The organism is Streptomyces olivoverticillatus (genome assembly GCF_014203555.1).
GTDB lineage: Bacteria > Actinomycetota > Actinomycetes > Streptomycetales > Streptomycetaceae > Streptomyces > Streptomyces olivoverticillatus.
Map to the genome: position 1 here is coordinate 270,658 of NZ_JACHJH010000005.1, position 114,016 is coordinate 384,673.

Sequence of the window (114,016 nt, forward strand, 5' to 3'; positions counted from 1 at the left end):
GCAACGACTCCTCCATCGGCGAGGCGGGCAAGGGCCAGCTCGCCCAGGTCGGCGTGCAGGGCGGCGCCAAGGACACCCCGCCCGAGCAGGCCGCCTACAACGTGGCGGGCAACTGGGGATTCGCGGCCTACGGCGGACTGAACGGCCACAAGCCGGAGATGAAGGTCGGCAAGGCGGTGCCGTGGAAGCACAATGGCATCGACGGCTTCACCTCCACCGCCGAGGTCACCCTGACCAACCGGGCGAGCTCCTGCGTCCCGCCCAAGGCCGTCGTGCACAGCATCGCGCAGAAGCTTCCCAACGGTGAGGTGCACGTCTGGGTGATCTACGCCGACCAGGGCGTTCCGGACGCACTGACGCCGGACCAGATCGAGAAGATCATGAACACCGTCCGGCCGTTCAAAAAGAGCGGTGCCTGATCAAGATCGGTCGATTACAGTGCTGTGCCGACCATAAGCGGATAGTCGCCAGGAGGCCGGAACGTGACCACTCTCGCCGGAGCGGGGGCCGGCGAAGCAGCCGGTTCCCTGCTGTGGAGCCGGGCCGAACAGCAGGATTTCCGCAGCCGGGTGCGCGGCTGCCTGCTCGGCGGTGCCATCGGGGACGCGCTCGGCGCGGGCATCGAGTTCCACTCCCTGGAGCAGATCCGTGCCGCTCACGGGCCGGAGGGCGTACGCGACTACGTCCCCGCCTACGGGCGGCGCGGCGCGGTCACCGACGACACTCAGATGACGCTCTTCACGGTGGAGGGGCTGATCCGGGCGCACACCCGGCGCGGCACCGGCGTCTGGCAGCCGGCCGCGGACGTCCACCGGGCCCATCTGCGCTGGGCCACCACCCAGCACTCCTGGGGGCCGGACGAGCGCGATCCGGACGGCGGCTGGCTCGCCCGCGAGGAGTGGCTGTACGCGCGGCGGGCCCCCGGCAACGCCTGCCTGTCGGGCCTCGCCGACGACCGGATGGGCACCCTGCAGTCGCCCAAGAACCCCGAGTCCAAGGGGTGCGGGACGGTCATGCGCTCCGCACCCTTCGGGCTGCTCGCGGGCTGGGAGCCGCAGCACGTCTTCCAACTCGCCGCCGAATGCGCCGCACAGACCCACGGCCACCCCTCGGGGATGCTGGCCGCGGCGGCCTTCGCCGTCATCGTGCACGGGATCGTGCGCGGCGAGGCGCTGGAGGCATCGGTCGGGCGGACGCTGGCGCTGCTGGCCGTACAGCCGGGGCACGAGGAGACCAGCCGCGCGCTCCAAGGGGCCCTGGATGCCGTCCGCCAGGGGCTGCCGACGCCCGAGCGGGTCCAGTCGCTGGGCGAGGGCTGGGTGGCCGAGGAGGCGCTGGCGATGGGCCTGTACTGCGCCCTGGTGGCCGAGGACGTGCGCCACGGTCTGCTGCTCGCCGTCAACCACGGCGGCGACTCCGACTCCACCGGCTCCGTCTGCGGCAATCTGCTGGGGGCGGTGCACGGGGAGACCGCGCTTCCGGCGGGCTGGCTCGCAGAGTTGGAGGGACGGGCGACGGTCCTGGAGCTCGCCGACGACTTCGCACTGGAGCTGACGCAGGGGACCACGCTGCACGGGCCGGACAGCCCGGCCGGTGCGTCGGCCGCCTGGCTGGCGCGCTACCCGCGCTCGTAGCCGGGCTGGGGCATGGCCGAGCCCCCTCGGCCGGTGGTCGTGCCGGCCGAGAGGGCTCTGGGCGGGGGTCGCGCCGAGGCGCGGATCAGATGTCGCGGGCGCCGTCGCCGACGGTCACCACGAACGCGGACCAGGCGCCCGGGGTGAAGCCGAGGGAGGGGCCCTGCGGGTCCTTGGAGTCGCGGACCGCGATGGACAGCGGAAGGGGGGACGCGACCTCCACGCAGTCTCCGTGGGCCAGCGAGTAGGAGGACTTCCGCCAGGTGGTCTTGCCCTGCTGGATCGCCATGATGTCTCCGATGCGGGTGTGTACTTCTTGTCGGATCAGAACGCCGGTTTCCCGAGGTGCGATCGACGTTACGCGCCAACATCACAAGATGACTGGGCCGTTCACTCGACCGGATGGCTTATTTCAGTGGCTCTTCCGTGGCTGGTGGGAGGAGGTGTAGCGTTCCGCCTCTTCGGCCGCCGGACGGGATATTTCGGGTAATTCGCCAGGGGGGAATGGGGTTCAGGGCTGGACGCCCGCGGTGTCCGTCCGGGACCAGTCCTCGGCGACCTTGAGGATGAACCGGCGGGAGTCCTCGGCGTTGAGCGCCTGCATGCGCAGGTGCTCGTACATCACGCTGTACGCCTGGACGTCGTTCGGTTTCTCCAGGTAGAGGTCGCTGGTGATCCCCTCCAGGTACACCGTGCTCGCGTCCTGCGGATCCTGGAACTCCAGGATGGAGAACTTCCCGTACATGCCCGGGTGCGCGCCCACCGCGTAGGGCAGCACCTGCACGGTGATGTGCGGCTGCATGCTGAGCTCCACGAGGTGCTGCATCTGCTCGCACATGATCCGGCCGCTGCCCACGATCCTGCGCAGCGCGGACTCGTCGATGACGGCCCACAGGCGCAGCGGGTTCTCCGGGTCGGTGATCCGCTCCTGGCGCCGCATCCGCACCTGGACGCGCCGCTCGACATCCGCCGCGGTGGCCTCCGGCCAGGAGCCCTCCGTCACCGCGCTGGCATACGTCTGCGTCTGCAACAGGCCGGGCACCAGTGAGACTTCGTACACCCGCAGCGACGCCGCGTCTGTCTCCAGCCCGATGTAGACGCTGTACGGAATGTCACCGAAGGCGTGCCACCAGCCTTGCTGGCGCGACTCCTTGGCCATCTGCATCAGGGAGTCGACGATGCGGTGGTCCTCGACCCCGTACACCCCGCACAGATCGCGGACGTCGCGCTGGCTGATGCTGCGGCGGCCGTTCTCCAGCCGGCTGATCTTCGACTGCGACACCAGCAGCCGCTCGGCCACCTCTTCGGCCGTCATGCCTTTGAGCTCACGGAGCTTGCGCAGCTCCTGCCCCAATCGGCGCCGCCTGACAGTGGGGTTGACGCTGGACGCCACGGGACGCACCTCCGGCTCCGTCATGCTGCTTCTCTCTGCTCCGCAGCCTGCCACCACCGGCCGGGGCGGCGCTGGAAAACGCTTACACCCAGTCCGCTTGTGGTGAACGGTACTTGACTGTACGGATGCACGCGCGGGGCGGCGGGCCGTACCGCCGTCCGGGACGGGCCGGCCCACCGCCCCGCGCCTGATGCGGCTCCCGAACCGGGTCGTGGGGACTGCGGTGCGGTCGGTTGGAGCGGAAGGTGTTACTTGTGGGACGTGCGCCGGTCGCTAGCGGTAGCCGAACCGTTTCACGAGGCGCCTGCGCGGGCCATGACGCCGCCACGGTGTGCCACCGGCTGCCGGGCTTCGGCCACGCCTGCGGCCTCCACCGACGGCCGTACGGCCGCCGCCCGGCGCCCGCCGCCACCGCCCGCGGTGCCCGCCGCGGCCGGTGCCCGCCGCGGTTGTGCCCCGACGCCGTTCTGTACGTCCATCACGGCGTGCGCCACGAGCCCACCCATCGGGTCGTGCCTGATCAGGTCCCGGAGCCGGGAACGCGAGGAGCGCCCCTCGTTGCCGGGGTAGAGATGCTTGCCGAGACCGACCGCATGGGCCAGGGCGGCGAGCGCCGCGGTCCGCGGGTCCGGCGGCACGCCGGTGCGGATCGCGCTGTCCAGCCGGTTCCTGATCTCCCGGCTGATGGCCGTGTCCGTCGCCTGGTAGCGCGTCGTCGGCAGTACCCCGCACATCTGGCCCGCCACGGCATGCACCATGCCGCACCGCTCCAGGTGCGTGAGATACGTCTGACGCAGGCCCAGCCGGGGCCCGCCGATCCAGTGGACCGCCCGGACCGGACTGCCGCGGCGGCGCAGCAGTTCGAGCGCGGTGTCCAGGGTCGGATCTCCTGTCGGCCGTGGGTGCACCACGGCGATACGATCCCCGTCTGGGGCTATCCGTCCGGCCAGTGCCAGCTCCACGAGCTGGGCTCCGGCGAGACCGAGGTCGAGCGACTGCGGCTGTGCGGTGGTACCCGTGGCCGGGTCCAGTGCCAGCAGCAGAAGCTCCTCCGGAATTGTTCTGCGGCTCCTGCCCATCCATGCCTCCCCGCGTGGATGAGTGACAGGGTGACCCCTCTCACATTGGTCTGTCGAGAGCGCGTGGTGACTTCGGGTGGGAACCGGTAGGTATGTCGTCTCGTCTTGCACATGGGTGAAGCCCGACAGGGTCCACTGACGGTGTACGCGCGATCGAGCGCGGCGGCGGCAGAGGACACTGGTAGACGTTGAGAGAATCGGGGAGCGGGGCGCGTGGCGCCCCGACTCGGCGTATGGCGCGGGAATTCAGGAGGCATCGGTGGCGGGCGAGTCCCCCGACAAGTCGGAGCAGCGGAAGTCGTCGGGGGAGACGACTGACAGCGAACGCGATCCTCGGCTCGGTGTTGCGATGTCGGCTGCGCCTGGGCGCAAGGCCGGTTCCGGGGCCGGGGCCGGGGCCGGTGCGGAGGCGGCCTCTGAGGCCGCGGATGCCGCTGGTGACGACGGCGACGGTCGCGACCGTAAGAAGGCCGGCGCCCCGGAGGGCGATGCGCGGCTGAAGGCCGCGGTGGCGGCGTGGGTTGCGGAATCCGACGCTCCGGATGACGAGGCCAACTCCGGCTCGGAGAAGCCGGGTGTGCCTGAGCCGCGGTCGGCGTCCGATAAGGACAAGCCGGGTGTGCCCGAGGCGCGGTCGGCGTCGGATGCGGAGAAGCCGGCCGACCGTGCGGCGACTGCCGCGGGCGCCAAGCCGGAGTCCGACGGCAAGAAGCCTGCCGACAAGGCGGACAAGCCTGCCGACAAGGCTGACAAGCCCGCCGCCGACGAGAAGTCCGCGTCCGGGGACGACAAGCCGGCCGAGCGGGCTGCTGCGGGCGACAAGCCGCAGGCTGAGCGCAAGAAGCCCACCGACCGGGCGACGGCTGTCTTCGGTGCGGTCAAGCCGCAGGCCGAGGCCGAGAAGCCGGCCGGTAAGGGCGAGGCGAAGGCCGAGCCGGAGACCGGTGGAAAGAAGCCCACCGACCAGGCCACCGCCGTCTTCGGTGCGGTCAAGCCTGCCGGTGACAAGCCGAAGGCCGAGGCCGAGAAGCCCACCGGTAAGGGCGAGGCCAAGAAGCCCACCGACCAGGCGACTGCCGTCTTCCGTACGGTCAAGCCGGCGGCCGGTGAGAAGTCCGCCGACGAGGCCAAGGCCAAGGCCAAGCCCACCGACCAGGCCACCGCCGCCTTCGGGACGGTCAAGCCGGCACCCAAGGCCGACGCACCCAAGGGCGCCGACCAGCCCACCGAGCTGCTCAAGGCTCCGCCCGTGCCGCCGGCCGGGAAGCCCGCGAGCCAGTTCGTCCCGCTGAAGAAGGACGACGCTCCCAAGGCTGCTCCCAAGGCCGCCCCCAAGCCTGCCGCGAAGCCCGCGGCCGCCAAGCCCGCCGTCCCGGTCTCCGTGCCGCCGCCCGTGGCGCCCGCGCCGCAGGCGCCCGGCGCGCCCCAGGAGCCCAAGGCGCCGCTCGACCTGCTCGCGCAGCTGACCAACACGCCTCCGCCGGCGCCGACCCCGGCTCGCACCGTCGCGCGTCGTCTGAAGATCTGGACGCCGCTGGTCGTGCTGCTCGCGATCATCTTCGTGGTCGTGCAGGCGTTCCGCCCGCTGCCCGACCCGAAGCTGGCGCTCGGGGCGAAGAAGGCTTACACGTTCGAGGGCGGCAACGCCTCCTTTGTCTGGCCGGACGAGGGCCAGTCCGCCGTGAAGGTCGTCGGCGCCGGTGACGTGGGCACGTTCGGCGGCCAGAAGCCCGTGCCGACCGCCAGCGTCGCCAAGGTGATGACGGCGTACGTGATCCTCAAGAACCACCCCCTCAAGGAGGGGGACAAGACCAGCAACATGGTCAAGATCGACGAGCAGTCGGAGAAGGAGGCCGGCGCTCAGGACGAGTCGCGGGTCCCGGTGCGCACGGGGCAGGAGTTCTCCGAGTACGACATGCTCCGCATGCTGCTCATCCCCTCCGGCAACAACATCGCCCGCCAGCTGGCCCGCTGGGACTCGCAGTCCGAGGACGCGTTCGTCAAGAAGATGAACGACACCGCCAAGGACCTCGGCATGACGAACACCACGTACACCGACCCCAGCGGCCTGACCCCGACGACCGTGAGCACGGCCGTCGACCAGGTGAAGCTCGCCGAAGAAGTGATCAAGAACCCGGTGATCCGGGACATCACCCAGCAGCCCAACGCCGACATCCCCGGCCTCTCGCCGAGCCGCATCAACAACAACAACGACACGCTGCTCGTGAAGCACACCGGCGTGCTGGGCATCAAGACCGGCTCCAGCACCCAGGCCGGCGGCACGCTGATGTGGGCGGGCCGGAAGAAGATCGACAACAAGGAGTACCTGATCGTCGGCGCGACGATGGACCAGCACTTCAAGGGCGGTCCGGACCCGAACGCCGAGAACAGCCTCACCAAGGTCAAGAACAAGAGCTACGAGCAGCTCACCGCCGTGCAGCAGGCCCTGCGCACCGCCACGGTCATCAAGAAGGGCGATGTCGTCGGCTATGTCGACGACGGCCTGGACGGCAAGACGCCCGTCGTCGCGACGAAGGACGTCGTCGCCGTCGGCTGGGCCGGCTTCGCCACGAAGTTCGCGCTCGAGACGGACGGCAAGAAGATCCCGCACACGGCGAAGGCCGGAACCGAGGTCGGCGAGCTGGTCGTGGGCAGCGGCGCGAGCGCCGTGAAGGTGCCGGTGGCCCTGCAGAAGCAGCTGGCCGAGCCGTCCTTCGGCGCCAAGCTCACCCGCCTCGGCTGAGCCGTGGCGCCGACGGCTCCTGGTCCGTACGAGTGGTGCGGACCGGGAGCCGTTCCGCGGCCGCGGCCGTGTGATGGCGCCGTGCTAGCGTCGCTGGGGTTTGCTCACCACAACCCGAGCATGCGTGAAGATGGGGGAGTAGACCTCGGGGGAAGACGGGGAGAGCCGCAGTGACCACCGTGGGGCCGGCGCGGGCCGGGAAGCCGGGAGAGACCGGTAGCGAGAGCGACGACGCGCCAGGGGTGGCAACCTCCCCCGTACGGCGTCTCCCGTCGTGGGCGACCGGATTGGACCGGCCACGCCGGGGATGGCGCGCGGCGCTCAACCGGACCGTGCCGGTCACGCTCGCCACGGCGGCCGTGCTGCACGTGCTGTGGGTGTTGTTCTTCGCGAACAGCGGCGGTGACCTCGCCGCGCAGGACGCCTGGGCGGAGTTCGCCCTCCAGCACCCGGCCTCGGCCTACAACCTGGCCTGGTACGGCGGGATGCACCCCGTCTCGTACAGCGTGATCTCGCCCTATCTGATGGCCCAGCTCGGCGTGCGCACCACGATGATGATCGCGGGCACCGTCTCGGCCGGGCTGATCGCCCTGCTGCTGGAGCGGAGCCGGGCCGTCCGCAAACCCCTGTGGCCTGCCCTCTACGGTACGTTCGCGCTGCTCTGCAACGCGATCTCGGGCCGGGTGACCTTCGGGCTCGGCACGATGTTCGGGCTGGCGGCGGTGGCCACGATCTTCGCCTGGCCGGTGGACTGGCGCACGGAGCGCAAGTACCGGTGGGGGAGGGCCGCCCTCGCGGGCGTGATGGCCGGGCTGGCGACGGCGTCGAGCCCGGTGGCGGGCCTGTACGTGGGCATCGTGGCGGCCGCGCTGTGGCTGAGCAAACGCCGTCCGGCGGCGTACGCGCTGGGCATCACGCCGGTCGTGGTGGTCGCCCTGTCGGCGTGGCTGTTCCCCTTCTCCGGCCGTCAGCCGATGTCTTTCCTCTCGGTGATCCTGCCGCTGCTCGCCGGTGTCTTCGGGATGGTGTTCACGCCCAAGTCGTGGCGGACCGTCCGGATCGTCTCGGCGCTCTACGTCCTCGGCGTGCTCCTGGTCTGGCTCATCCCCTCCCAGATCGGTACGAACATCGCCCGGCTCGGCATGATCTTCGGCGGAGTGGTGCTCGTCGCCGTGCTGACGGAGCTCAAGATGCCGCCGCGGGCCGAGCTGCTGCGGACGGGACGCACCTGGACGCTGACCGCCCTGGCCGTGCTGACCTGCACCGTCTGGCAGTCCGTCAACTCCATCAGCGACATCGTGCACACCACCCCCGCCGCCTCCTGGGCGCGGGAGCTGGCGCCGCTCGTCGACCGCCTGCAGAAGGTGGACGCCGCGCGCGGCCGGGTCGAGGTCGTCCCCGCCCGCAGCCACCGCGAGGCATCGGCCCTGGCCCCGTACGTCAACCTCGCGCGCGGCTGGAACCGGCAGGCGGACCGGGAGCGCAACCCCCTCTTCTACGAGGACGGCCGCCTCACCACCGCCAGCTACCGCGCCTGGCTGAGCCGCTGGGCGGTGCACTACGTGGTGCTGCCCACCGGAGAGCCGGACAATGCGGCCGTCGCCGAGGCCAAGCTGGTCGATGCGGGGCCGGAGTATCTGCGCCAGGTGTGGCAGGACGAGAACTGGCGGCTGTACGAGGTGAAGGACCCCACGCCGCTGGCCGCCCCGCCCGCGGTCGTGGAGCGGGCCGACGCGGGCGAGCTCACGATCACCGTGAAGCAGGCCGGGCCCGTGCTCATCCGCATCCCCTACTCGCCCTGGCTGGGTCTGGTGGACTCGAACGGCAAGGCCGTCCAGCCGCCGAAGACCGGGCCGAAGGGGGAGCCCCCGGTGAACGTCAACGGCTGTCTGACCAAGCAGGTGCAGCCGCCGAAGGAAGGCGAGCCGGAGGACGACTGGACGCTGCTGCGGGCGCCGCACGCCGGCACGTACCGGATCGCGGCCCCGTACAAGTTGCCTCGCGGTACGGGGTGCCCGGACGATCTGGTGCGGTAGTCGCCCGTGTGTCCGCGCTGACGCGCGTCGTCCTCAAACTCCCCCAGCTACCGCTGGGAGGTGCCCCCAGCGGGCTATTGAGTACTCACCGTCACCCGTTCGCCACGCTGGGGGACGGGCGTACGGACGATCTCCGCACCCCCACGGTGACCTGCCCCAACGCCCCCGAACCGGCTCTCCGGGAGCGGGAGATCTGAAGCCGTGTCAAGGTGCGCGCCCCGCGCCACCCCGCTTCGCTCGGCAGTGAGAAAAGCGCGGAACCCCGACTTCCCCCAGCGGCACACCCCGTGCCGCGTCCGCGCTCACGGAGGAAGCATGCGTACTACACGAGTGCTCACGGGGGCCGCCCTGACCATAGCCGCCGTCGGACTGGCGGGGGGCCCGGCGCTCGCCGGGGACTTCGGGAGGCTGGAGCTCAGCCCGGGCATGGCCCAGCCGGGCGAGATGGTCACGGCGAATACCGCCGCCTGCGGCCACGTCGGCCACGGCATGGGCGATGCCAGCGCGGTGGGCGGCCCCGCGTCGTTCGAGCTCAAGCCCGGCACGTACAAGGATGTCGTGGTCGGCCAGTTCAAGGTCCCCGCCTCGGCGAAGCCCGGCACCTACGGCATCGGCGTCAAATGCGACAACGGCAAGGAGGCCACCGGTGACCTGGTGGTCGGCAAGACCGCCTCCAAGTCCTCGCCCATGATGGCGAGCCCGAGCATGAGCATGCCCATGAAGCCGCCCAAGGGCGGCATGAAGACCGGTGTGGGCGGTACGAGCGAGGACTCGGGCACCGCCGAGATCGTGGCGGGCGCGGCCGTGCTGGCCACCGCGGCGGTCGGCGGCGTCTGGTTCCTGCGCCGCCGCGGCAGCGGCAGCGGGGCCTGACCACGCGACGTCCCCGGCCGGGCGGTCCCCCGCTTGGCCCCCGGACGCGCGCGCGGCGTCCGGGGGCGGGGGGCGGCCCCCTGGGGAAGCAGATGCGGAGCCCGGCGGAGAGCGCCTACCTGCGCGGCGCCCCGGCGCCCCGGCGCACGGCGCCGGACCGGGACCACGAGATCCGGCTCCGGGCCGTCGTGGCCGCCGTCATCGCCGCCGCGCTGTGGGTCGGCAGCTGGCTCGTCGACCGCGGTGCGCACGGGCAGTCGCCGCCCCCGCAGCCCTCGAAGGCCGAGGCGTTCGCCGCGCCCGGCGGGCCGCCCGCGGCCGGGCTCCGCCCGGACCAGCTCGTCGCGCCGCTGCCCGCCTCGGCCCCGACCCGGGTGCGGATCCCCGCCATCGGGGTCGACGCCCCGCTGATGCGGCTCGGGCTGCTGCCGGACGAGACGCTCGCCAGCCCGCCCGAAGGGGAGAGCAACCTCGCGGGCTGGTACGCGGCCGGGACGACGCCGGGCGCGGCCGGAACAGCGGTCGTCGCCGGGCACGTGGACACCGACAGCGGACCGGCCGTTTTCTACAGCCTCGGTGCCCTGAAGAAGGGGCACACCGTCGAGGTGGCGCGCACGGACGGCCGTACGGCGGTCTTCACGGTCGACGCCGTCGAGGTCTATGCCAAGGCCGACTTCCCCTCCGGGAAGGTCTACGGGACCTCGGGGCGGCGGGCCGAGCTGCGGCTGATCACCTGCGGTGGCGGCTTCTCCCAGGAGGAGGGGGTCTACATGGGCAACGTGGTCGTCTACGCACACCTGACGGCCGTGCTCCAGCCGCCGCAGCTCTTCCGCTCGCCGCGGCCGCTGCTCAACTGACCGGGCCCGGCGGGCGCAGGCCGGACCGGCCTGCGCCCGCCGGCGCATCAAGCGGAAGGAGCCGAAGAAGCCAGCCCCGCCAGCACGTCGAGGATCGGCTGTCCGTACTTGGCCAGCTTGCTCTCGCCCACACCGCCGACCGTGCCCAGCTCGTCGAGCGAGCCGGGCAGGGCCGTGGCGATCTCGCGCAGGGTCGCGTCGTGGAAGATCACGTACGCGGGCACGCCCTGCTCCCTCGCGGTGGCCGCACGCCAGGCGCGCAGCTCCTCGAAGACCGGCACCGCCGCCTCGGGCAGATCGTCCGGGACGGCCCGCTTGCCCGCGCCGCCGGACTTCGAGCCCTTCGCGGCGGACGCACGGGCGGGCTTCTCCGGCTCGCGGCGCAGCAGCACCTCGAGCCGCTGTCCGAGCACCTCGGCGCTGGCGTCGGTCAGGACGAGCGTGCCGTACTCGCCCTCCACCGCCAGCAGCCCCTGGGCCAGCAACTGCCGCACCACGCCCCGCCATTCGGCGACGCTCAGCTCGGTGCCGATGCCGAACACCGTGAGGCCGTCGTGGTCGTGCTGGATGACCTTGGCGGTCTTCTTGCCGAGCAGGATGTCGATGATCTGGCCCGCCCCGAACTTCTGCCGCCGCTCCCGGGCCAGCCGGAAGACGGCCGACAGGAACTTCTGGGCGGCGATCGTGCCGTCCCAGGTGACCGGAGGGGCCAGGCACGTGTCGCAGTTGCCGCAGGCCGTGCTCTGCTGGCCGAAGTAGGCGAGCAACTGCACCCGGCGGCACTCGACCGTCTCGCACAGGGCGAGCATGGCCTCCAGGTGCGAGGCGAGGCGGCGGCGGTGGGCGTCGTCCCCCTCGGAGCCGTCGATCATCTTGCGCTGCTGCACCACGTCCTGCAGCCCGTAGGCCAGCCAGGCCGTCGACGGCAGGCCGTCGCGCCCGGCGCGGCCGGTCTCCTGGTAGTAGCCCTCGACGGACTTCGGCAGGTCGAGGTGGGCGACGAAGCGGACGTCCGGCTTGTCGATGCCCATGCCGAAGGCGATGGTGGCGACCATCACCACGCCGTCCTCGCGCAGGAAGCGCGACTGGTTGGCGGCGCGGGTGCCCGCATCGAGACCGGCGTGGTACGGCAGCGCCTCGATGCCGTGCTGCGCGAGGAAGACGGCGGTGTCCTCCACGCTCTTGCGCGACAGGCAGTACACGACGCCCGCATCCCCGGCGTGCTCGGTGCGCAGCAGCTCCAGGAGCTGCTTCTTGGGGTCGTTCTTCGGCGCGATGCGGTACTGGATGTTCGGCCGGTCGAAGCTGGCGACGAAGTGCCGCGCCTGCTGCAGACCGAGCCGGGCCGCGATCTCGGTGCGGGTGGCGTCCGTGGCCGTCGCGGTCAGGGCGATGCGCGGCACGTCCGGCCAGCGCTCGTGCAGCGAGGACAGCGCCAGGTAGTCGGGCCGGAAGTCGTGGCCCCACTGGGCCACGCAGTGCGCCTCGTCGATGGCGAAGAGGGAGATCTTGCCGCGGTCGAGCAGGCGCAGGGTGGCCTCCACGCGCAGCCGCTCGGGCGCCAGATAAAGCAGGTCCAGCTCCCCGGCGAGGAACTCCGCCTCGACCATCCGCCGCTCGTCCGCATCCTGTGTGGAGTTCAGGAATCCGGCCCGCACGCCGAGCGCCCGCAGTGCGTCGACCTGGTCCTGCATCAGCGCGATCAGGGGCGAGACGACGACGCCGACACCGGGCCGGACGAGCGCCGGGATCTGATAGCACAGCGACTTGCCGCCGCCGGTCGGCATCAGGACGAGCGCGTCGCCACCGGCGACCACATGCTCGATGATCTCTTCCTGCTCGCCCCGGAACGAGTCGTAACCGAAGACGCGCCGCAGGCATTGCAGAGCATCGCTGACACCTGCGGTGCCGGTGAGGGCGGGGGGATCCGTGAGCTCGGCCATTCGGGAAGTCTACGAGGATCGCGCCCCGTGCACCGGGGCCTGTGGATAACCCGCACGACCGCCGGCCTGACCTGCTACGACCGTCGGGCGGACCTGCTGCGACCGCCGGGCGACCCGCTACGCCACCTCTATCCCGTACTCCTGCACCAGCGCCTCCAGCCCGCCCGGATACCCCTTGCCGCCGACGACGAAGTCCCAGTCGCCGCTCGCCCGCCTGCGGAAGGAACCCAGGACGAGCGCGGTCTCGCCCGGCCGCCCGTCGGAGACCTCCAGCTGCCCCAGCTCCGCGCCCGAGGCGTCCGACAGGCGGATGCGGGCGTCGGTGAACCGCGACAGATCGGCGTCCGGATCGGCCTCCGGGTCTATGGCCGCCACCAGCACCAGCCGGTCCGCGACCGAAGGCAGCGCCTCGAAGGCGACCGCCAGGGCTGCCTTGTCGGCGCCGCCGGGCGCGACCGCCCGCACGGTCCCGTCGGGCGTGCGCGGATTGTTGTAGAAGACGAAGTGGTCCTCGCTGAGCACCTGCGGGCCCGTGCAGACCAGCGCGCACACGTCCAGCGCCACGCCGCCCGACCAGGACATCCCCAGCACGTTGTGGTCGCCGTCCACGGCGGCATCCGGCGCCGGGGCCTTCGGCTGCGGCGCACCGCCGCCCAGCCGCCCGCGCAGCCCGTGCTCGGCCAGCAGGGCCACCAGCTCCTCGCCGGAGACCAGTGTGAGCGGCTTGCCGTTGGCGAAGGCGTACGAACCCGGGCCGAAGCCCGAGGTGGTCACGAGCACCCCCTTGTTCGCGCCCGCCCCCTGCACCGTCCCGTACAGGTCGCGCACCGCCGTCGGCGGCACCGTCTTGCGGTACCGCTTCACCTGCACGATGATCCGCCCGCCGCTGATCGGGTCCGGATCCAGCGCCTCCACGTCCACGCCGCCGTCGTTCGACCGCTGCGTCATCACCGCTCGCATGCCGCGGGCCCGGAACAGCTCCGCTACCAGCGCCTCGAACTCGATCGGATCCATCTCGAAGAGGTCGGGGTCGTCCCCGCCGCCGTGCGAGACGACACCCCGCCCCACCTCGCCGGGCGCCCGCCCCGGCCGTACCGCCGCGAGCTGGTCCGGGCGGGCCGACAGCTGCCCGCCGAGCCCGTCGGCGAGACAGTCCACGGCGCTGACCTGCTCCAGGTGCAGCTGCGCGAAGGACTGCCGGGAGACGGTGACGGAGGCCAGCACGATGTGCGTACGCCGCCCGGTGGCCGGATCGTGCTCGTCCACGAAACCGTTCAGCGCCACCGACTCCAGCGCCCCGAAGCCGTCCGCCGCGAACAGCTCCCGCAGCGCCAGCAGCACGCACTGCGCCAGCACGTCCCGGTAGAGCGCGCGCCGCTGGGTGAGCGGGCGGGCCGTCTCCTTCTCCTCGTCCGCCGTCGGCATGTACCGCACCGACTTCGTCTCCGGCACGATGCCGAAGCCCGGCAGCTCCCAGTCCAGCACCAGCTGGCGCGCCCCCGGGTCGTAGGCGGCCGAGACCTGGTGCGGGAAGTCCTGCGGCCAGGCGCCGGAGGCGTAGAGCGCGGCGGAGAAGTACTCCACCACCGCATCCGGATCCCCCTCGCGCAGGGCGGCCGTCATCTCCCCGATGCCCGCGTTGTGCCGCCGGATCTCCGCGAGCGTCGTGGCGGCCCACTGGTCGTACTGCTGCTGGTACGCGGCCAGCTGCTGCCGGCGCACCGCCTCGGCATCCTGCGCGGCGCGCTGGTCCTGCTCGTACTGGGCGCGGCTGCCGAAACGGTAGGCGTTCGGATCGGGCATTGCGACGGGCTGCCCCAGGTGCCCCGGGTTGAACGGCTCCACCTGCTCCGGCCGCCCCAGCATGTCCGGCGTGAAGCCCGGCGCCCGGCACCCGGCGGCCAGCAGCCCCTCCAGCGCCGCGACCTGCGCCTCCAGCTCCTCGGTGCGCCGCCGGGCCTCGGCCTCCCGCGCCTGGCGGTACGCCTGCCGCTGCTCGCGGTCCTGCCGGGCGACCTCGCGCTCGTACGCCCGCTGCTGCCGTTCCTCTTCGCGCTGCTGCTGCACCGTCGCCCGGTGCCGGGCCTCCTGCTGGCGCTGCTGCTGGCGCTGCGCCTCGGCCCACATGCCTATCAGTCCATTGGAGCGGCGGCTCATACGGTTCATGCCCTCCCCCCGGGACACCCCCGCGTCCCGGAACCGCGTACGTACTGGCTCCACGACCAGCGGTGACCAGTCGACTTTAGTCTGCTTCGACGGACTGTTCTTGGACGGCCGGTTCTGCTGCTCGATCTACTGCTTCACGGTCGATGGCGGAGCCACGCCGACTGATCCGGTGAAGACCGCCCGGACCGCAAGCCGTTGTGTCCGCCAGTAGCGCCGGACCGTGCACGAGCAGGTGTACATGGTTGTTCTCCCCGTTGAACTCGACCAGTTCGCACCTCGAAGTCGGCGCATACTGCGCGCGGCATGCGGTTGCGGTACAGCTTCCGCCTGTACCCGAACGGTCCTCAGCGCTCGGCGCTGGCCCGGGCGTTCGGGTGCGCGCGGGTGGTCTGCAACGACGCGCTCCGCGCCCGTGAGACCGCCCGCGCCCATGGCGTGCCGTTCCCGAAGACGGGGGACCTGTCCAAGCTGCTGATCACCGAGGCGAAGAAGACCGGGGAACGCGCCTGGCCAAGTCGGTGCACGACGCCGGATGGGCGTCGTTCCTGGCGATGCTGGAGTACAAGGCGGCCCGGTACGGACGCACCTTCATACACATCGGCCGGTTCGAGCCCACCTCGCAGGTGTGCTGCGTGTGTGGCGTGAAGGACGGCCCCAAGCCCCTCCACATCCGCGCGTGGGAATGCCCGGCATGCGGGAGCGTCCTGGACCGGGACATCAACGCGGCGGTCGACATCGCCAAGGCCGCCGGACTGGCGGTATCAGCCTGTGGAGCGCAGGTAAGACCGGAACACGTTCCGGCACGGCGCAGAGAAGCAGGAACCCACCGAGACGGTCAACCGACCGTGGCAGGAATCCCCGCGCTTTAGCACGGGGAGCGGAAGTCAAGCCCTGTCAGGAATGTGCTCGGCGGGAGGGTTGAGCCCCAGCGACCGGAGGAGGTCGAGCATCTCGGCGAGGTAGAGATGGCCGGGGTTGTGTGTCTGGGCGCGCAGGTGTCCGAACACTTCCAGCGACACCAGGCCGTGCATCCGCCCCCACAGGCGCAGGGCGAGCGCGACGGCGGCCGGCGGCAGTCCGGGGTACTCCTCGCGGACCGCGGAGACCAGGGCGGGCGTGAAGTCCGACCACAGGTGCCCGCCCGCCGGCTGCAGCGGCTCGGCCTCCGGCCAGACGGCCGCGACGAGCCCGGTCAGCCCCACGCAGGTGCGGCGCTCGGCCTCCGGCGCCGCCCCGCCGTCCGGGGGCTCGTAGCCGGGCACCGGATCGCCGTAGACCAGCCGGAAGCCTTCGGGGTGCGCGAGCGCCCACTCGCGGAACCCCTGCGCCCAGGCCAGGAGGCGGCCTGCCGTGTCATCGGCCGGACGGGCGTCGCGCGCGGCCTCCACGGCGCCGACGAGCGAGGTGTGCACATCGTTGATGAGCGTGGTGACCAGGTCGTCGCGGGTGGCGTAATAGCCGTAGATCGCGCCGGCGGTCATCCCCATCTCGCGGGCGATGGCGCGCAGTGAAATGGCGCCCGGACCGCCCTCTGCCATCAGCCGGAGCGCGATGGCCTTGATCTCCGCGCTGGTCTCGGCCCGGAGCCGCTCGCGACGGCTCTGCCGCTGCTCGCTCACGCTGTCGATTTTACTGCGTTGTGGTCGTGCGTGCCGTGCAGCGGATGAACGCCGTGCAGGGGCTGCCGATAGCCTGCGGGCGTGACGTCTTCGCGCACGGAGGTTCTGCGCACGGCGGTCCTCGCTGCGCTGGCCGTGACGGTCCTGGGCGCGGCGACCGCCCCCGGCACCGACCCGGTGCGGGCGCTGTACGGCTCCGCGAACCGCACGATGCCCACGCCGCGCCATGTGGTGGCTCTGACGTTCAACGCGGCGTGGAACGACAAGGGTCTCGACGCGATCCTCGGGACGCTGCGCGAGCACCACGCCCCGGCCACCTTCTTCCTGACCGGTGCCTTCGCCGAGCAGCACCCCGATGCCGCGCGCACCATCGCGGCGGCCGGGCAGGGGATCGCCAGCCACTCCTACAGCCACCCGCACTTCGGGGAGCTGTCCCCTGGGGAGCGGGCGGCGGAGGTCCTCAGGGCGGACCGGGCCCTCCGCAAGGCCATCGGCTCCGCACCGCTGCCGTTCTTCCGCTTCCCCTACGGCGAGACCACCCCGCGGCAGATCACCGAGGTCAACGCCCTGGGCTTCGCCGACATCGAGTGGACCGCCGACACAAACGGCTACCTCGGCACGGGGCGCGGCATGACCGTGGGCAAGGTCGTCCAGCGGGCATTGGACGCGCTGCGCCCCGGCGAGATCGTCCAGATGCACGTCGGCACCTCGGAGAACCAGGCCACGATCCTCGACGCCGAGGCCCTGCCCCGACTTATCGAAGCGCTCCGCGCCCACGACTACGAAATCGCAGACCTCCGCGACTTCCTCGGCGCCCGCACACAGGCAAACGACCCGGGGCGGCCCTGGTTCTAACAGGGCTTCGGGCCGAGCGCAGGTTCGCCGAACCGATCGCCTATCTTTGGCCGTTGAGCCAACCAGGGGGGATTGGTGGACATAAACATCAAGACGGACCAAGTGCGGCAAGGCGCCGGAGGAACCGAGTCGGCCGCGCACACGGCGCTGGAAAACCTCCGCCGGTCTCTCGATTCGAGCGATACGGCAGCCGACGGTCACCACGGCTGGACCGCTGCGGCAGCTTTGAAGCAATGCGCGACCGCCTGGGAGGACCACATGGTCGACCTGGCCAAGCAGATGAACACCATGGCCGAGAACCTCCACAGCTCGGCGAACGCCTACGACGCCACTGATCTGCAGGAGAAGGACGCCATTTCCAGGATCCGGCACGGGCTCTCCGAATTCGGGAGGAGCTGAGCCGTGGTCTCCTATCACGACCTGTACGGCTGCCGCGTCGACCAGTGGAAGAAGGCGGCCGACGACTGGGTTGCCCTTTCCAGACGTTCCGAAGCCGCCGCCGAGGACATCCGCGCACAGGGCAAGAAGCCGCTCGACGAGCACTGGGCGGACGCCACGGGCAAGAAGGCGGGCAAGCGTCTGGAGGACATCGCCGACCGCCTGGAGGCCGGTGGCGACATCACCAAGGGCGTGGCCATGGTGCTCGACGGCCTGGCTTACTCGATGGAGTGGGCCCAGCGCACGCTGTTCCACGCGGTCGAGCTCGCGAACGAGTACGGGCTGCACATCCAGGACGGCCACGCTGTCGGCTCCTACACCGGTCCGACGGGCCCCAATGTGCCGCTGGACGTCGGGGCCCGCAACAGCACCGCCTACGCCAAGGAGCAGGAGCGCGTAGCCGAGATCAACGGCCTGATCGAAGAATCGTTGCGCCAGGCCACGCAAGCCGACGGGAAAGCGGCCGCCGAGCTGGCCAAGCTGGCGAAGACGGTCAACGTCGCCGACACCAGTAAGGCGCACAACGAGATCGAGGTCGAGGCCTCCCGTGTCGAATTCGACATGCTCAGGGCGGACATCCCGGTCGGCAAGGACCCGCACCTCGTCCGCGCCTGGTGGGACGGACTGACATCAAAGCAGCAGAAAGACCTGATGCGGGCGGATCCCGTGACCCTCGCCGACCTCAAGGGCCTGCCATCGGCAGTCGGGCGGGAACTCAGAGGCGCTGACGGCAAGATCGACCGTGTGGAGATGGTGCGGTACGCACTGGATCACTGGGACAAGAAGGACGATCTCCACTTCAGGAACAACTGTGCCAATTTTGTGTCATCAGCCCTTGAAGCCGGTGGCATGGAGAAGAAGCTCGGCGTTTGGACGGGGCCCATGGGTGACAACACCTGGGGCCGGGAGAGCGGCGTGGGATGGGACGCGATCGACCGGCGGGTCTACCACTCACGCTCATGGGCGCTGGCCAAAGACCTGCAGAAGTTCCTGCTGCGCAACGGTGGCGACGAGGTCCCAAGGTCGCAAGCGCGCCCTGGCGACGTCATCTTCTACGAGCAAGTGGCCCCTGGCGCCTCGGAGCCCCCGGGTGAGACCTACCACGCCGCCGTCGTCACGTCCGTAACACCCGACGGCGACATCAAGTTGACCCAGCACACCAGCTCATGGCAGAACGTCAGCCTCGACAGCCGCGTGCACATCGCCACCAGGAACGAAGGTGAGCAACGCATCCACATCGTCCGCCCTCATCCGGATTGGTACTGATGGCTACCTCACCTTCCTCCGCTCCCATCGACCCCGCAGCACAGAAGCGCCCGCTCGGGCTGGGCGCGCTGATCGCTGGGCTGTGGGTGCCACTCGCGACCGTTGCCGGCGTGGTCACTTCCTGGCAGGTGGAGGGCATCGACCGGGACTGGGTCGACCGGCAGCAGGCGGCATGTCGGCACATGCCCTTCCCGGCAATGGAATATCTCGCCGCCTGGACAGGGCCCGTCCTCGGTATATCGGCAGTCGTTGTCTGCGTCCTGCTCGCCAAATGGATGCGCCGACGGCACGGCGTTCGGATCTGGGAGACGAAGTGGGGGCTGCTGGCCTACTTCTGTGTCTGGCCCAATGTGCTGACGATCCTGCTGGAGCTGTTCACCCTGTATGCCACCTACTCGCCCATCGATTCGGGTCCGATTCTGGGCGATTGCCGCTTCGGCGGCCCGTAAAGCCCCTAAAGACCGATTCCGGCGCGCGGACCATTGCGCCGGCCCGTTGTCTCCGCCGTCGTGACCGACTCGGCGGTGCCGGCGAACAACAGGCAGCGACCAGGTGACCAGGTTCGCCCACCCTCCCCGTCTTACAGCCAGCCGTTGCGCTTGAAGCCTCGGTGGAGGAGGAAGCAAGCGACGAGGATGACGCCGATCGCGAGGGGGTAGCCGAAGCGCCAGCGCAGTTCCGGCATGTGGTCGAAGTTCATGCCGTACATGCCGGTGACCATGGTGGGTACGGCGAAGATGGCCGCCCAAGCAGTGATCCTTCGGGCGTCGTCGTTCTGGGCCACGGCCACCTGCGCGAGATGGGCCTGGAGGATGGAGTCGAGCAGCGTGCTGAACGCGGTGATCTGCTCGGTGACTCGGGCGAGGTGGTCGGCGACGTCGCGGAAGTAGGCGCGTGTCTCGGGGTCGACGGAGCGCAGCGGCGTGGTGGAGAGCACTTCCAGGGGGCGGGCGAGCGGGACCACGGCCCGCTTCAGTTCCAGGACCTCGCGCTTGAGCTGGTAGATGCGGCCGGCGTCCGCCGTCCGGGAGCCCTGAGGGGAGAAGACTTCGGTCTCGACCTCGTCGAGGTCGTTCTGGACGGCGTCGGTGACGGTCAGGTAGTCGTCGACGACGTGGTCGGCAATGGCGTGCAGCACCGCCGAGGGCCCCTTGGCCAGCTGTTCGGGGTGGGCTTCGAGGTCCTCGCGGAGCGGGCCGAGTGAGCCGTGGCGGCCATGGCGGACGGTGACCACGAAGTCGGGGCCGGTGAAGACCATGATCTCGCCGGTGTCGACGACCTCGCTGGTGGCGGTCAGCTGCTCGTGTTCGACATAGGTGACGGTCTTGAGGACGGTGAAGAGGATGTCGCCGTAGCTCTCCAGCTTGGGCCGCTGGTGGGCCTGGACGGCGTCCTCGACGGCCAGCGGGTGGAGGTCGAACACCTCGGCGACCTGGGCGAACTCCGTCTCGGTCGGCTCGTGCAGGCCGAGCCACAGGAAGCCGTGGCCGTGTTTGCGTACCTGCCGGACGGCTTCCTCGACCGTGTCCGTAACGGGCTGCCGGACGCCGTCGCGGTAGACCACGCAGTTGACGACGGACGAGCCGAGCGGGGAGCGGGCCGGGTGGCTGAGGTCCACGCGGCGGCGGCTCTGCCGCGTCAGGCGGGCCACTTTGCGCAGGTCGCCGACCATCGACATACGGGACTCTCCTTCGCCGGCTCGGGGTCCGGACAGTGTGCCAGGGGAGGGTCACGGTCCCGTAGGCGTGAGGTCAAGCGCCGGTCATGGATTGGGAGAGCGGGTCGGCGGGGGCGTATCGTTGACACGGTTTTGATGAGACACCTCGTTCGGTGAGGCGTCTTCACGGACACAGGCCACTGATCCCACCCGTCGAGAGACGCTCCGGATCAGGACAGGTCTCCCCGGCCCAAGGGGTGACCCCAAGTGGCTTCCCCGCGAATGCGGGGACACGCCGTGGAGTGCCAAAGCTCTGACGAGTTGGGGTGCGCCGGGTCTTCCTTCCGGCTGCCCTGCCGTATGGCCGCAGCGTCGTGCGCGGCCGGGATCGGGAGGAGGCGAGCATGGACAGTAGTCCGGGCCATAGTCGGCCCCTTCCCGCGTTGTCCTCGCCGTCCCTTCGCGGCCTGAGACAGCCCGTTCTCTTCCACTGACCCGACCCCGCCCGGCCCCGTCGCGGGCCTGCCCGGCGCGTCGGGTCGCCGTGTGTCCTGCCGCCGCGTCCGGAGCAGGGGGAGAGCGCGCTGCCGTGGTCGCCCGGTGCCCCGTCATGCCGGGGCAAGGGGGTGTTCATCTTGTCCGTCAACACTCTGCTCATGTCCACTTCGGCCCGTCTGCGCGACCGCCGGGTCCATCTGGAGCGCGGCGCCACCGCCTCCAAGGCGGTCCGCACCTCCCTGGTCTCGCTGGCCGGGCTGATCGGCGGCCCGGTCACCAACCAGGCCGGCGAAGAGGTCGGCCGTGTGGTCGACGTGGTCGCCCGGCTGTACGGCGAGGAGTCGTATCCGCCGGTCACCGGGCTGATACTGCGCATCGGGCGGCGGCGTACGTTCCTGGCCTCGGACGCCATCGGCAGGGTGCACGCCGGGCACGTACGGCTGCGCACCGCGCGGATCGACATGCGGGACTTCGCCCGGCGCCCGGGTGAGGTGCTGCTTGCCAGGGACGTACTCGACCACCAGCTCGTCGACGTGGACGGCGTGCAGGTCACCCGCGCCGCCGACCTGTACCTCGCACCGCTGGTCGACAAGGTGGTGCTGGTCGGCGTCGACGTCTCCCTGCCGACCCTGCTGCGCCGGCTCGGCCCGCGCCGCTGGCAGGCCCGGCCCACTCCGGAGCGGGTGCTGGACTGGCAGGCCGTCGCCCCGTTCGCCGAGCAGGCCACCGAAGGCCCGCCGGAGGTGCGGCTGCGCGCCTCCCGGACCGCGCTGCACCGGCTGCGCCCGGCCGACCTCGCCGACATCCTCGAAGACCTCGGCCGCAGCGAGCGCCAGCAGCTGCTGGGCTGGCTGGAGCCGGAGCATGCGGCGGATGCGCTGGAGGAGATGGAACCGGCCGAGCTGGAGAACCTGCTGCGCGAGGCCCAGCCGGACCATGCCGCCCGGCTGATCGACGAGATGGAGCCCGACGAGGCCGCCGACGCCCTGCGCGACCTCACCGGGGAGGAGCGCGAGGCGCTGCTGGCCCGCATGCCGACCGGCGAGGCGGCGGAGCTGCGCCGGCTGCTGACGCACCGGGAGGGCACGGCGGGCGGCGCCATGACCATCCTGCTGGTCACCGCCCGCCGGGACGAGACCGTCGCCGAGGTGCGAGGCCGGCTGGCCCAGCAGGCCGAGCACCGTACCGAGATCGATGCCGTCGCCGTCGTGGACGAGCAGGACCGCCTGCTGTGCGATGTCGGGCTGTTCGACCTGGCAGTGGCAGAGGACACGGCCCCGATAGCCGACCTGGTGTCCTGGCCGGCCCAGTTCGGCCCGCCCGTCACCGTCCACGCCGACACCCCGCTGGCCGAGGCCGCCGACCAGCTCGTCGCCGCCCGCGCCTCTTCCCTGCTGGTGGTCGACGACACCGACCGCCCGATCGGCCGGATCCTGGCCGACGACCTGCTCGACGCGATGCTGCCCGAACGCGGGCGCCTGCACTTCCGGAGGTTCCTCCAGTGACCCGCGACCTCGACACCGCCACTGTGCCGGAGGCCACGGAGCGCCCCGTCCGCCGTACCGGCTGGCGGCGCATCACCATGGTCGCGGCGATCGCGGGCCCCGGCCTGGTCGCCGCGAACGCGGGCAACGACGCCGCCGGCATCGCCACCTACGCCTCGGCAGGCTCCCAGTTCACCTACGGCACCCTGTTCTTCATGGTCCTGGTCACCGTCGCCCTGGTGATGGTGCAGGAGATGGCCGTCCGCCTCGGCGCCCACACCGGCAAGGGCCTCGGCGCGCTGATTCGCGAGCAATTCAGCCTGCGCCTGACCGCGCTCGCCGTCTTCTGCCTGCTGCTGGCCAATACGGGGCTGGTGGTGAGCGAGTTCGCGGGCATCGGCGCCGCCTTCGAACTGCTCGGCGTCCCCAAGTGGGCGGTCATCCCGCCGGCCGCGATCCTGCTGTGGGCGCTGGTGCTGTTCGGCTCGTACCGCTGGGCCGAACGCATCTTCCTCATCATGTCACTGGCGTTCTTCGCCTACCCGGTCGCCATGATCCTCGGCCGCCCCGACTGGGGCGCCGTCGGCCACCACCTGGTCGTCCCGCACATGGAGCCCAACAAGGACTTCATCCTTCTCGCGGTCGCGTTGATCGGTACGACGGTCAGCCCGTACATGCAGTTCTATGCGGCCGCAGGCGTCGTGGACCGCGGCGCCAAGCCGGCCGACTACCCCCTCATCCGCGCCGACGCCGTCCTCGGCGCCGTCTTCGCCTGCGTCATCAGCCTGACCATCATCATCGCCACCGCCTCCGCCATCGGCGGCACCGGCCCGCTCGACTCCGCTGCTCAGGCCGCCGAGGCCCTCAAGCCGGTCGCCGGCCAGAACGCCGAACTCCTCTTCGCCGTCGGCCTGCTTGGCGCCTCCGCCCTGGCCGGAGCGGTCGTCCCACTGTCGGCCAGCTACGCCATAGGAGAGGCGGCCGGCGTGGAGCGCTCGGTCTCCCGCAGCTTCCGTGACGCCCCGCTGTTCCTGGGCCTGTTCACCGCCCAGATCGTGCTGGGCGCCACCGTGGCGATGACCCCGGTCGACGTCATCCAGCTGCTCATCGGCACCCAGGTCCTCCAGGGCCTGATCAGCCCCATCGTCCTGGTCTACCTGCTGGTACTGACCAACCGCCGTTCGGTCCTCGGCGCCGCCGCCAACGGACCGCGCTACCGAGCCGCCGCCACCGTCGTGGTCGTCGGCGTCGCCTGCATGTCCACCATCCTGCTGGTCCAGACGGTGCTCGGCTGGCTCGGCCTGGCGTGAGGCGCAGAGCAGCGGAGAAGCTGTGCGCTGCGAGCGTGCTGCGAGCGCGAAGGCCCTCCCGTCCGACGGACGGGAGGGCCTTCGCCAGGTGTTTCTCTGTGCCCCCGGGCAGATTCGAACTGCCGGCACCCGCTTCAGGAGTGGGATCGAATCCTTGCCGGGTCGTGCGTGGCGCTGCCGCGTGATGCTGTCCCACCTGGTCAGCGTCACACGGCTGTGTGCTTCATCCGGCTCATGGCGGCCTGTGCCGGACAGTCCGCTCACGCATCGCGCACGCACGTCGGCATCAGTCGGCAATGTCGGAGCGGGCCTCCCCGTCGGGAATGCCCGCTCCGGCGAGGACACACGGCTGCGGGACTGTCACGCCCGGCGGTATCGCAGTCCCCCGTCTGTGCGGTGGCCGTCGTGGATCCGGGCGCATCGGACCGGCTCGACACAAGGGCAGGCGAACAAGCCACACCCCGGAGCCGAGCATGTCGGAGAGAGGCATTCATCTGCAGGCCGGTGCGTTGCCTTCGGAGCCGGCCCCGCGGACCGGGATGAGGGGGGTGAACGTGGCCGGAGCCCTTCTGGTGAGGGAGAGTCGGCCGCCGATGGAGTGGGCCAGTTCGGAAGCGCGGTTCTCTGCGCCGCCTCGGCACACTGAGCCCGTCGGCCGGGTGGGCCGGCCGGGCGCTGTGCGGTCTGTCAGCCCATGTCCGTCAGGAGGGCGTTCAGTTCCTTCTCCTGCTGCGCAGGCGACATCGGCGGGTTCGAGTGATCGATGCCGAACGTCTTGAGCACCTCGTCCATCTGGGCGTCGATGGAGGTCCAGCCGGTCTGGTCCAGCGGCTGCAGCGAGGCCTGGTCGGCGTCCCACAGGTCACGCAGTGACTGGGCGGCCGCGTGCGCGCCGGTCGCGTTCCCCGAGCGTGCGTCCTTGAGCGAGGTGGAGGCGAGGGTCTTCAGCGCAGCGACCTTGGCGGGCGGGAACTTCTTCACCGCCTGGCCGGGAGCCATCTGGACGGCGGAGGTGTTGTCGGTCTCCGGCGCCGGGCCGACGTGCGGCTGGCCGTGGGCCCAGACCAGCAGGCCCGCGGTGGCGACGGCCAGCAGTCCGAAGCCGGCAAGCGCGGTGCGCTCCTTGCGCGGGTTGCTGGTGGCCGGTGCGGCGTGGGTCGCCTCGTGGGTCTCGGTCACGTCCGAGCGCGTCACCGTCAGGTAGACCACCGTCGCCAGGATCAGGCCGAGGAAGATCAGGCTGGTGGTGAACGTGCCCAGCGCGAGACCGGTCGGGTCGCCCGGGTTCTGGGCGACCTTGGGGGAGGCGAGCCAGTCGCCGATGTTCGCGCCCAGCGGGCGGGTCAGGATGTAGGCGAGCCAGAAGGACAGCACCGGGTTCGCGCCGAACTTCCACAACAGCGTGATCGCCGCGATGAGGCCGAGCGGCAGCAACACGGAGACGCCCGGGCTCCAGCCGGTCAGCTCCAGAGTCCAGTCGCCGGTCGCGGTGCCGAGCGCGAAGGTGACGAGAACGGCGAGCCAGTAGAACGACTCACGTGGCAGCGTCGTGACCGAGTGGATCGACAGCGTGCGCTCGCGCAGCCACCACACACCGAAGACCACCGCGAGCAGCACCGAGAAGACCGCGGAACTGATCCACAGCGGCACGTTCAGCTGGTCGGTCAGGATGTCGGTGTACAAGGTGCCCGTGACGCTGACAACGACCACGGTCAGCCAGTAGGGGAACGGAACGTACCGCTTCAGCCGCAGCTGGATGGCCAGGACCACCACGAACACCGCGGTGAAGATCCAGGCCGTGTTCGCCAGGCCGACGCCCAGCTTCATGTTGATCCAGTCGGCGAAGCTCTCACCGACGGTCGTGCACAGGACCTTGATCACCCAGAACCAGATGGTGACCTCGGGGACCTTGTTGAGCATGAGCCGCCCGCTGCGCGTGCGTGCTTCCGTTGTCGTTGTCATGCAGGGAGGTTTACGCGGGGAATCTGCACGTAACCTGACTACGTGGTTGCACGGGCGGCCGGGAGTGTCACCTCGACGTGACCGCGGCCGTCCGCGATCGCGCGGACCTCCGCACCGGCCGAGGCGGCGATGCGCCGGACCACTGGGAGCCCCAGCCCGTACCCGTCGCCGCCGGTCACACCCGCTTCAAAGACCCGGTCGACCTCCGCGGGATCGAATCCGGGGCCGTCGTCCAGGACATCGACCACGATGGCCTCGCCCTGGTTGCGCGCGGTGATCCACACACGCGACCGCGCATGCCGCAGGCCGTTCTCCAGGAGGGGCGACAGCAGCGACACGGCGACGTCGGCCGCCACGGCGACCTCGATCTTCGAGGGAAAGGCGACCTCGACCGCGCGGCCGGCGATCGCCTGCCGCGCGGCGGAGCGCAGATCGCATCGGGTCCCCTTGTCCGTCCGTGCGCGCGCGGCGCGCAGAAGCGTCGTGATCGCCGCATCGAGGCGGTCGACCTCGCTGAGCACCGCCTCCGGTGGCACCGGCTCGCCGGACAGCTGCGCCAGCTGCGCCTCGGCCCGCAGGACCGTGAGCGGTGTCCGCAGCTCGTGGGCGATCTCATCGGTGAGCCGGCGCTCGTCCGCCAGCGCGTTGTCGACGCGCTCCAGGAGATGGTCCAAGGTCCGCCCCAGTTCCCCGAACTCGTCGCGGGGGACCCCGAGGTTGAAGCGGCGCCCGGGTTCGTGATGGCCCCAGTCGTCGGCGAGGGCGGCCATCTCGTGCACGACCCGCAGCGCGCGGCGCACCACGAGGTGTGCGACACCGCCGGCGAGGAGGATTGCGAGGCCGCCCAGTATCAGCGACAAGGTCAGGCTGCGCTGCTCGGATGTCTCGTAGGGCGTGAGGTCCACCCGGACGATCACCATGACGTGGTGGCCGTCGATCGGGACCTCCCGCGCGTACAGGAGGTAATCGCCGACCGACGCGGTCTGCGATCGCCCCGAGTCCGCCAGCTCCTCGACGCGATCGACCACGCTCGGTGGCACGTTCCCGTCGATCAGGCGGCCGTCGGCATACACCCAGGCGACCTCGTCCAGCGCCTCGCTGCCGTTCTCCGTCAGTACGACACGGCCGCCTTTGGCGGTGACGTTCGCCGCGACCGCCTCGGCACGAGTACGCGCCAGATCGTGCGCGTCGGCGTCCGTCACCCGGCTCAGCAGTACGTGCGAGACCACGACCAGTATCGCCACCACGGCGGTGGCGATCAGCACGGTGAGTGCGACGACCCGCTTACGGAATCCCGTCACTGCCATCGGTAGCCCACGCCGCGGACGGTCGCCAGACGCTCGGCCACACCCAGCGGACCGAGCTTGGCCCGCAGCCGGCGCACATAGGAGTCGAGGGTGTTGTCGCTGACCTGCGCCCCGTGCGGCCAGCCGGCAGCGATGAGGGCGTGGCGGCGTACCGCGTCGCCCTGCGAGGCGATCAGGCGGCCCAGCAGCCGGAACTCGGTTGGGGTCAGACTCATGCTCACCGAATCGTAGGTCACCACGTGCTTCGCCGGATCGAGGACAACCTCGCGCGGTGCGGGCGCCACGGTGGCCCGGCGCAGCAGCGCCCGGACGCGGACCAGCAGTTCCGGGATGTCGAAGGGTTTGGTCATGTAGTCGTCGGCGCCGGCCTCGAAGCCGCCCACCTTGTGATGCAGGCCGTCCAAGGCGGTGAGCATCAACACCGGCGCGTCGACGCCGCGAGCCCGCAGGGCCAGGCAGACGTCACGGCCGTCGGCATCCGGGAGCCCGAGATCCAGGACGACCAGATGGGGCGCCGGTGCGAACTGCCGCAGCAGGCTGTCGGCCGTGGCGGCGACGGAGACGGTGTGGCCGTCGTGCTCCAGGGCGCGCTTGAGGACGTCGCGGACCGCCGCGTCGTCTTCACACACCATGATGAAAGCCACGTGCTGACCCTAGATACTCCCGTCCCAGTTCTCTATCTTCCCTGGTCAGCCGCCTGACGTGCGGGAGCAGGCCGCTGGTGCCGCACGGCCCTGCCCTGCCAAGCCGCGACGTGGCTGCTGCATCGGGACGGTTCATGGGCCAGGGCCTCCGCATCCTGGATCGAGCAGCCCCAAGTCCATCAAGGCGGCCCTCGACGCCTCTGGGATGTACTCGAACGCATCCGGCACCGGCAGAACGCCGAGGGCGGCCTACCGCTCTACGGCAGCCGGGCCGAGATCACCCCAGAAGGCAGCGTTCGCCTGACCCGAGGCAAGTGGTCCGCCACCATCGGCTGGTTGCGCGTCGGCCTCGTATGCGTGCTCTCATCCGGCACGTATACGAGGCTGTTGCCGTTTCTGGGACGTCAATTGGGAGTTAAGGAACAACCATGGAGAATGACGGCGTGATCTACCTCATGGCCTCTGGATCGTGACGGCTTCGCCTGTGAAGATCCGTCTACAGCCACGTAGTCGAAGCGTGTTCCCTGCGGCTACCGACCAGGCTGCCATGGGATGTGCCGGGTCATGGAAGGCGGCACCTTCGTTGCCCCGGCACCTGCCGAGCCCCCTCTCGTCTTGGGAGGGGGCTCGCGCGCTTCACGGCTCTGACCTGCGAGGAAGCGGGGTCCCCGTGGGAGATGTTTGGGAGACGGCGAGGTGAGTCCAGACCGTTTCGAGGGCGGGGGAGACCGTGCGCAGAGCGGGGCTGAACGGAGAAAGCCCAGGGCGGAGAGTGCTCCGACCTGGGCCTTCGCGCCGTTGGCGCTGGTGATGCGCGTGCCCCCGGGCAGATTCGAACTGCCGACACCCGCTTTAGGAGAGCGGTGCTCTATCCCCTGAGCTACGGAGGCGGGGCAGCCGTCAGTGTAGCGGGTGGGGGTCAGCCGGTGGCAGGGCGGCGGGTCAGGGTGATGTGCCAGGTGCCGGACGGGGTGCGGGCTCCTACGGTCACCTCCACGTCCGCCGTCGTGAAGCGCTGGCCCGTGCGGAAGGTGGCGTCGGTGAGGGCCGGGGTCACGTTGGCGTCGGTGGTGTAGCAGCCGGTGCTGCCCGGGGTGGCGTCCGCCGCGCGGACGGGGGCCGTGCCCGGGGAGAGGTCCGTGGCCACGGTGGTGATCAGTACGCCGGGGCGGCAGACCGTGTGGTCGAGGCGGCCCGGGGCGCGGGCCTCCAGGGTGATGGCCCGGGTCGGGGAGAGCGGGACGACGATCAGTTTCGGGCCGCCGCGCACGGAGGTGGGGGAGAGGGCGTAGGTGCGGGTGCCGACGGAGGTGACGCAGCGGACCTGGGAGGGCGTCAGCCAGCCCAGCTTCCACTTGTGCCAGGCGAGGAAGTCGTTGGACGGGCCCCAGTCCTCGTCCATCGGGTCCCAGTGGCCCACCGGCGTTCGAACGGCGCGGTTGTGCCCGGTGTCGTAGAGGTCGGGCAGGCCGAAGCTGTGGGCGTTCTCGTGGTTGAGGACGCGGAAGGGGCTCTCGCCCGTCTGCCGGCTCCAGATGAAGGAGACGTTCCGGAAGGGCACCCCGTCGTCGGTCTCCAGCCCCGTGGAGGCGCCGGCGAAGGTGACGGAGCGGACGTCCTGGGTGGCGGGCGGGCCCGCGTTCGGGGTGGCCAGGACGTTGATCAGGTCGTAGCGGCGGAAGTCGACCGTGTCGTCCACGGCGGCGAGGATCTCCTTGGCGATCGCGTGGTAGCCGTCGTCCCGGGTCACGTCGAAGGGCGTGCCGCGCGCGATGCCGTACGCGGCGTACGGGCGTGACATGCGGATCCAGCGCAGGACGGGGGTGGAGCGGTAGTCCAGCCGCCCGTACGAGCTGGCGCGGTAGTAGTCGGCGACGGCCGGGAAGAACTCGGCGTACCGCTGCCGCGGGCTCGTCTCGGCCGGGGCGTCGGGGAAGTCGATGAAGAAGGTGACCGCCCGGACCGTGCCGCTGGACGGCGCGTAGCCCCCGGGGGTGCGGGCGCCCTCGGAGACGTTGTCGGTGAGCGTGTGCAGCGCGCAGGGGCCGGACGGGTGGCGGGCGGCGGGGACCTGCCGGAGCGCGGCCGCCGGCAGACCGGCGGCCGCCGTGCCGGCGACGGTCTCTCCGGCCTCGGAGGGCACCGGCCCGGCGAGTGCGAAGGCGGTGGCCGCCGCCACGGTGATGGCCAGGGTCTTCATGGGGTCACCGTGTGCAGCCCCGTACGGCGTTCGCGCGCGGGACTGCGGCAGACGGAGGCGGAACCTCACCCTCCGCGCCGAAGGTGCGCTTTGTGATTCACCTCACATCTTCGGGCGAAATATCCGGGGAGCTTCTCCCCGTTTAACTGGGCGTCTCTGTCAAACGGGGAGTCCTTCCCCGATTCCGGATTTCCCTGTCGAAGGAGTGCCGACCGTGGTCGCAGCCCCGCAGCCCCGCCTCCGGGCGGACGCCCTGCGCAACCGGGAGCGGATCGTCGCGGCCGCCCGCGAGGCGCTCGTCGAACACGGGGCCGAATCCTCGCTCGATGAAATCGCTCGACGGGCCGGGGTCGGCAATGCGACGCTTTACCGGCACTTCGCGGACCGCCGCGAGCTGATCCACCATGTCACCCTCTCCGTCATGGCCCGCATCGCGGACCAGGCCGAGAGCGCAAGAGTCGAGGAGCCCGATGCTTTCCTGGCGTTGAGGCGCTTTGTCCACGCCGCGGCGGACGAGCGCATCGGGGCGCTCTGCCCGCTGCTCGCAGACGGCATCGACAAGGACCATCCGGAACTCGTCGAGGCCCGCGACCGGTTGGAGCGGGAGAGCGAGGCCCTGATGGCCGCCGCCCGTGCGTCCGGGCAGCTGCGCACGGACATCGCCGTCGGCGATCTGATGGTGGCCATCACCCAGCTCACCAGGCCCCTGCCGGACGCCGGATGCATCGACTTCGATCAGTTCGTCCACCGGCACCTGCAGCTCTTCCTGGACGGGCTGATGGCCCCGGCCCGCTCCGAACTCCCCGGCTCCGCCGCGACCTTGGAAGACCTGCGCCGCAAGGCCCAGACCTCGCGCGACGACCTGTCACGAAACCGGTAGCCCGCACGTCGTATCAGCAGCACCAGCAGCACCCAGCACCGCCCGCAGCACCCGCACCGCCCGCAGTCCCAAAACCCTCCGCACACCGCTAGGTAGGCCCCACCCATGCCAGATCTCACCGCCCAGGCGGACCCCAAACGCTGGAAAGCGCTCATATTCATCGCACTCGCGCAGCTGATGGTCGTCCTCGACGCGACCATCGTGAACATCGCGCTGCCCTCCGCCCAGGCCGACCTCGGCATCTCGGACGGCAACCGGCAGTGGGTCATCACCGCCTACGCGCTCGCCTTCGGCGGACTGCTGCTCTTCGGCGGCCGGATCTCCGACCTGTGGGGCCGCAAGCGGACCTTCGTCACCGGCCTCATCGGCTTCGCGGCCGCCTCCGCGATCGGCGGCGCCGCGGTCAACACCGGGATGCTGCTCGGCGCCCGCGCCCTGCAGGGCGCCTTCGGCGCGCTGCTCGCCCCGGCCGCGCTCTCGCTGCTCGCCGTGCTGTTCACCGAGGCGCAGGAGCGCGCCAAGGCCTTCGGCGTCTTCGGCGCCATCGCCGGTGCGGGTGGCGGCTTCGGCCTCATCCTCGGCGGCCTGTTCACCGAGTACCTGAACTGGCGCTGGACGTTCTTCGTGAACATCCCCTTCGCCGTCGTCGCCGCGTTCGGCGCGATCGCCACCATCCACGAGCCCGAGGGCAGCCGCAACTCCTCCAAGCTCGACATCCCCGGCGTCATCCTGGCCACCCTCGGCCTGGTCTCGCTCGTCTACGGCTTCACGCGCGCCGAGTCCGACGGCTGGACGGCCGGCGGCACCATCGGCCTGTTCGTCGCCGCGGCCGTGCTGCTGCTCGTCTTCCTGGTCGTCGAGAAGAAGGTGAAGGCCCCGCTGCTGCCGCTGCGCGTGGTCACCAACCGCAACCGCGGCGGCGTCTACGTCTCGCTGGCCCTGGCCGCCATCGCGATGTTCGGCCTGTTCCTCTTCCTCACGTACTACCTGCAGGTCGTCCGGCAATACTCCCCGGTCAAGACCGGCCTGGCGTTCCTGCCGATGATCGCCATGATGATCACCGGCTCCACCCAGATCGGTGCGCGCCTGATGAACCGCGTCCCGGCGCGCTGGCTGATGGGCCCCGGCTTCCTGCTGGCCGCCGTCGGCATGACGCTGCTCACCCAGATCGACCTGGACACCTCCTACGCCAAGGTGGTCCTGCCCGGCCTGCTGCTGATGGGCCTCGGCATGGGTACGGCCTTCATGCCCGCGATGAGCCTGGCCACCTTCGGCGTGCAGGCGCGTGACGCCGGTGTCGCCTCCGCGATGGTCAACACCTCGCAGCAGGTCGGCGGCGCCATCGGCACCGCGCTGCTCAACACCATCGCCGCCAGCGCCACCACCGACTACTTCAAGTCGCACATGGCCGGTGCCACTTCGCAGAAGCTGCTCACCTTCAAGTCGATGGTGCACGGCTACTCCACCGCGGTGTGGTGGGCGGCCGGCATCCTGACGCTGTCCGCGCTGGTCGCGCTGGTCTTCGTCAACGCCAACCAGGGACAGCCGGCCGGCGGCGCCCAGGGCGACGGCGAGGGCGAGTCCGTCGACGCCGTTCCGGTGATGGCTCACTGAGCCGTCTCGCCGTAACTATGTAAAGACACGACCAGAGGCCCCCGCCGGATCCGGCGGGGGCCTCTACGCATTACGGACGGTCAGCGCAGCCACGGCAGGTCCGCGCCCGTCGCCGGCTGCAGACCCGCCGCGATGACGCGGCACATCTCGCCGAACTGGGCGGCCTGTTCGGGCGTCAGCCGGTCGAACAGCGCCATGCGCACCGCCTCGACGTGCCCCGGCGCCGACGCGCGCAGCATCTCGAACCCCTCGTCCGTGAGCACCGCCAGCTGCCCGCGCTTGTCCGACGGGCAGTCCTCGCGCCGCACCCAGCCGTTCTTCTCCAGCCGCGCGATGGCGTGCGAGAGCCGGGACCGGGTGATCTTGGCGTGCTGGGCGAGCTCCGTCATCCGCATCCGGCGGCGCGGCGCGTCCGAGAGCTGGACGAGCAGCCCGTAGTAGATGTGCGGCATGCCCGCGTCGCGCTGGAGCTGGCGGTCGAGGAAGTCCTCAAGGAGGGTCGAGGCGTGGCGGTACGCCCGCCAGGTGGCCTGCTCCTCGTCGGTGAGCCAGTGAGGCGCCGCCTCCGTGCTCCCCTCGGGTCGGTTCTTCATGGCATCCACTGTTTCACTCGCCTCCCCCGGCTGCGCACGGCGTCCCGCCCGCAGCGAATTGCTTGAAACTTAAATAAGCAGCGGTTAGGCTCGAAGTGACCGAGCTTGAGACTTCAAGTAAACAGGACTCGAGCAAAGCAGGACTCAAGCAAGCAGGCTTCGAGTAAACGCTGGAGGGCACCCATGCAGGCCACCGCCGCACCGTCCGGCGGGCGTATGCCCGCCCTCTACCTCTCGCACGGCGCGCCGCCGCTGGCGGACGACCCTGTCTGGCCCGGCCAGCTCGCCGCCTGGTCCGCCGCGCTGCCCCGGCCGCGCGCCGTTCTGATCGTCTCCGCCCACTGGGAGGAGGCGCCCCTGACGCTCGGCGCCACCGCGACCGTGCCGCTTGTCCACGACTTCTGGGGCTTCCCGGAGCGCTATTACGCGGTGCAGTACGCGGCGCCGGGCGCGCCCGAGCTGGCCGCGCAGGTGCGCAAGATGCTGCGCCGCCCCGGCACGCCCGTGCACGGCATGCCGGATCGGGGGCTGGACCACGGGGCCTACGTGCCGCTGGTCGAGATGTACCCCGGCGCCGACGTGCCCGTCCTGCAGATGTCGATGCCCACGCTCGACCCGCAACGGCTGCTGGAGCTCGGCCGCAGGCTCGCGCCGCTGCGCGACGAGGGCGTGCTGATCGTGGGGAGCGGCTTCTTCACCCACAACCTGGCCGCCCTGCGGCATGCGGGCGTGCCCGGCTGGTCTGCGGAGTTCGACGCGTGGGGGGAGGAGGCGCTCCGGGCCGGCGACGTCGACGCGCTGCTCGGCTTCGAGGGCAAGGCCCCGGCGGCCGCGCTCGCCCACCCGCGCACCGAGCACTTCGCGCCCCTCTTCGTCACCCTGGGCGCCTCCGAGGGCGAGACGGCCGGCCCGCGGAGCGTCATCGACGGGTTCTGGATGGGGCTGGCGAAGCGCTCGGTGCAGTTCGGCTAGTCAGGCCCAGGGTGCGGCCCCGGCCTCAGTGTTCGCGCCAGTAGAAGAGGTAGTACGCGGTCACGCCCAGCCCCAGCCCGAACAGCAGGCCGATGCTCGACGCCCGCAGTACGGTCCCGCCGGTCAGGCTGTACAGGAACCCCATGCTCGCCCCGAACAGCGCGCCGAACGCGGCTGCCCGCACCTCCGCCATCATCGAGTTGCGCCGGCGGATCAGTACGTAGCCGAGGCCCCCGGAGGCGATCGCGGCGATCAGCCCCACCAGCCATCCCTGGAGCTCGGAGTAGCCGTTGTCGTGCGCCAGGAAGACCGTGTAGAGACCGAGGGCCAAGCCGCCGACGACGGGTACGGCCACGGCGGCGCGAGGTGCGTGGCGGACGTCCGTGAGGTGTTCGCCCCGTGCCACGGGCCCCGGGCCCTCGTGGGCGTAGTGGTGGCGGCCGGGCATGATCGAGTGGGTCGGCATGGCGGGCTCCTCTCACTCACCCCCGCCACACCAGGGCACACCCGCCTCAGGGCCCGGGCAACTCGATCACGGACGCACCCACCGGCCGCTCGTAGTGCGTCACGTCCCAGTACCGCCCGAACTTCCGGCCCACCTCACGGAAGGTGCCGACGACCGTGAAGCCGAAGGCGCGGTGCAGCCGGTCGGAGGCCGGGTTCGGCTGGGTGATCCCGGCGTACGCGCGGTGGACGTCCTCGCTCTCCAGCGCCGCGAAGAGCGCCTCGTAGAGCAGCGTGCCGATGCCGCGGCCCGTCGCGTCCGGCGCGCAGTAGACGCTGACCTCGACTGATGTGCCGTACGCGGCCTTGGGGCGGAAGGGGCTGCTGGTCGCGTAACCGAGAATCCGACCTTCCGGGACGTCTTGGGCAACCAGCAGCCGGTGTGGGCCGTCTTGGGAGTAGGACTCCAGCCACCGGCGGCGTTCCTCCGTGGTGTACGGGGTGACGTCGAAGGTGATGGGCGTCTCGCGCACGTAGTGGTTGTAGAGCTCCGTAAGGGCCTCGATATCCCCTGTGGTGCCCGGTCTGACCTGCACGTCCATCGGCTGTGGCGGCATGGAACCCCCCTTGTGGGCGGACAGGGTACTGCATGATCAGAAAAAAGAAGACGCCCGAGGGAATTCTGTCCGGATTCCAGTCGTTCTTTTCTTCGGACGGGGCACCCGCCAGGGCGTCCCGAGTCCGTCCCGCGACCCACTCATCGCAAGGGAGTACGCATGGCAACCCGTGCCGTCGCCCGTCGTCAGACCGCCGCCCGGGGCTCCGACGAGGCAAGCAGTGTTCGCGCCGCAGGCGGGGAGATCGCCGATCGCGACCTGGTCGGCATGTACCTCGACGAAATAGCGCGTACGCCCCTGCTCGACGCCGCCAAGGAGGTCGAGCTGTCGCAGACCATCGAGGCGGGCGTCTACGCCCAGCAGATCCTCGACGGCCAGGAGGAGACGGACAAGGCGGGCAAGGCCGCCGACGCCTCCCGCGAGGAGCTCGAAGCGATAGCGGAAGAGGGTGCCCACGCCAAGGACGTCTTCATCAAGTCCAACCTGCGCCTGGTCGTCGCCGTGGCCCGCCGCTATCCGCGCAGCGGCCTGCCGCTCCTGGATCTCGTCCAGGAGGGCAACGCCGGCCTGGTGCGGGCGGTGGAGAAGTTCGACTACACCAAGGGCTTCAAGTTCTCCACGTACGCGACGTGGTGGATCCGCCAGGCCATCACCCGGTCGATCGCCGACCAGTCCCGTACGATCCGGCTCCCCGTCCACCTGGTCGAGGAGCTCGGCCGCATCCGCCGGGTGCAGCGCGAGTTCAACCGGGAGAACGGCCGCGAGCCCGAGCACGCCGAGATAGCCGCCGAGCTGGGCACCACGCCCGAGCGCGTCGGTGACGTGCTGGACTGGGCGCGCGACCCGGTCAGCCTGAACATGTCCGTGGACGACGAGGGCGAGACCCAGTTCGGCGACCTGCTGGAGGACACCTCCGCGGTCTCGCCGGAGCAGTCGGTGATCGCGCTGCTGCGCAGCGAGGAGCTGGAGAGCCTGATCGGCCGTCTCGACCACCGCACCGCCTCGATCATCAAGGCCCGCTACGGCATCGAGGACGGGCGCGAGCGCACGCTGACCGAGGTCGGCAAGCAGCACGGGCTGACGCGCGAGCGCATCCGGCAGATCGAGAAGCACGCGCTGCTGGAGCTGAAGAAGATGGCCCACGACACCGGGTTCGACGCGGCGGCGTAACCGCACCGTCCGGGGGCCCGCGCCCCCGGACCGCGGCCGCGGGTCAGCCTGCGGCGCGGCTGATGCGCGCCCCCAGCTCCCGCAAGTGCTCGATCAGCGCGGGCGGTTCGTGCACCGCGAACTCGCAGTCCACCAGCGCCAGCCGGAACGCCACCCACTCCAGGGAGTCGGCCGTCGTCACGTCGAGCCGGCAGCTGGTGTCGCCCGTGGCCACCGGCATCCCCAGCCACCGCGGCAGCCGCGCCGCCACGAACTCCGCGGGCGCCTCGAACGCCGCCACCACCCGGTACGTCGGCTGGAGCCCGGCCATGGAGCGGCTCAGGTACTCCGCCGCGTCGGCCGCCGGGAGCTCGCGCGGTGTGAAGCGCGCGCCGGTCGCGAAGGGCTCGCTGACCCGGTCCACCCGGAACGTCCGCCAGTCGTCGCGGTCGATGTCGTACGCCACCAGGTACCAGCGGCGGCCCGTGCTGACCAGACGGTGCGGTTCGACCAGCCGCTTTGTCTCCTCGCCGTCCCCCTTGCGGTAGGCGAAGCGCAGCCGCTCCTGGCCGGTGGCCGCCGAGGCCATCACCGTCAGCGTGTGCGGGTCGACGCTCGCGCCGTCGCCGCCGACGAGCGGCACGGTCGCGGCCTGCAGGGCGCCCACCCGGTGCCGCAGCCTTGAGGGGAGCACCTGCTCCAGCTTGGCCAGGGCCCGTACGGACGCCTCTTCGATGCCCTCGACGGCGTGGCCCGCGCCCGCCCGCAGCCCCACGGCGATGGCCACCGCCTCCTCGTCGTCGAGGACCAGCGGCGGCATGGCCGCTCCGGCCGCCAGCCGGTACCCGCCGTCCGCTCCCATCGTTGCCTGTACGGGGTAGCCGAGGTCGCGGAGCCGCTCGATGTCCCGCCGGATGGTGCGCGGGCTGACTCCGAGTCGCGTCGCGAGCTCGCTGCCGGGCCATTCGCGGGGCGTCTGGAGGAGGGACAGCAGATTCAGCAGCCGTGCCGGAGTGTCGGTCATGCCACTCAGTCTGGCGCCGATCTAGGACACGTCCTGGCCTATATGGGGTTTACGTTTCTCCGAGACCACCGCAGAACACCCAAAGAGGAAGGCCCCCTGTGACCACCGCCCCGCCCCCCGGCGCCTCACCCGACGCCTCGGACCGTCGCCGCTGGCTGGCGCTGGCCGTCGTGATGACCGCGTCCTTCATGGACCTCGTCGACGTCACCATCGTCAACATCGCGATGCCCAGCATCCAGAAGGACATCGGCGCCTCGTTCAGCGTCCTGCAGTGGATCACCGAAGGATATGCGCTCGCCTTCGCCGCCGGACTGATCACGGGTGGCCGCCTCGGCGACATATACGGGCGCAGGCGGATATTCCTCCTCGGCATGTCCGGCTTCACCCTCGCCTCGATGCTCTGCGGCATCGCCGGCGACCCGCATCTGCTGGTCGCCGCGCGCGTCCTGCAGGGCGGCATGGCGGCGCTCATGGTGCCGCAGGTGCTGGCGATCGTGCACGCCACCTTCCCCGCCCACGAGCGCGGCAAGGTCTTCGGCATGTTCGGCGCGGTCGTGGGCCTGGGCGCGGTCTCCGGCCCCATCCTCGGGGCGCTGCTGACCCAGTGGAACCTCTTCGGTCTGGAGTGGCGGCCGATCTTCCTGGTCAACCTGCCGGTGGGCATCGCCGGGCTGATCATGGGCCGCCGCTACATCGGCGAGTCCAAGGCCCCGCAGGCGCTCAAGCTGGACCTGGTGGGCGTGGTGCTGGCGACGGGCGGCCTGCTGATGCTGCTCTACCCGCTGACCCAGGGCCGCGAGCTGGGCTGGCCGCTGTGGGGCTACCTCTGCATGCTCGGCAGCGTCCTGGTCTTCGGCGCCTTCGTGGCCTACGAGCGCCACAAGACCCGCAAGGACGGCTCGCCGCTGGTCGAACTGTCGCTGTTCAAGGTCAAGAGCTTCGCCGCCGGCATCGGCGTGGAGATCGCCTTCGGCATCGCCTGCGGCATCTTCTTCCTGATCTGGACCCTGTACATGCAGATCGGGCTGGGCTGGAGCCCGCTGCGGGCCGGCCTGACCGGCATCCCCTTCTCGATCGCGGTGTCGGCGGCGGCCGGGGTGTCCGTGCAGAAGCTGGTGCCCCGCTTCGGACGCAAGGTGCTGCAGGCGGGCGCGGTGTCGATGGCGGCCGGCGTGATGCTCTACATCTGGGAGTCCGGGCACTACGGCACGGACATCCACCCCTGGCAGATGGCGCTGCCGCTGGTCGTCATGGGCCTGGGCATGGGCCTGATCGTCGCCCCGCTCACCGAGACCGTCCTCGCCGAGGTGCCGCGCGAGCACTCCGGCTCCGCGTCCGGCCTGATCAACACCACGCAGCAGCTGGGCAATGCGGTCGGGCTCGGCCTGGTGTCGGTGGTCTTCTTCAACCAGCTGGACCAGGGCGCGATGGCCCGCGGCCACGCGGGCGAGGCGTTCGGCAAGGCGTTCCGGCACGGCATGTGGTGGGTCGCGGCGGTGCTGGGTGTGGTGCTGGTGCTGATGTTCGTGCTGCCGCGCAAGGCCGAGGCGGCTGCCGGGGCGGTCGCGGACGCGGCCGGCGAGCCGGTGCACGAGGAGGCCGCGGCGGCCTGACGGTCCCTGCGCCCTAAAGGCCCCGGCCTGCCTGTTCCCCTACAGGCAGGCCGGGGCCTTCGGCGTTCACGGGGGCGTCACTCGCCGTAGAGCTCCCGGTAGGAGGGGAAGACGCCGCCGGGCCCGTCGACGCCCTCCGCCGCGAGGACGGCCTTGACCACCGAGCGGGTCAGCACGTCGGCACCCGCGGCCAGGATCTCGTTGACCGCGCCCGCCGCGAAGTCGGCGCTGCCCGGCAGGGATTCCTCGACGGGCAGCGGCCGCGCCCCGGTGGCCAGCGCGAAGACCGTGTCGCCATCGGTCAGCAGATGGACAGGCCGCACCGCGCGGGCCAGGCCGTCGTGGGCGGTGCCCGCCAGCTTCTGCGCCTGGGCGCGGGTGAGGACAGCGTCCGTGGCGACGACGGCGATGGTCGTGTTGAGCGGAGGGTGCGCGGAGGCGGCCCAGCGCCGGGCGGATTCCGCCCGCGCCGCATCGAGGGTGCGGCGCGCCGCGAGGTGGCGCTCCGGATCCGGGTACGCGACGCGGCCGCCTTCGTACAGCCGCCCGTAGAGGACGCCCGTCTCCGGGTCGGCCACCGCACCCGCCGCGTTGACGGCGGCGAGGGCCGCGACGGTCACGCCCGAGGGCAGGACGGTGCTGGCGGTGCCGATGCCGCCCTTGAGGCCCCCGGCCACGGCGCCGGTGCCTGCGCCCACGTTGCCCAGTGCGACCGGCGCCCCCGGCGCGGTGCGGGCCGCGGCCTCGGCCGCCTCGCGGCCGAGCGCGGCGCCCGGGCGGGCCCGCCAGTCGCCGCCGCGGCCGAGGTCGAAGAGGGCGGCGGCGGGTACGACCGGCACGACCTGGGCCGGGTCCGGGCCGACCCGGAAGCCGCGGCCCGCGTCCTCCAGCCAGGCCATGACGCCGGAGGCGGCGTCCAGGCCGAAGGCGCTGCCGCCGGTGAGGACGACGGCTTCCACGCGCTGGACCAGATTGCGGGGGTCGAGGGCATCGGTCTCGCGGGTGCCCGGGCCGCCGCCGCGCACGTCCACGGCGGCGGTGGCGCCGCCGGCGTCCGTGAGGACCACGGTGGTGCCGGACAGGGCCCGCTCCCCGGTCAGCTGCGCATGCCCGACGCGCAGACCGCGGACGTCGGTGAGCGCGTCCAAGGGGCCCGTGGAGAACGGTGTGTTGGTCATACACCCATCCTGCCCGCCGAGCCCGTTCAGGCCTCGTACGGGCTGTTGCGTGCCGCCAACGTCACACCGGTCGCGACCGTCACCACCCCCACCAGCCCCGTCAGCAACACCGTCTCCCGGCCCGCGAAGGTGCACGCCAGGATCGCCAGTGCCGAGACGGGCAGGACCAACTGCTGGGCCACACCGCGCTTGTAGTGGCGGGAGTGGACGAGCCAGACCGAGCACATGAACAGGGCGGCCGGGACGGTGACCGCGGCGGATGCGGCGAGGACGGAGATGCCGGCCTTGCCCGTGGCCTGCTCGATGGCCACCTCGATGCCCGCGCCGATGGCGGCCGCCGAGCCGAGGACCGCGTAGTGGCCGTAACCCCAGGCGAACGCCTGCCGGTTGGAGGCCAGGTGCAGATGGATCGGGACGGCGAAGTAGATCCAGAACGCGGCGAAGATCAGCAGCAGCCCGCCCCCCGCCATCGGCAGGAGCAGGCCCAGGGCCTCGTTCTCGTCCAGGGCCGACTGGACGGCCGCCGTGGCCGCCGCCACCGTCTCGCCCAGGACGATGAGGGTGAACAGGCCGTACCGCTCGGCGATGTGGTGCGGGTGCCAGGTGGTCTCCTGCCCCCGCCCCAGCTCCGCGAAGGCGGGCACGGACATCTCCACCGCGGCCATCACCAGGAACAGCCACGGCTTGGCAGGGGTGGGCAGGAACAGCAGCCCCAGCCAACCCACCTGGCACGCGCTCACGCCCGCCGCGTACCGCAGCGCCGTGCGTCGCTCGGCGCCGGTGGCGCCGTGCCCGGCGCGCAGCCACTGGGAGACCAGCGCCAGCCGCATCACCACGTAGCCGAACCACACGACGCGGAAATCGGCGTGGTCGAAGGCGCGCGGGATCCCCGCCGCCAGCACCAGCACCCCGGCGATCTGTACGAGCGTCACCACGCGGTAGAGCGCGTCGTCGGTGTCGTAGGCGGAGGAGAACCAGCTGAAGTTGACCCAGGCCCACCAGACCGAAAAAAAGGTCATCAGGTAGCCGGCGATGCCGTGGCCGGGGTGTCCCGAGGCCAGCGCGTGTACCAGCGCCCTGCCCGCCTGGGCCACGGCGACGACGAAGCAGAGGTCGAAGAAGAGCTCCAGCGGCGTGGCGGCCCGGTGCGGCTCGTCGCGGTCGCGGGCGGTCATCCGGCGCAGCACGGCGGCGTGCCGCCCGGGCGTACGGTGACCGTCACCGTTGGTCATAGGGCGATTGTCGCCGCTGCCCCCGGGAGCCGCGCGCCGAGCCCGTACCCTGGGTGCATGAGCACCGCCCCCGAACCCGCCCCCCGGACCGCCCCGGCCGTCGCGCTGGACTTCGACGACCCGCTGGACCGGCCGTCCTCGGACGACACGGACCGCGGCTGGGGAGACCGCCCCTCCGGCGGCGCGGACGGCCTCGCGTGGTTCCTGGAAGAGAAGCCGCCGCACCACATCTGAATCTGAGCGTCAGCGCTGGGCCGGTACGGAGGAGTCCGTGCCGGGGCCGCGGCGCTGTTCGACGAGGGCGTCGCGGATCTGGGCGAGCAGCTCGATCTCGGTGAGCTCGGCGGGCTTGGCCTCCGCCGGGGCCTTGGCCGCCTGGCGCTCCTGCCAGCGCTTCATCGGCAGCAGCATCAGGAAGTAGACCACCGCCGCGGTGATCAGGAAGGTGAGCGAGGCGCTGAGTACCGCGCCCCACTGGATGTAGACGCCCCGGGTCACCACGCCCGACGCCGAGCGGGCGCAGGGGCCCTTGAGGCAGGCCGCGTAGTGGTCGAGGTCGGTGGTGCCGAAGGCGCCGACGACCGGGTTGATCACGCCCTTGACCACCGAGTTCACGATGTTGGTGAACGCAGCGCCGATGACAACGGCGACCGCGAGGTCGATCACGTTGCCCCGCATCAGGAATGCCTTGAAGCCGCCAAGGACCCCTGTCTTCTTCTCGCTCACCGAACAGCCTCTCTCTGTGCGCATCCATGACGGAATGGTCGATTCCATAATGTATGGGACAGACGAAAGAACCCTGACCGGGCCGCCTCCGGGGCAAACACCACCGGACCGGGCGCGCGGTGCCTCCATTCGGGCCACCGCGCGCCGTTGCGCCCTCGGCGCCGCTTACGGCAGCTCGATGCCCAGGTCCCAGCCGTCGTGCACATGCGTGCACAGGCAGTCGCGGTCCTCGGTCTTGGGCAGTGCGGCCACCGCGTCGAAGAGCACCTCGCGCAGCCGGCCCACGTTCTCGCCGAAGACCCGCAGCACCTCCTCGTGGGAGACGCCATCGCCGGTCTCCGCGCCCGCGTCCAGGTCCGTGACCAGCGACATCGAGGTGTAGCACAGGCCCAGCTCGCGGGCGAGGACCGCCTCGGGGTGCCCGGTCATGCCGACCACCGACCAGCCCTGCGCCGCGTGCCACAGCGACTCGGCGCGGGTGGAGAAGCGCGGGCCCTCGATGACGACCATCGTGCCGCCGTCCACCGGCTCCCAGCCGCGGCCGCGCGCCGCCGCCACCGCGACGGCCCGCCCCGCCGGGCAGTAGGGGTCGGCGAAGGTCGTGTGCACCACGTTGGGCACGCTGCCTCCCCCAGGCAGCGGCTCGCCGTCGAAGAAGGTCTGGGTGCGGGACTTGGTGCGGTCCACCAGCTGGTCCGGTACGAGCAGCGTGCCCGGCCCGTACTCCGTCCGCAGCCCGCCCACCGCGCACGGGCCGAACACCTGACGCACGCCGACCGAGCGCAGCGCCCAGAGGTTGGCCCGGTAGTTGATGCGGTTCGGGGGCAGCCGGTGCTCGCGGCCGTGCCGGGGGAGGAAGGCCACCGTGCGGCCCGCGATCTCGCCGAGGAAGAGCGAATCGCTCGGCGCTCCGTAGGGGGTCTCGACCGTGATCTCGGTCACGTCCTCGAGGAAGGAGTAGAACCCCGATCCGCCGATGACGCCTATCTCCGCTGCCGCGCGCGTGCTGCTCGTATCGACCATGCGGCTCACCCTAGCCGCCGGGCCCGGATACGACGGAGCCCGCCGCTTCCGTGAGGGAAGCGGCGGGCTTGCGTCGTGCGTGGGGCCGGTGTCAGGCGGCCGAGCTGCTCGTCGAGGACGAGGAGGAAGAGGAGGACGTCGAAGTCGAGGACGACGACGAGGAGTCGCTCTTCGAGGCGGCGGTGGAGGACGAGGTCGTCGACTTCGCCGCCGGGCTGCTGCTGGACGACGAGCCGCGGCTGTCGTTCCGGTAGAAGCCGGAACCCTTGAAGACGATGCCGACCGCGGAGAAGACCTTCTTCAGGCGTCCGTCGCACTGCGGGCACACGGTCAAGGCGTCATCGGTGAACTTCTGCACCGCCTCGAGGCCTTCGCCGCACTCGGTGCACTGGTACTGGTAAGTCGGCACTTGCTCCTCCTGGCACTCTCACTCAATGAGTGCTAACGACGCTCAATAGTGCAGTATTCCGGCCCGTCAGTCCACCGAAACGGGCTCACGGTGACCGACCCCACGTGCCGCGACGAGCGATTCGCCCTTCGGCGTGAGTGCCTTGCGCAGCACGAGCAGGACCGCCAGGGCCAGGGCCGTGCCGCCCAGCGGCACCAGGAATCCGGTGCTCGCGGTGTGGGCGTCGATCAGCCGGCCGCCCACGGTCGCGCCCGCCGCCTGGCCGAGGCCCACCGCGCCGGTCAGCCAGGTGAAGGCCTCGGTGCGGCTGCTCGCCGGGACGAGCTTCTCGACCAGCGTGTAGCCGGTGATCAGCGACGGGGCGATGCACAGGCCCACGAGCAGGCCCAGCCCGCCCAGCAGCGGCAGCGCGTGCGCCGCCCACAGCGGGGTGGTGGCCAGGGCCAGCAGCGGGTAGGCGGTCAGCAGCCGGCGCTGCGGGCTCGACTTCCACGCCACGGCGCCGCAGACGATGCCCGCGATCATGTTTCCGGCCGCGAACGTGCCGTACATCAGACCGTTGAGGCCCGGCTCGCCGAGCTCCTTGGTGAAGGCGGTCATCGACACCTGCATGCCGCCGAAGACCGTGCCGATGCCGAGCATGGTGATCGCCAGCACGCGCACGCCCGGCACGGACAGCGCCGAGGCCTGCTTCTCGCGCTGCCCGCCCGCGGCGCGGACGGTCTGCGGCTGGGTGCGCCGCTGGGAGGCGAAGAGGAGGCCGCCGACCAGCGTCAGCACGGCCTCGGCGACCAGCCCGGCCGCCGGGTGCACGCCCGTGGCCAGCGCGGTGGCGAGCACCGGGCCGATCACGAAGGTGAACTCGTCGGTGACGGACTCGAAGGCCGCCGCCGTGCTCATCAGGGGCGAGCCCTCCAGCTTGGCGGCCCAGCGGGCCCGCACCATCGGGCCGATCTGCGGGGTCGAGGCGCCGGCCGGCACGGCCGCCGCGAACAGCGCCCACAGCGGGGCGTCCGACAGCGCCAGCGCCGTCAGCAGCGAGATCGCGGCGGCGTGCACGATGACGCCGGGGATCAGGACCGCGCCCTGCCCGAAGCGGTCCGCGAGCTTGCCGCTCTGCGGCGCGAACAGCGCCATCGAGACGCCCGCGGTCGCCGAGACGGTGCCCGCGGTTCCGTATGAGCCGGTGGTGTGGTTGACCAGCAGCAGGATGCCGATGGTGAGCATCGCGAAGGGCTGCCGGGCCAGAAAACCGGGGAGCACGAACGTCCAGGCGCCGCGGGTCCGCAGCAGCTGTCCGTATCCGGGCCGTGCCCCGGCGGGGTCGTGGACCGTGGATGCCACGGTCGGGCCTTTCCGCCGCCTGGTAGCACGCTCCGGAAACGACGTCGTCGCCACGGAGCGCGCCGAGAGCTGTCCTCTCGCGCAGGACCGTGGTAGATGCCTAGCCGGCCGCCTTGTGGTGCGCGACCGCGGCCGCCGTGCGGTCGCGCCAGCTCTGCATCAGACAGAGTTGGTTCGGTTTGTCGGTAAGTGTCAGCAAGTAACTCGAATAGTTTACTTACGCTACTTCCTCTTTACCATACCCGCCTCTTCACCAGGGTCGCCGTCCGCTTGTGGCCTTCGCCGCATCTTCGGCGGGGCCCCCGCCCGTGCCCAGCCAGCCCGCGAGCTTGCCGCCCTCGCCGACCGCCCGCAGCCGCTTCTCGGCCGCGTCGCGCACCGGGTCGGTGGCCACCACCAGCAGTTCGTCGCCGTGCCGGAGCACCGTCGAGGGGCCGGGCACGAAGCTCGTGCCGTCCCGTACGACCAGGGTGACCGCGGCCCCGGCGGGCAGCCGCAGCTCGGAGACCTCCACGCCGTGCATCTTCGAGCCCTCGGGGATCGCCACCGACAGCAGGTGTCCGCGCAGCCGCTCCAGCGGCGCCGACTCGATGCCCAGGTCCTCCGGCTCGGAGTCGCCCAGCCGCAGGTGCCGGGCGAGCCAGGGCAGCGTCGGGCCCTGCACCAGGGTGTAGACGATCACCAGCACGAAGACGATGTTGAAGATCCGGCGGCTCTCCGGCACCTCGGCCACCATGGGGATGGTGGCCAGCACGATGGGCACCGCCCCGCGCAGGCCCGCCCACGACAGCAGCACCTTCTCCTGCCAGGGCGTGCGGAAGGGCGCGGTGCTGAGGAAGACGGACACGGGCCGCGCCACCACCGTCAGTACCAGCCCCACCACCAGCGCGGGCATGATGTCGGCGCCCAGCTCGTGGGGGGTGACCAGCAGGCCGAGCAGGACGAACATGCCGATCTGGGCGATCCAGCCGAGCCCCTCGGCGAAGCCCCGGGTGGCGGGCCAGTGCGGCAGCTTGGCGTTGCCGAGGATCAGCGAGGCGAGATAGACGGCCAGGAAGCCGGAGCCGTGCGCGAGCGCGCCGCCCGCGTAGGCCACGGTCGCGATGGCCATCACGGCGATCGGGTAGAGGCCGGAGGCGGGCAGCGCCACGTGCCGCAGCCCGTACGCGCCCAGCAGGCCGATGGCGAGGCCGACGGCGGCGCCGATGGCCAGCTCCAGGGCGATCTCGCCGAGCAGCAGGTACCAGTGGTCGACCGGGCCGGCGGCGGAGAAGGCCACGACGAGGATGACGACGGGGGCGTCGTTGAAGCCGGACTCGGCTTCCAGGACGCCGGTGAGCCGGCCCGGCAGGGGCACGTTGCGCAGGACCGAGAAGACCGCCGCCGCGTCGGTGGAGGACACCACTGCGCCGATGATCAGGGCCTGCCGCCAGTCGACACCGGCCAGATAGTGCGCGGCGGCCGCGGTGACGCCGACGCTCACCGCGACACCGAAGGTGGAGAGCACGGCCGCGGCGGGCAGGGCCGGTTTGACCTCGTGCCACTTGGTGCCGAGGCCGCCCTCGGCGAGGATCACGACGAGTGCCGCGTAACCGATGACCTGGGTCAGGCCCACGTCGTTGAAGACGACGCCGATGCCGTCCTGGCCGATGGCGACGCCGATGCCCAGATAGATGAGCAGGCTGGGCAGCCCGCTGCGCGATGAGACCCGTACCGCCGCCACTGCGACGAGCAGTACGAGCGAGCAGATCAGCAGGAGTTGGTTGAGGTGCTGGACAGTCAGGGGCCGGTCCCTTCACGAGGTCTTGCCACGGGATAGTTCATTTCCTCATCTAATATTTTACGGGTTCTTGACGCGTGCTCGTGATGACGGCCGTCGCGCGGGCGGCGCAAGCAACGGCACCGCTTCCGGGTGGCCGACGCCCTGCGCCTATGGTTGCTTCCAGCATTCCCAGGACCACCCTGCCCCTCTAAGGACAGCGATGCCCGCCAATAAGACCGGCCCCGGCAAGAAGAAGAAGGGGCGACGCGCCCGCCTGCTCGTGATCTCCCTCGTGCTGCTGCTCGTGGCGGGCGTCGCCTACGGTGCGTACTGGAGCGTGGGCACCGTCCGCGCCTCCTTCCCCACGACCAGCGGAACGCTCCAGCTCAAGGGCCTGTCGGGCCAGGTGAAGGTCGTCCGTGACGACAAGGGCATCCCGCAGGTCTACGCGGACAACGCCGAGGACCTCTTCCGCGCCCAGGGCTTCGTGCAGGCGCAGGACCGCTTCTGGGAGATGGACGTCCGCAGGCATCTGACGGCGGGACGGCTCTCCGAGATGTTCGGCTCCGGGCAGGTGGAGACCGACGCCTTCCTGCGGACCATGGGCTGGCGCAAGGTCGCGCAGCAGGAGTACGACACCAAGCTGTCGCCCGCCACCAAGAAGTATCTGCAGGCCTACTCCGATGGGGTCAACGCCTACCTCAAGGACCATCAGGGCAAGTCGCTGTCGGTCGAGTACGCGGCCCTGTCGTTCGAGAACGACTACAAGCCCGAGCAGTGGACGCCGGTCGACTCGGTCGCCTGGCTGAAGGCGATGGCGTGGGACCTGCGCGGCAACATGCGCGACGAGATCGACCGCTCGCTCGCCTCGTCCCGGCTGAGCCCCCAGCAGATCGAGCAGCTCTACCCGGCGTACCCGTACGACCGGAACAAGCCGATCGTCGAGGGCGGCTCCGTCGACCCCGCCACCAAGGCCTTCGACCCCAAGGGCAGTGCGACCGGCACCCAGGGCGCCGGCGGTGCGGCGGCCGCGACCGGCGGCGCCGGCGCCGCCGCCGGGCTGCACAGCAGCCTGTCGTCGCTCTCCGGCACGCTCGACAAGATCCCGGCGCTGCTGGGTCCCAGCGGCAACGGCATCGGCTCCAACTCCTGGGTGGTCTCCGGCAAGTACACGACCACCGGCAAGCCACTGCTGGCCAACGACCCGCACCTGGCACCGCAGATGCCTTCGCTCTGGTACCAGATGGGCCTGCACTGCAACGCGGTGAGCGCGCAGTGCCCGTTCGACGTGGCCGGCTACACCTTCTCCGGCATGCCGGGCGTCGTCATCGGCCACAACAAGGACGTCGCCTGGGGCATGACGAACATGGGCGCCGACGTCTCCGACCTGTACCTGGAGAAGGTCACCGCCGACGGCTACCTCTACGACGGCCAGCAGAAGCCCTTCGTGACCCGCAAGGAGACCATCAAGGTCGCGGGCGAGAAGAGCCGTGAGATCACCGTCCGCGAGACCAACAACGGCCCGATCGTCTCGGACCGCAACGACGAGCTCGTCAAGGTCGGCGAGAAAGCGCCCGTGAAGGACCCCGCGCCCGACCGCGGCGACGGCTACGCGGTGGCGCTGCGCTGGACCGCGCTGGACCCGGGCAAGACGATGGACGGCCTCTTCGGGCTGGACCAGGCGAGCGACTTCGCCTCCTTCCGCAAGGCCGCGGCCGACTTCGAGGTGCCCTCGCAGAACCTGATCTACGCCGACACCAAGGGCAACATCGGCTACCAGGCGCCCGGCCGGATCCCGGTGCGCGGCAAGGCCGAGAGCGCCAAGGGCGAGGGCCAGGGCGAGACGCAGGGCCAGGGCCAGAACCAGCAGAACCAGACCGAGGGCCAGACGCAGGGCACGGGGGCCTCGGCCGCCAAGACCCCGGCGCCCGACGGCCGCTACCCCGCGCCCGGCTGGGACTCGGCCTACCAGTGGTCCGGCTGGGTGCCGCAGTCCGCGCTGCCGTGGGACTACAACCCCAAGCGCGGCTACATCGTCACCGCCAACCAGGCCGTCGCCGACAAGAAGTACCCCTACCTGCTGACCGAGGACTGGGGCTACGGCACCCGCAGCCAGCGCATCAACGACCTGATCCAGTCGAAGATCAAGGACGGCGGGAAGATCTCGACGGACGACATGCAGAAGATGCAGATGGACAACAGCAGCGAGATCGCCAAGCTGCTGGTGCCCTACCTGCTCAAGGTCGACGTCAAGGGCGACAACGAGCGCGAGACCAAGTACGTCCGCGAGGCGCAGCAGCTGCTCAAGGACTGGGACGGCAACCAGGAGGCCGACTCCCCGGCCGCCGCCTACTTCAACGCGGTCTGGCGCAACACCCTCAAGCTGGCCTTCGGCAACAAGCTGCCCAAGGAGCTGCGGGTCAAGGGCCAGTGCCTCCAGGTGCGCCCGCCGGACGGCAACGCCCCGCAGGACGACCTCAACGGCCGGGCCCGCCTGGTCACGGAGTGCGGCGAGCGCGAGCCGGACGCGGCCCAGCCGGACGGAGGCGACCGCTGGTTCGAGGTGGTCCGCTCCATCCTGGACAAGCCCGACAACGACTGGTGGAAGACCGGCGGCCGCGCCGGCACCGCCAACCGGGACGAGCTGCTGGCGCGCGCCCTGAAGGACGCCCGCTGGGAGCTGACCTCCAAGCTCGGCAAGGACGTGAACTCCTGGAGCTGGGGCCGGCTGCACCAGCTGACGCTGAAGAACCAGACGCTCGGCAAGGAGGGCCCCGGCATCGTCCAGTGGATGCTCAACCGCGGCCCGTGGAACCTGGCGGGCGGCGAGGCGGCGGTCAACGCCTCCGGCTGGAACGCGGCGGGTGGCTACGACGTGGTCTGGGTGCCGTCGATGCGGATGGTGGTCAACCTCGACGACCTGGACAAGTCGCGCTGGATCAACCTCACCGGTGCCTCGGGTCACGCGTACAACGCGCACTACTACGACCAGACGGACCAGTGGGCCAAGGGCGAGCTGCTGCCGTGGGCGTTCAGCGCGGACGCGGTCAAGAAGGCCGGGGCCGACGTGCTGACGCTCAAGCCCTAGCCGGCAGCGCTAGCCGAACCGGTGCACCCCGCCAGGGGTGATCACCGCGTGCACGGGGTGGTCGTGCGGTTCCTCCGGGACCCGCGCGACCACCTCGTCGTCGTAGAGGAGTGCGACGAGGGAGGGGCCGGTGCCCGCGCGCTCCAGGCGGGCCAGCACGCGGTCGTACGAGCCGCCGCCCCGGCCCAGCCGCAGGCCGCGGCCGTCGACCGCCAGGCCGGGCAGCAGCACGGCGTCCGCGGCGGTGACGGCGTCCGGCCCCAGGCGCTCGCCGTCGGGCTCCAGGAGACCCTTGGCGGCCCGGACGAGATGGCCGGCCCCCCGGTAGAGTCCCCAGTCGAGATCGTTGTCCGGGAGGAGGACCGGGAGCAGGACGCGCACGCCTCGGGCGCGCAGCGCGTCAAGGAGCGCGCGGGTGCCGGGCTCGCGCCCCACGGAGACATAGGCGGCCACCGTTTCCGCCTCCGCCAGCTCGGGAAGTTCCAGGGCGCGGCGGCCGAGCGCGGACTCCGCCGCCTCGACGTCATCCGCGGTCAACCCGGCCCTCACCGCCAGGAGGGCACGGCGCAACTCCGCCTTGCTAACGTCATAATTGATCATTACTCGTACAAACTCCTTGTCTCGGGTCATAATCGTTGGAACCTCATCTTGCGCTCATTTTCAACGGATAGTGTTCCGTCCATGACTCACTCGCGACCTCGGATCAGCAAGGCTGTCATCCCCGCAGCCGGGCTCGGCACCCGCTTCCTTCCGGCCACCAAGGCCACGCCCAAGGAGATGCTGCCGGTCGTCGACAAGCCCGCCATCCAGTACGTGGTGGAGGAGGCGGTCCACGCCGGGCTGTCCGACGTCCTGATGGTCACAGGCCGCAACAAGCGCCCCCTCGAAGATCACTTCGACCGGAACTACGAGCTCGAAGAGGCCCTGCGCCGCAAGGGCGACGAGTCCCGGCTGGCGCGCGTGCAGGAGTCCAGCGATCTGGCCACCATGCACTACGTGCGCCAGGGCGACCCCCGGGGCCTCGGCCACGCCGTGCTGTGCGCCGCGCCGCACGTGGGCAACGAGCCCTTCGCCGTGCTCCTGGGCGACGACCTCATCGACGCCCGCGACCCGCTGCTCTCCCGCATGGTCGACATCCAGCGCAGGCACGGCGGCAGCGTGATCGCGCTCCTGGAGGTCGACCACACCCAGATCGGCCTCTACGGCTGCGCGGAGGTCAAGCCCACCGACACCGAGGACGTCGTCGAGGTCACCGGGCTCGTCGAGAAGCCCGACCCCGAAGAGGCCCCCAGCAATTTCGCCATCATCGGCCGCTACGTCCTGGATCCGGCCATCTTCGACGTGCTGCGCGAGACCAAGCCCGGCCGCGGCGGCGAGATCCAGCTCACCGACGCCCTCCAGTCGCTGGCCGCCGAACCGGCCCTCGGCGGGCCCGTGCACGGCGTGGTCTTCAAGGGACGCCGCTATGACACCGGCGACCGCGGCGACTATCTCCGTGCCATTGTCAGGCTGGCATGCGAACGTGAAGACCTCGGTCCCGACTTCCGGGCCTGGCTTCGCAGTTACGTCACCGAGGAGATGTAGCGCTTTGAGCAGCAGCACCGACGGCACGGCCGCGGCAGAGGTCCACGACGGCCGAGACCTCGAGGACCGCCTCTGGCCGGTGGAAGAGCACCTCGCCGACATTCTCGGCAAGATCCGGCCGTTGGAGCCGATCGAGCTGCAACTCCTCGACGCCCAGGGCTGTGTGCTCGTGGAGGACATCACCGCCCCCGCCGCCCTGCCCCCCTTCGACAACAGCTCCATGGACGGCTACGCGGTCCGCGTGGCCGACGTCGAGGGCGCCACCGAGGAGTTCCCGGCGGTCCTCACCGTCGTGGGCGACGTGGCGGCGGGCGGCGGCGAGCCGCCCGTCGTCGGCCCCGGCGAGGCCGCCCGCATCATGACCGGCGCCCCGCTGCCCCCCGGCGCCGAGGCCGTCGTGCCCGTCGAATGGACCGACGGCGGCACCGGCGGCGGCCCCGCCACCGCCATGACCGGCCCGGGCGGCGACTCCGGCGAGGTCCGCGTGCACCGCCCGGCCGGGGCCCGCGCCCACGTCCGCGCCCGCGGCAGCGACGTCACCGCCGGAGACCTCGTCCTGCGCGCCGGCACCGTCCTCGGCCCGGCCCAGATCGGCCTGCTCGCCGCCATCGGCCGCGCCACCGTGACCGTACGGCCCCGGCCGCGCGTGGTCGTCATGTCCACCGGCAGCGAGCTCGTCCCGCCCGGCGAGCGGCTCGGCCCCGGCCTCATCCACGACTCCAACAGCTTCGTCCTGACCGCCTGCGCCCGGGACGCCGGAGCCCTGGCCTACCGCGTCGGCGCCGTCGGCGACGAGCCCGAGACGCTGCGCGCCGCCCTGGAGGATCAGCTGGTGCGCGCCGACGCCGTCGTCACCAGCGGCGGCGTCAGCGTCGGCGCCTACGACGTCGTCAAGGAGACCCTGTCGGGGCTGACCGCCGAAGAGGGCAGCGTGGCCTTCCGGCGGCTGGCCATGCAGCCCGGCAAACCGCAGGGATTCGGCCGCATCGGCCCCGACCGCACCCCCCTCTTCGCCCTGCCCGGCAACCCCGTCAGCTCCTACGTCTCCTTCGAGCTCTTCGTCCGCCCGGCCCTGCGTGCCCTGATGGGGCTGGAGCCGGTGGACCGCCGCACCGTACGGGCCGTGTGCACCGACGGTATCGAGTCCTCGCCGAAGGGCCGCCGCCAGTACCTGCGCGGCCGCCACGACCCGGCCACCGGCCGCGTCACCACCGTCGGCGGCGCCGGGTCCCACCTGGTCAAGGCCCTCGCCGAGGCCAACGCCCTGATCGTCGTCCCCGAGGACACCACCGGCGTCGAGCCCGGGGCCGAACTGGACGTGGTGCTTCTCGACTGACCGGGCGGGCCGCCCGGTACGGTGGCTGCCCACAGGGACCGGACCGGGAGAACGATGAGCAGCGCCCAGGACCAGCAGGATCACCTCACCCACCTCGACGACGCGGGCGCGGCCCGCATGGTCGATGTCTCGGCCAAGGAGATCACCGCCCGCACCGCCCGCGCCAGCGGCCGGGTGCTGCTCTCCCCGCGCGTGGTCGCACTGCTGCGCGGCGAGGGCGTCCCCAAGGGCGACGCCCTCGCCACCGCCAGGATCGCCGGCATCATGGGCGCCAAGCGCACCCCCGAGCTCATCCCGCTCTGCCACCCCCTCGCGCTCTCCGGGGTGAAGGTCGACCTGGCCGTGGCCGACGACGCCGTGGAGATCCTCGCCACGGTGAAGACCACGGACCGCACGGGCGTGGAGATGGAGGCGATGACGGCGGTCGCCGTCGCCGGGCTGACGGTGATCGACATGGTGAAGGCGGTCGACAAGGCCGCAGTGCTCACGGACATCCGCGTCGAGGAGAAGACCGGCGGAAAGTCCGGCCCGTACGTCAGGGGAGTCAGGGGCGAAGGAGCCGGTGCATGACGGCGCACCCCTACCGCGCCCTCGTCGTCACGGCCTCCAACCGCGCGGCCGCCGGCGTCTACGCCGATAAGGGCGGCCCCCTCCTCGCGGCCGGGCTTCAGGAGCTGGGCTTCCTCGTCGACGGCCCCCGCGTGGTGCCCGACGGCGACCCCGTCGAGGCCGCCCTGCGCGAGGCCGTCGCCGCCGCGTACGACGTCGTGGTGACCACCGGCGGCACCGGCATCTCGCCCACCGACCGCACCCCCGAGGCCACCCGGCGCGTACTCGACCTGGAAATCCCCGGCATCCCCGAGGCCCTGCGCGCCGAAGGCATCGCCACCGTGCCCACGGCAGCCCTCTCCCGGGGCCTCGCCGGGATCGCCGGGCGCACCCTGATCGTCAATCTGCCGGGCTCCACCGGCGGGGTCCGCGACGGCCTGGCCGTCCTCGGGCGCCTCCTGGTCCACGCCGTGGACCAGCTCCACGGCGGCGACCACGCGCGCCCCGCCGCCCCGGACAGACCCGGGGGTACGAGCTGAACGGCATCTGGCCGGTCGAGCTGGCCGACGGCGGGGTCACGCTGCGCCCCATAAAACTGCGCGACCAGCGCATCTGGCGCGAGGTCAACCGGCGCAACCGCGACTGGCTGCGCCCCTGGGAGGCGACCGTCCCCCCGCCGCCGCCCGGCAGCCCCGTCACCCAGCGCCCCACCTACCGGCAGATGGTCCGGCACCTGCGGGCCGAGGCCCACGCCGGGCGGATGCTGCCCTTCGTGATCGAGTACCGGGGCGAGCTGGCGGGGCAGCTGACCGTGGCGGGGATCACCTGGGGCTCGATGTGCTCGGCCCACATCGGCTACTGGGTGGACGAGGCGGTCGCGGGCCGCGGCGTGATGCCGACCGCCGTCGCGCTCGTCGTCGACCACTGCTTCCGCTCGCTCGGCCTGCACCGCGTGGAGGTGTGCATCCGGCCCGAGAACCTGCCCAGCCGCCGGGTCGTGGAGAAGCTGGGCTTCCGCGAGGAGGGGCTGCGCCCCCGTTATCTGCACATCGACGGCGCCTGGCGCGACCACCTGGTCTTCGCGCTGACCGCCGAGGAGGTGCCGGAGGGGCTGCTGACCCGCTGGCACCGCTCCCGGCCGGTCGGCGGCCCCGGAGCGGCCCGGGAAATCAATTAGCGAATGAACCGAATAGACGTTCGAAATTGACTGTCAATTGACGGTATTCGCAGCGATCCGGTCCCAACAATCACAAAAAAAGTTCGAGATATCAGCCGGATCGTGCGACACACCGCGCCAATTGGCGGAATCTGCTGTCCGTACCCCTCTACGGTGTGAACCGTGAGCAGCAGCGGCCTGATCTACGCAGTCATCGTCGGGGCCTGGGCCGCCTACTTGGTGCCGATGTGGCTCCGTAGGCAGGACGAGCTCAATGAAGCCCGTCCGACGGAACGCTTCAGCACGGCCATCCGGTTGCTGTCCGGACGGGCGGGCATGGAGCGCCGTTACGCCAAGGACCTCGAGGGGAGGGCCTCCGCCGACGCGCCGGTCCCAGCGGACCCCGCGGAGCCGGAGCCCGCGGCCCCGGAGCCGGACACCGCGACCGAAGCGGTCGACGTCCGGTCCTTCGGCGCGCCCGCGTCCCCGCCCGCGGCCGCTGCGGCGCCCGCCCCGGCCTCCGTGGCGGCGCAGACGGCGGCCGAGCGGGCCCGGCGCTCCAAGGTGCTGGCGCGCCGCCGCCGCACGACCGTGCTGCTCTTCCTGGCCTTCACCCTCGGCGCGGTGGTCGCGGGCGTCGGCGGGCTGGAGTTCCTGTGGGCCCCGGCCGCGCCGGCGGCACTGCTGAGCGCGTACATCGTCTACCTGCGTACCCAGGAGCGGCGCCGCTTCGCCTTCACCATGGACCAGCAGCGGGCCGAACTGGCCGCGCAGCGGCTGCGCGAGGGCCGACCCCGCCCTCATCAGGCGGCGCCGGAGGACGCGGACGCCGCCGCCGTTGACACCGTGATCCATCCGGCGCCCGCCCCGGCGGGCCTGTCGGCGCACAGCGCGGGCCGCCGCGCGCTCGTCGAGCAGACCGACCACGCGGAGTGGGTCGACCAGCAGCGCGACCGCGGCGAGGGCGAGGGCTGGGAGCCCGTGCCTGTGCCGCTGCCCACCTATGTCTCCGCGCCCGTCGCCCCGCGCGCGGGCGACGACGGTGAGCGCGGCGCCCCGGACCCCTGGAGCTCCGCCCGCTCCAGCACGGCCGGACCCTCGGCGGACCAGAAGCCCGCCGAGGAGGCCCGCCGTCCCGCGCGCTACCGCCGCCGCCCCCGCGAGCGCGGCAGCACCCCGCTCTTCGACCAGTACGCCGACGACACCCGCCCCCGCGCCGCCAACGAGTGACCTGCGCCGCTCCGGTGGCCCTGACCAGCGGGTGCCGGGGAGCGGATTTTTGAGCACTCCGACGGGGATGCTAGAGTTTCACTCGTTGCAAGGGCCTGTGGCGCAGTCCGGTAGCGCACCTCGTTCGCATCGAGGGGGTCAGGGGTTCGAATCCCCTCAGGTCCACAGCAATGACTGTTCTTGAGTTCGCTCGGGGATGGTTCGAAGATCCCGTCCGATCAGAATTGATCGGGCGGGATCTTTGCGTTTCCGGGTTTCTGTGTTTTCGGGTTTTCGGGTTTCCGGGTTTGTTCCGTGGCCGTTCCGCCCTTCCCGGCGTTCCGGGCCGGCGTTCCAGGGCGGGGCATCGCCGCAGGTCAGAGGGGGTGGAATCGTTCCAGCATCCCGGACTGCGGGCGGACTGTGGCACCCGGGACGAGACACGGCGCACGGTTGGGCCATCCGAACCGATCACGGCGAAAGGCCAACCATCGTGTCCATGAAGTCCGTCCTGTCGTCCGCCTCCGCCCTCCTGCTCGGCGCGGTCGCGCTGACCGCGTTTCAGTCCGGAACCGCCATGGCGGCCACGGGTGCGGGGGCCAACTCCGACAGCGACAGCTACGCCTACTCGCACCCGTGCTCCATGCAGCAGCTCTCGGTGCAGGTGTTCAACACGAACGCGACGCCCAGCCGGCGGTTGATCGAGGTGCACAACCTGGGCGCGAACTCCTGCGGTCTGAGCTACTTCCCGCTGGTCCACCTGGGCAACTCGCACTCCGCGGACCGGAGCCACGACGTCAAGCCGCTCGTCCCCGGCGGGCTCGGCGGCGCACCGGCGTACCCGGTGCATGCCGGGCAGACCGCGTACGCGGTCGTCGACCTCAACCCCAGCGGCGCGACCACCGGCAGCGACTCCGGAATCGACGAGCTGAGCATCCTGCCCGACGGTGACCACATGCCCAACGCCGACACGCTCAACTTCCCCCTCGGGGACGGCGCGGTCGTGCTCAGCCCGAAGCTCGGCCTGTACCGGGACAACAGCGGCGACGCGATCGCCTCCGCGGCCGAAGCGGACACGCCGCAGTCCTGATCCGAACGCCCCCGGCCGGAATGCGGCCGGGGGCGTTTCAGCGGTTCCCTGCGGAGGGTCGCTCTCCGGCGCCGTGCCCATCGTCGGCCGGGGTGATGCCCATGTCGGCGGGGCGGGCCTCGCGCATGCGCTCGGGAGTCCAGTACGAGGCCGCGTCCGGCCCGCCGTCGTGCACCGTCGTGGGTGCGCCCGCGCCGCCCCCGGCCGGCTCCGGTGCTGGGTCGCGGTAGGCCGAGACGGTGACGGTCACGGCCGCCGCCAGGATCAGTGCCGTCATGGCGGCCACGGACTTGCGCGTCATGGTGGCTGGCTCCTCGGTCGCCGGGATCCGTGGGCTACGGACGGCGCTTCGACGTCCCGGGCGTCAAGGCGGTTCCCTCCGGCCTCAGTTGTGGGCCATCTGGTCGTAAAGGTGGCCGATGTCGTTGTCGAAGTACGGGCTCCAGATGTCCTTGGGCGGCTCCGTGCGGCGGCTGGTGACCGCGTAGACGTCCCCGAGGCCGGTGGAGGTGTTGTAGTTCCTCAGCCAGGGGCCGCCGCTGGCTCCGCCGACCATCGTGCAGCCGACCCCGACCTGGTACTTGGAGTGCTTCCAGGTGGTGAGGTTCTGGCAGTAGTAGGGGCGGGAGCCGTTGTACGGCGGGTCGGCCGGGTAGCCCCACACCGTGACCTTCTGCTTGAAGCCGTAGTTGACGCCCAGGCCGTTGCCGCCGACCCGGTCGACGAGGCGGCCGCCGTTGTCCCACAGGTTGAGGATGGCCACGTCGAGGTCGAAGTCGCTCTTCTGGATCCACCCGTTGAACGTCCGGGCGTAGTGGTAGCTCCAGCGGCCGTACGGTGCGTTCCCGTTCCAGTAGGCGGGGACGTAGGTCCACTTGGAGTGCCAGCCCATGCCCTTGCCGCCGTGCACGCAGTGCCCGGCCGTGACGACCATGTTCTTGGTGGGGTTGTTCACCGACGAGGCGGAGCACGAGCGGGGCACGCCCTTGGAGTCGGTGAAGAAGACCCGGCCGACCGTGGGGGTGAGGTTCAGCCCCTGGAGCCGGGCGTCGTGCGCGAGCGGGGCCTGGGAGGCGGCGAGTTGCCGGGCGGCCGCGCCGTGCGCCGCAGGTGTGGCGTCCTTGGCCGAGGGGCCGCCTGTGGGGCGGGGCGCGTCGGCGGGGACGGCCGAGCGCATGCGCTCGGGGGTCCAGTAGGCGTCCAGCGCCTGGTTCTGCCTGTCACCGCTGTGCAGGGTGGTGTCGGGTGCGGCCTGCGACGTACCGGCCGTCGGGCTCGCCACGGCCTGGGAGGCGGCGAGGGGGAGGGCCAGGAGCCCGGCTATCGCCGCGGCGGCCGCCCGGAGTAACGGATATCTGGACAAGATCACTCCAATTCGGGTCGATTGGCGTGAAGAGGGTGCATTGGGTGCGGTGTTGGAAGAAACAGCTCCAGGGGGAGTGGCCGATACCGGGCTGTCGAGACGGGCGGGATGACCCGAAGCGGCTGTCGGGACGGGGTGGGGAGGTCGTAACCGAGAGGCCGGATTCCGTCATGTCGCAGGCCGTCGGCTGTCAGACTGCGGACGTCGTGACGGGCGGGCGGGGCGGGGGAGTGGCGGCGGGATGAACGCGGTGGACAACACCATCTCGGGCGGGGAGTTCGGCACGGCCATCCAGGCCCGGTACGCCACGGTGACCCAGCACTTCCACGGCGCCGTCACGCCGCCGCGCGTGCCGCGGATGCGCCCGCCCGCCCCCGAGGGGTTCGTGGACCGCGACCCCGTCTGCGCCGCCCTGGACGAACTGAGCGGCCGCCGGGCCGTGCGGACGTCCGTACAGGTCGTCGCGATCACGGGCCTGCCCGGCGTCGGCAAGTCCGGCGTCCTCGCGCACTGGGCGGCGGCGGACGGCCGGGAGGAGGACTTCCCCGGCGGGACGTTCTACGCCGACCTCAGCCCGCGGGGACGGCTGTCGCCGAGCGACCCCGCGAGCGTCCTCCGGACGTTCGTCGGCGCCCTCGGCACCCCGCGCTCCGAAATGCCCGCCGACGAGGATGCCTTGGCCGTGCACTTCCGGTGGCTCACCTCCGACCGGCCCTGCCTGGTGCTGCTCGACGGCGTGGTCAATCCGGCACAGGTGCCCCACCTGCTGCCCGGACACCCGGCGGGCATGGTGGTGCTCACCAGCCGGCAGCGGCTCAGCGGGCTGCGCAGCCTCGACATGCCCAGACCCGACTACCTCCCCCTCGACGCGCTCGACGACGACAACTGCGCCCGGCTCCTCCTCGGCTCCGCCGGACGGGAGGAGACCGTGGACGGGGCCGAACTTCGCACGGTGGTCCGGGTCCTGGCCGGGCTGCCGCTCGCGGCCCGCATCGCGGGGGCGCTCGCCGACGATCCCCTCGGTGGCGGGCTCACCGAGCTGGCCCGGCAGCTGACCGACCCGCCGTCCCTGGTGAAGGAGCTCGCCGTGCCCGACGGAGAGGCCGTGGGCCCGGCCTTCGCGATGGCGTACGAAGCGCTGGACGAGGACGGCGCCCGGACGTTCCGTGCGCTCGGCGTGCACCCGACGACGGATATGGCCGACGAGCTGGTCGAAGCGCTCGCCGGTGGCGGTGCGGACGGCCGCCGCGTCCGGCGGGCCCTGCTCGAAGCGCACCTGCTGGAGCCCGCGAGCCGCGGGCGCTGCCGCATGAACGGGCTGATCCACGCCTACGCCCGGGAGCTGGCCCGGCGGGAGCCGGACGCCCGCGCCGCCACCGAAGACTTCCTGGCCGACTGGTACCTGCGGCGCGCCGCCGCCGCGGAGTTGCTGCTCTCCCCGCGCTGGCACCACGGGGCGGTGTTCGCCCGCCCGGAACTGCTCTCCGGGGTCTTCGACAGCCGCGAGCAGGCCCTCGACGCCATGGAGCGGGACCGGGAGAACGTCGCCGTCGTCATCGAGCGCGCCTGCGCCGCCGGACGGTACGACACCGTCTGCCAGCTCGTCGAGGCGCTGCACGGCTTCTTCTTCCGGCACAAGCACCACGCCTTGTGGATCGAGGCCTGCCGGAGCGCAGTGGAGGCCGCCGGGCACCTGCAGGGCACCCTCGCGCCCGCGCGCATGCACTACGAGCTGGCCTTCGCGCTCATCGACCGGGGCTCCCCCCAGGACCTGGCGGAGGCGGAGAGCCACTACGGCCGGTCGCTCGCCCTCGCCCGGGAGGCCGCCCACGCCCGTACGGAGTCCTCGGCCCTGGAAGGCCTCGGGCAGGTGGCGGCCCGGCAGGGGCGGCCGCTGGAGGCCCTCGACCGTTTCCGCGAGGCGCTGCGGGCGCTGGGGGACACGGATCATCCGCGGGGCCGGGTCCTGCTGGAGTACCACCAGGGGCAGGCCGCCGGTGCCGCCGGGCAGCACGAGGAGGCCGCCCGCCTCCTGCTCTCCGCGGCACGCCGCTTCGCCGCCCTGCCCGTGCCGGACCGCCACAACGAGGCCAAGAGCCTGCTGCGTTACGGCCGGGCCCGCCTCGCCGCCGACCGCCCCGACGAGGCGCTGCCCCGCCTGGAGGAGGCGCTGGGGATCCTCGCCGGGCTCGACGCCCCCAAGGACGAGGCCGATGCCTACCTGGCGCGCGGTGACGCCCACGCCGCCGACGGCCGGGCCGAACGGGCCCGCGCCGACTGGGAGTCAGCCCTCGGCCTCTTCCGCCGCTTGGGCAGCATCGAGGTCGGGCAGGCCGCCCGCCGGCTGGCCGGTCCGGCGCAGGGACAGGAGTGACCCGCCGGTCCCCGACCCGACCGTGATCTCGGCACTGCCGCCGTCGCCTCCGTCCTCCGCCAGCCAGGCGTAGAGCACGGACGCGGCCACCGCGGGTCCGGCCCACCACGCGGGCCGGTGCCAACGGGCCGTGTACGCGCGCCCGTCGCGCAGGAACAGGGTGCAGGTGTCCCCGGCGGCCGGTACGGCCACGATGCCGCAGCCGAGGTGGCGGGCGAACAGCCGGCCGGGCTCGGTCGTACGGCGGGCGACGACGATGTCGGCCACGTTCGCCCAGCGCCGCTCGGGCTCGCCCTCCCCGACCACGACGTGCGGGTCCCGCAGGTGGGGACCGGGCTCGTCCTGGAGCGCCGCCGGGTAGCGCCGGAACCGCACGGCGGGCCGGTCGCCCGCCGTGCAGTGCGTGTCGACGCAGTGCGTGTCGACGAACATGGGCGGGGCGGCCGGAGGGCGGCGCGGGGCGGGCACGGTGAGCGGCAGCGGAACGGGGAACGCGGTCGCCGGACACGAGGGTTCCGCGAGCTTCAGGTGCTCGTAGCAGAGCGTGCGCATCCGGCCGAGCGCCTCGCCGGGGTGCGAGGTGACCAGCCCGGCGGCCTGGGCGAGCCGGGTGTCCCCGGTCTGGTGACGCATGGCGTGCTCGATCTGCGGGCGCAGTGGCCGGTACGGGAGCACGCGCGGCAGCAGCCGGCCGAGCCGCGCCATGGGCGAGCCGGCCGCCACGCAGTCGTCGTCGAAGGAGGCGAGCATGCCCGGCAGCCCGGACGAGGCCGCATAGAGGGTCAGCGAGCCGTGGTCGCCGAGGAAGGCGTCGGCCGCGCATATCGCGGCTTTCCAGGTGTCGCTCTCCGGCCGGGGCAGGATGAGCCCCTCCCGTACGAACGGCTCCAGCCACGAACGGATTTGGCGGCCGCCGTGCCCGTACCAGGCATTGGGGTGCACGGCGGCGATGACGCGGTATTCGTCGCGGGGGAGTTCGGCGAGGACCCGGCGGAGGAAATGGGGATCCGTGCCCAGCAGGGAACGTCCACCCCAGGTCGAGGTGGCGAGTATCAGTTTCTGGCCGGGGTGAATTCCGAGGGATGCGCGGTAATCCTCGCGGAACGGGGCGGAAGCCCGGATCTGGTCGGCGCAGGGGTCACCGATGACATGGGCGAAGGGAACTGCTTCCGGGCATCCGCTGCGCAGGCGTTCCAGCTGCTCCTCGTGCGACAGGACTATCGCGGAGGGAATCACATCGCCGTCGTGCACGAGCCACTCGGCCGTCAGGCCGAAGGCTCCCGGCTCCCGGCTCCCGGCTCCCGGCTCCCGGCTCCCGGCTCCCGGCTCCCGGCTGAGTTTTTTATTGTATCCAGCGCCGTGCGGCGAACCGATGAGCGGTGCGGATATCTCCTGGAGATCTCCACCTCTGCTGGTGCTGACCGCCAAGTCGAAATCCTGTGCCCGGGCCTCGCCCCAGGGAATCAATGCGAATTCGCGCGCCGCCGCGAATTCCTCGATTCCGTGGGCGAATGGAGAGGACCCGACGCAGGTGAAGAAGACCTGCACCCGAGGATCGCCGTCGAAGACGGAGAGCAGGTCCATGAGCCGGGTCGCGGACGTGACGTTGTGGATGACGCCGAGGACGGTGCGCTCGTAGGGGACGGTGCGCCATCGGGCGGGCAGCCCCGGCGGGTTCGCGTGCCGCAGCGTTTGCCCGCCTTCGCCCGTCATGCCGCCCCCGTGCTCCGCTCCGACGTACTGCACCCTACGCAGCCCCCGTAACGTAGCCGAGATCCAAGAGAACGGAAGCAGTACCGATATACACGGGGAAATCCTTGCTGATGCCACGCACGCATGCCATGCCGCTCCGCCGCACCGCGCTCGCCGCCGGGGCCCTGCTCGCCGCGCTGTCGCTGACCGCGTGCGACGGCTCCACCGGGAGCGGGTCGGGCGGGGGGTCCAACAGCTCCTCGGCGAAGGCCGACCAGCCGCTCAAGCTCGGCCAGCCGAGTCCGGAGACGCAGGAGGTCCAGCGGTACAACAAGACGGGCAAGTTCACCATCACCCCGCAGAAGGTGGTGATGGGCAAGCCCGCCGACCTCGACGAGCTGAAGGACCAGAAGTACAAGGGCTACACGCTGGCGTGGGCGTATGTGAAGGCCAAGCTGGTCGGCGGTGACACCCCGTTGAGGGGCCCCATGATTGCGACCAACGTGGGGATGCAGATGGAGGGCGGCCAGCAGGGGACCCGGCTGATAGTCCTCATGGGTGGCCTGAGCAGCAGGCCGGCCGACTGCCACAGCGAGGACACCGAAGCCGTCTGGCAGAAGGGCGACGAGCCCACGCTGTGCGTGCCCTTCGTGGTGCCGGAGGGCAGGAAGGTCGCCTACGTCCTGTACTCCAAGGGGTTCAGCGCGGCGCCGCTCAAGTGGGCGGTTGAATAACGGACTTTTCCGTCCCGGGTGACATGTGAGGGAGATCATGTTTCCCGGGCGGAAGAAACAGTTCTGCGCCTCGATGACGCGTGGCACGATCATGCGGATCGCTGTGTACCTGCGAGTAATCGCAGCTCCAAGAGCGGTCGTCATCTTTCCCGTTGCCGTGTGATGCGCGCCCGTGGGGTCACTTCCCCGCGGGCCGCCCCCACCTCACGCTCCCGAGGATCAACTTTGCGCAAAACCATCAGGTATGCCGCTTTACCTGCACTGACCGCCGCGTCCCTGCTCGTCGTCACCGGCTGTGCAGGTTCGGGCAATTCCGCGGCGGGCAAGGGCGGTGACGCCGAACCCGTGGCGGCCACCGCTGCCGCGCCGCAGCTCGCCGTCGCCGCGGCGCCTGCCGGGGCGGGCGCGCCGAGCGCCGTGGCCCATCCGTCCGACGGCGGCGGCCGTCAGGCGGCCAAGTCCTCGCTGAAGGTCGCCAAGTTCGACCAGAGCACCGGACGCGCCGTCATATCCCCGGCGGCCACGGCCGCCAAGCCCGTCCCGCCCAAGCGGAAGGGCGTGGCGCCGCAGCCCAGCGCCACGGAGAAGCCGGAGGAGAAGAACGTCGCCGTCGGCGACGTCATCGCCAGCGCTCCGGCGCCGGGTGCCCCCCACGGTGTCCTGGCCAAGGTCACGCAGGTGCTGGGCAAGACCGACGAGGGCACCGAGGTCAACACGGCCCCGGCCACCCTCGACGCGCTGCTCGGTGACTCCGAGGCCAAGGGCAAGGTGCCCGTCGACCCGTCCTCGGTCAAGGTCGTGCCGCTCCTCCCGGGCGTCAAGGCCTCCTGGACCAAGCCCGGCGGCATCGAGGTCGGCCCGCAGGGCGCCAAGGTGCCCCTGGGCAGCCTGCGGCTGGACGTCGGCGCCTCGATCCCCACGCCCAAGGGCTCCCCGGTCACGGCCGAGGCGTCCGCGACGGGCTTCGTCCAGCTGGCCCCCGAGGTCGACTTCTCCTACGACGGCAAGGGCTTCGGCCACGCGCCCGGCACCGCCTCCCTGGCGCTGTCCGGCGACCTGTCGGCGCAGTGGGAGCTCAAGGGCCAGGCGGCCGCCACCACGCAGGACAAGCCGGTGCGGCTGCCCTTCGCCAAGCTGCACGCCGACCCGGTCATCCAGGTCGGGCCGGTGCCCGTCGTGGTCAACCTCGACCTCACCTGCTACCTGCAGGTCGATGCCGAGGGCAAGCTCAGCGTCGACGTCCGCCAGGACATGAAGGGCGACTTCAAGGTCGGCGGCAGCTACACCTGGGGCAAGGGCTGGTCGCCGATCACCAAGGCCGACTTCAACGCCAGCCCGGTGCGGGCCACGGCGAGCGCGTCGGGCAAGGTCAAGGCGACGCTGGGCGCCGAGGCGTCCCTCGGTCTGTACGGGGTCGTGGGCGTGAGCGCCGACCTGGCGCCGTACCTGCGGGCCGAGGGCGAGGCCACCGCCACGGGCGCCACGGACGGGACCGGTTCGGTCTCCGGCAAGTGGGGCGCGTACGGCGGCCTGGATCTGACGGGTGCGCTGCAGGCGCAGCTGAAGATCTTCGGCACCCCCGTCTTCGAGCGGAAGATCCCGCTGGATCTGCTGCACCGCGAGTGGAAGCTCGCGGGCGGCGAGGGCTCCCTCAGCACGCCGAAGAAGCGCGCGGCGTAGTTCTCACGGTGCCGTTGAGCGCCGGACGGGCCGACTGCGGCCCGTCCGGCGCTCTTTCGTTTCACAGCCTCTCGTGTCACAGCCGTGAGGCGACCGTCCGTGCGATGCGCACGATGTCCCCGGCCGGCCTGGTCCGGGTCGTGGGACGGCTCCTGGCCCAGTGGTCCTCCACGGCGTACCAGTCGACGGGCCTGGGCGCCCGGCCCGCCGCGAGTGCCGCGTCGAGTTCGGTGAAGTACGTCTTCCAGCGCAGCCGGTAGAGCCCGCCGACCAGGCCGGACCACTCGCGGTTGGCGTAGTCGTGCAGCTTGCCGCCGTCGGCCGAGGCGCGCGGGCCCCACACCGTCAGCAGGGACAGCGCGTCCGCGGCCAGGCGGTCGCGCTCGGCGTCCGAGGAGCCCCAGGAGCGGGCGTCCGCGATCCAGCGGCCCAGCAGGTGGCTTTCGCTCGTCGCGACGGCCTGTTCCAGCAGGTCCATCCAGTCCAGCCACTGGCGGGTGAGCTCGCCGAAGCGGGTGCGGTTGCCGTCGTCGTAGGCGGCCTTGATGCGGGGCAGCAGCTGCCGGCTGCGGTTGGCGATCGACTGCCGGGCCACGTCGAGGAGGTCGTGGCGGTAGGCGGAGCTGCCGCGCAGCGCGGGGGCGACGGCCAGGAGCGCGGGCAGGGCCTTGTCGAACTCGGCGGCGTCGTACCGCAGCCGCCGCGGCGACCAGGTGCCGGCGCGGTTGACGGCCAGGTCGGGCCGGGCGCCGAAGAGTCCGTCGGCCTGCTCGCTCCAGCCGTCGGTGCGGGAGGTGCCGTAGGCGGTGCGGCGCAGCACGTCCCAGGCGCGTACGGCGTGGGCGTCCTCGCCGCCGTAGCGGTATCCGGGCCAGCGCGTGAACCAGTCGCGGAGGTCGACGGGGGCGTCGCTCCAGGCGAGGTCGGCGAAGAGGGCCAGGCCCGCGGGGTTGTTGTCGGCGGCCTCCGGCATCAGGGCGATGCCGGAGAGGGCGCTGCCCTCCTTCGTCCGCCAGCGGTGGTAGAGCTCGGCCCAGTCGGGGGCGTTGGCGCCGAGCGCGGTGTGGCCGCCGAAGTTCCAGATGGAGCCGAAGGCGTAGGGGGTGCCGGCCCAGTCGGCCTCGCGGTCGGTGACGTTGGGGTAGTGGTCGGAGATGCCGTCGAGGACGAGCATCCTGTCGCGGTCGACGGCGTCGACGATCTCGCGGCGCGGGTTCTCCTGCCAGCCGAGGATGGCCCAGGTGGCGTCCGGGTGCGCGGTGCGCAGCGCCTTCTCGACGGCCCGGGCGGCGGCGCCGACGGGGACGTCCCCCGGGTTCCCGCCCTCGTGCAGCAGGTCCATCTTGTACAGGGTGCTCTCGCCGCAGAGGTCCTGCTGCACCCGGTAGAAGGTCTGGGCGACGCGGGCGAAGTGGGGGGTGCGCGGGTCGAGCCAGTCGGGGCGGCGGAAGCCGCCCCAGTCGCCCTGGGGGACGGTGCGGGCGCCCTTGTTGCGCTCGGCGAAGCCGGGCGGCACGGTGCCGTAGTAGCCGGGCAGCACGGGTGTCATGCCCAGCTCGCGCAGCCGGCGCACGATCTTCTGGGCGAGGGCCGCGCGGCGGTCGAGGAGTTCACGGGAGACGGGCCCGCCGAAGGAGGCCATGTTCTGCAGCAGCCACCACGGCTGGTGCGCGGGCCCGGGAACCCACCGGCGCAGTTCGGCGTCGCTGTAACCATGTTCGAGAAAGGTGCGGTGGTAGACGGCGTCGGCGCCCGTGTAGACCAGCACTTCGTTGAAGCCGTGCAGCGCCAGCACGTCGAGTTCGCGTTCCCAGTAGTCCCAGCCGTGGTACGGGCCCGTGTAGCCGTCGTTGGTGTCGTTGAGGACGAAGCGGTGGGCCACGTTCGCCTCGCGGGCGAGCGGGGAGCGGACGGCCGGGAGGCGCTCGGGCAGCTGGGTCTGCTCGCCCGCCCAGGAGAAGTGGGCGTGCGCCACGTGTCTGAGGTACCAGTGCAGGCCGGTGAGCTGGACGGCCGGTGTGCTGCCCTCCACGGTGATGCGGCCGCTCTGCCCGGACACGCGGAAGGCATCGGCGCCGCCCGGGCGGCGCACGGTGCGGAAGGTGACCTGACCGTGGTGGCGGGGCAGCAGCCGGGCCAGCGCGGCCGCGGCGGCTCCCGCTTCGCCCGCGGCGGCCAGGGCTTCGGCGGAGGGGACGCCTGCCGCCCCCAGGGCGGCCGACCCGGCGAGGGCACCGAGGAGCGTGCGACGGGTGATGTGCATGAGTGACCTCCACCGTGGCGCTGAGGGCGACCGGACCGGTCCACTGGAGCGCGGTGATCCTATGAGCCCACGGCGGATATCGGTCAAGGGCGCGGGCGGCTATCCGGCCACGCCGGTTACATTTGGCACGAATGGCCCCACGGAACCGCACAGCCCTCCTGGTGACGGCCATTCAGCCGATCCACCAGCCCGGTCCGGTCCAGCAGAGTTGCCCGTCCCGTCCCGTCCGCTTCCGTCCCCCTGGCGTGAGGAACTCCGTGCGACCCCTGACCGCGACACTCGTCGCCGCGGCCGTTGCCGCCGGGCTGCTGGGCGGGCTGCTGTGCGGCTGCGCCGACCCCGGTGGGCTCAAGGTGGCCGGCCCCGCACAGACCCCCGCCGCCACCGCCGGGCCGGTCTACGTCGCCCAGGCCGCCGGTGAACCCCCGCTGCGTCGCCCCGCGTCCTTGGAGATCGGCGGGTCCGTACGGCTGACGGGCATGCGCTGGCGCTCCTGGGGCGGCCCGACCGCCGAGGCCGTCGGCGGCGTCTCCGGCGGCTGGTGCCTGCCCGCCTGCCGCGACAAGCCGTACGAGGTCAGGGTCACCCTCGGCGGACTGGTGCGGCAGGATCGTTCCGCCTACTACAGCAGGGCCACCATCGAGGCCGCTGCCCTACCGCCCGAGCAGCACAACGAGCTGCGTGACCTGCGGCTCTACGTGCCCCGGCGCTAGCCGGTCCGCGAGCCGACGAGGAGCTGCCAAGCGATGGGACTGCGTACGAAGACCGTGGTGGCGATCACCGCCACCGCCGCGCTGGTCGCCGTCCTCATCGGCCTCGTCGTGCACCACCGCACCGCCGTGACCCAGCTGGACACCGCCCGCGAGGCCATCGACCAGCGGCTCGGCGCGGCCGCCGAGGACCACGCCGCCGGGATCGACCGGCCCAGGACGATCCTCAACCCCTACCGGCTGCCCGCTCCGCTGCGCCGGGCCGTCGACGACGGCAAGCGCGCCACGTACCTGGACCGCAGCGGCGCCGAGCCGTTCCTGTGGGCGGCCACGCGCGTCGGCGACGACGTCGTGGTCCTCAAGCACCCCTACACCCGGCAGACCCGCGACCTGGAGGACCTCGACGACATCCTGTGGCTCTCCGGCGCCTTCGGCACGGCCCTCGCGGCGCTCGTCGGCGTCGCCCTCGCCACGGCCGTCGGCCGCCGCCTCAACGCCTCCGCCCGGATCGCCGAACGCATCGCCGACGGCGACCTCACCGCCCGGCTGCGGCCCCGCGGCGGCAAGGACGAGGTGGCCCGGCTGACCCAGGCCGTCAACACCATGGCGGACGCGCTGGCCGCGCGCCTGCAGGCCGAGCGCGAGGTCACCGCCAACATCGCGCATGAGCTGCGCACCCCGGTCGCCGGGCTGGTCGCCGCCGCGGCGCTGCTGCCGCCGGGCCGCCCCGCGGAGATGGTCCGCGAACGGGCCCAGCGGGTGCGGTCGCTGATGGAGGACGTCCTGGAGGTGGCCCGCCTGGACGGCGCGACGGAGCGCGCGGAGAGCGAGGTACGGGCGCTGGGCGAGCTGACCCGGCGTGCGGTGCGGTCGGCCGCGCCGGGGGACGGCGGATCCGGGGACGGCGGGCCCGGACCGGTCGAGGTGCGCGTCGTGCGCGACTGCCTGGTGGAGACCGACGCCCGCCGCGTCGAACGGATACTCGCCAACCTCGTCACCAACGCCTTCCGGCACGGCTCGGCACCGGTCGTCGCCGAGGTCGACGGCGGCGTCGTCCGCGTCCGCGACCGCGGGCCCGGCTTCCCCGGCTCGCTGCTCTCGGGCGGCCCGCAGCGCTTCCGCACCGGATCGGGCGCGGGCCTGGGCCTCGGGCTGACGATCGCGGCGGGCCAGGCGCGGGTGCTCGGCGCCCGGCTGGCCTTCGCCAATCCGCCCGGTGGGGGCGCCGAGGCGACGCTGGACCTGACGGAGGCGGTGCGGGAGGCGCATCCGGAGGGCGGCGACTGACGTGCGCGGGCGGGGGAGAGGCCCAAGAGTGGATGCCATGAACGACAACGTCCTCTTCCTCAACGTCTCCGGTGCCCACAAGGGCCACCGCGCGCTGGACGCCCTGCGCCAGGCGCACGCCGAAGGGACCGTCTCCCTGCGCGAGGGCGCGGTGATCTCACGGGACGCGGAGGGCGCCCTGGACTTCCCCGACGCCGTCGACAACACGGGCACGGGCCACGCCTTCGCCATGGGCGGGCTGCTCGGCGGCCTCCTCGGCATCCTGGGCGGGCCGCTGGGCGTCATGATCGGCTTCGGGGCGGGCGGCCTGATCGGCGGAATGCACGAGGCCCGCGAGGCCACCGCCTCCAACGCCGCCCTGGAGATGCTGGCCGCCGAGGTGCCGCCGGGCAGCACGGTCCTGATGGCCGAGGTGCGCGAGGAGGACCCGGCGGCGGTGGACCGGGTGCTGGAGCACTACGGCGAGGTCCGGCGCTACCCGGCGGAGCGGGTCCGGGAGGAGGTGGAGGCGGCGATCGCGGCCGGCCACAAAGGCTGAGGGCGCGCCCGGCTCAGTCGGCCGCCAGCGGCTTGGTGAAGCAGCGGCTGCTGTCGTAGGTCCGGTAGAGCCCGAACTTCGCCGCGGCGGGCGCGTACCCCGAGGAGAGGTAGAGCGCGATGGCCTCGGGCTGCTTGTCGCCCGTCTCCAGCACCATCCGCAGCCGCCCCGCCGCGCGGGCGCTGTCCTCCAGCGCGGCCAGGATCCGCCGGGCCAGCCCCAGGCCGCGCGCCTGCGGCAGCACGTACATCCGCTTCAGCTCGGCGTCCCCGTCCGCGTACCCCGCGCCATTTTCGGAGTGCTGCTCCATGGACCGCCAGGCGCCGGTGGCCACGGGGTCGCCGACCGCGTCGTAGGCAATGAGATAAAGGCCACGCGGCGGGGCGAACTGGACAGGGTCCATCGGGGTGAGATCACCTTCGCCATACCGCTGCACGTACTCCAGTTGCACCTGTTCCTGGAGCTTCACCGCGTCGGGGTGGTCGTAGGTCACGGGCACGATCTGCATCCGGGAATCGTACGGAAATCGGTATCGTGCCGGAATGCTCACCGTCACCACCGCCAACGTCAACGGTCTCCGCGCCGCGGCCAAGAAGGGCTTCACCGACTGGCTGGAGCGGACCGACGCCGACGTCGTCTGCCTCCAGGAAGTGCGCGCCGAGCCCCACCAGCTCCCCGACGAGGTGCGCGAGCCCGCCGGCTGGCACGTCGTCCACGCCCCGGCGGCGGCCAAGGGCCGCGCGGGCGTCTCGCTGTACTCCCGGCGCGAGCCCGACGCGGTGCGGATCGGCTTCGGCTCGGCGGAATTCGACGGCAGCGGCCGCTACGCGGAGATCGACCTGCCGGGCGTCACGGTCGCCAGCCTCTACCTGCCCTCGGGCGAGGTCGGCACGGAGCGCCAGGACGAGAAGGAACGCTTCATGGCGGAGTTCCTCCCGTACCTGGTGGGCCTCAAGGCCCGCGCCGCGGGTGGGGGTACCTCCCATGCGTTCAGCAATGGGGGAGGCCGCGAGGTGCTGGTCTGCGGCGACTGGAACATCGCCCACACCGAGGCCGACCTCAAGAACTGGAAGGCCAACCGCAAGAGCGCGGGCTTCCTGCCGGAGGAGCGCGCCTGGCTCACGAAGGTCTTCGAGGAGTACGTGGACGTGGTCCGCGCCCTCCACCCGGACGTGGCGGGCCCGTATTCGTGGTGGTCGTACCGCGGCCGCGCCTTCGACAACGACTCGGGCTGGCGGATCGACTACCTCGCCGCTTCGCCGGGCCTCGCTGAGCGCGCGGTGAAGGCACATGTGGAGCGGGCTGCTTCGCATGCGGAGCGCTGGAGCGACCATGCGCCGGTGACGGGGGTCTTCGGCATGTAGCGCACGGCAGCGAGAAGCCCCGCCTGGGGCAGCGAACGGACGGGGCTCAGCTCGGATTCACCCTGTGCGCCCTCGCCCACGGCCTGCGCGGCGATAGGCTGCACAGGCGGTCTCCCGCACCAGGAAGCACAGGCCGGACGGAGGAGGCACGATGACCACAGCTGCCGTGGGTGAGCCAGGCATCCCGCCTATGCCGGAGAGAACCCCGAAGGCCCTCCGTGAAGCCATCGCCCAGCATGCTCCCCAGCTCCTGCCCGATTTCGACGCGCACTGGAAGCGGTACGTCGCCGACGCATACGACATCAGCACCGTGCCCGCCTTCATGGCCCGGTGGTGGGGCGAGTACGCAATCGCCCGCGACCCGCAGCTCGATGCCCACGTCACCGGCCTCGAACACCGCGCCGCCTATGAGTGCACCGACCCGGCTGAAGCCAGAGCACTCCTGGAAGAAGCGTCCAGCATTCGCCACATGGCAGCCCGCACGGAGCCCGGCCAGTGACCAACGGGTTCATGGGGCCGCCCTGGCAGATGGACTGGACCCTCAAGGCCCAGGCCGCACGCGACGCGCTGCCTGAGCACGTGCGGAAGATGATCGACGCAGCCCGTGCAGAGCTGGTCACGGCGGACGACCCGTACTTCCGCGGGATCAATGCGGATGCCGGCCTGTCCGAAGACATGCTTGTCGAACCCGCCAGGTCCAGCGATCCGAAAGGCCCTCGCATTCTGCACTTCGACAACGGGCACGGCTGGTTGAAATACACGTTCGTGCGGCGGACCGAGGACCCACAGATTGTTGTGGAAGAGATCTTCTGGCAGTGACCAGTCCGTACTCGGGCCGGTGAGCGCTTCTGTGCCCTTGGGCACTGCTGCCGGCCACGTGCCGGAGGGCACAGGCCGAGGTCGCCCTCATTGACTGCCGGGGCCGTGGTCCGCTTTAGCCGACGCTTGTTGTGCCTCCTGATTCGTGGCGGATCGACTACCTCGCCGCTTCGCCGGGCCTCGCGGAGCGCGCAGTGAAGGCGCATGTGGAGCGGGCGGCGTCACATGCGGAGCGCTGGAGCGACCATGCGCCGGTGACGGGGGTCTTCGGCGCCTGAGCGGCACGACGCGCTGCGCGAGCACGGCAGCTCAATGGCTTCCGCCCCCAGGGGGCGGGAGTTCATTGGAACTGCATGCGCATATGGCACGTGTTGCACTCGTACCATCCTTCATCGTCGTTGGGGTCACGCTGCATCTGGCCGCTGCACCCCGGATTCGTGCACCGCATCGCACTACCCCTTCCTGATCTGTCCGTATCGCCTGAGATCGGGAGCGTCCCCGGGAGGGGTACCCGCCAGCCCGTATGTGAGCGTGTAGCCACATCGGGAGCATTTCTCAGCCTGGACCACGCCGTCCTCATCCACGGTCGTCACATGGAAGACCGGCGGACAGCCATGCTCCTTCATCGTCGGAAGCACGGGACCACCTCCTGTACGCGGTCCGAGCAACGTAGCGCGCCGTAGGGTGCACCAGCACTCGCACGGGCGTGCCCACGCGCTTCCGGCGGCGCATCAGCTGTCCTTTCAGGGTGCACTCCGGTCACGCGTATTCGTCCGGTGAACCCCCGTGCTGGTCTTGCGGCCAAGCGATCCGGCAGTCAAGGCATGTCAACCGCCATTGATCTTCCCCGGTGCGGGGGTGCATGGCCCTGGTCAGAATCACAGCGATGCCGCGACACCTGATGCACGTGACGGGGTCGTTCGAGGGTTGGTACGGGCGGTACGCGTCAGCGCTCATGCGCGGAGTGTGTCACTTGCGCCGCCCCGTCCAAGTCCCCTTCTTTTACCGGGATTTGGATTCGTTTCCCGGTTCGGCCGGTTGTTCGGAGTGTGCGCTTCCGGCGACCCAACGGCCGTCCTTGTGCGGGTGGTGCTGCTCGTGGGCTGTCCACGCTTCGCGGTATGCGTCGGCGTGCTTGCGGTACTGGGCGGCCACCCGGTGAGTCATGGCGGCCGCCTCGGGGTTGCGTCGGCGGATCTGGTCCTTGGCCTGCCGTTCCAGCCCCTCGGCCGCCTCCTCGACCGCCTTGATGACCCTGCGGTACCGGGCGCAACCCGTGCACTCGGCCTGCGTCGGGTTCGTCAGCGGGCCACTCGTGTGGGGGACGGGCGGCAACGGCTCCAGGCCGATGAAGTTCGGGTGAATGATCACTCTGTTCGAGCCTCCGTGTGTCCCGACCTTCCCGGCCGGGCATCAATCGTGAGGCTCAGATTCCACCCGGCATCAATGCGCTGACCAGGGTAGTTTGGATTCCAACTGCTTCTGGAATGGCGGGAGTTGAACATATGAGCGACCCGGAGTCGCCGGCGGAGGCGTTCGGTCAAGAGGTCAGGTACGCGCGTGAGGCCCGCGGCTGGTCCCAGGCCCAGCTTGCCGATCAGCTGTGCTTCCGGCAGCCCTACGTCAGCAAGGTGGAAAGCGGCAGGCAGCTCGCTTCCGCGCAGTTCGCCGAGCAGTGCGACAAGGTGTTCGGCGCCCCGGGTTTGTATGCGCGCATGCGGCAGCGAGCGGCCGATGCCGGTAGCCCGACGTGGTGGATCCCGTATCTTCAGTTGGAGCGCGAAGCGGCGACCATCTGTGACTACTCGCCCGGCTTGGTGGCGAGCATACTTCAAACCCCCGAGTACGCCGAAGCCGTCTGCCGGGCGGCACGTCCGGACGACCCTGCGCCACGGATCATGCAACGGGTTGAAGACCGTATGCGGCGCCGAGAGGTGTTCGACGCCCCCAACCCTCCGTCGTTGTGGGTGATCCTGCATGAGGCGGTGTTGTGGTCCGGCATGGGCGGTCCAGACGTCATGCGGGGGCAACTCCAGCAACTTGCGGCCGTATCAGAGCACCCGCGCATCACGGTCCAGGTGTTCCCTCTCGGTGGCACTCCTGCAAGGAAGACGCCGTTTATCTTGCTCAGGCAGAAGGCCGGGATCGAAGTCCTGTACGCAGAGAGCTACATGCAGGGGCAAGTGCATGACTCACCGGAAGCGGTCACCGAAGCGCGCGCGACCTATGAGCGGCTGCGCGCCAACGCCTTGTCCCTTCCCGATTCACTCTCCCTCATTCGGAACGTAATGGAGGCTTACACCCATGAGCACCACCCTCGACCTCACCCGCGCGATATGGGAGAAGTCCAGCTACAGCGAGGGCAACGGCGGAGCCTGCGTCGAATGGGCCCCAGAGTGCGCAGCGTCCGGCGTCGTCCCCGTCCGGGACAGTAAGAACCCCCACGGCCCCGCCCTGATCTTCCCCGCGTCGTCCTGGTCGGCGTTCGTGACCGGCGTCCGGAGCGGAGTGCCCGGCAACCCGCGGTAACTCCCCTTCCCCGTACCCATATACGCCCGGCGGGCCTCTCCCTTACGCTCACCACTGTGTCAGTCATCGCTGGCACGGTGGCGAGCGGTGTGTCGACCGGGAGGCTGTGGCAATGGCCGAGCGTGAACGTCAGCATGTGCGGGTGGCGGTGATCGGCGCCGGGTTCGGCGGGCTGGGGGCGGCCGTGCGGCTGCGGCGGGAGGGGATCACCGACTTCGTGGTCCTGGAGCGCGCCGATGCCCTCGGGGGCACCTGGCGGGACAACTCCTACCCGGGCTGCGCCTGCGACGTGCCGTCCCATCTCTACTCCTTCTCCTTCGCCCCCAACTCCGCCTGGCCCCGCGCCTTCTCCGGCCAGCCGCACATCCGGGCCTACATGGAGCACGTCGCCGACGTCTTCGGGCTGCGGCCGCACCTGCGCTTCGGCGCCGAGGTGCAGGGCCTGCGCTGGGACGCGGGCGAGCTGCACTGGGAGGTGCGCACCGGCTCCGGCGAGTACACCGCCGACGTCGTGGTCTCGGCCGCCGGGCCGCTGTCCGACCCGTCGATCCCCGATGTGCCGGGCCTCGCGGAGTTCCCCGGCGCCGTCTTCCACTCCTCCCGCTGGGACCACGGCTGCGACCTGCGCGGTAAGCGCGTGGCCGTGGTCGGCACGGGCGCCTCCGCCATCCAGATCGTCCCGGCGATCCAGCCGGAGGCCGGCCGGCTCACCCTCTTCCAGCGCACCCCGCCCTGGGTGCTGCCGCGCGCCGACCGCGAGATCAGCGCCGCCGAGCAGTGGCTGCACGCCAAGGTGCCCGCTACCCGGGTGCTGCGGCGCGGAGTGCTGTGGGGCATCAGGGAGTTGCAGGTCGGCTTCTTCACCAAGTGGCCGGACCGGCTCCGCTTCCTTGAGGGCCTGGCCGCCGCCCATATGCGCAAGGCGATCGCGGACCCGGCGCTGCGCGCCAGGCTCCTGCCCGACTACCGCATCGGCTGCAAGCGCATCCTGCTCTCCAACGACTACTACCCGGCGTTGGCCAAGCCCAATGTGGACCTCGTCGCCTCCGGCCTGGCCGAGGTGCGCGGCTCCACGCTCGTCGCCGCCGACGGCACCGAGGCCGAGGCGGACGTCATCGTCTTCGGCACCGGCTTCCATGTGACGGACATGCCGATCGGCCAGGTGATCACCGGTGTGGACGGCATCACGCTCGCCGAGTCGTGGAAGGACGGCATGGCCGCCCTGCGCGGCACCAGCGCCGCCGGATTCCCGAACCTCCTTACCGTCATCGGCCCCAACACCGCCCTCGGCAACAGCTCGATGATCCTGATCATCGAGTCCCAGCTGAACTACCTGGCCGACTACATGCGCCAGCTCGACACCCTCGGCGGCAAGGCCGCCCTGGACGCCCGCCCCTCCGCCGTGCGCGCCTGGAACCGCAAGGTCCAGCAGCGTATGCGCGGCACCGTGTGGAACACCGGCTGCAAGAGCTGGTACCTGGATGCGGCCGGTCGCAACACCACGGTCTGGCCCGGCACCACGGCCGAGTTCCGGCGGGCCACCCGGCAGGTGGACATCGCCGAGTACCAGGTCCTGCGCAAACCCCGCGTCCGTGCCCGCACCGTCGCCGTGGAGGCCGCACCGTGAGCCCGAGCCCCCTGACCGGACGGGTCGCCGTCGTCACCGGAGCGGCGCGCGGCCTCGGCGCACTGCTCGCCCGCAAGCTGGCGGCGCGCGGCGCGAGCGTGGCGCTGATCGGCCTGGAGCCCGACGAACTGCGGGGCGTCGCCGCCTCGTTGCGCACGGGCGCCGCCCACTGGCACGCCGACGTCACCGACCACGAGGCCATGGCCCGGGTCGCCCGGGAGGTCAAGGAGCGCTTCGGCCGGGTGGACGTCGTCGTCGCCAATGCCGGGGTCGCCGGCGGCGGCACCCTGGAGGCCTCCGACCCCGTCGCATGGCGCCGCGTGATCGAGGTCAACCTGGTCGGCTCCGCCGTCACCGGCCGCGTCTTCCTGCCGATGCTGACGGAGAGCCGGGGCTATCTGCTCCAGATAGCCTCCCTCGCCGCGATGGCCCCGATGCCCCTGATGACCGCCTACTGCGCCTCCAAGGCGGGCGTCGAGGCGTATGCGCACGGCCTGCGCGCCGAGGTGGCCCACAAGGGCGTGCGCGTCGGGGTCGCCTATCTGAGCTGGACGGACACGGACATGGTGCGCGGCGCCGACGCGGACGAGGTCATGCGCCGGATGCGCCGGCGCCTGCCCTGGCCGGCCAACCGCACGTACCCCCTGGGCCCCGCCGCCGACCGGATCGTGACGGGCATCGAGCGCCGCTCCGCGCATGTGTACGGGCAGTGGTGGCTGCCCGGCATGCAGGGCGTGCGGACCGTCTTCCCCGCCCTCGTCGCACTGGCCGGACCGCGCGAGATGCGCCGGGTGGAGCCGCTGCTGACCTCCTCCGCCGGGGGGCGGGGCGCCCTGGTGGGGGCGGGCGGCGCGGCGGACGAGAAGGAGCGCGCCGCGGGGCGGCCGAGCCCCGGTAGCTGACCGTAATCGTCCGATATGCGCAGTGTGAGGCGTCATGCCACGCTGATTCCGGGGCTCAGCGACGTGCCCCGATCCCACTCCGAGGAGAGAACCAGCATGGCCATGAAGGACCAAGGCAAGCAGAAGGGCCAGCAGGCCAAGGACAAGATCCAGGACACCAAGCAGCAAGGCCAGCAGAAGGGCCAGCAGGCGCAGCAGAAGGGCCAGCAGACCCAGCAGCAGGCGCAGCAGCGGCAGCAGCAGGCGCAGCAGCGGGGTCAGCAGGCCCAGCAGAAGGGCCAGCAGCAACAGCAGCGCTCCCTGGACGAGATCGACGACTTCGACGACCTGCAGTGACACGCATGTAGTGACACCCGTGCGGTGACGCGCATGCAGTGACACGAGGGGCGCACCCACCGGGTGCGCCCCTCGCTCGTACGCGCCCCGCTACCCGCGCGGCGGCAGCTTCGGCCGGCTCAGGACCGGTACGTCCGAGTAGTCCGGGGGCTTTGTCGCGCCGTGCCGGTCCAGCAGGTCCAGCGCGAGCCGCACCGCGTCGTCGAGCTGCTTGTGCCGCCCCTCGGCCCAGTCCACCGGGGTGCGGTCCACCTCGATGTCCGGCTCGACGCCGTGGTTCTCCACCGACCATCCGTACGCCTGGAACCAGGCCGCGTTCATCGGCACGGTGATCGAGGTGCCGTCCACCAGCCGGTGCCGGCCGGTCATCCCGACCACACCGCCCCAGGTGCGCAGGCCCACGACGGGGCCGATCCCCTGGAGCTTGAAAGCGGCGGTGATCATGTCGCCGTCGGAGGAGGTCATCTCGTCGGCGATGGCCACGACCGGGCCGCGCGGGGCGTTGCTGGCGTACGAGACCGGCTGGGCGTCGCGCGTGAGGTCCCAGCCGATGATGGTGCGGGTCAGCTTCTCCACCACCAGCTCGCTGATGTTGCCGCCCGCGTTGCCCCGGACGTCCACGATCAGCGCCGGGCGCGACATCTCCATCCGCAGGTCGCGGTTGAACTGCGCCCAGCCGGAGCCGCCCATGTCGGGGATGTGCAGATAGCCGCACTTGCCGTCGCTCAGCTCGTGGACCACCGCGCGGCGTTTGGCCACCCAGTCCTGGTAGCGCAGCGGACGCTCGTCGACGAGCGGCACGACGGCCACCCGGCGTGCGTGCCCCTCGTCCTCCGGGGAGCGGAAGGTCAGCTCCACCGTGGTGCCGCCCGCCGCCGCCAGCAGCGGGTAGGGACCGGTGACCGGGTCGACCGGGCGGCCGTCGACGTGGGTGAGGGCCGCGCCCTCGCGGACGCCCGAACCGGCCAGCGGGGAGCGGGCCTTGGAGTCGGAGGACTCGCCGGGCAGGATGCGGCGCACGGTCCAGGAGCCGTCCTTCTGGTGCGTCAGGTTGGCCCCCAGCAGGCCGATGGCCCGCTGGTAGTGCGGCGGCCCCTCGTTGCGCCGCGCCGGGGTGACGTAGGCGTGCGAGGTGCCCAGCTCGCCGAGGACCTCGCGCAGCAGGTCGGCGAACTCGTCGGGGGTGGCGACCCGTTCGACCAGCGGCCGGTACTGCTCCAGCACCCCGTCCCAGTCGACCCCGCACATGCCCGGCTCCCAGAAGTACGCGCGGACGATGCGGCCCGCCTCGGCGTAGGCCTGCCGCCACTCGGCGGGCGGGTCGACGTCGTGCAGGATGCGCCGCATGTCGACGTAGACGGTCGAGTCCGCGTCGCCGGGGTCGGTGGCGGGGACCACTCGCAGATCGCCCTCGTCGTAGACGACGACGCGGGAGCCGTCGCCGCTGACCGCGTACCAGTCGAGGGAGCTGGTGAGTTCGGTGCGCTTGGCCTTGATCAGGTCGAAGTGTTCCAGCGTGGGCCGGCCGGAGATGTCGGCCGGGTTGGCGAAGGTCTCGCCGAGCGCGCCGGAGATCGGCCAGCGCAGCCACACCAGCCCGCCGCCGCTGACGGGGTGGAGGGAGGAGTACTTGGAGGCGGCCACCGGGAAGGGCGTCACCCGGCTCTCCAGCCCCTCCACCTCCACCAGCACCGCACCTTCGGCCCCCTCGCCGGCGTCGTCCAGGTCCAGCCCGCCGCCCGCCGGGCGGCCCTCGATGGTCAGCGCGAAAGGGGACGGCGTCGCCGACGACAGCGGCACGAGGTAGGGGCGGCAGCCCAGCGGGAAGGACAGGTCGCCGGTGTGCACGTCGTAGACCGGGTCGAAGCCGCGCCAGGAGAGGAAGGCCAGGTAGCGGCCGTCGCGGGTGAAGACCGGCTGCTCGTCCTCGAAACGGCCGTTGGTGACGTCCACGATCAGCCGGTCCTTGAGCCTGGCGACCTTGATCTGCCGCAGCGAGCGGCCGATGCCGGGGTGCGACCAGGTCAGCCAGCCGGAGTCGGGCGAGAAGGCGAGGTCACGCACGGGCCCGTTGTCCGACTTCACCAACTCCTCGACCGTTCCCTCCCCTTCGGGCGAGGCGTCCACCAGCAGCAGCCGCCCGTCGTGCGCGGCCACCGCCAGCCGGCTGCCGTCCGGCGAGGCGAGCAGCTCCTGCACCCGCCCGAGGTGGCCCGCGCCCAGGCGGCGCGGCTGTGAGGCGTCGGCCGCGCGCGGCAGCCCGGCGATCTCGATCGCGTCCTCGCCCTCCGCGTCCGTCACATAGGCCACCCGCCCGGTCGAGCCCAGCATCTCCGGCAGCCGGACCCGTACGCCCGGGGTGTCGAAGATCGTGCGGGCCGGGCCGTCGCGGTGGGTGAGCCAGTAGAGGCTGCCGCGCACCTGGACGGCGCTGGCCCGGCCGGTGGTGTCCACGGTCAGCGAGACGACGTTGGAGGCGGCCTGCACCTGGTACGGGCGCCGTCCGGCGCGCGGTCCGCCGATCCGGACGTCCAGCTTGCGCGGTACGCCGCCGGGCCCGAAGTCCTCCACCAGCCACACCTCGCCCGCGCACTGGTAGACCACGCGGGAGCCGTCGGTGGAGGCGTGCCGGGCGTAGAAGTCGGCGTGGTCGGTGTGGCGGCGCAGGTCCGAGCCGTCGTGCAGGCAGGAGTAGAGGTTGCCCACGCCTTCGTGGTCGGAGAGGAAGGCGATCCGGTCGCCCACGAACATCGCCGAGTCCAGGTGCCCGGCCAGCTCCGGCACCAGCCGCTGGTCCTGGAGCCAGAGCCTGCCGGTGGCCCCGCCGCGGTAGCGCTTCCAGGAGGCCGGCTCGTGCGGGGGCTTGCCGGTGAGGATCAGGGTCTCGCCCGGGGCGTGCCCCGTGCCGCGCATCGCGATGTCGGCCACCGGGCCCCACGGCAGCCGAAGGCCCGGGTGGCCGTCGACGGGCAGCCGGTAGGCCCACGAGAAGTAGGAGAAGGGCTGGCCGTGCGAGGAGACGGCGAGGATGTCGTGGCCGCCGTTGCGGTCGGAGGGCGCCCAGCCGCAGACCCGGGTGTCGGTGCTGCCCCAGTACGTCAGCCGCCGGGCGGGCCCGCCCTCGACCGGCACCAGATGGACCTCGGGATCGAGGCTGCGCCAGTTGGTGAAGGCGATGTGCCGCCCGTCGGGCGAGAAGCGCGGATGCCCGGCCCGGGTCCGGTCGACGGTCAGCCGCCACGCCCGCCCCGTCGTGCCCCCGCCCGAAGCGGGGGGCGCCAGCGGCGCCAGCCACAGGTCGTCCTCGGCGACGAAGCAGAGCAGGTCGCCGTGCAGGTGGGGAAAGCGGATGTAGGCATCGCCCCTCGTCTGCGGCCCGGAGGCCGCGCGTGCGTCGCTCACACTGTCCATGGTTTCGGCGTTGCCGCGGCCCGGCAACTCGTCGCCGTGACGCAGAACACCATCGAAACGGATCCGTTTCGCTCGGGCCGGGCGTAGGCTCGCGATGTACGGTACGAAACCGTTTCGTACGCCAGTCGGCCCGGAAGGGGGCGGAATGCCGGCGGAACCACCCAAGCCCACGGCGCGCCGCACCCGGCTGACGCCCGAGCGCGAGGCCGAGCTCTACGAGGCGGTCCTCGAGATCCTGCGCGAGGTCGGCTACGACGCCCTGACCATGGACGCCGTCGCCGCCCGTACGCACTCCAGCAAGGCCACCCTCTACCGCCAGTGGAAGGGCAAGCCGGAGCTGGTCGCGAGCGCGCTGCGGCACAACAAGCCGCTGAGCCTGGCGGACATCGACACCGGCACGGTGCGCGGTGACCTCCAGGCGATGGTGTGCCGGTCCGACAAGGACCGGATGGAGAAGGACGCCGCCCTCATGCGGGGGCTGCAGCGTGCCATCCACAGCAACCCGGATCTCCACCGGGCGCTGCGGGAGCTGCTGATCGAGCCCGAGCTCGCGGGTCTCGACGCGGTGTTCCGGCGCGCGGTCGCCCGCGGCGAGGTTGCCGCGGACACCCCGGCGCTCGACTTCGTCGGGCACATGATGCTCGGCGCCTTCGTCTCCCGCCCGCTGGTCGAGGACCGGCCGGCGGACGCGGAGTACCTCACCCGCTACATCGATGCCGTGATCGTCCCCGCCCTCGGCCTCTGACCCAGCGGAAACAACCGAACACCCCCCACACCCCCACCGACCCCACCTGACGCGCCGCTCTCGTCGTCGGGCTGGGTCCCCATGCCCAGTTACGTCATCGAACCGACGGGAGCACACCGCCTCGTGGCCACGTTCCTCTACAAACTCGGCCGGCTCGCCTTCCGGCGCCGCTGGTACGTCGCCCTGATATGGGTGACGCTGCTGGCCCTCGCCGGCGTGGGCGCCGCCACCGCGTCCAAGTCGACCAACAACAGCTTCTCCATCCCCGGCACCGAGGCACAGCACGCCTTCGACCTGCTGGAGCAGCGCTTCCCCGGCAAGAACGCGGACGGCGCCTCCGCACGCATGGTCTTCAAGGCCCCCGCCGGCCAGAAGATCACCGACGCGAAGAACAAGGCCGCGGTCGGCAAGGTCGTCGGCGAGCTGAAGGGCCCCCAGGTGGGCCAGGCCACCGACCCCTTCACGTCCAACGCCGTCAGCAAGGACGGCACCACCGCGTACACGTCGGTCTCGTACAAGGTGAAGTCCAACGAGCTGACCAAGGACTCGCTCGACACCCTCAAGGGCGCCGCCGTGCACGGGCGGGACGCCGGGCTGACGGTGGAGACGGGCGGCAGCGCGCTGCAGTCGATGCCCGAGGGCGGCACCGAGGTCATCGGCATGGCCATTTCCGCGGTCGTGCTGCTGATCACCTTCGGCTCGCTGGTCGCCGCGGGGCTGCCGCTGCTGACCGCGATCATCGGCGTCGGCATCGGCGTCTCCTCGATCACCGCGCTCGCCTCCACGCTGGGCCTCTCCGGCAACACCTCGACGCTCGCGATGATGATCGGCCTCGCGGTCGGCATCGACTACGCGCTCTTCATCGTCTCCCGCTACCGCGCGGAGATCGCCGAGGGGCGCGAACGCCAGGAGGCGGCGGGCCGCGCGGTCGGCACGGCCGGTTCCGCGGTGGTCTTCGCCGGTCTCACGGTCGTGATCGCGCTGGCCGGTCTCGCGGTCGTCAACATCCCGATGCTGACGCAGATGGGCCTGGCCGCCGCCGGCACGGTGACCATCGCCGTGCTGATCGCGCTGACCCTCATCCCCGCGCTGCTGGGCTTCGCGGGCCGCCAGGTGCTGGCCCGCAAGGTCCGCAAGGCCGCGCCGGGCGAGGACGCCGGGCAGGGCAAGCCCAACATGGGCACCCGCTGGGCCCGCATCGTGCTGCGCAGGCCGGTCCTGGTGCTGGTGGCCGGTGTGATCGGGCTGGGCGCGGTCGCCGTGCCCGCGGGCTCGCTGGTGCTGGGCCTGCCCGACGACGGGGCGCAGCCGGCGAACACCACGCAGCGCAAGGCGTACGACCTGCTGTCCGACGGCTTCGGCGCCGGGTTCAACGGCCCGCTGATGCTGGTCGTCGACGCGGCGAAGAGCGACCACCCCAAGGCCGCCGCGGACTCCGTGGTGAGCACGGTCAAGGGCCTGGACGACGTCGCCATGGTCACCCCGGCCGCCTTCAACAAGGCCGGTGACACCGCGACGATCACGGTCGTGCCCAAGTCCAAGCCCAGCGGCACGGAGACCGAGAACCTGGTCCACGCCATCCGCGGCGAGGCCGGGGACATCTCCTCCAAGACCGGCGCGAAGGTGCTCGTCACCGGCGCGACGGCGATGAACATCGACGTCTCGCAGAAGCTGAACGACGCGCTGCTGCCCTATCTGGCGCTCGTCGTCGGCCTGGCCTTCCTGCTGCTGATGGTCGTCTTCCGCTCGGTCCTGGTGCCGCTCAAGGCGGCGCTCGGCTTCCTGCTGTCGGTGGTCGCCGCCCTGGGCGCGGTCGTCGCGGTCTTCCAGTGGGGCTGGCTCGGCAGTGTCTTCGGCGTCGAGGAGACCGGGCCGATCATGAGCATGATGCCGATCTTCATGGTGGGCGTCGTCTTCGGTCTCGCGATGGACTACGAGGTCTTCCTCGTGACCCGGATGCGGGAGGCGTATGTGCACGGGGAGCGGCCCGGCGAGGCGATCGTGACCGGCTTCCGGCACGGCGCCCGGGTGGTGACGGCCGCGGCCGTCATCATGATCAGCGTCTTCGCGGGCTTCATCGGCTCCTCGGAGCAGATGATCAAGATGATCGGCTTCGGCCTGGCGATCGCGGTCTTCTTCGACGCGTTCGTGGTCCGCATGGCCATCGTGCCGGCCGTCCTGGCCCTGCTCGGCCGCGCCGCCTGGTGGCTGCCGGCCTGGCTGGCGAAGGTGCTGCCGAACGTGGACGTGGAGGGCGAGCGCTTGGCGGCGCCGGCCGCGGCGGTTGCCGACGAGGAGGACCGGGTCCTCGAACCCAGCGGCGCCTGACGCGGTGAGGGTGCCCGGAACCGGGCACCCTCACCCCATGTGTCGTACGCCATGAAATCGGCAGGTATGGGAACCGTCGGTGCCTCCACCGGCGTTTTCCCTAGTCCACGGCTCCCCACGGCCGTGGCCGCGGTCGGGGGACGCGTGCGAGGGAAAGGGCTCCGCGTTGAATCTGCTCGATCTGCTACTGCTGCTGATAGTCGTCGCCTACGCCGTCTCCGGCTTCCGCCGCGGCCTGGTGGCGAGCATCGTGCTGCTCGCCGGCTTCCTCGGCGGTGCCGTGCTCGGCGTCTGGGCGCTGCCCTACGCCCTGGAGCCCTTCGAGGCGGGGACGACCACGGCGGCCGTCGTCGCCGTGGCGGTCGTGCTGCTGCCTGCGGCCCTCGGGCACGCCCTGGCCGGCCGCCTCGCCTGGCGGCTGCGGCGCAAGCTGACGTGGGCGCCGGTGCGCGGCATCGACGGTGTGGGCGGTGCGGCCGTCAATTCGCTGGCGGCGCTGCTGGTCGCCTGGGTGGCCGCGAGCGTGCTCGTATCGGCGAATTCGACGGCGCTCACGCGTGAGATCAAGGACTCGGCGCTGCTGGGCGCGGTGCAGAAGTCGATGCCCGAGCAGGCGCCCACCTGGTTCAGCCGGACCACGGACGCGCTGGCCGGGGCGGGCTTCCCGCAGGTCTTCAACCCCTTCGAGAACGAGCCCGCCACCACCGTCCCCAAGCCCTCCGGCGATGCGGTCACCTCCGCGGCGGCCCGTGCGGCCCGGCAGAGCGTGGTCAAGGTCGAGGGCGTCGCCGACGTCTCCGGCGGCCGCCGCGGCCAGGAGGGCAGCGGCTTCGTCTACGCCGACGAGCACGTGATGACCAACGCCCACGTGGTGGCCGGGGTCAGCGATCCGACCATCAGGGTCGGCGGGGTCGGGCGCGCGTACCGGGCGAAGGTGGTGCTCTTCGACCCCAGGACCGACGTGGCCGTGCTGGACGTGCCGGGCCTGGACGTGCCGGTGCTGCCGTTCGACAAGACCGCCAAGCGCGGGGACGCGGCGGTGGTCGCGGGCTTCCCCGAGAACGGCGGCCTCGACCTGCGGGCCGCGACCGTCGCCAACGAGGTGCGGGCCAAGGGCCAGGACATCTATGGCGACGGCGTCACTTCCCGCGACGTCTACTCGGTCCGCTCCACGGTCCGGCCGGGCAACTCCGGCGGGCCCCTGCTGACGACGTCGGGCAAGGTCTACGGCGTGGTCTTCGCCCGCTCGACGGCGGACGAGGAGACCGGCTACGTGCTCACCGCCCAGCAGGTCGCGGCCGACGCCGCGCGCGCCGCGCAGGCGACGCTGCCCGTCCACACCGGCAACAGGGCGGCGCTTTAGCGCTCGGGACTCAGCTTTTCCGGCGGCGCTTGAGGAAGAAGAGGATGCCTCCGACGCAGAGGGCCGCGGCGGCGGCGGTCGCCACGATGGGCATGACGCCGGTGCCGTCGGACTTCTTTTCGTCGGCTGCCGGTGCCGTCTTCGCGGCCGTCTCCGCCGCCGGCCGCGATGGCTGCACCGGCGCAGAAGCGGCGGGCTTCGGCCCGGCCAGGGCCGGTACGGACACCGTCGCCTCGCCGTGGCCCAGGTCCGGGAAGCCGCAGTGGACGACGACCTGCCACTTGCCCGGAGGCAGCACCTCGCGGGTCGTGTAGGTGGCCTTGCTGCCCTCGACCCGGACCAGCGCCCACGGCCCGAGCGTTCGGCCCGAGGGGTCTTGGGCGGTGAGGGTGCCGGCGACCGGCTCGTCGACAGGGTCGTTGTCGTTGTCCCAGGCCGCCACGGCCCGGACGTGGCCGTCCGTCCGGTTGTCGCCGATGGTGAAGTGGATCGTGTCGCCGTGCGCGGCGGCCGGGCCGGAGGTGCCCAGGACGAGCAGGGCGGCGGCGCCGAGGGCCGGGACCAGCGCGGTGGGGCGGAGATTCATCGTGGCGCTCCTTGCAATGGAGGGCCGGCGACCGCAGGTGGGGTGGGTGGCAGCGGTCGCCGGCCCTGGCTTCGAGTGGGGTCGTCAGGAGGCCTTGGCCAGGGTCCAGTTCTGGTAGCCCTGGTCGTTCTTCTGCTGGAGTTCGAGCAGCCAGCCGCCGTAGTACCAGCGCTTGCTGATGCCCAGCACCAGGGAGGAGCCCTGCGGCTGGAGCACGTACGAGCTGCCGGAGGCGTTCAGCTTCCACTTCTGCCCGGCCGCATCGCTGCAGGGCTGCTGGGCGACGTACTGGCCGTCGACCGCCTTGCCGTCCGCGCCGAGCTGGAGGCACTTGCCGGACTGCACGGACTTCACGCGGACCGTGCCGCTGCCCGCGTCCTCGAACGTCCACTGCTGGTTGGCGTAGCCGTGCCGCTGGTAGGCGATGGCGACCGTGCCGTTGTTGGACGAGCCGCCCCACAGGTCGGCGGCCTGCCCGGTGAGGCTGTTGAGCAGCAGGTACTTGGTGCCCGGGCGGGTCGGCCCGCCGTCACCGGAGGAGAGGGTGCGGAAGGAGGCGGTGCGGCCGGCCGCGGAGGCCTTGCCGTCCGCGTCACGCGCGGCGACCGCGACCCGGTAGGACGTGCCCGGGTTCAGGCGGGTGAGCCGGATGGCGGTTTCCTTGACGTCCGCGTACTTCTTGCCGTCCAGCATCAGGTCGTAGCCGGAGGCCGAGGCGGCCTTCGACCAGCTCACCACGGCCGAGTCGGCGGTGATCTGGGAGACCTGGGCGTCGGGGCCGGCGGTCGGCGGCTTCGTCGGGTCCGGCGAGGGGGAGGGGTTGGGGTCGGTGTTGCCGCCGCCCGCGATCAGGAAGCGGTTGTTGGCGACGTTCCAGTGCGTGGCGAGGTAACTGCCGGGCGCAGGGCTGGTGTTGTAGTAGTCGTCGTGGTTGCAGTCCAGCCGGTCGTCGTGCGAGCGGTCGGGGCAGATCGTCTGCATCTGCGGGTAGTACGGCGCGTCCGAGTAGCACATGATGTCCCACTCGTCGACGCAGTGCGCCGCCTTGCTGCTGTGCGGGGCGCTGTTGTTGACCGCGCCGAGGTTGTGGCCCAGTTCGTGGGCGGCGGTGCTGCCGCTCCAGCAGCCGCTGTCCGTGCGGCCGTAGGACGGGCCGAAGTTGCTCAGGTTGTCCTGGCCCGGGCGCTCGTCGCCGTTGAAGGTGCCGATGCCGCAGTACACCTGCGCGTCCGCGAAGATCATGTACTTGCGGTCGCGGCGGTCGTAGCCCTTGGCGGCCAGGGCCTCGTTCATCGCGCCGAATTCGCCGAGCGAGCCCGAGGCCACCTCGACGTCGAGGACGGAGGCGGTGCAGTCGGACTCGGTGACGTAGCGGATGTGCCGCTCGCCGCCGGTCTCCTGGGCGCTGGCGTTGTAGATGAGGTCGGTCTCGGCAGCCCACTGCTTGAAGGAGGCCGCGTACTGGCCGTACCGGTCCTGGCCGGGCGGGTGGACGTAGAGCACCTGCACCCGGTTGCCGGTGGCGCCGTCGCCCTCGCAGACGACCCGGGAGGAGCCGTCCTTCGGGGTGGTCGCGGTGGAGCCGGAGGGGCTCGCGGCCGCAGCCACGCGGCCGGTGCGGGCGTCGAGCGCGGGCAGCGCGCCCTGCAGCGCCTCGGCGGCGGACGGGGCCTTGCCGCCGTCACCGGCCAGCGACGAGGGCTTCTGCGCGCTCGCCGCGACCGGCGGGGTGTTCTTGGTGATGTCGACGCCCTTGGGCGGCGCGTCCGGGCCGTGGGTGCACAGGTCCTTGTCCGTGACGCGGTAGACGCCCACGCAGCGGTCGCCCTTGGGGGCCGGGTCGAGGCCCTTGTAGACCATGCCGCGGCCCTTGTCGGACTTGGGCGTCGAAGTGAGGGGGGTGGGCGGCGCCTTGTGCACGGGCTGGGCGGCGGGCGTGCTCTCCGCCTGCGTCTGCTGAGGCTTGGTGGTGCTCGCCGAACCGACGCTGATGACGCCGATGGCGATCCCGGCGGCTGCCGTGGCGGCGGTCGCCGCCATGATCACCCGGCGCCGGGTTTTGCTTCGACGGTGCGTGGTGCGTCTTTCGCTGCGGTGCGTTATTCGCATTGCGGTCCCATCGGTGGAGGGTGGTGACGGACGTGGGGCACACGGGGTCCGTCGGCCCGATATAGATGGGGACTCGCAGGCCGCGGCCGGATAACAAAAACCGGCCGCCCGATCCAAAAAAAGATCGGGCGGCCGGTTGTGGCCGGTTGCTGGGACTACACCGCCGTGCGCTCGTAGGGGTCCGCTTCCTCTTCCTCCAACAGGCGTTCCGCCAGCCGGTCCAGGGCCCGGTCCAGCCGGGCCCGGTCCTCCGCGTCGGCGGCCGTCCAGCCTTCGAGCCGGTCGTCGAGCCAGTGCCGCCAGGCCGCCGCGAGACGGTCGAGCTCGGCCTGGCCCGCCGGCGTCAGGGCGAGCCGTCCGCCGTCCGGCGTCGCGTATCCGGCAGCGGTCACCTTCGCGAAGGCGGGCTCCAGGATCTCTTCCGGCATCCGGTGTGCGCGCGCGATCTCCGCGAGGGTGGCGGAGCCCCTGACGCGGGTGCGCCAGTGGATCTGCCCGAGCGCCCACGCCTGCCCGGCGGTGAGCGCGCTGCCGGAGGCGGCGAGGATCTCCAGGCTCACCGGCCCCCCGTTCCCGGCCTTCTGCATCACGTGCCCGACGGCCCGCTCCAACTGCCGGTCGGCTTCCGCCGAGTCGGGGGCCGCGAAGGCCTCGCCCATGTCGGAGGCCCCGGCACGCGCGCTGTCGCGCAGCGGCACCTCCTTGAGGAACAACGCCACGACGAACCCGGCGAGCGCGATCGGCACCACCCACTGGAAGACGTAGTTCACCGTGTTCGCATACGCGTCGATGACGGGCGCCGCCTGCGCCGGGGGCAGCGACCGCAGCCCCTGCGGGCTCTGCACGGCGGACGGCGGCACCCCGGGCGACGCGTGTAGCGCCAGGGCCAGTTCGGTGCGCAGTCTGGCGCTGTAGAGCGTGCCGAAGACGGCGGTGCCGAAGGAGCTGCCGAGGGTGCGGAAGAAGGTCACGCCCGAGGTGGCGGTGCCCAGTTCGTGGTAGGGGACGGTGTTCTGCACTGCGATCGTCAGCACCTGCATGGCCAGGCCGATGCCCAGGCCGAGGACGAGCATGTACAGCGACTCCAGCCAGGCGCCCGTCGACCGGCCCATCGTCGACATCAGGTACAGGCCGAGCGCCATCACGGCCGCACCGGCGATGGGGAACGCCTTGTACCGGCCCGTGCGGCTGACGGCCATGCCGGACAGCATCGACGTGCCCAGCAGCCCCGCCACCATGGGCAGCGTCCGCACGCCCGACTCGGTGGCCGAGACCCCGTCCACGAACTGCAGATACGTCGGCAGGTACGTCATCGCGCCGAGCATCGAGAAGCCGACGATGAAGCTGAGCACCGAGCAGACCGTGAAGACGGGGTTGTGGAAGAGGTGCATGGGCAGCATGGGTTCCCTGGCCCGCCGCTCCACGAGGACGAACGCGGCCAGCAGGACCACGGCCCCCGCGAAGAGGCCGACGATGACCGCCGACCCCCACGCGTACTGGTTGCCGCCCCACTCCAGCCCGAGGACGAGCGCGGACGAGCCGAGCGCGACGAGCACGATGCCCGGGTAGTCCACGACGGGCCGGACCGCCGAGCGGACGACGGGGACGGTGCGCGCGGCCATGATCACCATGACGATGGCCACGGGCACGTTGACGTAGAAGCACCAGCGCCAGGTGGCGTGGTCGGTGAAGAGGCCGCCCAGCGTCGGGCCGACGACCGTGGTCACGCCGAAGACGGCGCCGAGCGCGCCCTGGTACTTGCCGCGCTCGCGCAGCGGGATGACGTCGGCGATCAGCGCCATGGCGGTGACCATCAGACCGCCGCCGCCGATGCCTTGCAGGGCGCGGGCGGCGATCAGCATCACCATCGAGTTCGCCGCGCCGGAGAAGATGGAGCCGCCGGTGAAGACGACCGCGCTCACCTGGAAGACGATCTTCCGGCCGAAGAGGTCGCCGAACTTGCCGACGAGGACGGTCGAGACGGTCTCGGCCAGCAGATAGGCCGTCACGACCCAGGCCATGTGCCCGCCGCCGCCCAGGTCCGCCACGATCGTCGGCAGCGCGGTGGAGACGATCGTCTGGTCCAGGGCGGCGAGCAGCATGCCGAGCACGATCGTGACGAAGACGAGGTTCGTGCGGCGGCGGCTGAGCACCGGGGCGGTGGTGGCGGGCGTGCCGTCGGATATTGCCGTGGTCATCGTGGCGGTACCTCCCGTGCCCAGCATTTGGGGAGACGCCCAGGGCCGCCACCGGTGGCGGGCGCGGGGCTGAGCGAGGGGCGCGTAGTCGCGGCGCGCACGCTCTTGCCACTGATTTGCAGGAGGCCCCTATCATCGAGCGGTTCACGGCTGCACGGCCGAACGACGCGACCGCGCCCGCGGACGAGCAGAAAACACGTACGAAACCGAATGAAACGGACGGAGTGTCCGCCATGCATGTACCCGACGGATTCATCAACGCCCCGGTCTCCGTGGCGACCGGTGCCGTCGCCGCTGCCGCCGTCGCGGTCAGCCTGCGCGGCGCCCGGCGCGAGCTCGACGACAAGGCGGCCCCGCTGGCCGGCCTGGTCGCGGCGTTCGTCTTCGCCGTCCAGATGCTGAACTTCCCCGTCGCCGCCGGCACCAGCGGACACCTGCTCGGCGGCGCCCTCGCGGCGATACTCGTCGGCCCGTACACGGGCGTGCTCTGCATATCCGTCGTCCTGCTGATGCAGGGCGTGCTCTTCGCCGACGGCGGTCTCACCGCGCTCGGCGTGAACATCAGCGACATGGCGGTCACCACGACGGTCGTCGCCTACGTGCTCTTCCGGCTGCTGGTGAAGGTGCTGCCCAAGCGGCGCTCCTCGGTCACCGCCGCCTCCTTCGCCGCCGCGCTGGTGTCCGTGCCGGCCGCGGCCTGCGTCTTCACCCTGATCTACGCGCTGGGCGGGACGACCGACGTGCCTACGGCCAAGGTCTTCACGGCCATGGTCGGCGTGCACGTCCTCATCGGCATTGGCGAGGCCCTGATCACCTCGCTCACGGTCGGCGCCGTGATCGCCGTACGCCCCGACCTGGTGTACGGCGCCCGGGGCCTGGCCAAGCCGCTCCAGCTGCGCACCGCGGACGGCACGACGGTGCAGGTGGCCCCCCAGGCGGCCGCCCCCGCCGCCGCGCGCTCGACCCGCAAGGTGCGGATCGTCGGCCTCGTGGCCGCGCTCGTCCTCGCCGGCTTCGTCAGCTACTACGCCTCCACCAGCCCCGACGGCCTGGAGAAGGTCGCCCACGACAAGGGCATCGACAGGAAGACCGGACAGCACGCCGCCAAGGACTCCCCGCTCGCCGACTACCGCCTCAAGGACGTCTCCGACGCCCGGCTCTCCGGTGGCCTGGCCGGTGTCATCGGTGTCGGCGCCACGCTGGCCGTCGGCACCGGCGTCTTCGTGACCGTCCGCCGCCGCCGCGCCCGGGCCGTGCTCCCCGAGACCGAGACGGTCTGATGGGCGCGGGACACGCTCACAAGCTCTACCGGCACGCCCGCTCGCCGGTGCACGAGCTGCCGCCGCACTGCAAGATCGCGGCGACCTTCGGCTTCGTCCTCGCCGTGGTCGCGACCCCCCGCGAGGCCGTGTGGGCCTTCGGGCTGCACGCGCTGCTGATCGCCGTCGTCGCCGCCGCGGCCCGGGTGCCCGCGGGCTTCCTGCTGCGCAGGCTGCTGATCGAGGTGCCGTTCGTGGCCTTCGCCGTGCTGATGCCGTTCGTGGCCCAGGGCGAGCGGGTGCACGTGCTCGGCCTCTCGCTCAGCGAGTCCGGGCTGTGGGGCGCCTGGAACGTCCTCGCCAAGGGCACGCTGGGCGTCGCCGCCTCCGTGCTGCTGGCCTCCACCACGGAGCTGCGCTCGCTGCTGCTGGGCCTGCAGCGGCTGCGGATGCCGCCGCTGCTCGTCCAGATCGCCTCCTTCATGATCCGCTACGGGGACGTCGTCACCGACGAGATGCGGCGGATGCGGATCGCCCGCGAATCGCGCGGCTTCACCGCGCGCGGGGTGCGCCACTGGGGGGTGCTGGCCACATCCGCCGGGGCGCTGTTCATCCGCTCGTACGAGCGCGGTGAGCGGGTCCACCTGGCGATGGTCAGCCGGGGTTACGCGGGCACGATGCCCGTGATCGACGAGGTGACGGCGGAGCGTGCGCAGTGGACGTACGCCGCCGCCCTGCCGCTGGCCGCACTGGCGGTCTGCCTGACCGGATGGATGCTGACATGACCGACGCGGTCCCCTCCCTGGAAGTCTCCGGGCTCGCCTTCGCCTACCCCGACGGCCACCAGGCGCTCTTCGGCGTCGACCTGACCGTCGGGCGCGGCGAGCGCGTCGCCCTCCTCGGGCCCAACGGCGCGGGCAAGACCACGCTCGTGCTGCACCTCAACGGCATCCTCGACGGCGGCGCGGGCTCGGTGCGCGTCGCCGGGCTGCCGGTGGACAAGCGCAACCTCGCGGAGATCCGGCGCCGGGTCGGCATCGTCTTCCAGGACCCCGACGACCAGCTGTTCATGCCCACCGTCCGCGAGGACGTCGCCTTCGGCCCGGCGGCGGCCGGGCTGCGCGGCGCGGAGCTCGCGGCGTGCGTGGACAAGGCGCTGTCCCTGGTCGGCATGGCCGAGTTCGCGGACCGCCCGCCGCACCACCTGTCCTTCGGGCAGCGGCGGCGGGTGGCGGTCGCCACGGTCCTGGCCATGGAGCCCGAGATCCTCGTCCTGGACGAGCCCTCCTCCAACCTCGACCCGGCCTCCCGCCGCGAGCTCGCCGACATCCTGCGCTCGCTGGACGTGACGGTGCTCATGGTCACCCACGACCTGCCGTACGCGCTGGAGCTGTGCGAACGGTCCGTGATTCTCAGCAACGGCGTCATCGCCGCGGACGGCACCACGCGCGAGCTGCTGTGCGACGAGGAGACGATGCGGGCGCACCGGCTGGAGCTGCCGTTCGGCTTCGACCCGCGGTCGGTGGCGGCTCGTCCGGCTACGACTGGCGGGCGGTGACGCAGAAGGGGTGACCGGACGGGTCCAGCAGGACGGTCCAGTGCGCACCGCCCGGCTGGTGCTCCGGCTTGTTCGCGCCGAGCGCGATCAGGCGTTCCTCGGCGGCGGCGACGTCGTCGACGCCGAGCTCGAAGTGGAAGGCCAGCTCGTCCGCCGGCCAGTCGGGGGCCTTGAAGTCCCGGGCGGTGTAGAAGACGTGGCTCGTCGTGCCGTCGCTGATCATCGCCGCGGCGTCGCCGAAGGTCTGGGTGACCTCCCAGCCGAGGACGGCCGCCCAGAACGCGGCGAGGGCCTTGCCGTCGTGGCCGCCGAAGCCGACGCCCAGCAGGCGGCCGATGGCGGTGGAATGGCCCTGGTCAGTGGTTGCGTGAGTCATGGGAACGACGCTACGAGCCGTCTAGGCCGCCGGGTGTCCTAGATGCGGGACCGGCCCCCGGTTCTCTGCGCGTAGACCGTCGTGCACCATGGAGGACGGATTTGTCGCGGAAACATTCGTCGCGAAAACGTTTGTCTAGGAAGCACGGGAGCGGAACGACAGTGGTGGACGTCCAGGGCACGGTGGCGGACGGTTTCGAACCGGTCCGGGACGCCTTCGCGCAGAACTTCACGCACCGCGGCGAGCGCGGCGCGGCCGTGACCGTCTACCGCGACGGACGCAAGATCGTCGACCTGTGGGCCGGCGCGAAGAACGCCGACGGGTCCGACGAGCCCTGGAGGCACGGCACCGCCCAGATCGTCCGCTCCGCCACCAAGGGCGTGGCCGCCGCCGTCCCGCTCCTGCTGCACCAGCGCGGACAGGTCGACCTGGACGCGCCCGTCGGCACCTACTGGCCCGAGTTCAAGGCGAACGGCAAGGACCGGGTCCTCGTCCGGCACCTGCTCTCGCACCGCGCCGGACTGCCCGTCCTGGACACCCCGCTCACCCCCGCCGAGGCCGTCGACGGCGTCAGCGGCCCCCGGGCGCTCGCCGCCCAGGCCCCGGCCTGGGAGCCGGGCACCGACCACGGCTACCACGCCCAGACCTACAGCTGGCTGCTCGCCGAGCTGGTGCTCCGGGTGACGGGCCGGACGCTCGGCAGCTGGGTGGCCGAAGAGATAGCCGGGCCGCTCGGCCTGGACCTGTGGATCGGGCTGCCGGAGGCGGAGCGGGACCGGGTGGGCCGGATCGCCGACATCGAGGCCCCGGCCGCGCCCGCCTCGGCGGGCCTGCGGGTGCGCGCCAAGCAGTCCGTCACCGACGCCTACCGCGACGCCGCCTCGCTCACGCGCCGCGCCTTCGCCGCCATCGACCCCCTCGCCGACGAGAACGACCCCGCCTACCGGGCCGCCGAACTCCCCGCCTCCGCGGGCATCGCCACGGCCGACGCGCTGGCCCGCTTCTACGCCTCCCTGATCGGCGTCGTCGACGGCGGCCGCCGCCTCTTCGCGCCCGCGACGCTGACGATGGCCCGTACGGAGGAGTCCGCCGGCCCCGACCGCGTCCTGGTCGTGAACACCCGCTTCGGCCTGGGCTACATGCTGCACGGCCCGGCCTCGCCGCTGCTGGCCCCCGGCTCCTTCGGCCACCCGGGCCGCGGCGGCTCGCTGGCCTTCGCCGACCCCGGGACGGGCCTGGCCTTCGGCTACGTCACCAACGGCATGCAGAAGAACGTCACCGCCGACCCGCGCGCCCAGGCGCTGGTACGGGCGGTTGCGAGGTCGCTGGCGGGGTAGTGCTGCCGCATGGCAGCGGCACGCTTCGAGGGCTATGCGGTACTGATCACGGGCGCCGGGCGCGGCATCGGCGAGGCCACGGCGCGCCGCATGGCCGCCGAGGGCGCCGGGGTGCTCGTCACCGACCTCGACGGCGAGCGGGCGGCGAAGGCCGCGGCCGGCATCCGGGCCGAGGGCCAGGGCGCCGAATCCCTCGCGTGCGACGTGACCGACCACGCGGCGGTCGAGGCCGCGGTGGCGGCCGCCGTCGACCGCTTCGGCCGCCTCGACGTGCTCGTCAACAACGCCCTGTCCTGCCACCCGGACCCGCCCCTGGTGGAGGACCACGACGACGAGGCGTGGTCGCGCGACCTGGACGTCACCCTCACCGGCGCCTACCGCTGCGCCCGCGCCGCGATGCCGCACCTGGCGGCGGCGGGGGGCCGGGGCTCGATCGTCAACATCGGCTCGGTCAACGGCGAACAGGACTTCGGCAACCACGCCTACAGCGCGGCCAAGGCGGGCCTGGCAAGCCTGACCCGCACTTTGGCGGGCCACTGCGCGGCCCGCGGCGTCCGCGTCAACCTGATCGCACCCGGCACAGTCGACACCCCCAACTGGGATGGCAGAGAAGCCTCGTTGACCCGGGCGGCCCCCCTCTACCCCCTGGGCCGGGTCGGCCGCCCGGAGGACATCGCGGCGGCGGTGGCCTTCCTGGCCTCGCCGGACGCGTCCTGGATCACGGGCGTCACGCTGCCGGTGGACGGCGGCATCCTGATCGGGAATGTGGCGTTGCGGGGGGCTTTGCGGGGTGGGTCTGCCCGATCTGAGTAAATCCCATGAAATGTGCGGGTTTGTCACCGGAAGGCGCTACCCCGCATGCAGCATCAGCCCGATCCCCGCCACCATCAGCCCCGCCGCCGCGATGCGTGGTGCGCCGAAGCGTTCCTTCATCACCACCGTGCCGATCGCCGCGCCCACCAGGATCGACGACTCGCGCAGGGCGGCTATCGGGGCCAGTGCCGCCCGGGTCTGGGCCCACAGCACCAGGCCGTACGCGAATACCGACAGCACGCCGCCCGCCACGCCGCGCACGGCGAAGGGGCGGATGTCGGACAGGAAGCGGCCGCGGCGCGTGGTCAGTGCGTAGAGGGGGATGACCAGGCCCTCAAGGATCATCAGCCAGCCGATGTAGCCCAGCGGGGAGCCGGAGGCCCGGACGCCCAGGCCGTCGACGACCGTGTACGCCGCGATGGCCAGGCCCGTCGCCGTCGCCGCGCCGATGGCCGCCCAGTGCGGGCGGCTGCCCGAACCGCGGATGCCCCACACGGCCAGGCCGACCAGGCCCGCCGAGGCCACGGCGACGCCCGCCAGCTGCCAGCCGTCGGGCAGCTCGCCCGCGAAGACGGCCGCGAGGACGGTGACGGCCAGCGGCGCCGTACCGCGGGCGATCGGGTACATCTGGCCGAAGTCGCCGAGCGTGAACGACCGCATGAGCAGCACCTGGTAGACGATGTGCAGCACCGCCGACGCGAGCAGGTACGGCCAGGCCGCGCCCGCGGGCGCCGGGGCGAACGGCAGCAGCAGCGCTCCGCAGAGCGCCCCGCCGGTGCCCACCAGCGTGAAGGCCAGCAGCTGGTCCCGGATGCCGTGCGCGACGGCATTCCAACTGGCGTGCGTGATGGCGGCGATGAGGACGGCGACCGCGACCAGAGGTGTCACTACGGCCGTCCGTCAGCCGGCCCGCAGCACAGCCGCCACGATCGGGCCCGCCGAGTCGCCCCCGTGCCCGCCCTGCGGCACGACTGCGGCCGCCGCCACGTCGCCCCGGTAGGCGGTGAACCACCCGTTGGGCGCCGTCTGGTTGTCGACCTCGGCCGAGCCGGTCTTCGCACCCACGTCCCCGCCGAGCCCGGCCATCGCCTTGCGGCCCGTACCCGACAGTGCGGTGAGCCGCATCATCGAGCGCAGGTTGTCGGCCACCGGCCCCGGGAGCGCGCGCGGCGCCTTCGCCAGCTCCCGGCCGTCCACGGACGGGTCGACGAGGTACGGCTGCCGGAACGAGCCGTTGCGCACGGTCGCCGCCACCGACGCCATGTTGAGCGGGCTCATCTGCACCCGGCCCTGCCCGATCATCGCGGCCGCCTTGCCTGCCCCGCTGTCGGACGGCACCCGGCCGTCGAAGGTCGTGATGCCGCTCTTCCACTCCAGGCCCAGCCCGAAGACGTCCCGCGCCTCGGCGGCGAGCGCGTCGTCGGAGACCTGGCCGGCCAGCGAGATGAAAGCCGTGTTGCACGAGGCCGCGAAGTCCTGCGCGAAGGTGGCGCCGGGGTTCTCGCTGTCCTCGACGTTGTGGAACGTCATGCCGTACGTGGCGTTCTTCGGGCACGGCAGCGGCTTGCCCGGCGTGGCCTTGCCCTGCTCCAGCAGCATCGCCGACGTGACGATCTTCATCGTGGAGCCGGGCGCGGTCTGCCCGTGCAGCGCCGCGTTGAAGTCCGTCTTCTTCGAGTTGGCGACGGCGAGGATCTCGCCCGTACTTGGCTTCACCGCCACCACGGACGCGTCGGCGTGCCCGCTGACGGCCGTCTCGGCCGCCCGCTGCACGTTCGCGTCCAGCGTCGTGCGCAGCTTGCCGGGCTTGCCCTTGGAGACGACGTGCAGCGTCTTCGGCGCGGAACTCGGCGTGGAAGCGGAAGCCGGCGTGGAAGCGGAAGCCGGCTGTCCCGCCGTCTCCACCCGGACCTCCACCCCCGCCTCGCCGCCCGCCTTCTCCCCGAACCGCTTGCGCAGCTCGGGCAGGACCGGTGCCAGCGAGGGGTAGTCCTTGGCGTCCAGCTCGCGGCCTTCCCGGTCGACGGCCGTGATCTGCGCCGCCTGGGTGACGTCCGTCTTGAGCGACTGACCGGCGGTCAGCTGCGGATGCACCACGCTCGGCTGCCAGCCGACGAGGGCCCGCCCGGTGCCGGTCCTGCCTCGGACGACGGAGAGCGCGCTGTCGTACGTCCACGTGGAGCGCTGCTTGCCGTAGACGACCTCGGCGGTGACGGAGAAGGGCACCTTGGCGCCCGTCGCCGCGCCCTGCTTGAACGCCACCTTCTCCACGTGCGCGGCGGCCCGGTAGCCGGTGAGGGCGGTGGTGGCCGCCGCCGCGTCGTCGGTCAGACCCGCGGCCTTGGCCGTGTCGCCCGCCGCCCAGGCGGCGAGGAAGTCCCGTGCGGTTCTCTCGACTTCGGCCGCGGTCGGCGGTCCGGTCTCGGCCGGCGCCGCCTCCGTGTGCGACGAGCCGCCCCCGCCGTCGCTCGCGACCGCGTCGACGAGGTAGTAGGCGCCCAGCCCGCCCGCCCCCACCACGGCCGCGGCGACGACACCGACTGCGATCTTCGCGCCCTTGTGCATGTCCCGATCCCCTCCCCACGTCTTTTAATCGGATGATTAAAAGCCCGTTGGCACTTTACGGGAGAGGAGTGACGCACGGCGCGAAGCGGCCGAAACGTATCGGCGCGCGAGTCGGGCGCCGCCCGGGGCCCGCACTCAGATCCAGGTGTCGAGCCACATCCGGCTCCGCCAGGCGTCCATGGGGATCGGCTGGCCCGTGTAGATCGGGAAGAAGTAGATGAAGTTCCAGGCGATGAGCAGGACGAGCGTCCCGGCGCCGACCGCGCCCACCACGCGCCGCCGCTCCGAGGAGCCCGGCCGCCCGAGGATCGCCCCGATCATCATGGCCACCGCGAGGCAGAGGAACGGCACGAACACCACCGCGTAGAAGACGAAGATCGTCCGCTCCTGGTAGAGGAACCACGGCAGATAGCCGGCCGCCACCGCGCCCACCACCGCGCCGGCCCGCCAGTCGCGCCGGAAGGCCCACCGGTAGAGCAGGTACAGCACCGCGAAGCACGCCGTCCACCACAGCAGCGGGGTGCCCAGCGCCAGGACCTCGCGGGCGCACTTGTCGGCCGTGTTCACCGGGCAGCCGTCGTGGCCGGGCGCGGGCGACTCGTAGAAGTACGACACCGGGCGGCCCTGGACCAGCCAGCTCCAGGGGTTGGACATGTACGTGTGCGGCGAGGTGAGGTTGGTGTTGAACTTCCACACCTCGTGCTCGTAATGCCACAGGCTGCGCAGCGGGTTGAGGATCCCGGCGAGGAAGCCGTCGGAGCTCTGGCCGCCGTCGGTCTCGGCCCAGTGCCGGTAGAAGCCGCTGTGCTGCCAGCCCAGGCTCTGGCTGTACGTACCGCTCTTGGCGAACCATCCGGTCCAGGAGGCGAGGTAGACGCCGATCGCCACGGGCACGGTCGACAGGAACGCCCACGGCACGTCGCGCCGCAGCGTGGAGATCCATGGGCGGCGGGCGCCCGCCAGGCGCCGCGAGCCGACGTCCCACAGGACGGTCATCAGCCCGAACGCCGCCAGATAGACCGCGCCGTTCCACTTCGTCGCGAACGCCAGCCCCAGGAACAGCCCGGCCGCCAGCCGCCACGGCCGCAGGCCCAGCCGCAGCCCGTCGCCGACCTCGGCGTCCGGCAGCGCGCCCGCGCCGTCCGGGTCCTCGGGGAGCGCGGCCGCCAGCCGGGCGCGCGCCTTGTCCCGGTCGACCAGCACACAGCCGAAGGCCGCCAGCACGAAGAAGACGAGCACCGAGTCGAGCAGCGACGTGCGGCTCATGACGTAGTGCAGCCCGTCGACGGCCATCAGGCCGCCCGCCAGGCACCCCAGGAAGGTGGAGCGGAACAGCCGCCGCCCGATCCGGCACAGCATCAGCACCGACAGCGTGCCGAGCAGCGCGACCATGAACCGCCAGCCGTACGGCGTCAGTCCGTACAGCCACTCGCCGATGCCGATGACCCACTTGCCCACCGGCGGGTGCACGACGTAGGCGGCGGCGTCGGTGACGCCGGTGTGCCCGGCGATGATCTGGTCGTTGGCCTCCTTGGGCCAGTTGACCTCGTAGCCGTACTTCCACAGCGCCCAGGCGTCCTTGGCGTAGTACGTCTCGTCGAATATCACGGCGTTCGGGCTGCCGAGGTGCCAGAACCGCAGCAGCCCCGCGAAGAGGGCGACGAGCAGCGGCCCCGCCCACCCCATGGAGCGCGCCAGCACCCGCGCGGCGGCCGGGGTCGCCCCCGCCGCCGTCCACAGCCGCGTCCCGGGTTCGGGATACGGCGGCACGAGCCGCTCCCGCACGTCGGGCTGCGCGCCGGTGCGGCCCAAGTAGCCGAACCGGCGCAGTCTGCGCTGCCACGGGGGCTGCTGCTCGCCTGCCGTCGGGCCCTGCCGGCCTTGCGTCGCGGTGTCACTGGTCACCGCGCCATCGTAAGGAACCACCCTGTGCGAGTCCCGGGGGCGCGGCGTCGGCCACCTTGTGAAGCTCTGGGGAGAACACCTCCCACCCTCCCCACCCGCCGGCCGAGCGCGGCGCGGCAGCGCTGGCGTCGGTCTCGCACAGGGAGCGCAAGCTGCGCCTGGACGGACGGCCTGCCGCCCAAGGTCCACTCCCCGGCGGCCCTGACCCGCAACCGCCTCCTCCGCGAAATGCCGGACCCGGCCCCGGAGCCGACCCCCGCCCCCGCAGCGGCTGCGAGCCTGCGAGGGCGGATGCGGCCACGTGATCCGCCCGGCTCGGCGGTGGCGGGCGCGCGGCGCGGTCAGCTCGGTTTGGCGCCGCTGGTGAGCTGCTGCACGGTCTTCTGGGCGCGACCGCTTGAGGAGTGGTCCAGGCCGTATTCGTCGGAGAGCTGTTGGGGGAGGGCCGGGTCCGGCTTTGCGTTCTCATCGCCCTCCGGCGTGACGGTGGCCACCAGGTAGGGGCCGATCCAGGTTCGTTTTGGTTCTTCGAGCACCCACCACAACGTGACGCTTCTGCTGCTCCGGGTGTATTCGAGCAGTGCATTGCTGTGGATGATGGGGGATTGGTACTTAAAGGTCTTCGTGTCTTTGTTTGCAACCCATCCTGGCGGCTGGAGCTCCTTGGCCTGGCTGTTGTCCTTGTGCCATGAGCTCCGCCCTGATTGTGCGTACTCGTCGCTGTCGAGGACTACACGGTCTCTGCGCATGTAAACGACGTCGCCGGTGGCATTCAGGGTGTCGTAGGAGCTGGCCAGCGGGAATTGGATGACCTTTTCCGACGTCACTTCCGAGCCCGGGTCGAGTTTGCGTCCTTGTCGCATGATCCGGCCTTGCGCAAGCAGTTCGTACCCTCGATTGCCCTCGTCCTCGTACCGCAGCAGATCGGTCCGGCCGTTATTGATGTCCTGCTGCCATTCTGGAGTGGTTCGAGCCTTGTCGGTGTAGGCGGCCCTCCCGGCTGTCACCTGGTAAAGAGAGCCCAGTACGTAGACCCCCACGTTGCCGGTATTTTTCGAACTCACCCGGACCGGTACCGTGACCACTCCGCCCTTGATTTGTGCCGGCCCGAGTTCCACGGTTGTGGAGATCAGTGCGGGCGTGGTGTACGGCTGGTAGATCTGCGTGTATCCGAAGTTGGCGATTGCGATGAGAGCCGTGACGCCGACGCCGGCTATAAGCGCTTTGATCTTCGGGATCCGGAACCTGCATTGTCTGTACTGTTTGTAGAGTAGATGGAGAGTCCAGGCGGACCAGGTGGTCATGGGCAGCCAAAACCACAAGTAGCGGCTGTAGCTGAAGCTCTCGATATGCAGAACAAGAAGCGCGATGTTGACGAGGAAGGATGCGAGCACGCCGAGGAGAACCGCCGCAGGAGAGTAGCGAAACAGTTGACCTCGTGTATTGCGGCAATCGGCGAGTGCGCTGGCTGCAATGAGCTCCAGCAGGGCCGCGCAGATCAGCGCGACCCCGGTGAGGCGTCCGGCGTACGTCAATGCGCCGTTGGCGTCCTCGGAGCCGAGCCAGGCAAACTCGCCCGCAGTGACGACCAGGCCCGCCGCGGTCAGAAACCACCACTTCTTCGCCATGCGCACGATTCCAAGTTGCAGGCGCCGCGGTGCCCGCGCACCCCGGATTGCGCCATGCGGCGGAGGTGTCCGGCTGGTCTTGGCCGACCCCCTGCACGGAGTGGAACGTGCGTCATTTGCGGTACTGGCTGACGTTTGGAAAGGAGCTACGGAGCGCTCGTGTTCGCCGTAGTTTCATCCCTCCCCAGATCGTCAGTCCTTCCATGTGACACCCTGGTTGGGTCCGCCGTAACTCGCGCTGATCGCTGAGGGTGCTGCGTGAACGCTCTGTTGGCTGAACCAGTGGGCCTTTGTGTACCAGGCGTTGCGGGTCAGGACATAGTGGTCGGCGAGGTCGGTGCCCCGCTGGTTGGGCTGTGGCAATCCACGAGCGGAAAGACGGCTGCGCAGGGCGGGATAGATCGCACCCAGGGTGAGGTCCGCAGGTCCGTCCGGAATGCCCGAGCGGATCAGGTCGACGAGTTCGCCGGTGAAGGATGTGCACGCCGTCGCTTGTTGTTCGCGTGGCGGTTGGTGCGCCGTGCGATTGCGGGTGGTCGCAGTGAGGGTGTAAACGCCCTCAACGTGAACGATGTCGGCGACGGCGGTGTCGGTATTGTCAGCGAGGGCCTCGATGGCTTGGCCGGCGAAGCAGCAGTCGAGGATCGCTATACGCACGCGGGCCGGGCTGGTGTGCATGGCATCGGCGAGGGTGGACCACCGGATGCCGGTGATCGCGGGGTAATCGCTTTGCGTAGTGCTGACGGTCAAGCATAGTTCGCCTTGCATTGAGAGCCGGCCGTGGCCTACGTAATAGATAAGTAGCACCCCGTGGGTCTGCTCAGCGTATTTCGCGAGAGACGGGGACAACTCGTCTGCTGATGCGGGGGCGCGCGACCAGAGTGAGAAGCACTCGCTCGGCGCACTGCAACCAGTGGGCGCCCCCTTTCAGTTGGGTACCAGCGTGCTGCAGCTGCCTCCCTGGTTGCCAACGAGATACCGGTTCCATCCACTGGGTGGCGGCCGCTCACGGGTCGAGGGCTCTGCACGGAGTGCCCGGCCGTGCCGGGACGGCCGTCATGTGTTCGTGCCTTCCAGCAGGACCCCACGCAGGTGGTGACAGGCCCGGCCGAGGTTCTGCATGTGCAGGACGGCCGAGCGCAGCCCCGGGCCGGGCCCGGCGCCGAGCTCCCGGCGGGCCGCGTCGACCGCGGTCTGCGCCAGGTACCACTGGGGGGTGCCCCGGTCCATGCCGCCGATGTGCTCCTCGGCCTCCGACACCAGCCGCACCAGGAAGCCCCGCAGCCGCTCGGTGACCTCTGTGACCTCCTCCGCGCGGGGCAGCGCAACGGGCGAGGCCAGCCCGCGGCCGATGACTTCGGCGAGGTACTGCGACACCTCGGCAACGGTGTGACCGGCTTCCGGACCGGACTTGGCCTGGCTCATTGCTTGACTCCCTCGTGGCGATCCATGCGTGCACAGAGGTAACTGCCGCGACGGCCGCACCCGGTACCGTGAGGAGGACGCGTGAACGTGAAAGCCATGAAAGTCGGCGGGAGTTGAAGCATGGCGAGCAACCCACGCACCCCGAACGCCGGGCTGGCCCACCTCCTGGACGAAGCGAAATGGTCACGCAGCCAGTTCGCGGCGTCCGTGAACCGGACCGGCATCGAAGCCGGGCTGGTCCTTCGCTACGACCAGTCGGCCGTGTCGCACTGGCTGTCCGGGACGATGCCGCGGCGGCCGGTCAGGGCCGTCATCCTGGAGGCGCTCTCCCGGCGGCTGAAACGGCCGGTCACGCATGCGGAGGCCGGTCTCGCTGCCGCGGGAACGGACGGCGGCGAGAACACCCTCGAAGAGCTCGTCGACGTCGGCAGGGCCGACATGGACCCCTCCCGCAGGGGCCTGCTCACCGCGGGCATGTACTCCGCGGCGTTGGCCATCCCGCTCTTCCCCGACCTCGTGGGCCGTATGGAGCGCTCGGGCTCCACCCGCCGCACCACCCGCATCGGCGCGGGCGAGGTCGCCACCGTCCGCACGATGACCGAGAAGATCGCCGACATCCTCGACGAGCTCGGCGGCGGCCACGCCCGCCCCATGGCGGCGGCCTTCCTGGTCAACACCGTCGCCCCATACCTCAAGGCGTCGGCTCCCGAGAAGGTCCGCAAAGACATGCTCGCCGCCGCCTCCGACCTCGTCTACCTCACCGGCTGGATGGCGATGTACGAACGCGAACACGGACTCGGCCAGCGCTACTACACAAAGGCGCTCAAGCTCGCGGGAGCAGCGGAGGACCACATCACGTACTGCCGCACCCTGCGCGGCATGAGTCTGCAGGCGTCCCATCTCGGCTACGGCACCAAAGCGCTCCAGCTCGCCGACGCCGCTGCCGAAGCCTCGCCCAAGGCCGGGCCGCGCCTGCGGGCCTTTCTCGCGGGCCAGCAGGCGCACGCCGCGTCGATGAACGGCGACCGGCATACCGCCTTCGCCCGCCTCCACGAGACGGAATCGGCGCTGTCCAAGGCCGACTCCCGGCGGGAAGCCATCGGCGGGTACGACGCCAGTGCCTACCAATTCCACGTCTCGCACGTGCTCTACGAATTCAAGGACCTCAAGGGTTCGGTCCAGGCGATGCAGGAATGCCTCAAGGTCCAGCCGCGGCAGGAGCGCCAGGGCCGCCTGCATTCCAACGCCCTGCTCGCGCAGCGCCAATTCGAGCTCGGCCACGTGGAGGCGGCATGCGCCACGTGGCATGCCTTCCTCGATGACTACGTTCAGCTGTCCACGGCTCGCGGCGACGAGCACTTCACCGCCATGTGGCGCCGTATCCGCCCGTACGGGAGAACCCGCGCAGTGCGCGACCTCACGGACCGGGCTCGCGCCGTCGCGGAGGCCAAAGCATGAGCGTTCCCGGATTCGACGACCGGCTGGTGAGGTTCAGCCACTTCACCGGGGACGGCGCTTCGACTGGCGGGGAAATGCTCGATGACCCGGCGGTCGTAAAACTCTGCGCGTCGGCATTCGAGGCCGTGTGGGAGCGGGCCACCCCGCACGAGGACTGGCGGCTTCCGCTGCCGGACGCGCCCCCGACCGGGTGACGTTCGGGGGTCCGCCCCGCGGGATCCGGTATGCCTACGCGCATGCTGACCTTCAAGGCGTTCCGTCTCGCCGCCACCGCAAGCACCGTCGGCCTCGTCCCCCTCCTCCCCGCGCCCATGGCCGCGCTCGCCGCTCCGCCGCCCGCCAACAGCGTCGGTGTCGACCGGAGCGGCTGGGTGGATGCCGAAGGGGCCGTGACCCTCTCCGGCAGCTACCGGTGCTCGGCACCGGCCAAGCCCGGCAGTGTCTTCGTCGGGAGCAACATCAGGCAGGGCCTGCAGTCCTCCGGGGTCGGCGGGAGCACCGCGGTGTGCGACGGCAAGGCGCACCGGTGGCGGAACACCGGGCACGCCAACCAGACGCCGCGGGGGCCCGGCGGCGTGCAGGCCGATGCCAGCCTGCTGTGGCTGGAACGGAACCGGCAGGGGATCCCCGTGCCGCACGTCCTCGCCACCACCGAGCGGGACATCACGCTCGTCGCCCGTCCGTAGCCTGCGAGGATGGAGGGGTGACTGGAACGCTCGTACTCGCAGGAACCCCCATCGGCGACGTCGCCGACGCGCCCCCGCGGCTCGCCGCCGAGCTCGGCGCGGCCGAGGTGATCGCCGCCGAGGACACCCGGCGGCTGCGTCGGCTGACGCAGGCGCTGGGGGTGCACACCACCGGGCGGGTGGTGTCGTACTTCGAGGGCAACGAGTCGGCCCGCACCCCCGAGCTGGTCGAGGCGCTGGTCGGCGGGGCGCGGGTGCTGCTGGTGACCGACGCCGGGATGCCCTCCGTCTCCGACCCCGGCTACCGGCTGGTCGCCGCCGCCGTCGAGCGGGGCGTGAAGGTGACCGCCGTGCCGGGCCCGTCGGCCGTGCTGACTGCGCTGGCCGTCTCGGGGCTGCCCGTGGACCGGTTCTGCTTCGAGGGCTTCCTGCCGCGCAAGGCGGGCGAGCGGCTCGGCAGGCTGCGCGAGGTGGCCGACGAGCGGCGCACCCTCGTCTACTTCGAGGCCCCGCACCGCCTCGACGACACCCTCGCCGCGATGGCCGAGGTGCTGGGCGAGGACCGCCGGGCCGCCGTGTGCCGGGAGCTGACCAAGACGTACGAGGAGGTCAAGCGCGGCCCGCTCAAGGAGCTCGCCGAGTGGGCGGCCGAGGGCGTGCGCGGCGAGATCACCATCGTCGTGGAGGGCGCCCCCGAGCGCGGCCCCGATGAGCTCGACGCCGCGGAGCTGGTCCGCCGGGTGCGGATCAGGGAAGAGGCGGGGGAGCGCCGCAAGGAGGCGATCGCGGCCGTCGCGGCCGAAACAGGCCTGCCCAAGAGGGATGTGTTCGATGCGGTCGTAGCGGCAAAAAATGCCGCACAGTAGGTCTCACCGTAAGGTAAAGGGCTAACCTGAAAAGCAAAGCTTGGACCTGGCAGCCAACACCTCAGGACATGAAGCCGCCAAGTTTGTCCCAATTCGCGGGTCAGGCTGCTGCGCCGTCGCCGGGATGGGCGTTCCCTTGTTGTGGGACGTCCGGTCCCGGAGAGACTTGTCCATCGGGCAAGAGGAGCTGCCATGAGCGAGACCGCAGGAACCCCGAGCGGTGTCCAGCCCGCCCCCCGTCCGCGCACCGTGACCGAGCAGAGCGCGGCGGCCTTCGAGGCGGCACACGAGTCCTACGCCTTCACCTGCATGAGGTGCGCGTACAGCTGGGAACAGTCGTACGAAATACGGCACCACGTGGACGCCGAGGGTCAGCCCTTCGTGACGTACTACGCGGACGGCGAGCGCGTGCCGTCCCCGCTGACCCGCCCGACGTGCATCAACTGCGGTGAGCACGTGGTCCGCATCATGCGGTCCGGCCAGGTCTCCGTCATCGCCAACGTCCTGCACATTTCCGGACGTTCGATCGTGCCCCAGGCCACCACCGGCCCGCTGCAGAGCGGCGGTTCGCACCAGCCGCACGAGCGCGGCCACCACTGGCACCTCTCGGATCTCCTGAAGCCCTTCCACCGGAAGTGAGCCCCGCTCCGCGCGATCTCTAGAATCGCGGTCATGGCGGCAACAGCATCGAACAGCGGTCCGGTCGGCGGCGAGCGGAAGAAGGACGGCGGCAAGGACGTCCCTCCGCCGCTCCCGGCACCGCTGAACGTGCCGGTCGCGGACTCGCACACCCACCTGGACATGCAGGGCGACGCCGTGGAGGACGCCCTGGCCAAGGCCGCGTCCGTGGGCGTCACGACCGTCATCCAGGTGGGATGCGACCTCGCCGGCTCCCGCTGGGCGGCACAGACGGCCGCCGACTGGGAGAACGTCTGGGCCACGGTGGCCCTGCACCCCAACGAGGCGCCCCGCATCGTGCACGGCGTGGAGGGCTCCGGACATCCGGCCCCCCGGCCGGCGGGCGGTGACCGCGCCCTGGACGAGGCCCTGGCCGAGATCGACGCCCTCGCGGCCCTGCCGCAGGTGCGAGGCGTCGGCGAGACCGGCCTCGACTACTTCCGCACCGGGCCCGAGGGCGCGGCCGCGCAGGAGTACTCCTTCCGGCGCCACATCGACATCGCCAAGCGGCACGGCAAGGCCCTGGTCATCCACGACCGCGACGCCCACGACGACGTCCTGCGCGTGCTGGAGGAGGAGGGCGCGCCCGAGACCGTCGTCTTCCACTGCTACTCCGGCGATGCCGAAATGGCCAAAATCTGTGCGGCCGCGGGCTATTACCTGTCCTTCGCCGGAAACATCACGTTCAGGAATGCGCAGCACCTGCGCGACGCCCTCGCCGTGGCGCCCATGGACCGGGTCCTCGTCGAGACCGACGCACCCTTCCTGACCCCGATGCCGTATCGCGGACGGCCCAATGCGCCCTACCTCATTCCGGTCACGTTGCGCGCGATGGCCGAAGTGAAGGGGGTCCACGAAGACGCCCTGGCCACGGCGGTCTCCGCCAATACCGCACGCGCCTTCGGTTACTGACGCCGAGATTTCGCGACACCGTGTGACCATACGACTTTGGCCGGTGACGGCGGCTCCGCTACAGTCCCGGGCCTAGCCGGACCAGTGGAGTGTCGTGAGTCATGCACAGGGCAGCCCCCACGCTGCACACCGCGCTGCCACCCAAGCGCTGCCGTACGACCCGTACGCGCCGCACGAGCCGTACGGGTCTCTCGAACCGCACGCGCTCTACGAGCCGTACGAGCCCTACGCAGCGCCCGCGCCCTACGAGCCGCCGTACGAGTCCCCCGGGGCGTGCGACCCCTTCGGCCGGCCCCAGCTGCCCCGGCAGACCACGGCCCCGGCCGGGCTGTACGCACCCGGCCACGCCCTCCCCGAGGACGCCGCCGCCCTCGACGACCCCGAGCCCGGCCCGCCCGGCCGCGGCGCCGCCCGCCGGGCCGCTGGGCGCCGCAGGCGCCCCGGCACCGGGGAGCGGGCCGAGCCGCTGCGCCGCCTGCTGCCGCAGGCCCTCGTCGTGGCCTTCCTCGCGGGCGGCACCTCCGCCTTCATCGCCAGCGACAAGGCCGTCCAGCTCAGCGTCGACGGCAAGCCCCGCACCCTGCACACCTTCGCCGACGACGTCGGCGAGCTGCTGGCCGACCAGGGCATGACCGTCGGCGAGCACGACATCGTCGCCCCCGGCACCCACCACGACCTGGCCTCCGGCGACCGCGTCATCGTCCGCTACGGCCGCCCCGTCTCCCTCACCCTCGACGGGGAACGCCGCCAGGTGTGGACCACCGCCCGCACCGTCGACGGCGCCCTGCGCCAGCTCGGGGTGCGCGCCGAGGGCGCCTACCTGTCCGCCTCGCGCTCCGCGCCCATCGGGCGCACGGGCCTGGACCTGGACGTACGCACCGAGCGGACCGTCACCTTCATGGCGGACGGGCGCGAGCGCACCATCCGCACCAACGCCGCGACCGTCCGCGAGGCCATCGAACAGGCCGGCATCACCCTGCACGGCGAGGACACCACCTCCGTCGACCCGCAGAGCTTCCCCCGCGAAGGCCAGACGATCTCCGTCATGCGCATCACGGGCGGCGAGGAGGTCAAGGAGGAGTCCATCGACTTCGCCACCGAGCGGCACGAGGACCCCTCGCTCTACAAGGGCACCGAGGTCGTCGTCCAGCGCGGCGAGAAGGGCGTCGAGCGCGTCACCTACGCCCTGCGGAGCGTCAACGGCGTCAAGCAGAAGCCCAGGAAGATCTCCTCGGAGGTCGTCAGACAGCCCCGCACCGAGATCGTGAAGGTGGGCACCAAGGCCCACCCCGCCTCCGTGCAGGGCACCGACGGGCTGAACTGGCAGAGCCTCGCCCAGTGCGAGGCGGGCGGCCGCCCCGACGCGGTCGACCCCTCGGGCAATTACGGGGGCCTCTACCAGTTCGACGTCCACACCTGGCACTCGCTCGGCGGCAACGGCCGCCCGCAGGACGCCCCCGCCTCCGAGCAGACCCGGCGGGCCAAGAAGCTGTACGTCAGCCGGGGGGCGAGCCCCTGGCCCGTGTGCGGCCGTAAACTTCACGGGTGAGCTCCAGCCCCAGCACAGACGAGTCCGGCGCCCTGCTCGGCCCGGCCGACATCCGCGAACTGGCGGCCGCCCTCGGGGTCCGCCCCACCAAGCAGCGCGGCCAGAACTTCGTGATCGACGCCAACACGGTCCGGCGCATCGTACGGACCGCCGAGGTCCGCCCCGACGACGTTGTCGTCGAGGTCGGCCCCGGCCTCGGGTCGCTGACCCTCGCCCTGCTGGAGGCCGCCGACCGGGTCACGGCCGTGGAGATCGACGACGTGCTGGCCGCGGCCCTGCCGGCGACCATCGCCGCCCGCATGCCCGCCCGCGCCGACCGCTTCGCGCTCGTGCACAGCGACGCCATGCACGTCACCGAACTGCCCGGCCCCGAGCCGACCGCCCTGGTCGCCAACCTCCCGTACAACGTGGCCGTGCCGGTGCTGCTGCACATGCTCGACCAGTTCCCCACCATCGAGCGCACCCTGGTGATGGTGCAGGCCGAGGTGGCCGACCGGCTCGCCGCCGCGCCCGGCAACAAGGTCTACGGCGTGCCCTCGGTCAAGGCCAACTGGTACGCCGAGGTCAAGCGGGCCGGATCCATCGGGCGCAACGTCTTCTGGCCCGCGCCCAACGTCGACTCCGGCCTCGTCTCGCTGGTCCGCCGGTCCGAGCCGATCAAGACCACCGCCACCAAGGCCGAGGTCTTCGCCGTCGTGGACGCCGCCTTCGCCCAGCGCCGCAAGACGCTGCGCGCCGCGCTGGCCGGATGGGCCGGGTCGGCGGCCGCCGCCGAAGCCGCGCTCGTCGCCGCGGGCGTCTCGCCGCAGGCGCGCGGAGAGGCGCTGACCGTGCACGAATTCGTCGCCATCGCCGAGCAGAAGGGCGCCACCCAGTGACCGGCTCCGTCACCGTCCGCGTCCCCGCCAAGGTCAACGTCCAGCTCGCCGTGGGCGGACCGCGCTCCGACGGCTACCACGACCTGGCCAACGTCTTCCTCGCGGTCGGGCTCCACGACGAGGTGACGGTGCGCCCCGCCGACGAGCTGCGGGTGACCTGCGCCGGGCCGGACGCCGCCCAGGTGCCGCTGGACCACTCCAACCTGGCCGCCCGCGCGGCCCTCGCCCTGGCCGCCCGCTACGGGCGGGACGCAAACGTCCACATCCATATCGACAAGGACATTCCGGTCGCGGGCGGCATGGCCGGGGGCTCCGCGGACGGGGCCGGTGCGCTCCTCGCGTGCGACGCGCTGTGGGGGACCGGCGCCTCGCGCGAAGAGCTGCTGGGCATCTGCGCCGAGCTGGGCAGCGACGTGCCGTTCAGCCTCGTCGGCGGTGCCGCGCTGGGGCGCGGGCGCGGCGAGCTGCTGACGCCGCTCCCCGTGGGAGGCGCCTTCCACTGGGTCTTCGCCGTCGCCGACGGCGGCCTGTCCACGCCCGCCGTGTACGCCGAGTGCGACCGGCTGCGCGGGGCGGCGGACATCCCCGCCCCGGAGGCATCGGCCGCCCTGCTGGACGCACTGCGCGCCGGCGACGCCGAGGCGCTGGCGGCAGCCGTGTCCAACGACCTGCAGGATGCCGCGGTGTCGCTGCGGCCATCGCTCGCCGCGACGCTGGAAGCGGGCCGCGGCGCGGGTGCGCTGGCCGCCATGGTGTCCGGGTCCGGGCCGACGACGGCGTTCCTGGTGCCGGACGCGGCCGGGGCGCGAAAGGTGGCCGACGCACTGCAGAGCTCCGGCACGTGCCGCGCGGTGCGGGTGGCGGCGGGGCCGGTGCCGGGGGCCACGGTCCTGAGCTGACCGCCCCGGGGCCGCCGCACCCGCCGCTGTCCTCATGGCCGTGGCCGGCCGGCTCCTGGTGGAGGCGGCGGCATGCGGGACGCGGGCGACAGATCGGTAGCGCCGGGAGTGCGGGGAGCTGCGGGAGCTGCGGGAGCGCGGGGAGGGCCGGGAGCGCCGGAGCCGGGGCCCGGGGCCTGCGCCAGGGGCTGAGACAGGGCCCCCTGCCGGGCGTGGGATCCTGGAGGGAGTCCCCTGAGCGAGGAGCGGAATGGCAGCCAACCTGGTCAATCTGGAAGCCGTCGACAAGGTGTACGGCACCCGTGCACTGCTCGACGGCATCTCCCTCGGCGTGAACGAGGGCGACCGGATCGGCGTGGTCGGCCGCAACGGCGACGGCAAGACCACGCTCATCCGCATCGTCGCCAAGCTGGAGGAGGCCGACAAGGGCCGCGTCACCCACGCCGGCCACCTGCGGCTCGGCGTGCTCACCCAGCACGACTCCCTCGACCCGGCCGCCACCATCCGGCACGAGGTCATCGGTGACATGGCCGACCACGAGTGGGCGGGCAACGCCAAGGTCCGCGACGTGCTGACCGGCCTCTTCGGCGACCTTCACCTGCCCGGCTTCGAAAGCGGCCTCGACACCGTCATCGGCCCGCTCTCCGGCGGCGAGCGCCGCCGCATCGCGCTGGCCAAGCTGCTGATCGGCGAGCAGGACCTGATCGTCCTGGACGAGCCCACCAACCACCTCGACGTCGAGGGCATCTCCTGGCTGGCCGGGCACCTGCGCGCGCGCCGCTCGGCGCTGGTGTGCGTCACCCACGACCGCTGGTTCCTCGACCAGGTCTGCACCCGCATGTGGGACGTGCAGCGCGGCGCCGTGCACGAGTACGAGGGCGGCTACAGCGACTACGTCTTCGCCCGCGCCGAGCGGGAGCGGATCGCCGCGACCGAGGAGGTCAAGCGGCAGAACCTGATGCGCAAGGAGCTGGCCTGGCTGCGCCGCGGCGCTCCGGCCCGCACCAGCAAGCCGCGCTTCCGCATCGAGGCCGCCAACGAGCTGATCGCCGACGTGCCGCCGCCGCGCGACAGCGCCGAGCTGATGAAGTTCGCCAGCTCGCGGCTGGGCAAGACCGTCTTCGACCTGGAGAACGTCACCGTCCAGGCCGGACCGAAGGTGCTGATCGAGCACCTGACCTGGCAGCTGGGCCCGGGCGACCGGATCGGCCTCGTCGGCGTCAACGGCGCGGGCAAGACCTCGCTGCTGCGCACCCTCTCCGAGGCAGCCCGCACGCAGGGCGAGAAGCAGCCGGTCAAGGGCAAGGTGGCCGTCGGCAAGACCGTGAAGCTGGCCTACCTCTCGCAGGAGGTCGGCGAACTCGACCCGGCCAAGCGGGTGCTGGAGGCCGTGCAGCAGGTGCGCGACCGCGTCGACCTCGGCAAGGGCCGGGAGATGACGGCGGGGCAGCTGTGCGAGAAGTTCGGCTTCACCAAGGAGAAGCAGTGGACGCCGGTCGGCGACCTCTCCGGCGGTGAGCGGCGCCGGCTGCAGATCCTGCGGCTGCTGATGGACGAGCCCAACGTCCTGTTCCTGGACGAGCCGACGAACGACCTCGACATCGAGACGCTCACGCAGCTGGAGGACCTCCTCGACGGCTGGCCCGGCTCGATGGTCGTCATCAGCCACGACCGGTACTTCGTGGAGCGCACCACCGACCGGGTGTTCGCGCTGCTCGGCGACCGGGCGCTGCGGATGCTGCCGCGCGGCCTGGACGAGTACCTGGAGCGGCGCCAGAAGGTCATCGACGCGGCGGTGCCCGCCGTGGTCGCGGCCCCGGCCGCCGCCGCGAAGGCCAAGCCCGCCGGTGACACCCGGGCGGCCAAGAAGGAGCTGCAGAAGATCGAGCGCCGCCTGGACCGCATCAGCGAGCAGGAGACCAAGCTCCACGAGCGGATCGCCGAGCAGGCCACCGACTTCGAGGCGGTCGCCAAGCTGGACGCCGAGCTGCGGGAGCTGGCCGGCGAGCGGGAGGAGCTGGAGATGCGCTGGCTCGAGCTCGCCGACGACGTGTGAGACACCGCTCCGGCCGGTGAGTTGCCCACCTGTGGCGGCTGCCGGCCGGTCAACACGGGCGCGCGGGGCGGCCGTCAGGCGCTTCGCGAGGAGTGAAAAGGCGCAACAGTCTCGTCACGGGCCGGTCTCAGGTGGTGGATACGTCGGAGATCGGCCCAATCGCCGTCAGAGCCGGGTGATACAAAGAACACCCGCTCGCCAGCCGCACACTGGCTGGATTCATACCCGATGCCGGGCCGTGGTCCCGCGCGTAAAGAGGAAAGCTGATGTCACAGCCGCCCCAGCCGCCCCAGCCCCCGCAGGGGGTTCCTCCGGCCAAGCCGGGCGGCTTCGGATCGCCGCAGGAGCCGGCGCCCGGGTTCGGCGCACCGCCCGCCACGCCCCCGCAGGCCCAGCCCGGCTACGGCTATCCGCAGACCCCGCCCCCGCCGGCGGGTGCCCCGCAGACCCCGCCGCCCACGCAGGTCTCCCCGCAGCTGCCGCCCCCGCCGGCGGGCGCCCCGCAGACCCCGCCGCCCGGTGCCCCTCCCGGTGGCTACGGCTACCCGGCGCAGCCCGCCCCCGGTGGCTACGGCTACCCCGCGCAGCCGGGCCGCCCGGACATGCCCACCCAGGCCTTCGGCGCCCAGCCCCCGCAGCCCCCGCAGTACGGCGCGTACCCGACCCCGCCGATGTACCCCGGCGTGCCCGACGGCGCCCCGGCGGGCGGCGGCAAGGGCAAGCAGCGCATGATCGCCATCATCGGCGGCGCGGTCGCGCTGACCCTCGCCGTCGGCGGCGGCGTCTGGTACGCCACCTCCGGCAGCAAGGACGACACCCACAAGAACTCCGCCAAGGGCGGCGGCGGCCAGCAGGACGGTCCGGGCGGCGGCAACGAGAAGCCCAAGACCATCGACGGCAAGCTGCTCTTCAGCGTCGACCAGCCCAAGGCCGACGACCTGGTCGGCGTCAAGGGCATGTGGGCCACCGACCAGGTCTTCGCCAAGGTCGACATGTACAAGATCGACGGCTTCGACCTGTCCGGCGGCAAGAAGTGGGAGATCCCGCTCGACGGCGAGGTCTGCTGGGCCTCCCATCGGGCCACGGCCGACGGCAAGACGGTCGTCCTGGTCAAGGCGGGCAAGCCCAGCTCCGACCAGAAGTACGGCGGCCCCTGCACCCAGGTCGTCGCGCTCGACCTGAACAGCGGCAAGAAGCTCTGGCAGAATTCCGCCAAGGCCGGTGACCAGGACATCCGCTTCGACGAGGTGACCATCGGCGGCACCACCATCGCGGCGGGCGGCACCAGCGGCGGCGCCGCCTGGTCGCTCGACGGCAAGGAGCTGTGGAAGCCCAAGCCGGGCGACGACTGCAAGGACGACGGCTACGCGGGCGGCTCCAAGCTCGTCGCGGTGCGCCGCTGCGGCGACTACGCGCGCCCCCTGATGCAGGTCCAGACCCTCGACCCGCAGTCGGGCGCGGTCAAGTCCGCCTACAAGGTGCCCGCGGGCCTGCAGTACGTGCACGTGGCGTCCACCGACCCGCTGGTCATCGCGGTCGACGCGGGCGACTCCTCCGGCAGCTCCGCCTCCGACTTCCTGGCGATCGACGACAGCGCCAAGGACGGCAAGCTGCGCAGCAAGGTCTCCACGCAGAACGGCAAGTTCACGCCGAA

General features: G+C 71.6%; 97 protein-coding genes, 2 tRNA genes, 5 pseudogenes and 1 riboswitch (2 of these 105 running past the window's edge). Of the genes and pseudogenes, 63 read left to right on the forward strand and 41 right to left on the reverse strand.

The features are described from left to right. Positions 1-419: the final stretch of a DUF8017 domain-containing protein gene (locus FHS39_RS25500; protein ID WP_246470332.1), read on the forward strand. Its footprint begins 835 nt before the window's first position; the window shows 419 of its 1,254 coding nt (coding positions 836-1,254); the start codon falls outside the window, past its left edge; the stop codon is at positions 417-419. A 63-nt stretch (positions 420-482) separates the two neighbouring features. Beyond that, a complete protein-coding gene (locus FHS39_RS18415; protein WP_184350432.1) occupies positions 483-1,634 on the forward strand; it encodes an ADP-ribosylglycohydrolase family protein in 1,152 nt (383 codons plus the stop codon). An 85-nt stretch (positions 1,635-1,719) separates the two neighbouring features. Here the strand turns inward: FHS39_RS18415 and FHS39_RS18420 are convergent, their stop codons facing one another. The 3 genes from FHS39_RS18420 to FHS39_RS18430 form a co-directional block, all read right to left on the reverse strand. After that, positions 1,720-1,923, reverse strand: coding sequence for a DUF397 domain-containing protein (locus tag FHS39_RS18420; RefSeq protein ID WP_184350433.1), 204 nt, complete (start codon positions 1,921-1,923; stop codon positions 1,720-1,722). 222 nt (positions 1,924-2,145) lie between these two features. Continuing rightward, on the reverse strand, positions 2,146-3,027 hold the full coding sequence (locus FHS39_RS18425; RefSeq protein ID WP_184350434.1) for a Scr1 family TA system antitoxin-like transcriptional regulator: 882 nt from the start codon (positions 3,025-3,027) through the stop codon (positions 2,146-2,148). A 293-nt stretch (positions 3,028-3,320) separates the two neighbouring features. Next, the gene (locus FHS39_RS18430) at positions 3,321-4,106 is read right to left on the reverse strand and encodes a GOLPH3/VPS74 family protein (protein ID WP_184350435.1); all 786 of its coding nucleotides are present in this window, start codon (positions 4,104-4,106) and stop codon (positions 3,321-3,323) included. Between the two features lie 349 nt (positions 4,107-4,455). Between FHS39_RS18430 and FHS39_RS18435 the strand changes: the two genes are divergently transcribed. The 4 genes from FHS39_RS18435 to FHS39_RS18450 all read left to right on the forward strand — a co-directional run bounded on the left by FHS39_RS18435 (position 4,456) and on the right by FHS39_RS18450 (position 10,615). Beyond that, positions 4,456-6,849 carry a D-alanyl-D-alanine carboxypeptidase gene (locus FHS39_RS18435; protein WP_221462909.1) on the forward strand — a complete coding sequence of 798 codons (2,394 nt, stop codon included), beginning with the start codon at positions 4,456-4,458 and terminating at the stop codon, positions 6,847-6,849. Positions 6,850-7,019: 170 nt separating this feature from the next. Further along, positions 7,020-8,885: a DMT family transporter gene (locus FHS39_RS18440; protein WP_184350437.1), complete on the forward strand. Its 1,866-nt coding sequence runs from the start codon at positions 7,020-7,022 to the stop codon at positions 8,883-8,885. Positions 8,886-9,200: 315 nt separating this feature from the next. After that, positions 9,201-9,758, forward strand: coding sequence for a hypothetical protein (locus tag FHS39_RS18445; protein ID WP_184350438.1), 558 nt, complete (start codon positions 9,201-9,203; stop codon positions 9,756-9,758). 92 nt (positions 9,759-9,850) lie between these two features. Continuing rightward, complete coding sequence (locus tag FHS39_RS18450) at positions 9,851-10,615, forward strand: class F sortase (RefSeq protein WP_184350439.1); 765 nt, start codon at positions 9,851-9,853, stop codon at positions 10,613-10,615. 47 nt (positions 10,616-10,662) lie between these two features. Here the strand turns inward: FHS39_RS18450 and recQ are convergent, their stop codons facing one another. Both recQ and FHS39_RS18460 read right to left on the reverse strand, forming a co-directional pair. Beyond that, a complete protein-coding gene (recQ, locus tag FHS39_RS18455) occupies positions 10,663-12,558 on the reverse strand; it encodes a DNA helicase RecQ (protein WP_184350440.1) in 1,896 nt (631 codons plus the stop codon). A 117-nt stretch (positions 12,559-12,675) separates the two neighbouring features. After that, a complete protein-coding gene (locus FHS39_RS18460; RefSeq protein ID WP_184350634.1) occupies positions 12,676-14,715 on the reverse strand; it encodes a restriction endonuclease in 2,040 nt (679 codons plus the stop codon). A gap of 312 nt (positions 14,716-15,027) precedes the next feature. On the opposite strand from FHS39_RS18460, the pseudogene FHS39_RS25505 reads away from it, so the two are divergent. Continuing rightward, a pseudogene (locus FHS39_RS25505) lies at positions 15,028-15,096 on the forward strand (helix-turn-helix domain-containing protein); the annotation flags it as partial. A gap of 128 nt (positions 15,097-15,224) precedes the next feature. Beyond that, positions 15,225-15,593 (forward strand): annotated as a pseudogene (locus FHS39_RS18465) (RNA-guided endonuclease InsQ/TnpB family protein); the annotation flags it as partial. A 15-nt stretch (positions 15,594-15,608) separates the two neighbouring features. On the opposite strand, the gene FHS39_RS18470 reads toward FHS39_RS18465, so the two are convergent. Then, positions 15,609-16,343 (reverse strand): TetR/AcrR family transcriptional regulator, encoded by a 735-nt coding sequence (locus tag FHS39_RS18470; RefSeq protein ID WP_343069634.1) that lies wholly within the window; start codon positions 16,341-16,343, stop codon positions 15,609-15,611. A gap of 81 nt (positions 16,344-16,424) precedes the next feature. Here FHS39_RS18470 and FHS39_RS18475 point away from each other — a divergent pair, with 81 nt between their 5' ends. The 4 genes from FHS39_RS18475 to FHS39_RS18490 all read left to right on the forward strand — a co-directional run bounded on the left by FHS39_RS18475 (position 16,425) and on the right by FHS39_RS18490 (position 19,351). Then, positions 16,425-17,198, forward strand: coding sequence for a polysaccharide deacetylase family protein (locus FHS39_RS18475; RefSeq protein ID WP_343069635.1), 774 nt, complete (start codon positions 16,425-16,427; stop codon positions 17,196-17,198). Between the two features lie 75 nt (positions 17,199-17,273). Next, a complete protein-coding gene (locus FHS39_RS18480) occupies positions 17,274-17,597 on the forward strand; it encodes a type VII secretion target (protein WP_184350441.1) in 324 nt (107 codons plus the stop codon). A gap of 3 nt (positions 17,598-17,600) precedes the next feature. Further along, entirely contained in the window at positions 17,601-18,902 is a 1,302-nt protein-coding gene (locus tag FHS39_RS25885; protein ID WP_184350442.1) for an amidase domain-containing protein, read from the forward strand. Continuing rightward, entirely contained in the window at positions 18,902-19,351 is a 450-nt protein-coding gene (locus tag FHS39_RS18490) for a hypothetical protein (RefSeq protein WP_184350443.1), read from the forward strand. The genes FHS39_RS25885 and FHS39_RS18490 overlap by 1 nt, the downstream gene beginning before the upstream one ends. 131 nt (positions 19,352-19,482) lie before the next feature. Here the strand turns inward: FHS39_RS18490 and FHS39_RS18495 are convergent, their stop codons facing one another. Then, positions 19,483-20,580 carry a magnesium and cobalt transport protein CorA gene (locus tag FHS39_RS18495; RefSeq protein ID WP_184350444.1) on the reverse strand — a complete coding sequence of 366 codons (1,098 nt, stop codon included), beginning with the start codon at positions 20,578-20,580 and terminating at the stop codon, positions 19,483-19,485. Positions 20,581-20,717: 137 nt separating this feature from the next. Then, a riboswitch (M-box (ykoK) riboswitch) is annotated at positions 20,718-20,892 on the forward strand. Positions 20,893-21,215: 323 nt separating this feature from the next. On the opposite strand from FHS39_RS18495, the gene FHS39_RS18500 reads away from it, so the two are divergent. Both FHS39_RS18500 and FHS39_RS18505 read left to right on the forward strand, forming a co-directional pair. Then, positions 21,216-22,562 (forward strand): magnesium transporter MgtE N-terminal domain-containing protein, encoded by a 1,347-nt coding sequence (locus FHS39_RS18500; protein WP_246470334.1) that lies wholly within the window; start codon positions 21,216-21,218, stop codon positions 22,560-22,562. After that, positions 22,559-23,851, forward strand: a complete 1,293-nt coding sequence (locus FHS39_RS18505; RefSeq protein WP_343069636.1) for an NRAMP family divalent metal transporter — start codon at positions 22,559-22,561, stop codon at positions 23,849-23,851. The genes FHS39_RS18500 and FHS39_RS18505 overlap by 4 nt, the downstream gene beginning before the upstream one ends. 687 nt (positions 23,852-24,538) lie before the next feature. On the opposite strand, the gene FHS39_RS18510 is transcribed toward FHS39_RS18505, so the two are convergent. From FHS39_RS18510 to FHS39_RS18530, 5 genes are all read right to left on the reverse strand, one after another. After that, positions 24,539-25,813 (reverse strand): COG4705 family protein, encoded by a 1,275-nt coding sequence (locus tag FHS39_RS18510; protein ID WP_184350446.1) that lies wholly within the window; start codon positions 25,811-25,813, stop codon positions 24,539-24,541. 38 nt (positions 25,814-25,851) lie between these two features. Beyond that, on the reverse strand, positions 25,852-27,120 hold the full coding sequence (locus FHS39_RS18515) for a sensor histidine kinase (protein ID WP_184350447.1): 1,269 nt from the start codon (positions 27,118-27,120) through the stop codon (positions 25,852-25,854). After that, positions 27,111-27,764 carry a response regulator gene (locus FHS39_RS18520; RefSeq protein ID WP_184350448.1) on the reverse strand — a complete coding sequence of 218 codons (654 nt, stop codon included), beginning with the start codon at positions 27,762-27,764 and terminating at the stop codon, positions 27,111-27,113. The genes FHS39_RS18515 and FHS39_RS18520 overlap by 10 nt, the downstream gene beginning before the upstream one ends. An 817-nt stretch (positions 27,765-28,581) precedes the next feature. Continuing rightward, a tRNA-Arg gene (locus tag FHS39_RS18525) sits at positions 28,582-28,654 on the reverse strand. A 29-nt stretch (positions 28,655-28,683) separates the two neighbouring features. Next, positions 28,684-29,964, reverse strand: coding sequence for a M6 family metalloprotease domain-containing protein (locus FHS39_RS18530; RefSeq protein ID WP_184350449.1), 1,281 nt, complete (start codon positions 29,962-29,964; stop codon positions 28,684-28,686). A 214-nt stretch (positions 29,965-30,178) separates the two neighbouring features. Here FHS39_RS18530 and FHS39_RS18535 point away from each other — a divergent pair, with 214 nt between their 5' ends. Both FHS39_RS18535 and FHS39_RS18540 read left to right on the forward strand, forming a co-directional pair. Beyond that, complete coding sequence (locus FHS39_RS18535; RefSeq protein WP_343069637.1) at positions 30,179-30,844, forward strand: TetR/AcrR family transcriptional regulator; 666 nt, start codon at positions 30,179-30,181, stop codon at positions 30,842-30,844. 105 nt (positions 30,845-30,949) lie between these two features. Beyond that, a complete protein-coding gene (locus FHS39_RS18540) occupies positions 30,950-32,458 on the forward strand; it encodes an MFS transporter (RefSeq protein WP_184350451.1) in 1,509 nt (502 codons plus the stop codon). Between the two features lie 80 nt (positions 32,459-32,538). Here FHS39_RS18540 and FHS39_RS18545 read toward each other — a convergent pair whose 3' ends face one another. Continuing rightward, on the reverse strand, positions 32,539-33,051 hold the full coding sequence (locus FHS39_RS18545) for a MarR family winged helix-turn-helix transcriptional regulator (RefSeq protein ID WP_184350452.1): 513 nt from the start codon (positions 33,049-33,051) through the stop codon (positions 32,539-32,541). 183 nt (positions 33,052-33,234) lie between these two features. Between FHS39_RS18545 and FHS39_RS18550 the strand changes: the two genes are divergently transcribed. Then, a complete protein-coding gene (locus FHS39_RS18550; RefSeq protein WP_246470335.1) occupies positions 33,235-34,023 on the forward strand; it encodes a dioxygenase family protein in 789 nt (262 codons plus the stop codon). Between the two features lie 25 nt (positions 34,024-34,048). Here the strand turns inward: FHS39_RS18550 and FHS39_RS18555 are convergent, their stop codons facing one another. Together FHS39_RS18555 and FHS39_RS18560 are read right to left on the reverse strand one after the other, a co-directional pair. Beyond that, a complete protein-coding gene (locus FHS39_RS18555) occupies positions 34,049-34,489 on the reverse strand; it encodes a hypothetical protein (protein ID WP_184350453.1) in 441 nt (146 codons plus the stop codon). Positions 34,490-34,535: 46 nt separating this feature from the next. Further along, entirely contained in the window at positions 34,536-35,084 is a 549-nt protein-coding gene (locus tag FHS39_RS18560; protein WP_184350454.1) for a GNAT family N-acetyltransferase, read from the reverse strand. 159 nt (positions 35,085-35,243) lie between these two features. On the opposite strand from FHS39_RS18560, the gene FHS39_RS18565 reads away from it, so the two are divergent. Further along, the gene (locus FHS39_RS18565; RefSeq protein WP_184350455.1) at positions 35,244-36,254 is read left to right on the forward strand and encodes a sigma-70 family RNA polymerase sigma factor; all 1,011 of its coding nucleotides are present in this window, start codon (positions 35,244-35,246) and stop codon (positions 36,252-36,254) included. A gap of 43 nt (positions 36,255-36,297) precedes the next feature. On the opposite strand, the gene FHS39_RS18570 is transcribed toward FHS39_RS18565, so the two are convergent. Beyond that, positions 36,298-37,257, reverse strand: a complete 960-nt coding sequence (locus FHS39_RS18570) for a helix-turn-helix transcriptional regulator (protein ID WP_184350456.1) — start codon at positions 37,255-37,257, stop codon at positions 36,298-36,300. 98 nt (positions 37,258-37,355) lie between these two features. Between FHS39_RS18570 and FHS39_RS18575 the strand changes: the two genes are divergently transcribed. Then, complete coding sequence (locus FHS39_RS18575) at positions 37,356-38,870, forward strand: MFS transporter (protein ID WP_343069638.1); 1,515 nt, start codon at positions 37,356-37,358, stop codon at positions 38,868-38,870. A gap of 77 nt (positions 38,871-38,947) precedes the next feature. On the opposite strand, the gene FHS39_RS18580 is transcribed toward FHS39_RS18575, so the two are convergent. Continuing rightward, positions 38,948-40,048, reverse strand: a complete 1,101-nt coding sequence (locus FHS39_RS18580; RefSeq protein WP_184350457.1) for a P1 family peptidase — start codon at positions 40,046-40,048, stop codon at positions 38,948-38,950. 26 nt (positions 40,049-40,074) lie between these two features. Further along, complete coding sequence (locus FHS39_RS18585) at positions 40,075-41,280, reverse strand: low temperature requirement protein A (protein ID WP_184350458.1); 1,206 nt, start codon at positions 41,278-41,280, stop codon at positions 40,075-40,077. A 57-nt stretch (positions 41,281-41,337) separates the two neighbouring features. On the opposite strand from FHS39_RS18585, the gene FHS39_RS18590 reads away from it, so the two are divergent. Continuing rightward, positions 41,338-41,514: a hypothetical protein gene (locus tag FHS39_RS18590; RefSeq protein ID WP_184350459.1), complete on the forward strand. Its 177-nt coding sequence runs from the start codon at positions 41,338-41,340 to the stop codon at positions 41,512-41,514. A 9-nt stretch (positions 41,515-41,523) separates the two neighbouring features. On the opposite strand, the gene mscL is transcribed toward FHS39_RS18590, so the two are convergent. The 5 genes from mscL to FHS39_RS18615 form a co-directional block, all read right to left on the reverse strand. Then, positions 41,524-42,006 carry a large conductance mechanosensitive channel protein MscL gene (gene mscL / locus FHS39_RS18595; protein ID WP_184350460.1) on the reverse strand — a complete coding sequence of 161 codons (483 nt, stop codon included), beginning with the start codon at positions 42,004-42,006 and terminating at the stop codon, positions 41,524-41,526. Between the two features lie 165 nt (positions 42,007-42,171). Continuing rightward, positions 42,172-43,029 carry an S-methyl-5'-thioadenosine phosphorylase gene (locus tag FHS39_RS18600; RefSeq protein ID WP_184350461.1) on the reverse strand — a complete coding sequence of 286 codons (858 nt, stop codon included), beginning with the start codon at positions 43,027-43,029 and terminating at the stop codon, positions 42,172-42,174. A 91-nt stretch (positions 43,030-43,120) separates the two neighbouring features. Then, positions 43,121-43,438, reverse strand: coding sequence for an FmdB family zinc ribbon protein (locus tag FHS39_RS18605; RefSeq protein ID WP_184350462.1), 318 nt, complete (start codon positions 43,436-43,438; stop codon positions 43,121-43,123). Between the two features lie 66 nt (positions 43,439-43,504). Further along, positions 43,505-44,782, reverse strand: a complete 1,278-nt coding sequence (locus tag FHS39_RS18610; protein WP_184350463.1) for an MFS transporter — start codon at positions 44,780-44,782, stop codon at positions 43,505-43,507. Positions 44,783-45,032: 250 nt separating this feature from the next. After that, positions 45,033-46,565, reverse strand: coding sequence for a potassium/proton antiporter (locus FHS39_RS18615; RefSeq protein ID WP_184350640.1), 1,533 nt, complete (start codon positions 46,563-46,565; stop codon positions 45,033-45,035). Positions 46,566-46,764: 199 nt separating this feature from the next. On the opposite strand from FHS39_RS18615, the gene FHS39_RS18620 reads away from it, so the two are divergent. After that, a complete protein-coding gene (locus FHS39_RS18620) occupies positions 46,765-49,632 on the forward strand; it encodes a penicillin acylase family protein (protein WP_184350464.1) in 2,868 nt (955 codons plus the stop codon). A 9-nt stretch (positions 49,633-49,641) separates the two neighbouring features. Here the strand turns inward: FHS39_RS18620 and FHS39_RS18625 are convergent, their stop codons facing one another. Continuing rightward, positions 49,642-50,232: a 5-formyltetrahydrofolate cyclo-ligase gene (locus FHS39_RS18625; RefSeq protein ID WP_184350465.1), complete on the reverse strand. Its 591-nt coding sequence runs from the start codon at positions 50,230-50,232 to the stop codon at positions 49,642-49,644. Between the two features lie 81 nt (positions 50,233-50,313). Here FHS39_RS18625 and galU point away from each other — a divergent pair, with 81 nt between their 5' ends. From galU to FHS39_RS18665, 8 genes are all read left to right on the forward strand, one after another. Beyond that, the gene (galU, locus tag FHS39_RS18630; RefSeq protein ID WP_184350466.1) at positions 50,314-51,216 is read left to right on the forward strand and encodes a UTP--glucose-1-phosphate uridylyltransferase GalU; all 903 of its coding nucleotides are present in this window, start codon (positions 50,314-50,316) and stop codon (positions 51,214-51,216) included. A 4-nt stretch (positions 51,217-51,220) separates the two neighbouring features. Beyond that, entirely contained in the window at positions 51,221-52,552 is a 1,332-nt protein-coding gene (gene glp, locus FHS39_RS18635; RefSeq protein ID WP_221462912.1) for a molybdotransferase-like divisome protein Glp, read from the forward strand. Between the two features lie 54 nt (positions 52,553-52,606). Beyond that, a complete protein-coding gene (gene moaC, locus FHS39_RS18640) occupies positions 52,607-53,122 on the forward strand; it encodes a cyclic pyranopterin monophosphate synthase MoaC (RefSeq protein ID WP_184350467.1) in 516 nt (171 codons plus the stop codon). Continuing rightward, positions 53,119-53,640, forward strand: coding sequence for a MogA/MoaB family molybdenum cofactor biosynthesis protein (locus tag FHS39_RS18645; protein WP_184350468.1), 522 nt, complete (start codon positions 53,119-53,121; stop codon positions 53,638-53,640). The genes moaC and FHS39_RS18645 overlap by 4 nt, the downstream gene beginning before the upstream one ends. After that, positions 53,637-54,278: a GNAT family N-acetyltransferase gene (locus FHS39_RS18650; protein ID WP_184350642.1), complete on the forward strand. Its 642-nt coding sequence runs from the start codon at positions 53,637-53,639 to the stop codon at positions 54,276-54,278. The genes FHS39_RS18645 and FHS39_RS18650 overlap by 4 nt, the downstream gene beginning before the upstream one ends. A 162-nt stretch (positions 54,279-54,440) precedes the next feature. Then, a complete protein-coding gene (gene sepX / locus FHS39_RS18655; RefSeq protein WP_184350469.1) occupies positions 54,441-55,487 on the forward strand; it encodes a divisome protein SepX/GlpR in 1,047 nt (348 codons plus the stop codon). A 91-nt stretch (positions 55,488-55,578) separates the two neighbouring features. After that, a tRNA-Ala gene (locus FHS39_RS18660) sits at positions 55,579-55,652 on the forward strand. 313 nt (positions 55,653-55,965) lie between these two features. Continuing rightward, positions 55,966-56,556: a DUF4232 domain-containing protein gene (locus FHS39_RS18665; RefSeq protein ID WP_184350470.1), complete on the forward strand. Its 591-nt coding sequence runs from the start codon at positions 55,966-55,968 to the stop codon at positions 56,554-56,556. A gap of 37 nt (positions 56,557-56,593) precedes the next feature. Here the strand turns inward: FHS39_RS18665 and FHS39_RS18670 are convergent, their stop codons facing one another. Both FHS39_RS18670 and FHS39_RS18675 read right to left on the reverse strand, forming a co-directional pair. Continuing rightward, positions 56,594-56,857 (reverse strand): hypothetical protein, encoded by a 264-nt coding sequence (locus tag FHS39_RS18670; RefSeq protein WP_184350471.1) that lies wholly within the window; start codon positions 56,855-56,857, stop codon positions 56,594-56,596. A gap of 84 nt (positions 56,858-56,941) precedes the next feature. Further along, a complete protein-coding gene (locus FHS39_RS18675) occupies positions 56,942-57,919 on the reverse strand; it encodes a trypsin-like serine peptidase (protein WP_184350472.1) in 978 nt (325 codons plus the stop codon). Between the two features lie 241 nt (positions 57,920-58,160). Between FHS39_RS18675 and FHS39_RS18680 the strand changes: the two genes are divergently transcribed. Further along, complete coding sequence (locus FHS39_RS18680) at positions 58,161-60,293, forward strand: tetratricopeptide repeat protein (protein WP_184350473.1); 2,133 nt, start codon at positions 58,161-58,163, stop codon at positions 60,291-60,293. Here the strand turns inward: FHS39_RS18680 and FHS39_RS18685 are convergent. Further along, a complete protein-coding gene (locus FHS39_RS18685) occupies positions 60,204-62,006 on the reverse strand; it encodes a hypothetical protein (protein ID WP_184350474.1) in 1,803 nt (600 codons plus the stop codon). The two genes, FHS39_RS18680 and FHS39_RS18685, sit on opposite strands and share 90 nt — an antisense overlap. Before the next feature lie 110 nt (positions 62,007-62,116). Between FHS39_RS18685 and FHS39_RS18690 the strand changes: the two genes are divergently transcribed. After that, the gene (locus FHS39_RS18690; protein WP_184350475.1) at positions 62,117-62,719 is read left to right on the forward strand and encodes a hypothetical protein; all 603 of its coding nucleotides are present in this window, start codon (positions 62,117-62,119) and stop codon (positions 62,717-62,719) included. A 225-nt stretch (positions 62,720-62,944) separates the two neighbouring features. Then, positions 62,945-64,399 carry a translocation/assembly module TamB domain-containing protein gene (locus FHS39_RS18695; RefSeq protein WP_184350476.1) on the forward strand — a complete coding sequence of 485 codons (1,455 nt, stop codon included), beginning with the start codon at positions 62,945-62,947 and terminating at the stop codon, positions 64,397-64,399. A 76-nt stretch (positions 64,400-64,475) separates the two neighbouring features. Here FHS39_RS18695 and FHS39_RS18700 read toward each other — a convergent pair whose 3' ends face one another. Then, a complete protein-coding gene (locus FHS39_RS18700) occupies positions 64,476-66,662 on the reverse strand; it encodes an alpha-N-acetylglucosaminidase (RefSeq protein WP_184350477.1) in 2,187 nt (728 codons plus the stop codon). A 257-nt stretch (positions 66,663-66,919) separates the two neighbouring features. On the opposite strand from FHS39_RS18700, the gene FHS39_RS18705 reads away from it, so the two are divergent. From FHS39_RS18705 to FHS39_RS18715, 3 genes are read left to right on the forward strand one after another with little or no spacing between them, the layout of a single operon-like run. Next, positions 66,920-67,375: a hypothetical protein gene (locus FHS39_RS18705; protein WP_184350478.1), complete on the forward strand. Its 456-nt coding sequence runs from the start codon at positions 66,920-66,922 to the stop codon at positions 67,373-67,375. Between the two features lie 33 nt (positions 67,376-67,408). Beyond that, positions 67,409-68,659, forward strand: coding sequence for a sensor histidine kinase (locus FHS39_RS18710; protein ID WP_184350479.1), 1,251 nt, complete (start codon positions 67,409-67,411; stop codon positions 68,657-68,659). A gap of 37 nt (positions 68,660-68,696) precedes the next feature. Further along, positions 68,697-69,197: a DUF1269 domain-containing protein gene (locus FHS39_RS18715; RefSeq protein ID WP_184350480.1), complete on the forward strand. Its 501-nt coding sequence runs from the start codon at positions 68,697-68,699 to the stop codon at positions 69,195-69,197. Positions 69,198-69,210: 13 nt separating this feature from the next. On the opposite strand, the gene FHS39_RS18720 is transcribed toward FHS39_RS18715, so the two are convergent. Beyond that, a complete protein-coding gene (locus FHS39_RS18720) occupies positions 69,211-69,705 on the reverse strand; it encodes a GNAT family N-acetyltransferase (RefSeq protein WP_184350481.1) in 495 nt (164 codons plus the stop codon). 34 nt (positions 69,706-69,739) lie between these two features. On the opposite strand from FHS39_RS18720, the gene FHS39_RS18725 reads away from it, so the two are divergent. The 4 genes and pseudogenes from FHS39_RS18725 to FHS39_RS18740 form a co-directional block, all read left to right on the forward strand. Next, positions 69,740-70,561, forward strand: a complete 822-nt coding sequence (locus tag FHS39_RS18725; RefSeq protein ID WP_184350482.1) for an exodeoxyribonuclease III — start codon at positions 69,740-69,742, stop codon at positions 70,559-70,561. A 151-nt stretch (positions 70,562-70,712) separates the two neighbouring features. After that, positions 70,713-71,060, forward strand: coding sequence for a hypothetical protein (locus FHS39_RS18730; protein ID WP_184350483.1), 348 nt, complete (start codon positions 70,713-70,715; stop codon positions 71,058-71,060). Beyond that, a complete protein-coding gene (locus FHS39_RS18735) occupies positions 71,057-71,380 on the forward strand; it encodes a hypothetical protein (RefSeq protein ID WP_184350484.1) in 324 nt (107 codons plus the stop codon). The genes FHS39_RS18730 and FHS39_RS18735 overlap by 4 nt, the downstream gene beginning before the upstream one ends. Positions 71,381-71,526: 146 nt before the next feature. After that, positions 71,527-71,658 (forward strand): annotated as a pseudogene (locus FHS39_RS18740) (exodeoxyribonuclease III); the annotation flags it as partial. Positions 71,659-72,382: 724 nt separating this feature from the next. Here FHS39_RS18740 and FHS39_RS18745 read toward each other — a convergent pair. Continuing rightward, complete coding sequence (locus FHS39_RS18745) at positions 72,383-72,751, reverse strand: hypothetical protein (RefSeq protein ID WP_184350485.1); 369 nt, start codon at positions 72,749-72,751, stop codon at positions 72,383-72,385. A 134-nt stretch (positions 72,752-72,885) separates the two neighbouring features. Between FHS39_RS18745 and FHS39_RS18750 the strand changes: the two are divergent. The 5 genes and pseudogenes from FHS39_RS18750 to FHS39_RS18765 form a co-directional block, all read left to right on the forward strand. Beyond that, positions 72,886-73,602 (forward strand): annotated as a pseudogene (locus FHS39_RS18750) (helix-turn-helix domain-containing protein); the annotation flags it as partial. Positions 73,603-73,684: 82 nt separating this feature from the next. Further along, a complete protein-coding gene (locus tag FHS39_RS25520; RefSeq protein ID WP_246470336.1) occupies positions 73,685-73,909 on the forward strand; it encodes a DUF397 domain-containing protein in 225 nt (74 codons plus the stop codon). A gap of 112 nt (positions 73,910-74,021) precedes the next feature. Next, positions 74,022-75,536, forward strand: a complete 1,515-nt coding sequence (locus FHS39_RS18755) for a flavin-containing monooxygenase (RefSeq protein ID WP_184350487.1) — start codon at positions 74,022-74,024, stop codon at positions 75,534-75,536. Beyond that, on the forward strand, positions 75,533-76,438 hold the full coding sequence (locus tag FHS39_RS18760; protein ID WP_184350488.1) for a short-chain dehydrogenase/reductase: 906 nt from the start codon (positions 75,533-75,535) through the stop codon (positions 76,436-76,438). The genes FHS39_RS18755 and FHS39_RS18760 overlap by 4 nt, the downstream gene beginning before the upstream one ends. A gap of 96 nt (positions 76,439-76,534) precedes the next feature. Then, entirely contained in the window at positions 76,535-76,774 is a 240-nt protein-coding gene (locus tag FHS39_RS18765) for a hypothetical protein (protein ID WP_184350489.1), read from the forward strand. A 90-nt stretch (positions 76,775-76,864) separates the two neighbouring features. Here the strand turns inward: FHS39_RS18765 and FHS39_RS18770 are convergent, their stop codons facing one another. Continuing rightward, on the reverse strand, positions 76,865-80,185 hold the full coding sequence (locus FHS39_RS18770; protein ID WP_184350490.1) for a S41 family peptidase: 3,321 nt from the start codon (positions 80,183-80,185) through the stop codon (positions 76,865-76,867). A gap of 145 nt (positions 80,186-80,330) precedes the next feature. On the opposite strand from FHS39_RS18770, the gene FHS39_RS18775 reads away from it, so the two are divergent. From FHS39_RS18775 to FHS39_RS18785, 3 genes are all read left to right on the forward strand, one after another. Next, entirely contained in the window at positions 80,331-80,930 is a 600-nt protein-coding gene (locus FHS39_RS18775; protein ID WP_184350491.1) for a TetR/AcrR family transcriptional regulator, read from the forward strand. Between the two features lie 123 nt (positions 80,931-81,053). Beyond that, the gene (locus FHS39_RS18780) at positions 81,054-83,258 is read left to right on the forward strand and encodes an MMPL family transporter (protein WP_184350492.1); all 2,205 of its coding nucleotides are present in this window, start codon (positions 81,054-81,056) and stop codon (positions 83,256-83,258) included. A gap of 166 nt (positions 83,259-83,424) precedes the next feature. Then, entirely contained in the window at positions 83,425-84,621 is a 1,197-nt protein-coding gene (locus FHS39_RS18785; RefSeq protein WP_184350493.1) for a MarP family serine protease, read from the forward strand. Positions 84,622-84,631: 10 nt separating this feature from the next. Here the strand turns inward: FHS39_RS18785 and FHS39_RS18790 are convergent, their stop codons facing one another. The 3 genes from FHS39_RS18790 to FHS39_RS18800 form a co-directional block, all read right to left on the reverse strand. Then, entirely contained in the window at positions 84,632-85,207 is a 576-nt protein-coding gene (locus FHS39_RS18790; protein WP_184350494.1) for a hypothetical protein, read from the reverse strand. A gap of 84 nt (positions 85,208-85,291) precedes the next feature. Beyond that, a complete protein-coding gene (locus FHS39_RS18795) occupies positions 85,292-87,247 on the reverse strand; it encodes an RICIN domain-containing protein (RefSeq protein ID WP_246470337.1) in 1,956 nt (651 codons plus the stop codon). Between the two features lie 224 nt (positions 87,248-87,471). Continuing rightward, positions 87,472-89,514, reverse strand: a complete 2,043-nt coding sequence (locus tag FHS39_RS18800; RefSeq protein WP_184350495.1) for an MDR family MFS transporter — start codon at positions 89,512-89,514, stop codon at positions 87,472-87,474. A 233-nt stretch (positions 89,515-89,747) separates the two neighbouring features. Between FHS39_RS18800 and FHS39_RS18805 the strand changes: the two genes are divergently transcribed. From FHS39_RS18805 to FHS39_RS18815, 3 genes are read left to right on the forward strand one after another with little or no spacing between them, the layout of a single operon-like run. Then, positions 89,748-90,794, forward strand: a complete 1,047-nt coding sequence (locus FHS39_RS18805) for an energy-coupling factor ABC transporter permease (RefSeq protein WP_184350496.1) — start codon at positions 89,748-89,750, stop codon at positions 90,792-90,794. Then, positions 90,794-91,558, forward strand: coding sequence for a cobalt ECF transporter T component CbiQ (gene cbiQ, locus FHS39_RS18810; protein WP_184350497.1), 765 nt, complete (start codon positions 90,794-90,796; stop codon positions 91,556-91,558). Before FHS39_RS18805 ends, cbiQ begins: the two co-directional genes overlap by 1 nt. Further along, positions 91,555-92,331, forward strand: a complete 777-nt coding sequence (locus FHS39_RS18815) for an energy-coupling factor ABC transporter ATP-binding protein (RefSeq protein WP_246470338.1) — start codon at positions 91,555-91,557, stop codon at positions 92,329-92,331. Before cbiQ ends, FHS39_RS18815 begins: the two co-directional genes overlap by 4 nt. On the opposite strand, the gene FHS39_RS18820 is transcribed toward FHS39_RS18815, so the two are convergent. After that, complete coding sequence (locus FHS39_RS18820) at positions 92,312-92,707, reverse strand: VOC family protein (protein ID WP_184350499.1); 396 nt, start codon at positions 92,705-92,707, stop codon at positions 92,312-92,314. The genes FHS39_RS18815 and FHS39_RS18820 overlap by 20 nt on opposite strands. A gap of 161 nt (positions 92,708-92,868) precedes the next feature. On the opposite strand from FHS39_RS18820, the gene FHS39_RS18825 reads away from it, so the two are divergent. Both FHS39_RS18825 and FHS39_RS18830 read left to right on the forward strand, forming a co-directional pair. Continuing rightward, complete coding sequence (locus FHS39_RS18825) at positions 92,869-94,044, forward strand: serine hydrolase (RefSeq protein WP_184350500.1); 1,176 nt, start codon at positions 92,869-92,871, stop codon at positions 94,042-94,044. A gap of 9 nt (positions 94,045-94,053) precedes the next feature. Continuing rightward, a complete protein-coding gene (locus FHS39_RS18830) occupies positions 94,054-94,857 on the forward strand; it encodes an SDR family NAD(P)-dependent oxidoreductase (RefSeq protein WP_184350501.1) in 804 nt (267 codons plus the stop codon). 36 nt (positions 94,858-94,893) lie between these two features. On the opposite strand, the gene FHS39_RS18835 is transcribed toward FHS39_RS18830, so the two are convergent. The 6 genes and pseudogenes from FHS39_RS18835 to FHS39_RS18860 all read right to left on the reverse strand — a co-directional run bounded on the left by FHS39_RS18835 (position 94,894) and on the right by FHS39_RS18860 (position 102,380). Then, positions 94,894-95,745, reverse strand: coding sequence for a DMT family transporter (locus tag FHS39_RS18835; protein WP_184350502.1), 852 nt, complete (start codon positions 95,743-95,745; stop codon positions 94,894-94,896). 12 nt (positions 95,746-95,757) lie between these two features. After that, positions 95,758-97,422, reverse strand: a complete 1,665-nt coding sequence (locus FHS39_RS18840) for a penicillin-binding transpeptidase domain-containing protein (RefSeq protein ID WP_184350503.1) — start codon at positions 97,420-97,422, stop codon at positions 95,758-95,760. A gap of 135 nt (positions 97,423-97,557) precedes the next feature. Continuing rightward, a complete protein-coding gene (locus FHS39_RS18845; RefSeq protein WP_184350504.1) occupies positions 97,558-99,327 on the reverse strand; it encodes a phospholipid carrier-dependent glycosyltransferase in 1,770 nt (589 codons plus the stop codon). 341 nt (positions 99,328-99,668) lie between these two features. Continuing rightward, positions 99,669-100,955 carry a hypothetical protein gene (locus FHS39_RS18850; protein ID WP_184350505.1) on the reverse strand — a complete coding sequence of 429 codons (1,287 nt, stop codon included), beginning with the start codon at positions 100,953-100,955 and terminating at the stop codon, positions 99,669-99,671. A gap of 192 nt (positions 100,956-101,147) precedes the next feature. Beyond that, positions 101,148-101,816, reverse strand: a pseudogene (locus FHS39_RS18855) (caspase, EACC1-associated type); the annotation flags it as partial. 195 nt (positions 101,817-102,011) lie between these two features. After that, positions 102,012-102,380, reverse strand: a complete 369-nt coding sequence (locus tag FHS39_RS18860; RefSeq protein ID WP_184350507.1) for a DUF6415 family natural product biosynthesis protein — start codon at positions 102,378-102,380, stop codon at positions 102,012-102,014. A gap of 120 nt (positions 102,381-102,500) precedes the next feature. Between FHS39_RS18860 and FHS39_RS18865 the strand changes: the two genes are divergently transcribed. From FHS39_RS18865 to FHS39_RS18915, 11 genes are all read left to right on the forward strand, one after another. Further along, positions 102,501-103,838: an NsdA family TPR-like regulatory protein gene (locus FHS39_RS18865; RefSeq protein ID WP_184350508.1), complete on the forward strand. Its 1,338-nt coding sequence runs from the start codon at positions 102,501-102,503 to the stop codon at positions 103,836-103,838. Continuing rightward, positions 103,835-104,032, forward strand: a complete 198-nt coding sequence (locus tag FHS39_RS18870) for a DUF6879 family protein (protein ID WP_184350509.1) — start codon at positions 103,835-103,837, stop codon at positions 104,030-104,032. The genes FHS39_RS18865 and FHS39_RS18870 overlap by 4 nt, the downstream gene beginning before the upstream one ends. A 30-nt stretch (positions 104,033-104,062) precedes the next feature. Then, positions 104,063-104,524: a DUF6299 family protein gene (locus FHS39_RS18875; protein WP_184350510.1), complete on the forward strand. Its 462-nt coding sequence runs from the start codon at positions 104,063-104,065 to the stop codon at positions 104,522-104,524. Between the two features lie 17 nt (positions 104,525-104,541). After that, on the forward strand, positions 104,542-105,390 hold the full coding sequence (gene rsmI / locus FHS39_RS18880; RefSeq protein WP_184350511.1) for a 16S rRNA (cytidine(1402)-2'-O)-methyltransferase: 849 nt from the start codon (positions 104,542-104,544) through the stop codon (positions 105,388-105,390). A 192-nt stretch (positions 105,391-105,582) separates the two neighbouring features. Continuing rightward, positions 105,583-106,029, forward strand: coding sequence for a hypothetical protein (locus FHS39_RS18885; protein ID WP_184350512.1), 447 nt, complete (start codon positions 105,583-105,585; stop codon positions 106,027-106,029). A 33-nt stretch (positions 106,030-106,062) separates the two neighbouring features. After that, positions 106,063-106,980, forward strand: coding sequence for a TatD family hydrolase (locus tag FHS39_RS18890; RefSeq protein WP_184350513.1), 918 nt, complete (start codon positions 106,063-106,065; stop codon positions 106,978-106,980). A 94-nt stretch (positions 106,981-107,074) separates the two neighbouring features. Continuing rightward, the gene (locus tag FHS39_RS18895; RefSeq protein WP_184350514.1) at positions 107,075-108,529 is read left to right on the forward strand and encodes a ubiquitin-like domain-containing protein; all 1,455 of its coding nucleotides are present in this window, start codon (positions 107,075-107,077) and stop codon (positions 108,527-108,529) included. Further along, complete coding sequence (rsmA, locus tag FHS39_RS18900; protein ID WP_184350515.1) at positions 108,526-109,407, forward strand: 16S rRNA (adenine(1518)-N(6)/adenine(1519)-N(6))-dimethyltransferase RsmA; 882 nt, start codon at positions 108,526-108,528, stop codon at positions 109,405-109,407. Before FHS39_RS18895 ends, rsmA begins: the two co-directional genes overlap by 4 nt. Then, complete coding sequence (locus tag FHS39_RS18905; RefSeq protein WP_184350650.1) at positions 109,404-110,306, forward strand: 4-(cytidine 5'-diphospho)-2-C-methyl-D-erythritol kinase; 903 nt, start codon at positions 109,404-109,406, stop codon at positions 110,304-110,306. Before rsmA ends, FHS39_RS18905 begins: the two co-directional genes overlap by 4 nt. A gap of 250 nt (positions 110,307-110,556) precedes the next feature. Then, positions 110,557-112,362: an ABC-F family ATP-binding cassette domain-containing protein gene (locus FHS39_RS18910; protein ID WP_184350516.1), complete on the forward strand. Its 1,806-nt coding sequence runs from the start codon at positions 110,557-110,559 to the stop codon at positions 112,360-112,362. Positions 112,363-112,628: 266 nt separating this feature from the next. Further along, positions 112,629-114,016 carry the 5' portion of a PQQ-binding-like beta-propeller repeat protein gene (locus tag FHS39_RS18915; RefSeq protein ID WP_184350517.1) on the forward strand. 469 nt of this gene lie beyond the right edge of the window, so only the first 1,388 of its 1,857 coding nucleotides appear in the window; its start codon is at positions 112,629-112,631; the stop codon falls past the right edge of the window.

Coding starts and splice junctions, on each gene's coding strand:
- FHS39_RS18510 (WP_184350446.1), bottom strand. CDS start 25,813: ATGACAACGACAACGGAAGCACGCACGCGCAGCGGGCGGCTCATGCTC.
- FHS39_RS18775 (WP_184350491.1), top strand. CDS start 80,331: ATGCCGGCGGAACCACCCAAGCCCACGGCGCGCCGCACCCGGCTGACG.
- FHS39_RS18530 (WP_184350449.1), bottom strand. CDS start 29,964: ATGAAGACCCTGGCCATCACCGTGGCGGCGGCCACCGCCTTCGCACTC.
- cbiQ (WP_184350497.1), top strand. CDS start 90,794: ATGGGCGCGGGACACGCTCACAAGCTCTACCGGCACGCCCGCTCGCCG.
- FHS39_RS18665 (WP_184350470.1), top strand. CDS start 55,966: ATGAAGTCCGTCCTGTCGTCCGCCTCCGCCCTCCTGCTCGGCGCGGTC.
- FHS39_RS18715 (WP_184350480.1), top strand. CDS start 68,697: ATGAACGACAACGTCCTCTTCCTCAACGTCTCCGGTGCCCACAAGGGC.
- FHS39_RS18860 (WP_184350507.1), bottom strand. CDS start 102,380: ATGAGCCAGGCCAAGTCCGGTCCGGAAGCCGGTCACACCGTTGCCGAG.
- FHS39_RS18800 (WP_184350495.1), bottom strand. CDS start 89,514: ATGACCACGGCAATATCCGACGGCACGCCCGCCACCACCGCCCCGGTG.
- FHS39_RS18910 (WP_184350516.1), top strand. CDS start 110,557: ATGGCAGCCAACCTGGTCAATCTGGAAGCCGTCGACAAGGTGTACGGC.
- FHS39_RS18795 (WP_246470337.1), bottom strand. CDS start 87,247: ATGGCGGCGACCGCCGCCACGGCAGCCGCCGGGATCGCCATCGGCGTC.
- FHS39_RS18850 (WP_184350505.1), bottom strand. CDS start 100,955: ATGGCGAAGAAGTGGTGGTTTCTGACCGCGGCGGGCCTGGTCGTCACT.
- FHS39_RS18730 (WP_184350483.1), top strand. CDS start 70,713: ATGACCACAGCTGCCGTGGGTGAGCCAGGCATCCCGCCTATGCCGGAG.
- FHS39_RS18700 (WP_184350477.1), bottom strand. CDS start 66,662: ATGCACATCACCCGTCGCACGCTCCTCGGTGCCCTCGCCGGGTCGGCC.
- FHS39_RS18545 (WP_184350452.1), bottom strand. CDS start 33,051: ATGAAGAACCGACCCGAGGGGAGCACGGAGGCGGCGCCTCACTGGCTC.
- FHS39_RS18490 (WP_184350443.1), top strand. CDS start 18,902: ATGGCTACCTCACCTTCCTCCGCTCCCATCGACCCCGCAGCACAGAAG.
- FHS39_RS18555 (WP_184350453.1), bottom strand. CDS start 34,489: ATGCCGACCCACTCGATCATGCCCGGCCGCCACCACTACGCCCACGAG.
- FHS39_RS18420 (WP_184350433.1), bottom strand. CDS start 1,923: ATGGCGATCCAGCAGGGCAAGACCACCTGGCGGAAGTCCTCCTACTCG.
- FHS39_RS18585 (WP_184350458.1), bottom strand. CDS start 41,280: ATGACCAACGGTGACGGTCACCGTACGCCCGGGCGGCACGCCGCCGTG.
- FHS39_RS18460 (WP_184350634.1), bottom strand. CDS start 14,715: ATGAGCCGCCGCTCCAATGGACTGATAGGCATGTGGGCCGAGGCGCAG.
- galU (WP_184350466.1), top strand. CDS start 50,314: ATGACTCACTCGCGACCTCGGATCAGCAAGGCTGTCATCCCCGCAGCC.
- FHS39_RS18840 (WP_184350503.1), bottom strand. CDS start 97,422: ATGCACAAGGGCGCGAAGATCGCAGTCGGTGTCGTCGCCGCGGCCGTG.
- FHS39_RS18445 (WP_184350438.1), top strand. CDS start 9,201: ATGCGTACTACACGAGTGCTCACGGGGGCCGCCCTGACCATAGCCGCC.
- FHS39_RS18725 (WP_184350482.1), top strand. CDS start 69,740: ATGCTCACCGTCACCACCGCCAACGTCAACGGTCTCCGCGCCGCGGCC.
- FHS39_RS18820 (WP_184350499.1), bottom strand. CDS start 92,707: ATGACTCACGCAACCACTGACCAGGGCCATTCCACCGCCATCGGCCGC.
- FHS39_RS18830 (WP_184350501.1), top strand. CDS start 94,054: ATGGCAGCGGCACGCTTCGAGGGCTATGCGGTACTGATCACGGGCGCC.
- recQ (WP_184350440.1), bottom strand. CDS start 12,558: ATGGCCGAGCTCACGGATCCCCCCGCCCTCACCGGCACCGCAGGTGTC.
- FHS39_RS18600 (WP_184350461.1), bottom strand. CDS start 43,029: ATGGTCGATACGAGCAGCACGCGCGCGGCAGCGGAGATAGGCGTCATC.
- FHS39_RS18580 (WP_184350457.1), bottom strand. CDS start 40,048: ATGACCAACACACCGTTCTCCACGGGCCCCTTGGACGCGCTCACCGAC.
- FHS39_RS18680 (WP_184350473.1), top strand. CDS start 58,161: ATGAACGCGGTGGACAACACCATCTCGGGCGGGGAGTTCGGCACGGCC.
- FHS39_RS18875 (WP_184350510.1), top strand. CDS start 104,063: ATGCCTACGCGCATGCTGACCTTCAAGGCGTTCCGTCTCGCCGCCACC.
- FHS39_RS18890 (WP_184350513.1), top strand. CDS start 106,063: ATGGCGGCAACAGCATCGAACAGCGGTCCGGTCGGCGGCGAGCGGAAG.
- FHS39_RS18690 (WP_184350475.1), top strand. CDS start 62,117: ATGCCACGCACGCATGCCATGCCGCTCCGCCGCACCGCGCTCGCCGCC.
- FHS39_RS18450 (WP_184350439.1), top strand. CDS start 9,851: ATGCGGAGCCCGGCGGAGAGCGCCTACCTGCGCGGCGCCCCGGCGCCC.
- FHS39_RS18755 (WP_184350487.1), top strand. CDS start 74,022: ATGGCCGAGCGTGAACGTCAGCATGTGCGGGTGGCGGTGATCGGCGCC.
- FHS39_RS18590 (WP_184350459.1), top strand. CDS start 41,338: ATGAGCACCGCCCCCGAACCCGCCCCCCGGACCGCCCCGGCCGTCGCG.
- FHS39_RS18865 (WP_184350508.1), top strand. CDS start 102,501: ATGGCGAGCAACCCACGCACCCCGAACGCCGGGCTGGCCCACCTCCTG.
- FHS39_RS18435 (WP_221462909.1), top strand. CDS start 4,456: ATGTCGGCTGCGCCTGGGCGCAAGGCCGGTTCCGGGGCCGGGGCCGGG.
- FHS39_RS18790 (WP_184350494.1), bottom strand. CDS start 85,207: ATGAATCTCCGCCCCACCGCGCTGGTCCCGGCCCTCGGCGCCGCCGCC.
- FHS39_RS18625 (WP_184350465.1), bottom strand. CDS start 50,232: ATGATCAATTATGACGTTAGCAAGGCGGAGTTGCGCCGTGCCCTCCTG.
- FHS39_RS18560 (WP_184350454.1), bottom strand. CDS start 35,084: ATGCCGCCACAGCCGATGGACGTGCAGGTCAGACCGGGCACCACAGGG.
- FHS39_RS18645 (WP_184350468.1), top strand. CDS start 53,119: ATGACGGCGCACCCCTACCGCGCCCTCGTCGTCACGGCCTCCAACCGC.
- FHS39_RS18500 (WP_246470334.1), top strand. CDS start 21,216: ATGTCCACTTCGGCCCGTCTGCGCGACCGCCGGGTCCATCTGGAGCGC.
- FHS39_RS18550 (WP_246470335.1), top strand. CDS start 33,235: ATGCAGGCCACCGCCGCACCGTCCGGCGGGCGTATGCCCGCCCTCTAC.
- FHS39_RS18430 (WP_184350435.1), bottom strand. CDS start 4,106: ATGGGCAGGAGCCGCAGAACAATTCCGGAGGAGCTTCTGCTGCTGGCA.
- FHS39_RS18540 (WP_184350451.1), top strand. CDS start 30,950: ATGCCAGATCTCACCGCCCAGGCGGACCCCAAACGCTGGAAAGCGCTC.
- FHS39_RS18720 (WP_184350481.1), bottom strand. CDS start 69,705: ATGCAGATCGTGCCCGTGACCTACGACCACCCCGACGCGGTGAAGCTC.
- FHS39_RS18670 (WP_184350471.1), bottom strand. CDS start 56,857: ATGACGCGCAAGTCCGTGGCCGCCATGACGGCACTGATCCTGGCGGCG.
- FHS39_RS18805 (WP_184350496.1), top strand. CDS start 89,748: ATGCATGTACCCGACGGATTCATCAACGCCCCGGTCTCCGTGGCGACC.
- FHS39_RS18620 (WP_184350464.1), top strand. CDS start 46,765: ATGCCCGCCAATAAGACCGGCCCCGGCAAGAAGAAGAAGGGGCGACGC.
- FHS39_RS18685 (WP_184350474.1), bottom strand. CDS start 62,006: ATGACGGGCGAAGGCGGGCAAACGCTGCGGCACGCGAACCCGCCGGGG.
- FHS39_RS18570 (WP_184350456.1), bottom strand. CDS start 37,257: ATGACCGACACTCCGGCACGGCTGCTGAATCTGCTGTCCCTCCTCCAG.
- FHS39_RS18770 (WP_184350490.1), bottom strand. CDS start 80,185: ATGGACAGTGTGAGCGACGCACGCGCGGCCTCCGGGCCGCAGACGAGG.
- FHS39_RS18765 (WP_184350489.1), top strand. CDS start 76,535: ATGGCCATGAAGGACCAAGGCAAGCAGAAGGGCCAGCAGGCCAAGGAC.
- FHS39_RS18565 (WP_184350455.1), top strand. CDS start 35,244: ATGGCAACCCGTGCCGTCGCCCGTCGTCAGACCGCCGCCCGGGGCTCC.
- FHS39_RS18515 (WP_184350447.1), bottom strand. CDS start 27,120: ATGGCAGTGACGGGATTCCGTAAGCGGGTCGTCGCACTCACCGTGCTG.
- FHS39_RS25520 (WP_246470336.1), top strand. CDS start 73,685: ATGAGCACCACCCTCGACCTCACCCGCGCGATATGGGAGAAGTCCAGC.
- FHS39_RS18495 (WP_184350444.1), bottom strand. CDS start 20,580: ATGTCGATGGTCGGCGACCTGCGCAAAGTGGCCCGCCTGACGCGGCAG.
- FHS39_RS18815 (WP_246470338.1), top strand. CDS start 91,555: ATGACCGACGCGGTCCCCTCCCTGGAAGTCTCCGGGCTCGCCTTCGCC.
- FHS39_RS18710 (WP_184350479.1), top strand. CDS start 67,409: ATGGGACTGCGTACGAAGACCGTGGTGGCGATCACCGCCACCGCCGCG.
- FHS39_RS18870 (WP_184350509.1), top strand. CDS start 103,835: ATGAGCGTTCCCGGATTCGACGACCGGCTGGTGAGGTTCAGCCACTTC.
- FHS39_RS18885 (WP_184350512.1), top strand. CDS start 105,583: ATGAGCGAGACCGCAGGAACCCCGAGCGGTGTCCAGCCCGCCCCCCGT.
- moaC (WP_184350467.1), top strand. CDS start 52,607: ATGAGCAGCGCCCAGGACCAGCAGGATCACCTCACCCACCTCGACGAC.